Source organism: Mucilaginibacter sp. P2_A5 (genome assembly GCF_056404995.1).
In genome coordinates, this window is record NZ_JBFUCY010000001.1 from 1 (window position 1) to 115,343 (window position 115,343).

Sequence of the window (115,343 nt, forward strand, 5' to 3'; positions counted from 1 at the left end):
ATAATTAAGCAACTTATGGCTCAGGAGAGCGATAGATAAAAAAGGCACGCTGCCATACGGGAATGCTGCTGATAACAGTATCACCAAAATGCTTACGCTATTTCCTGAAGCAAAACTCAGGGGCGGGTAAAAAACACCAGGAGCTAAACTGCTACGCTGCCATAAGTTGCTTTTCGCAAAATTCGGAAATAGCTTGTCATCTGCAATGCCATTATTTGTGCGCAAATAAAACTTACTCAGGATGACAGGGAAATTGGATATGTCATGGTGAGCCTGTCAAACCATAGCGGGCAAAGGCATCATTTTTAGCTTGCAGGTTAACCCCGATTTAACCCCATTTTAATTCCTGAATTGTGGCATAAATGTTTATTTTAGTCGGATATGCAATCTTTTGACTTAGATAAAACCGATCTCCTTCGCATCAAAACGGCCCTCGAGGCCGATGATGCTGAATTAGAGAAAGTTCTGAAGGAATATCACGCCTCGGAGATTGCTATATTATTTGAGCAGCTGCCCCAGGAAGACAAAGAAAGGATCATCAATATCCTGCCGACTGACGTTGCATCCGAAGTTTTATCCGAAATGGATGAGGAACACAGCCCAGGCGAGCTGCTGCTTAACCTTCATCCTGAAAAAAGAAGCGAGATAGTTGAAGAGCTGGATTATGACGATGCTACCGACATTATATCCCAGCTTGATGAAGACGAGCAGCAGGAAATATTAGAAGATATTGATGCCGATGATGCCAGCAGCATCCGCGCGCTTTTGAACTATGCCGAGGATACTGCCGGCGGTTTGATGAACTCCGAACTCATCAAAGTAAATATCCGGCTGGACAAAAAGGAAGCCCTGGATGAGATCATCCGCCAATCTGAAGAGATGGAGGAGTTTTACACCATTTACGTGGTTGACGATGCCGATACTTTGCAAGGCATCCTTTCTATAAAAGATGTCATAAAAGCCCATGCCGATGCCAGAGTGAGCGACCTGGTAAAACGTGACCCGGTATATGTAAGGGCCGAGCTTGACCAGGAAGAGGTTGCCCGCCTGATATCCCAATATAATTTAACAACCATCCCGGTTGTGGACGACCATATGAAACTGCTTGGCCGGGTTACCGTTGATGATATCATCGACGTAATGGAGCAGGAAAATACCGAAGATATATTAAAGATTTCGGGTGTATCTGAAGACGAGGAATTGAGCGGTAACTGGAAAGATGCTGTGAAAAGTCGTCTGCCATGGCTGGTTATTAACCTTGCTACCGCTTATTTGGCAGCATCAGTGATCCGTCATTTCGATGACACCGTATCGCAGGTGAAAGGCATCGCTGCTTATATGACTATTATTGCCGGCATGGGCGGTAATGCGGCCACACAGGCCCTTGCAGTTACGGTAAGGCGTATCTCGTTAAGTAACCTTACTGATAAGCAGGCTTACAACATAGTTATAAAAGAATTTTTAGTAGGCATGCTTAATGGCGCCGCAAACGGCCTGGTTGTTTTTTGCATTGCCTTGTTTTATGATGCCAACCCCATGCTTGGCCTCGTTTTGTTTTTAGCGATGACTGGTAACCTCATTATTGCCGGTATTACCGGTGCATCAATACCATTGGCATTAAAACGGGTAGGTATAGATCCGGCGGTAGCATCATCAATCATCATAACAACCTTTACAGATTGCGCCGGATTTTTATTGCCCTTGTACCTGGCTACCAAGCTTTTGTTGGGGCATTAAGCGTAAACTGGCGTTTTATGCGATATTATTATAAATTTGAACCATCAAAATTTGAGATATGACCGAAGTAAGATACGACTGGACAAAAGAAGAAATAGCTGAAATATACCATACCCCATTACTCGACCTGGTTTACCGCGCGGCAACTGTACACCGCGAAAATAAAGATTACGCCGAAGTACAGATCAGTTCGCTGATTTCAATTAAAACTGGCGGCTGCTCTGAGGATTGTGCATATTGCCCGCAGGCTGCCCGGTATAATACCGGTGTAGATGTACATGCCATGATGCCCAAAGATGAGGTTATTGCTGCTGCCGAAAAAGCGAAGGCCGGTGGTGCATCGCGTTTATGCATGGGTGCGGCCTGGCGCGAAGTACGCGATAACCGCGATTTTGATAAAGTGATTGATATGGTAAAAGCTGTTAATAGCCTTGATATGGAGGTTTGCTGTACACTGGGCATGCTTACCGAGAGCCAGGCGCAACGATTGGCAGATGCGGGCCTGTATGCCTATAACCATAATCTGGATACATCTGAAGAAGATTATAAACGTATTATCACCACCCGCACTTATGACGACAGGTTAAATACCCTTAAAAACGTACGTAAGGCGAAAATTACAGTTTGTAGTGGTGGCATAGTTGGTTTAGGCGAAACTGTTGAAGACAGGATCTCGATGCTGAAAACATTGTCAAACCTGCCTAAACACCCGGAATCGGTGCCTATCAATGCTTTGGTGCCTATAGCCGGTACACCACTGGCCGATCAGCCCCGTGTACCTATCTGGGATATGGTAAGGATGATTGCTACCGCCCGTATTATTATGCCACGTTCGGTTGTCCGTCTATCTGCCGGCCGCACCGAAATGAGTACTGTTGAGCAAGCCTTTTGTTTTATGGCAGGTGCCAGCTCTATTTTTGCAGGCGAAAAGCTTTTAACTACACCAAACCCGTCGTTTGATACCGATATGGCTATGTTTGAACTGCTTGGCCTTACACCACGCAAGGCCTTCAAAAACGGCCGCCCAAATGAGGTTAAAGAAATGGAAGCAGCAGGGTAGTTGCCCGTTGTTTTGAATAATGTTTTTTGTAAAGATGCATGTAATGCGTCTTTTTTATTTTACCTCCACCAATTGTTATTTCGACAGAGAAGCGATGGTAAGAACGGGCGGGCTTAAGAGAAACTATCTCTTAAGCGCAGGGAAAATCTTCTACGCCCTGCATCTCAACGGGCCCGTTGAGATGCAGGGCGTAGAAGATTCCTCCTCGTACCTCGTCGAAATGACAAGTTTTGGTAATTAGCGGAATTAATCCCTCATATTAATAAACTGCAACGGCTGGCCAAAGTTTTCGGTACGACATAGGCTGATCACCGCTTGCAGGTCGTCAATTTTTTTGCCTTGTACACGTACCTGGTCGTCCATGATAGAGGCTTGCACCTTAAGGCCGCTGTCTTTTATCTTTTTAACCAGCTTTTTGGATGTTTCTTTGTCGATACCTTCTTTAACCTTTATCTCCTTGCGGATCATGTTGCCCGAGGCATATTGCTCTTTACCAAAATCAAGGGCGCTTGAATCCAGGTGTTGTTTCACCATGCGGCCGATGATGGAATCCTGGATGGCTTTAAGGCGCATCTCATTTTCGGTTACAATAGTTATTTCATTGGTTTTTTTATCCAGGTCGATAGTGCTTTTTGAATCGTTAAAATCGTAACGGTTAAGTATTTCTTTTTTAGCTGTATTGATGGCGTTATCAAGCGTTTGACCATCTATTTTGCTTACTATATCAAATGTTGGCATAAGTAAAAGAGTTTATAATGTTTACAAAACTAATGTATTGTAAACATTTACACAGCTCCATTATCAATTTGTTTACATACCACACTAAATAATAATCATTAAAAACAGGTTTTATGTAGATGAGTTAATATTAAATTAACAAATAAATAAGCAGTTTTGTACACGTGGCCTAAGGGGCACAAATTTTATGGATAAACAACCACCATTAATTAACAGGGAAATAAGCTGGTTATATTTTAACGACAGGGTTTTGCAGGAAGCTGCCGATCCAACCGTGCCCCTAATTGAGCGCGTGCGCTTTTTGGCTATATTTTCATCAAACCTTGATGAGTTTTACAGGGTGAGGGTGGCTACCATGACCCGCCTTGCCGCTTTAAACGAAAAATCAAAAGAGATATTAGGTTATAACCCTAAAAAACTCCTTAACCAGATAAAGAACATTGTTGTAAAGCAGGAGCGGAAGTTTAATAACCTGTATGAAAATATCATTGTTAAACAGCTTGCCGAAGAAAAGATATTTATCCTGAATGACAAGCAGCTTAACGTAAGCCGGGGTGCCTTCGTTAAAAATTATTTCAGAGAAAAACTGCTGGCCACTTTGGTGCCTATCATGCTTGATGATAGCCTGCCGCTGCCAGAATTAAGAGATCGGGCGATTTACTTTTTTGTAAAGCTTACCAAAAATAAAAAAACACGCTTCGCACTTATTGAGTTTCCGGATAGCTTATCGAGATTTATTGTACTGCCCGAAACCAACAACCTGAAGTTTATTATCCTGCTGGATGATATTATCAGGTACAGCCTGGAAGATATATTTTTCATTTTTGAGCACGACAGCATCGAAGCATATTCCCTGCAGCTCACCCGCGATGCCGAACTTGACCTGGATAAGGAAGTGAGCGGCAAGTTCATAGATGCATTATCAAAAAGCCTTCAAAAACGCAAAAAAGGCACCCCGATGCGTTTGCTTTACGATACCGAGATGCCCATGGATATGTTAAAATACCTGGTGACTAAAATGGGGCTGCACGGCGAAAGCCTTATCCCCGGTAACAGGTATCATAACTTCAAGAATTTTATTTCGTTTCCCAACGTGGGCAGCCCCGATCTGGAGTTTGTTAAATATGCGGCTTTACCGGTAGAAGATCTGTCGTTTGGTAAAAGCTTGCTGGGCCTTATTGCAAAAAAAGATTATATGGTAAGCACGCCATATCAATCATATGATTACATCATCCACTTTTTGCGTGAAGCTGCTATCGATCCAAAAGTTAAAGAGATCAGCATAGCGGTTTACCGCCTTGCCGAAAATTCAAGAATTGTACACGCGTTGGTAAATGCGGCCAAAAATGGTAAAAAGGTGAACTGTTTGGTTGAATTGCGGGCAAGGTTTGATGAACAGAACAATATATTTTGGAGCAACAGGCTGGAGGAAGAGGGCGTGAACGTGTTGTATGGTATAGCAGGCTACAAAGTACACTCGAAGATATGCCTGGTTAGCCGCCTGGAAAAACAAAAGATTGTGCACTATGCCTGTTTGTCGACCGGCAACTTTAACGAAAAAACTGCAAGGATATACGCCGATCATACTTTGTTTACAGCAAATAAAAAAATAACCGACGATTTGGATATAGTGTTTAAAGCGCTCAAAAGGAATACCTTGCCCAGGGGACTAAAAAACCTGATTGTATCGCCAATTGATTCCAGGCCGGCTATTTATAAACTGATAGATAACGAGATAAAAAATGCGAAGGCAGGTAAAAAGGCTTACATGATCCTGAAAATGAATAGCCTTGCCGATGAAGGGCTGATAAGTAAACTTTACCAGGCAAGTAACGCGGGTGTTAAAATAAAAATGATCATCAGGGGCATGTGTTGTCTTGTACCGGGAGTGAAAGGTTTTAGCGAAAATATTGAAGTGATAAGTATCGTGGATAAATACCTGGAGCATGCACGCGTGCACATTTATTGTAACGGTGGGGATGAACTGATCTATCTTACTTCGGCCGATTTTATGAGCCGTAATATTGATACCAGGGTTGAAGTTGGTTTCCCGATTTTAGACCAACACTTAAAAAAGGAAGTTAAAGACATCATTAACATCCAATTGCAGGATAATACCAAGGCACGCGAAATAAATAGTGCAAATAGTAATAAATACCACAAAACCAACGCGGCCGAATCGCACCGGGCGCAAATAGAGATATACAATTACCTGAAAACTAAAAATAAATAAAGTTGAGATACGCAGCTATAGATATTGGTTCAAATGCAGTAAGGCTGCTGATTGCCGATATTATTGAAAATCACGGTTCCTTTTCGTTTAAAAAAAATACGTTGATCCGGGTGCCTCTGCGCCTGGGCGACGATGCCTTTATTCAGCACAACATCTCAGATAAAAAGGCGGCCGACCTGGTAAAATCAATGAGCGCTTTCCGCAATTTGATGGATGTTTACAAGGTAACCCACTACCTGGCCTATGCCACATCGGCCATGCGTGAAGCTACAAACGGCGAGGATGTTGTTAAACTGATTAAGGAGCAGGCGAATATCGACCTGGAGATTATCCATGGTTCCAAAGAAGCCAAAGTTATTTACGCCAGTCATGCCGAGCAGACTATCGATAAAAGCAAAAGCTATTTATACATTGATGTTGGCGGCGGCAGTACCGAACTTTCCTTGTTTTCGGCCGGAGAGTTGATGGCATCAAAATCGTTCAACATCGGCACTATCCGTATTCTGGATAACCAGGATACAGAAGAAACATGGGATGAAATGAAAGAGTTTATCCGCGAGCATACACGGGGGTATAAACAGTTACTGGGTATAGGCACAGGCGGCAATATCAATAAACTGCACCGTTTAGCCGAAGAGGGAGACGAGACCCCGATGGCTTTTACCAAGTTAAAATCATTATATACTTACCTTAATTCTTTCTCGCTTAAAGATCGTATCAATGTGCTTGGCTTAAACCAGGATAGGGCAGACGTTATTATCCCGGCCTGTGAAATTTATTTAACAGTTATGAAAAATGCGGGTATAAAACAGATATATGTACCCCGCGTAGGCATGGTAGATGGTATAATTCAAACGTTAATAGATACGAATTTATCTTAACAAAAAAATAACGTAAAAATATTTTTACAAATTTGCTTTATAATATAAAAACTGTTAGTACATTTGTAATGCCCTCTCAAGGGCATGTTTTTCATAGGTAGATGTAGGGTCGGGTACTTGTATTCGACCCTTTTTTATGCCCGTAACTTTTGCCTTTTTGGATTGTTGGAGAGATATAATGAAGAAGAAGATTGTAGTTGCCATTACAGGCGCCAGCGGCGCTATTTATGCCCACCTGTTGTTAAAAAAGTTAAATCAGCTAAAAGATCAGATTGCCGAAGTTGCCATTGTAATGTCGGATAACGCTAAAGATGTATGGCGCTTTGAGTTGGGCAACGACGACTATACCAAACAAGATTGCAAGTTTTACGCCAAGAACGATTTTATGGCGCCATTTGCCTCCGGATCGGCAAAGTTTGATACCATGGTAATTGTGCCTTGTTCTATGGGCACCCTTGGTCGCATAGCAGGAGGTATCTCCGACGATTTGATCAGCCGGGCTGCGGATGTAATATTGAAGGAGCGCCGCAAGCTCATCCTTGTTGCCCGCGATACACCTTTTAACCTTATCCACATCCGCAATATGGCCACTGTTACCGAGGCAGGAGGGATTATTTGCCCCGCCATACCATCGTACTACAGCAAACCTCAAACTATCGAAGAACTGGCGATGACTGTGGTTAACCGGGTTATTGATTTGATGGGATTGGATAATGAAAGCTATGAGTGGACGGGTATATAATTATTATTTATAGTTTTTTGGTTGTTATTTAATAGCTTAATTATTAGTGTCTTATGTTAATACGGACATATACATCCTAAATTACATTGGATTTTTTGCATACATCAGGAAAATGATTACCTTAGTTAAGCCAAAATAAAACCCCCGCTCACCTGAATAATGAAATCTAAGTCGACTGCATACATTTTATGGTTTTTTTTAGGCGTATTTGGCGCGCATAAGTTCTATCTTAATAAAGCAGGCATCGGTATACTTTATTTTTTCACACTTGGCCTGGCCGGTATCGGGTGGATTATCGACTTGTTTACCCTGGGCAGCCAGGTAGATGCCTGTAATGCTTTAATCAAACGGAGTTCCGGAGTTAAGAATGTTGTAAATGCACCCGATTATCGTAGCGCTGCCACACAGCCCAGCCTATCAGAGCAATTACATAAACTTCATATGCTAAAAGAAAAAGGCATTATAAGCGATGAAGAATACGCTCTCCAAAAGGCCAAGGTATTATCATAAGTTGCTTTTAGTTGTATCTTTATCAGTGCATGCTATTGGAAGGATTAGATACAAATAATTAACCCCAAAGTAAAATCACTAATTCAATAACTCACTAATTCACTAATTGCTTATCTTTGCACCCTTGCAATGAATAAGAAAGTCGCTTTTTATACACTTGGCTGTAAGCTTAATTACTCGGAAACCTCGTCCATAGGCCGAATGTTTACCCAGGCCGGTTACGATACGGTTGAGTTTTCAAACACACCCGATGTTTTTGTGATCAATACCTGCTCGGTAACCGAAAACGCCGACAAGAAGTGTAAAAAGATAGTTAAGGAAGCACTCAGGATCTCGCCGAATGCTTACGTAACCATTGTAGGGTGCTATGCCCAGTTAAAGCCACAGGAAATTGCCGAAATACCCGGAGTAGATATGGTACTTGGCGCTGCCGAAAAATTCCAGATTATTGATCATATTACCGACCTTACCAAAAAGCCAAAAGCAGTTGTATACAACCAGCCGGTAAGCGAAGCCAACCAGTTTGTGCCGGCCTATTCATTCGGCGATCGTACCCGTACGTTCCTGAAAGTTCAGGATGGTTGCGATTACTCCTGTACTTTTTGTACCATTCCATTGGCCCGCGGCGCCAGCAGGAGCGATACTATTGCCAATGTAATTGAACAAGCCAAACAGATAAGTGCTTCGGGAGTAAAAGAAATAGTGTTAACCGGTGTTAATCTGGGTGATTTCGGGATCCGCAACGGGCAACGGGAGGATAAGTTTTTTGACCTGGTTAAAGCCCTTGATGAGGTGGAAGGGATAGACAGGATCCGCATTTCATCCATCGAACCAAACCTGCTTACCGACGAGATTATTGCTTTTGTGTCTACCTCAAAACGGTTTGTTCCACATTTTCACATCCCGCTGCAATCAGGATCAGATAAAATACTCGGCCTGATGCGTCGTCGCTATAAACGCGATTTGTATGTAAACCGCGTAGCCAAAATAAAACAACTGATGCCCGATTGCTGTATCGGCGTTGATGTTATTGTGGGTTTCCCCGGCGAGACACGCGAAGATTTTATAGATACTTATAATTTTTTAAACGATCTGAACGTTTCATACCTGCACGTATTTACTTACTCAGAAAGGGAAAATACCCTGGCTGCCGAAATGAAAGGTACCGTACCCGGATCAACCCGTGCGGACAGGAGTAAAATGCTGCACATATTATCCGACAAAAAACGCCGGGCTTTTTACGAAACCCAGATTGGTAAAACCGATGAGGTTTTATTTGAAGGAGATATAAAAGAAGGCTTTATGCACGGCTTTACCCGCAACTATGTTAAAGTAAAAGTCAAATACGATCCGGTATTGGTAAACGAACTTAAAAAGGTTTGCTTAACAAATATTTCATCGGATGGTGATGTCGAAATAACAGAAGGCGAAGAAATATTAGTTCATTAAAACGCTATCTTCGCTTCAAAATACAACCTATGTTCCCAACCATAACATCGCTTCTGCAATATCTTTTCGGTTTCAACTTCCCATTGCCTATACAAACATTTGGTTTTTTTGTGGCGATAGCTTTTATGGCAGCATACTGGGCTTTTGTGCAGGAATTTAAGCGAAAAGAAAAGCTGGGGATTCTTCATTCATCTAAAAGAACAGTTCTTGTTGGTCAGCCTGCTTCAGTAGCCGAATTGACCGGCAACGCTGTATTTGGTTTTATTTTGGGATATAAATTAATCGATTCGGCATTAAATTATCATGCCCTTTTAGATGATACACAAGGTTTCTTGTTATCCCTGCGAGGCAATTGGATTGGCGGTATCATAGGTGCGGCAGCTTTTGCTTACTGGGCATATTACGAAAGCGAAAAGCAGAAACTGCCCAAGCCCGAAAATAGGGAAGTAACCGTACACCCGTACGAAATGATGGGCAGCATTTTATTGTGGGCTGCTATATTCGGCTTTGCGGGTGCTAAATTATTTAATGCCCTTGAAAACTGGGGCGATTTTATGAAAGACCCGGTTGGGATGCTGGTTGGTTTTAGCGGTCTAACTTTTTACGGTGGCCTTATCTGCGGTGGTGCCGCTGTATTATACATTGCCAATAAAAACGGCGTTAAGCCTTTAGATATGCTGGATATTGGCGGGCCGGGCATGATGCTGGCCTATGCATTGGGCCGTGTTGGTTGCCAGATGTCGGGCGATGGTGATTGGGGGATAGTTAACCTTGAGCCGAAACCAGGCTGGTTGAGTTGGGCGCCTGATTGGGCATGGGCTTTTAAATTTCCTCACAATGTTAATGATGAAGGCGTTCCATTGGCAAATTGTGTAGGTAAATTTTGTCACGAATTGCAATATCCGGTTTATCCAACATCTTTATACGAATGTATCATCTGCTTGTTATTATTTGCGTTCCTGTGGAGTATCCGCAAACGGATAAAAAATTCAGGTGTGCTATTCGGTATTTATATGATATTAGCCGGCGTTGAACGGTTTTTTATTGAATTGATCCGAGTAAATACAAAATATCACGTGGCTGGTATCAGCTTTACCCAGGCCGAATTAATCTCGCTGATTATGGTTATCGGTGGTGCTGTGTTAATTGTAAATGGTTTGAAAAATAAAAAAACAGCTACGTTACAGCATGGCTAATAAAAAACAGGCTCATAAGCTGTTAAATAACCAGGTATTCAGGTTTGTGCTTTCGGCTGGCGCCGGTTTTGTGGTCGATATCTCTGCCTTTTATCTTTTTTATCATAACCTGTTGGCCAGGCATACTTACCTCATAGGTACATACACTTTCCGTAATTCTACTTTATCGTTAGCTATATCATTTTTACTTGGGGTTATCGTTAATTTTGCCATTACGCGTGCGCTTGTTTTCACCGAATCAAAATTATCTGCTTATAAACAGTTTTCTCGTTTTGTTGCAGTAGCTTGTGTAGGTTTTTTTGCAAACCTGGCGCTTATAAAAGTATTAATTCAGTTTTTCGGTATTTATCCCCCGGTAGCCCGTATAGGTGCGGCTTTAAGCTTGTTTTTTGCGAGCTTTTTTATTCATAAGGTATTTTCATTCAGCTTATCATTACGTAAACATGCAACTGCAAAACATAACGCAACAAGTAATTGAAATAGCCAAACAGGCAGGCGAATTTATCAGGCAGGAACGCAAAGCATTCGACCCTGACAAAATTGAATATAAAGGCCTGAACGATATGGTCTCATACGTCGATCAAACCGCCGAACGAATCATTGTTGAAGGCTTAAAAAAAGTACTGCCCGAATCTGGCTTTATTACCGAAGAAAAAACCACCACAATAGTAGGTGAGCGATATAACTGGATCATCGACCCTTTGGATGGCACTACCAATTTTATTCACGGCCTGCCGGCTTATTCGGTAAGTATAGCACTAAAAGAATATGATGAGCTGGTAGCCGGCGTAGTGTACGAAATAAACCAGGATGAATGTTTTTATGCGTGGAAAGGGGCTCCGGCTTACCGGAACGGTAAAGAGATTCATGTAAGCAAAAATGCCACGGTTAGCACCAGCCTGATTGCTACGGGTTTTCCTTACTACGATTTCAGCAAGCAGGCCCAATATATCGAACTATTTACCGAATTGATGAAAAGCAGCCACGGCCTGCGCCGCATTGGTTCGGCAGCTGTCGACCTGGTTTACACCGCCTGTGGCCGGTTTGATGCCTTTTACGAATACAACCTGAACGCCTGGGACGTGGCAGCCGGAATAGTAATTGTTAAACAAGCAGGTGGCGATATTGTGAACTTTAAGGGAGGGAGTGAAGTATTGGAAGCAAGGGAGCTATTAGCAAGCAATGGTAAGATAACACAGGAGATGCTGACGGCGATACAAAAGTATTTTAAGTAATACACACGAATAGCACGAATTGAATCGAATTACATACACACGAATTCCACGAATTGAATCGAATTTCACGAATTTTAATAAATACGAATTTTATAGATTAGATAGAATTGCCACAAATGCAATGGCACCAATCTATCCGGACACTGATTTGTGCTATTCGGATAAATTGGTGCCATTCGTCTTTCTAATTCAATTCGTGAAATTCGAATAAATCAGTGCAATTAGTGTGCATTATAATGCTTCAGATACCACTTCGGTAACTTCAGGAACCATACGTTTAAGTAGGTTTTCGATGCCGGCCTTAAGTGTTATTGTTGATGACGGGCAACCGCTGCATGAACCGCGAAGCTCGACAGTTACCACGCCTTCGTTAAACGAACGATAGGAGATAGCACCGCCATCCTGTTCAACGGCCGGGCGAACGTAATCATGTAATATCTGCTGAATTTTAACTTCAGTTTCAGATCCTTCAAAGTTTGTTTCTTCAGACTGCTCTTCTAATTGGATCTTCAGTTCCGATTCAACCGCGCCTTTTACAAACTCCTTCATGATCGGTTCAACATCGGCCCAGTCGCTTTCATCGGTTTTAGTGATGGTAACGAAGTTGCTGGCGAAGAAAACACCATTTACAAACGAAAATTTATATAACTCCTTAGCGAAAGGTGATTTATCGGCGCTTTCTTTAGTAGCGAAATCGACACTGCCATTAATCAGCAACTTGTTCACAATGAACTTCATAGTTGCCGGGTTTGGCGTTGATTCGGTATATACGTTGATATTCATCGAAATTCTATTTAGATTAATTAAACAAATTTAATCACCTTTTTGATTTAAATACAATACTAAAATTGTTATGACGGGCAGATGATAGATGTGCAGTACCTCTATGTCATTGCGAGCGTAGCGTGGCAATCGCGAACTATGCAATTTCGATATGCACAGTTCGCGATTGCTTCGTACCTCGCAATGACATAGTATTAAATCCCCGTATAATTCAAAGGCGTAATCTTCTTTAACTCAGCCTTAACTTCCCCGCTAACATTTAACCTATCAACAAACCCGGCAATAGCCTGCGCGTTTATCTGCTGGTTTGTGCGGGTAAGGTCTTTTAATGCCTCATATGGGTTAGGGTAGCCTTCGCGCCTTAATATAGTTTGGATGGCTTCGGCAACTACCGGCCAATTGGCTTCCAGGTCGGCAGTGATGGCGTCCTGGTTAAGGAGTAATTTGTTTAAGCCTTTAATGGTTGATTTTATGGCGATAAGCGTATGTGCTACCGGTACGCCAATGTTGCGCAACACTGTCGAATCGGTTAAATCGCGTTGCAATCTAGATATAGGCAATTTAGCAGCCAGGTGTTCAAATAGCGCGTTAGCAATACCTAAGTTACCTTCCGAGTTTTCAAAATCAATCGGGTTAACCTTGTGTGGCATGGCCGATGAACCTACTTCGCCTGCTTTTATCTTTTGCTTAAAGTAGTTCATGGATATGTAAGTCCACATATCGCGGTCAAGGTCTATCAGTATATTGTTGATGCGTTTTAAAGCATCGCATTGGGCTGCAAAGTTATCGTAATGCTCAATCTGGGTAGTAAACTGCGAGCGGCTCAGTCCTAAAATATCATTTACAAAATGGTTTCCAAAAGCTTTCCAGTCCTTATCTGGATAAGCAATATGGTGCGCGTTGAAATTACCCGTAGCGCCCCCAAATTTGGCCGAGTATTTTACTGATTTTAAAATCTCCAGCTGGCCCTCAAGCCGCTCTACAAAAACCTCAATCTCTTTGCCAAGTCTTGTCGGCGAGGCTGGTTGCCCGTGTGTATGCGCCAACAATGGGATATCTTTCCAATCGGCAGCATAACCTTTTAATGTATCAATTAGCTGGCTGATAGCGGGGTAGTAGGTGTTGTTTATAGCAAGTTTAAACGTGTAAGGAATAGCTGTATTGTTGATATCCTGCGATGTTAAACCAAAGTGGATAAACTCCTTAAACGCATCTAAACCGCCTAATTTATCAAACTCATTTTTGATAAAATACTCTACGGCTTTTACATCGTGATTAGTAGTTTTCTCAATCTCCTTGATGCTTTGGGCATCGGCTTCGGTAAAGTTTTTATAAATATCGCGTAACTTTTCTACCAAACAGACATCAAAACCCTGTAACTGAGGCAATGGATATTCAACCAATGCGATAAAATATTCAATCTCGACAAATACACGGTATTTGATCAGGGCGTATTCAGAAAAGTAATCAGCAAGTTCGGCGGTGGTGTTTCGGTAACGGCCATCAATTGGCGAAATTGCAGAAAGCGGAGACAAGTTCATTGAAATATAATTTTTTGCAAAGATAAGCATTTAGATGTGCAGACGGGTTGAATTTGAGGATTTGAAAATTTGAAGATTTGAAAATGGCTGGGGTGAATTTGAGGATTTGAAAATTTGAAGATTTGAAAATGCCTAGAATGAATTTAAGCATATGAAAATTTGGAGATTTGAAAATGGCCGAAAGTCCTTGATCTTATAATTTTCAAATTTTTAAATCCTCAAATTTTCAAATAAACAGGCCTTTTGTCTTAAAAAAGTCATTTCCGATGGAAACTTTGAAATCAAAAAATGTTTCCTTAGTTTTGACTCGGAAAGTCAATGAGTCAAATAGAAAGAATAATTGAGGGTGGCGAAGAGCTGTTTTTAAAGGCAGGCATCAAGAGCGTAACCATGGACGATATAGCCAGGCACCTGGGCATGTCGAAAAAAACCATATACCAGTTTTTTAAAGACAAAAACGAATTGGTAACAGCAATGGTTAAAAAAAAGCTGAAAGAGGATGAGGAGCAAATGATTGAGTTCATCAGTAAATCGGCTAACGTGATAGAGGAAATGATCAATATGACCAAATGCTCTGAGGATATGTTTTCGCGTATCAACCCGATAGTAATTCATGACATGCAAAAGTATCATCCTGATGCCTGGAAGGTTTTTCAGCAATTTAAAAATGAGGTTTTGATCAGCACCCTGGAAGAATTATTAACAAAAGGTATTAAACAAGGTTACATAAGGCCCGAAATTGACGTAAAGATAGTTGCGCGCATGAGGGTAAACACCGTGGAACTTGGATTTAACACCACGATATTCCCGATAGCGGAGTTTAATACCTGGAAAGTACAGGTGCAATTTTTAGATCATTTTAACTATGGAATTTGCACACTTAAAGGGTATAAGCTTTTAAATCAGTACAGGAACATACAAGAAGATTAATTTAATACTGCTGACATAAGGCTGTCAAAATCAGCCACGATATTTGAGGCAGAATAGATGAAAAATCACCAAACAACTATATACACAATGAAATATTTACTTTTTACGGCCACATTTTTTTGTGCTATAGCCTTTAAAAGCTATGCTCAGGAAACGCCACCTAATAGCCAGACTTTTAACTTCAGCGTGCAGGATTGCGTTAATTATGCTTATGAGCACCAGAATACCGTGGTTAATGCAGGCCTTGATGTTAAAAGTGCCGAATATAAAATTAAGGAAACAACAGGTACCGGCTTGCCGCAGGTGAGTGGTACCGCATCATTTACCGATTATCTTAAAGTACCGACAAGTTTATTACCTGGTGAGTTTTTTGGCGCTCCGGGTACCTTTATCCCGGTGAAGTTTGGTGTGAAGTACAATTCAAACTTAGGCTTAAGTTTAACACAAAAAATATTCGACGGGAGTTATTTTGTTGGCTTAAAGGCTTCAAAAACCTATAAAGAGTTGTCTGAGCGTAGTTATACCCGTACCAAAATTGAAGCTAACGTAGCCGTAACAAAGGCTTATTACCAGGTTTTGGTAAGCAATGAGCAAATAAAATTGTACGATGCAAACATTACTCAGTTAAAGCAACAGCTTGATCAAACAGTAGCGCAAAACAAGCAGGGTTTTGTTGAAAAAATTGATGTTGACCGCATAACTGTTCAATACAATAACCTGATAACTAACCGCGAAAATGTGGTACGCTCGCTTGCACTGAATTATCAGATGTTAAAATTTCAGATGGGTATGCCAATTGAATATAACTTAACGCTTAAAGATAAATTGGTTGATATTAAGTTAGATAATAACGTGGCAGAATTAGGCACCGATACTGCCTTTTATCATAAGCGCATTGAGTATGCTTTACAGGAGACCGATAAAAAAGTAAATGAACTGCTGCTCCAAAACAAAAAAGCGGCGTATTTACCTACATTGAATTTCAATGGCAATTATGCTGCATCGTATCAGGATAATAGCTTTGGAAATTTATATAAAAACTCTTTTCCGTCCAGTTATATAGGCCTGTCATTAAACGTACCTATTTTTAGCAGTGGTCAGCGCAGTAACCAGGTAAAAGAGGCGAAAATTTCGTTAATGCAGTCGCAAAACAACCTCGTGAATTTAAAAAACTCGCTAAACCTGAATGCTAAAATGGCCTCTGTTGCCTATATTAATGGTTTACAAACGTTAAACAATCAAAAAGCCAACCAGGCACTGGCGCAGGAGGTTTTAAGGGTATCAAAAATAAAATACCAGCAGGGGGTAGGCTCAAGCATTGAGGTTACGGAGGCACAAACCGCACTCGAAGAAACCGACAACAAATATATTCAGGGATTATATGATGCACTGGTAAGTAAAGTTGACCTTGACAAAGCTTACGGACGAATTCAATAAAACACAAACTAAACTCACTATATAAAAACGACATGAAAAAAATATTATACATACCGGTTTTGGTTCTTTTGGCAGCAGCTTGCACAAATAAACCGAAAGACAAGAAAACGGAACTTGCCGACCTTAAAAAACAGCAGGCCGACTTAAACGCAAAGATTACCAAGCTACAAGCTGAGGTGGGCACAACCGATTCGGCTAAAACTACGGATGTAAGCACTGTAGTCTTAAAATCAGGTACGTTTACTAATTATGTGCAAGTGCAAGGTAAAATTGATGCACAGGATAACGTAACAGTTTATCCGCAGGTGGCGGCCATTGTTACCTCTTTAAATGTAAAACCCGGAGATCATGTAAGTAAAGGACAAATACTTGCAAAATTGGACAATAGTGTATTGCAACAAAATATTGCCCAAAGTGAAACACAGGTGAGCTTAAATCAAACGCTATATGATCGTCAAAAAAATCTTTGGGATCAAAAAATAGGTACAGAAGTACAGTATTTAACGGCGCAAACTACGCTGCAAGGTAGCAAAAAAGCTTTGGCCGCACTTAAACAACAAGCGAGCCAATATCGCATTGTTTCGCCTATTAATGGTACTGTTGACCAGATGGACCTTAAATTGGGGCAGTCAGCTACACCGGGCCAAACATTAGGCATCCGCATTGTAAATGCTGATATGTTAAAAGTTAAGGCCGATGTACCCGAATCATATTCGGGCAGCATAAATACAGGTAATGAAGTGAAAATTTTAGTGCCGGACGCGAAAGATTCATTAATTACAAAGGTGACTTTTGCCGCCAAGGTGATTGACCCTTCGTCTCGCAGTTTTGGTGTGGAAATTAAACTGCCGGTACGTAAAACACTTCGCCCTAATATGACTGCCATTATACAAATTGCCAATTACACTAAATCGAATACCATAACGGTGCCGGTAAAAGCAATCCAAAAATCAGAATCAGGTGATTATGTTTTTCTTGATCAAAATGGCATCGCTAAAAAAGTAAATGTTAAATCGGGGGCAACCTACGGCGGCCAAACAGAAATATTATCAGGATTAAAAGCCGGCGATATGTTAGTTACCGACGGCGCTACCGAAATTGAGGATGGTGATAAAATTAAGGTTTTAGAGTCAGCGAAATAATTTATTAAACATTTGATCTGTCAATTATGAAAGATTCAACTAAAGAATTTGGGCCCTCAAGCTGGGCCATCGACAATAAAACGGCCATATATGTGCTCATATTTTTGGTTACGGTATTGGGTTTGGTAAGTTATAACAACTTGCCTAAAGAAAACTTCCCGGATATAGCGCAATCGAAGGTGTTTGTGTCAACCGCGTTTATAGGGCAGTCCCCTCAAAATGTGGAAAACCTGGTAACACGCCAAATTGAGAAAAAGCTAAAGTCATTAAAAGGGCTTAAAAAAGTAACCTCAAACTCGGCCCAAAACATATCCATAATAACCGCTGAGTTTAATGCCAACATAGACATCAGAGATGCCAAAATTGATGTTAAAGAGGCTGTTGATAAAGCAAAACCGGATTTGCCGCAAAATGATAACAATCTTAAGGAATCGACCATAAGTGATATCAATGTGGCCGATCTGCCGATCCTGTACATCAATATATCAGGTAACTACGACTTGAAGAAACTAAAGGAATATGCCGATAACTTAAAAGACGACATTGAAAGTTATAAGGAAATTTCGAAAGTTGATGAAGTAGGCGCGTTAACGCCAGAGATCCAGGTTAATGTGGATATGAATAAGATGACAGCTGCGCAAATCAGTTTCAAGGACATCACTGATGCTATCGGCGGTGAAAACATCCTGGCTTCGGTAGGTAATGTTACAACTGATGGAGTACGCCGGAGTATTGATATTAAACAGGATTTTAAAAATGCCGACCAGGTGGCGGCCATGGCTATCCGTAACCCCAAAGGACAGGCAGTTTATTTACGCGATATTGCCGAGATTAAGGATTCGTTTTTGGAGCAGGAAAGTTTTGCCCGCTTAAAAACCAATGAGAACGCCAACTTTAAAAATGTAATTACATTAAACGTAAGTAAAAGGGCAGGTGAAAACCTTATCCAGGCATCGGATAAGATAAATGAACTTATTAAACAAAAGAAAAAAACAGTTTTCCCTAAAGGCTTAAATATCACGGTAACGGGCGATCAGTCGGACAAAACCCGTACTACACTTAACGACCTGATAAATACCATAGTAATTGGTTTTATACTGGTAACAGTTATCCTCATGTTTTTTATGGGTACTACCAATGCCATATTTGTAGCTTTATCGGTGCCGCTATCCTGCTTTATAGCTTTCCTGATAATGCCCTGGATTGGCTTTACCCTAAATATGATTGTGCTGTTCTCGTTTCTGCTGGCTTTAGGTATTGTGGTGGATGATGCCATTGTGGTTATTGAAAATACCCACCGCATATTTGCCAATGGAAAAGTACCTATTAAGCAGGCCGCTAAAATTGCTGCCGGCGAGGTGTTTTTACCGGTATTTTCGGGTACCATGACTACGCTTGCACCATTTGTGCCATTGGCATTCTGGAATAGTTTGATAGGGCATTTCATGTTCTTTTTACCTATTACATTAATTATAACCCTGCTGGCCTCATTGGTTGTGGCTTATATTATTAACCCGGTTTTTGCGGTTGATTTTATGAAACCTCATTTTGACGGAGAGCATGATCATCCCAAATTTGATCGTAAGGTAAAGCGGGCAATGATATACCTGCTTATTGCCACAGTTGTTGGTTACCTGATAAACTTTGGAATTGGCAACTTTATGGTGCTGATAATAGCGCTGTATCTTTTAAACCACTTTGTACTGTTAAAGGTTATTGACAGGTTTCAGAAAAATGCCTGGCCGCGTTTTCAGCAATGGTATGCCAAATGGCTCGAAAAGGCTGTACACTTTCCTAAAACCATGTTATTCGGTACTATGGGTTTATTTGTGTTTGCTATAGTTTTAATGAACCTGATTGGTAAAACACCTGAGTTTTTCCCATCTGGCGACCCTAACTTTGCATATGTGTACATTACCATGCCGATAGGTACCGACCAGACTTATACCAACGAAGTGACCAAAAAATTGGAGAAACGTGTTGCCGAGGTAGTTGAACCGGATAAGGACATTGTATCGTCGGTTATTTCAAACGTTACCAAGGGGGTTGCCGATCCTTCTGATGAAGACCAGGGCGATTATGAAAACAAAGGTAAAGTAACCGTTGCATTTGTTGAATTTGGCAAGCGTAATGGCAAAGATACCAAAGCAATTTTGAAAAGGATCCGCCAGGCAGTTCAAGGTGTGCCCGGGGCTAAAATATCAGTAACACAGGAAAATAGCGGCCCGCCGGTACAAAAGGATATCAGTATTGAAATAATTGGTGATAACCTTGATTCCCTGGTTAAAACAGGAGATCGTTTGAAAAGCTATTTGGTTAAACAGAATATTGCCGGCATTGAGAATTTAACTGCCGATGTACAAAGTGACAAGCCTACCATTGTTTTTGATGTTGACCGTGAGCGTGCTAACCGCGAAGGTATATCTTCTGGTACCATTACCCAAAATTTGGCTACCGCAGTATTAGGTGCCAAAGCCGCTGATTTTAGGAATACCAAGGAAGATGATTACCAGATAAAAGTACGTGCATTGCAAAGCCAGCGAGGCGATATCGACGCCCTTAAAAACCTTAAGGTTACTTATCGTGACATGGCAACGGGCGGTTCCATTCGCCAGATCCCCATTTCTGCATTTACTGATGTGCGCTATACAACTACCTACAGCAACATAAAACGTAAGCAACAAAGGCGGGTGCTTACATTAGGATCAAACGTTATAAAGCCATTTAATCCTAACGATGTTAACGCAAACATTAAATTGGCCATCAATAACTTTAAAACGCCCGATAATGTATCTATAAGAATGGGGGGTGGCCAGGAAGACCAGATGGAAGCAATGACCTTCCTGTTATCTGCACTTGGCGTATCATTCGGTTTAATATTGGTTATTTTGATGATCCAGTTTAATTCGATTGGTAAAACGTTCATCATCATCAGCGAAATCTTCTTTAGTATCATTGGGGTATTACTGGGAGTTACTATATTCCATATGACCATGTCTATCGTAATGACGGGCATTGGTATCATAGCCCTTGCCGGTGTGGTTGTACGAAACGGGATCCTGCTGGTTGAGTTTACCGATATGCTGATAGAGCAGGGTGCAAATGTACATGATGCTGTGGTTGAAGCAGGCCATACCCGTATGACGCCGGTATTGTTAACCGCTACTGCAGCTATATTAGGTTTGATACCACTGGCAGTTGGTTTTAATATCGACTTTGTTGGTTTGTTTACCCACTTTGCGCCGCATATTCACTTTGGTGGCGATAACGTAGCCTTCTGGGGGCCGTTAGCCTGGACAATGATATTCGGCTTGGGTTTTGCAACCATCATTACATTGATCCTGGTGCCATGTATGTACCTTATTCGCCATAACCTTAAAGCAAGGCTTTTTGGTAAGAAGGAAGAAAAACACGCGCTGGTTTTAGAAGCTGAAGAGGTTTAACTTTTTAAACCATACAAAAAAAGCCGCCTCCGAATTTATCGGGACGGCTTTTTTAATTTATAGCAATTGGGCAGAACATAATAAGCAATGTTTGGTTTTAATGGTATATAAACAGCAATATGGAACTCAAGATATCACATCCTTTTTGGCAGGTTGTCGGGCTTGGCGCCTTGGCAGGTATGCGGTCAACATCGGCACCGGTTATTGTCAGCCATATATTAAGCCACCATCAATCCCGAAACCTCGATCGTTCACCGTTAAAATTTATGCAGTCCAGAAATATCGCGCTGGCATTAAAGATATTGGCTGTAGGGGAAATTATTGGGGATAAACTACCATCGGCACCAAACCGTATCAAACCTGGTTCATTAATTTTTAGAATGCTATCCGGGGCACTTGCCGGTGCAAGCGTATATAAGGCAACCGGGAGCAAAGCGGCAACGGGTGCTTTAATTGGCAGTGCCGCGGCGTTTGCATCAACATTTGGTAGTTTTTGGTTACGTAAAGATGCTATTAAAGCCAGCAATGTTACCGATCCGTTTGTTGGCGCCATAGAAGACGCCCTGGTGATTGGCAGCGGGATTGAGTTTTCAAATGCGGCTTAAGCTTCAGTTTTAGGTTGCAGGTATTTTTCAAGATTGCTCATTTCATTGCGGATCCTTGGCAAACTGCCCGGATAATTTTGCTGAATAAAGCTTACCAGGTTTTCGCGGATATAACAACGAAGATCAAATGCTTCTGACGAGTTACGTGCGCTCATCAATACACGTACCTCAATGCTGTTTTCTTTGGTATCGGTAACCTGTACAACCTGCACTTTTTTGTCCCAAAGCGGGCTTAAATTAATCAATCGCTCAAACTCTGTCCGGATGGCATCCAGCGGGATGGTATAATCAACATATAAAAATACCGTACCTAAAATCTCGGATGATGTACGTGTCCAGTTTTGAAAGGGCTTGGTGATGAAGTAATTGATGGGGAGTATCAACCTTCGTTTATCCCAGATATTAAGCACCACGTAGGTTAGGGTAATCTCTTCCACGCGGCCCCATTCACCTTCAACAACCAGTACATCATCAATACGGATAGGTTGGGTAAACGCTATCTGGAAACCGGCCAGCAGGTTACCCAATGAAGTTTGCGCTGCAAAACCAACAATAATACCGCCAATACCCACGCCGGTTAACAAACCGGTGCCTATTTTGCGCATGCTGTCAAAACTAAGCAGGATGATGGCGATAGTTACAAACACAATAAGCACCACCAAAAATTTACGGATAAACTGTATCTGGGTACGCACTTTGCGTTCAACCAGGTTATCGGCTTTGTTAAGATCGTAAGTGTGGTAAATATAATCTTCAAGCACCCTTATGGAGCGTACCAGGATGCCGGCGAATGATATGGTCAGGAAGATCTCGATTGTTTTATCAAGCGGGCTTAGGTAGGCTTTATCCATCCGCATTAGCGGGATAAACAGGTTGAACAGGAATAAAGGGATAAAATAAGTTATGGCCTTGCCCAGGTTTATGATGACCGATCTGAAGAAAGAATAATCTGTGGCTTCTTTTTTTGCATAAACCTTAAACAGTCGCGTAACAGCAACCTTTATGAGCAGGCCAACCAGGATGGCTGTTATCATTATAATGAGGTTCCATACTATAGCGGGTATTTGTTTAGAAAATTCAAGCAGATCGGGGGGCAGTCTGTTTACAATATCCATAGTAGCTAATGTTGTTAACTACTATGATAAATACTACGAATGTAAAATTGTTTTAACAACACGTAATGAAAGGGGTGTTGATACAGTTATATATAGATTTTTTGATAGATTTGTTTAAAAAGTCAGGAATTTAGTTTTTTAACTGGCGGAAATTATAATTACTGTACGCAATGGCTGCAAACAACGACCATCAGGATATAAAAAGAGAAAAGATATTGGAGGCCTCGTACGAGCGTTTTTTACATTACGGTTATTCAAAAACCACGATGAATGAAATTGCCGGCGACCTTTCTATGTCGAAAGCGTTGCTGTATTATTATTTTCCGGATAAAAGCCAGTTATACATGGCAGTGATGCGAAAACTGGCTGTAGATTACCTGAAAATATTGGAGGATAAAGCAGATACATTTGCAAGCCTGAAAGAAGCCTTTGTTTTCCAGATTAATACGCATCACGATTTTATAGTAAGCAATTATAACTTTTTTGATTTTTTCAGGCTCAACGAGCAAAACCTGCCCGATACCATATGGGAAATTGTTGAGCAGGTACATAAGGCCGAACTTACACTGTTGGGCAACGCTGTAAAAAACGAGATAGAAAAAGGCTGCATAAACCCGATAGAAAAACCAGAAGAACTGGTAGATCTTCTGTTGGACGCTATGCACGGAATCAGGGTAGGGGCCGTATCTCAAAAGAAAACCAGTTTCCCCCGTAAAGAGCACCTCGAGGAGATCAGGACTAAGAAGCTTTTACTTACCGATATATTTATTAAAGGTTTGATGTATTGCTAATGCAATCGATTAAATACCGGTTGGTATATATGTCAATATTTCGTAAAAATGACCTCGTTACCGTATGTCAACTGTATATTATAGATACCTTTGTTTAAACATTCAATTATTAGTTTTTGCAAAAGCATCTATATATTAATTGTTTATAACTTCCTATTTAATAAGAGGTGATTGTTTTAGAGTGATTTAGCCGGATGAAGATTTATTTTTCATCCGGCTTTTTTACTAACTCTTTTTTAATGCTTTTAGTGATGTTTTGTTTCGCCATTGTGGATCAACTGATGTTGAAGCATTACAACCGAACGTCCTTCAACCTGGATCGTTTCTTCTGCTTTAAATATTCCCTTCACTTTCACGTTTGCTTTTTTATGGGTGTCAATTAAAAATTCCCAGTTGGCTGCATATTCAGTAGTTGGCAGTTTGTAGTTTAAAGGCTCATCATGGGCGTTAAAAATAATGTAAAAACTATCATCTACTATCTTATCGCCTTCGGCGTTAACACTATGTAATCCTAAGCCGTTCAAAAAAACAGCTACCGACTTCGCAAAATCATGATTCCAGTTATCCCCGCTCATTTCCGACCCATCCGGCAAAAACCAGGCTATATCGGCTACACCGCTTTTTTTCTCAACTTCGCCGTTAAACCAGCTCTTACGTGAAAATGCCGCATGTTCTTTTCGCAATTTAATCAGCCTGCTGGTAAAGCCTACCAGGTCTTTATCCATCTTTTCCCAGTTAATCCATGATAATTCGTTATCCTGGCAATAAGTATTGTTGTTGCCATTTTGGGTGCGGCTCATTTCATCGCCGGCAACAAGCATCGGTACCCCTTGCGAGAGGAACAGGGTCGTTAAAAAATTCCTTTTTTGTTTTTCACGCAGTTCATTTATACGCTCGTCATGGGTTGGCCCTTCAACGCCGCAGTTCCATGACCGGTTATGGTTTTCGCCATCGTTATTGTCCTCGCCGTTTGCCTCGTTGTGCTTTTCGTTGTAGGTTACCAAATCGTTAAGCGTAAAGCCATCGTGCGCGGTTACAAAGTTGATACTGGCAGTTGGCCGGCGGTATAATTTATACAAATCAGAGCTGCCCGTTATTCTATCGCCAAACTCGGCCAGCGAACTTTCGGTACCGCTCCAGAAATCGCGGATGCTATCGCGGTATTTACCGTTCCACTCAGCCCATCCCGGCGGGAATTTACCTACCTGGTAACCGCCTTCGCCAATATCCCACGGCTCGGCAATCAATTTTACCTGCGATATGCAGGGATCCTGGTGAATGATATCAAAAAAGGCGCTCAACCTGTTTACTTCATGCAGTTCGCGGGCAAGGGTAGCAGCCAGGTCAAACCGGAAACCATCTACATGCATCTCCAATATCCAGTAGCGCAGGCTGTCCATCATTAGCCGTAATACATTGGGCAGGTTGGCATTCAAGGTGTTGCCGGTTCCGGTATAATCCATGTAGTACCTGTTGTCCTCGGCCAGGCGGTAGTAACTGCAATTATCAATGCCGCGGAACGATAGGGTAGGCCCCATCTCGCTGCCCTCGCCGGTATGGTTGTAAACAACATCCAGTATTACTTCGATGCCTGCTTTATGCAATTCTTTCACCATGTTTTTAAACTCGACCACCTGTTCGCCACGCACGCCGCTTGATGAGTAACGGGAATCGGGCGCAAAAAAACCGATGGTATTGTAACCCCAATAATTGGTCAGGCCCTTTTCAACCAAATGCCGGTCATCTAAAAAATGATGGATAGGCATTAGCTCAATGGCCGTTATACCCAACTTTTTTAAGTATTTAATGGTTACCGGATGGCCAATTGCCGCGTAGGTGCCCCGGATGTCTTCAGGAATTTGCGGATGCATTTTAGTGAAGCCCTTTACATGGGCTTCGTATATAACCGAATTATAGTATTCAATACAAGGGGCTGTATCGCCCTCCCAATCAAAGTTATGATCAATAACCACCGATTTTGGCATAAAGGCGGCATTATCTGTTTCGCTAAAGCTCAAATCCTTATCATCGCTGCCTATCTGGTAACCAAACAGCGAGTCGTCCCAGTTAATGGTTCCCGAAATGGCCTTGGCATAAGGATCAAGTAGCAGCTTATTGTTATTAAACCTATGCCCGTTTCCGGGTTGATAAGGGCCGCTTACCCTGAAGCCATAAAGCTGTCCGGGTTTTAAGCCAGGTATGTAAATATGCCATATCAGTTCAGAATATTCGGTAATGGGGATCCTGGCTGTTTCTACTTCATCTTCGGGGCTGTTAAACAAACAAAGCTCAACACCGGTAGCGTTCTCGGAGTATAGTGTGAAGTTAACACCCTTGCCGTCCCATATCGCGCCGAGCGGAAAGGATTTGCCGGGGTAAGTAGTTATTTTCATATGTATATGTCCGGGTTTTACCAAAAATTAAATTATCAATCAATTAAGTAAAATGCAATGGATTTGTTTGGATGTTTAATATATTTTGTCGCCACACAGTTAATAATGGCATTGTAAAATTGAAAATAATCGTTGCTTTTTGTTTAAAATTGTTAAGTTATAATTGATGGTTATGAATTAACTTGTGTAGCTTTGTATATCTATTATAATAAACCTATGGGCAAAAAAATATTTGTTGTTGAAGACGATGCAGATCTGTCTGACGCGATACAGATGATCCTGCACGAGGAGGGCTACCGTACCGTTGCTTCGTTGGATAAAAACTCAATAAAAGGGGTTATATTACACATGCCCGATATGGTATTGGTTGATTATAAGCTAAAAGATGGTTTTGGCAGCGAACTTTGCGTGGCTATAAAAAAGCATCCTTTAACCTACCATATACCGGTAATATTAATATCCGGCTATCCTGGCTTAGGCGATATTGCCAAGGCATGCGGCGCTGATGCGTGGCTAAGCAAGCCATTTGAACTGACCGATCTGACCCGTTTGGTTGATCATTATTTGAAACGTGCTGCTTAATTTATAGTTAATTTATCTTTCTTTTTATAAAGTAGTAATGTTAGGCGGCTTGCTCGTAAATAATCTCTTAAAATAGAGCGTGGACTGTTAGCAACCCAAAACCGAAAATTTAAACCGGCCACTAAATAATTGGTAATAATTCATAGTATTAAATATGCGGTTTTTGACGTTAATTTGCTGGCTCTAAATCCTGTATCTGCTTGTCCTGCAGTTTTGCAAAAAATATAACCATACAAGTTGCCCCAATCATAGCAAAAAGCATATCCGATTGTGTATCCCATATATCGCCTTGTGTACCTAAAAACGAATCGCCGGATGAGCCGGACGCCACTGATACAAACCACTCTATAAACTCGTACAATACGCTGATGGTGGTGCAAACGCAAACCGTTAGTATAGCCAGCCAGCCACGTTTTTGAATAATGTTTTTCCTGGCAAATAGTTCCCTGGCTATCAGGGCCGGCACAAACCCCTGGGTAAAATGGCCAACTTTGTCGTAATTATTGCGCACTTGATGAAAAACTTCTTTCACCCAATCAAACAAGGGTACCAGGGCATAAGTGTAATGACCGCCTATGAACAATACGTAACAATGTACCAGTATCATGATGTATGTAAAATAGGTAAACCTGAACCGTTTAAATGTTAAAACCAGGACGATGAAGCCTAAAATTCCCGGGAAAACCTCCAATATCCACGTGAAATAATCATGCGGAGCTATGGCCGAACCTATTAAGCCTGCAAAAAACAGGAACACTAAAATGTAGTATTTTTTCATATCACAATATGGGTATTAATTTCGGATAGTCGCAACCTGCCCGATATTTTGTCGTATCCATACAGCCTTGTAAAAATATACGGGTGTTAAATTTGAATAATTAACCCTTAAGAAGATGAAAGATAAGAAAGACGACAATCCATTACATAAACTTTCAAACCCGGCACAGCGCTCTTTAGCCAATGCGGGTATAACTGATATAAACCAGTTATCTGCCTGGCACGAAGCTGATTTTATGAAATTACACGGCACAGGAAAAAAAGGCCTGCAAATACTTAAAGCTTTAATGGCCGAAAGGAATATTACGTTTAGGCAATAGTAAATTGCACTATCAGCTTAAGTTAACATTGGGCGTTCCGGCTGCTTTTCTTTTCGACCTGATCTTTAATAATTGATATAAAACGCCTATTACAAATATGGCAACAAGAGTCATTAATCCCATTTTAGCTACCGGATCATTAGGGCCTGCTGCCAGCGGGTGGCTGATGGGCAACCTGGTTAAGGTTTCGATAGTTGCCGGTATCATGGAAAAAAACAGGGTGAGCGACATGATAAAAACCTGTACGTATTCGGCCGATTTCCCCAAAAAGCTAATAGACCGGGCGTAAACACCCAAAGGTAACAGCGCTAAAACGATAACAGCCAGGGCGTGCCCGGCCGTAAAATGGCCGGTTTTCATAATAGGCAGCGCTGTAAGGCAACCGATGACAGTAAACAGGATATACAATTTACCGGGACCGCTTTTAGGATCGATTTTTCCCTGGCGAAACAATGCATAAAGGGCAACAAGCACGGCAAGAATGCTGATGGCGGTGTGGAAAATTCCAAGTGGAGACAGGTGATTAGGCATGATGTGATGTTTTAAGGGTAAGCAGAAATATTTTAAAACTACCGGTGGTACAACCAGTAGTTCTAAGCTACACAAAAGCCTTTATATTTACAAACCGCTTATAAAACAAGTGTTTATTTTAAGGCTTTGGCGATAGCTTCTTCGGTAATCTTTGCCATAATTTTATAACCTGCCACATTGGGGTGTACACCATCGGTAGTTAATTCGGCTTTTTGCCCGTTGCGCTCATCAGCCAGTGGTGAAAAGTAGTCGAGAAGGGTAAAATTATTGGCCTCGGCATACGCCTTAATTTCTTTATTTAAGGAGATGATCTTATCGGCCGGTTTAAGGCCTTTGCGCCATGGATAGTCAAATACCGGAAGGTATTCGCAAAGGATTACTTTGATGCCATGCAGCTTAGCTAATTCGGCCATCGAACGTACATTATCCATGATAGTTTGGTTGCTTACGTGCCCGGTGTTGGCCGCAATGTCATTGCTGCCTGCCAGGATGATAACCGCTTTGGGTTTCAGGTTGATAACGTCCTGCCTGAAACGGATTAGTAGCTGCGGCGAAATTTGCCCGCTGATACCCCTGTTCAGGTAGGGCCGGCCGGAAAAAAATCCGGGCATTTTGGTTTTCCAAAACTCAAATATCGAGCTGCCTAAAAACACCACGCGTTTTTCGCCGGGTTTGGGTTCGCCTAATCGCTGGTTTTCTTTTTTGTAGTGCGATAGGGCTGCCCAATCGTCTTTAAAGTCTTCTTTTATAGTATCAGGTTTGTTTTGCTGAGCAAACACATTTACTGCAAAACACAAAGATAAAGCCAGGGAAAAAATGCGTTTCATAATTTGTTTTTTTAGGTGTAAACAAAAATAGCAGAATTCTCCACCCTGCGATTTTGTAGGCGGTATTTAGGGTGAATTAGTTAAACGTCGTCAAATTCTCCCGGTAATTTTTCCTATTAATTTATTTAAATTAATTTATAGTTATAAAACCTTTGTGTTTTTTTCTTGTTATCGTTTTATATCTATTAACTATATGAAAACTTTTAACGAACATGAATCTGTGATCTATACCGATCCCGACGGCGATAAGATTGATACATTTGTTATATATGATACCGATAAAATTACCGGTCTCACGCACATTAACCACATGAACTTAAAGGTTCCAACGGATAGTTTGCAATTACATCCGGCATCCATTGCCAAATGGAATTTGCCAATGCAGGATGCTTTTAGCTTCCAGATATTTAAAAAACTGAAAGAGAAATACCAGGAACCTGCTATCCCAATTGTAAAGCGTACATTAACCGCCGAGCCTGGCTACAAGCTGGCAAACGCTTCTTAATAATTAAACTGAAATTTCGTTCAGTAAAAAACTCCGCCCTTTTATAACAGGCGGAGTTTTTTACGATCTGTGCAGTGGTTTTATTAATTTGTTGCACCCCCATTTACCAGCAGGTGCTGACCATTAACAAATGACGACAGATCGCTTGCAAAAAATTCGGCAGCGTTGGCTACGTCTTCCACTTCGGCCAGGCGGCCCATAGGGCAGCTGTCAAGCAGTTGTTTCCTTAATTCGGGGTAACTGCTGGCTTCTGCAAATATCCCCGAATGGTCAACCGCAAATGGAATGATAGAATTAACAGTAATCCCTTTATGACCTATCTCTTTTGATAATATATCAACCAGGTAACGTGGCGTTGTTTTGCTGCCGCCATAAACAGCCATCCCTGGCACCGGAAATGAGGTTGTACTGGATGCTATGTAAATGATACGGCCGTTATCCTCTACATTTTTGGCTGCCTGTTGCATTGTAAAGTAAGACCCTTTTGTATTAATGGAAAATACCCTGTCAAACTGTTCTTCGGTAAAATCAACTACCGGAGTTTCTACAAGCTCGATACCTGCGTTGGCCACTACAATATCTATTTTGCCAAATGCCTTTTTAGCTTCAGCAAACAATCTTTCAATATCAGTCACTTTGCTTACATCGGCTTGTACCGCTATAACTTTTGCACCCATTGCGGCTATATTACTAACAACTTCATCGGCCGATGCCTTGTCCCGCGAATAATTGATCACAATATCGGCCCCTAATGCGGCATAGCGCTCGGCTATCGCCTTACCTAATCCACGTGCCGATCCGGTTATTAATGCTACCTTATTATTTAATGAGTTCATGATTTCTATTTTTTGCTATTCGATGTTTTTGTCTTAATTCTAATCTCTTGACTCTGTTTTAAGCCATAGCGCCATTTGCGCCAATGTTTTGCGCGCTTATCCATTTGGCATCGTCGCTGGCCAGGAATACTACTATTTTGGCAATGTCTTCAGGTTCGCCGATGCGGTTAAAAGCCGAAAGCGATGCCAGTCGGTCAATTACTTCCTGTGGTTTGCCCTTGGTAAACAATTCGGTATTTGTAGGGCCCGGAGATACGGAGTTTACATTAATGCCCCTTGCGCCAACCTCTTTGCTAAATACACGGGTCAGTTGTTCAACAGCTGCTTTAGTGGCAACATAAGTACCATAAGTTGGCATTATTACCCGGGTTGTGGTTGATGAGAAATTTATGATGCTGCCGTTATCGGCCAGCTTGGTTGCTGCCTGGCGCATTGTATTAAACGTGCCGCGTACATTGATGTCAAACTGGCGGGTAAAATCCTCGTCGGTAGTATCTTTCAACAGTTTGGTTATCATAATGCCGGCGTTGTTTACCAATACATCAATTTTGCCGTAGTGTGCAATGGCGGCATCAAACATGGCGGCTACTTCATCGGCTTTGCTTACATCGGCTTGCAAGGCTATAGCATCGCCGCCTGCTGCTTTAATGGAGTTTACGGTTTGCGCGGCCGCTTCAAGCCCGCCGGCATAGTTAATAATTACTTTTGCACCGGCTTGTGCCAGTTTGTGGGCTACTGCTGCTCCAATGCCTCTTGAGGCTCCGGTTACTAAAATTACTTTTTCTGCTAATGTGTTCATGGTTTCCTTTGTTATTTTATGTTGATGTCTTGTTTGTTTCGACATAACAAAGGTGAGGTTTGGGGTTACCTCAAATGATACACATATTAAAGCATTACATATAAATATCTAAGATGTGGCGGCTATTTGCTGTTTCCTGAATAAAACCGGCGACAGACCCGTGTGTTTTTTAAAGTAATTGCTAAAATGGGTCGACTCGGAAAAGCCCAACTGGTAGGCAATCTCCTTAATAGATATAGTTGAGTTTTGCAGCAATGCCCTGGCCTCCGATATTGTTTTTTCTGTTATCCAGGTGCCAATGGGTTTGCCGGTTTTTATTTTGATAACGTTGCTCAGGTAATTGGGGTGCAGGCTTTGGGCATCGGCATAATCCTGTACCCGGTATGCTTTTTCAACTAAGCCATTGCCCAGGTCGCGATAATGTTTTTCCAGCATTCGCTTAAACTCTTTTACAATTTGCGAACTGCGGTTGCCTTCATAAATGGGGTTATAGTCCCTCCAAAAGTTTTCTTTTATCTTTAAAAGGAGTACCACAAAGAGATTTCCGATGATACGGTTGCGATAAGCACTGTAATTTTGATACTCCTTATTTATCAGCAGGTACAGTTGTTCAAACTCCAAAAATGCATCGGAAGCCAAAACGCGGGGCTGAACAGTTTCGGCAAGTAGGAACGGGAACTCTTCAAAAATATCCGGATGAACATTCTCTTTCAGGAATGATTCGCTAAGTGTAATCAGGTATATTTCCTCTATCTTATACCAGTTATATGATTTGTAATGCCCCGGATTTGTAAAATATATAGTGCCAGGTACCGTATCAAAAACAAGTTCATCGGTAGTATACTTGCCGTATCCATTCTTTACAAATACAAATGAGAAAAAGTTAGGCCTGAAAATGAGCGATTGGTAGGGCAGGGTAGCATGCACATCCTTTAGGTTATGGATGGCAAAATCGGTTTTATCATCAATGCCATCCGCAGGCAATCCAAAATGGATGTATTGCTCTCTAAGATTGTTGAAAATTAGTTTCTGTTCTTCCTTCATAGTTAGCTGCCAGCCTCTAAGTTAATGCAATCAAGCTATTTAATAGTTTATATTTCCCCGCTAAATTTTTTGCTAAACAAATTTAAAGTTTATGTAAAATGATTGTTATAATTTATTACATTGTACTTAAATTCATTTTTTAAAAAGTGGATGGTTTTAAATTAAATATGCCCGAAAGTATTGTAGGTATTTATGATGACAATGTTGCCATATGGCTTGCCTTTAAAGAAGGTAGCTGGGATGCCTATACCCGGTTGTATAACGATCATTTTAAAGTACTTAATAATTACGGATACAAATTTACCCGCGATGTAAACATTATTGAAGATGCTATTCATGATTTGTTTATTAAACTTTGGACTAACCGGGCAACCCTTGGCAACCCTGCATCGATAAAAAATTACCTGTATAAATCGCTGCGTGGTATTATTTTTCGCAAAATACAGGGGCAGTCGCGTTTTGTTGGTTTGGAATCGGAAACCGATTACAATTTTTCCTTCGAGATCTCCTTTGATCACCAGATTATTGCCAATGAAGAGGAACGCGAGCTTCAGCATAAAATAAAAACGGTAGTAAAAACTTTGCCGGCCAGGCAGCAGGAAATCATCTATCTGCGTTTTTACGAAGGGCTGGGCTATGAAGAGATATCCGATATTATGGAAATCAACATCAACTCCACATACAAACTGCTTTACAAAGCATTCAACAACTTGCAGGGTGCGTTAAAAACCTCGAAACTGGTTATTGTTATTGGCCTTTATAGCTGTTTAGGTACCCATATTCACTCAAATTAAATTTATTTTTATTTAGGAGGGATAATTCCAGCGTGCTCATGTATATAAGGTTTAAATCAGAAACTTATATAGCATGGAGATTGCAAAATACGCCTCTTATACCCTACAGGATTTTTTAGATGATGACGATTTTCTTCAGTTCGTTATCAACCCATCTCAAAGTGACATCAGCTTTTGGCAATCGGTTACAGCTATGTATCCTGCTCAAAAGGAAATTATTGATGAAGCTGCCCAAATTATATTAGCCTACCGCAAGCAGGATGTTTTTACAAACGAAGCAAATCAACAAAAAGTTTGGAACCGCATTGAAGGTACTTTACACGGTAAAAGAGCAGTAAAACAAAAAGTATTCCGCTTAAACACCTTCCTGCGCGTAGCAGCGATGATCCTGTTGGTATCATCAGTAGGGATAGCTTTCTGGATGCTGAAATACAACACAAAAAATGAAGTAGTTACCGCTTTTGGTGAATTACGTACCGTTACCCTTCCCGATAATTCGATAGTGATACTTAACGGTAACTCTAAATTGTCGTACGCCAACAACTGGGATAAAAAGGCGAGAGAAGTTTGGATCAGCGGTGAAGGCTTTTTCAGTGTAAAACATATTAATAAAGATCCCCGCCATATAAAAGTTACCGAAAGATTTATTGTGCATTGCAACGATGTTAATATCGAGGTGTTAGGTACCTCCTTTAATGTACGTAACAGGCACAATAAAACCAATGTGGGCCTGGTAAGCGGCAAAATTATGCTCGAATACCTTGACCTGGCATCGCATAACAACAAGTTGCTGGTGATGAAGCCGGGCGATTATGTGGAATACGCCCACCGGAAGGTGGTAACCCAAAAGAAGCTTGCTGTGCCCGAAAAACTGACACAGTGGACAAACCACCAATTACTTTTTAACAATGCTACGTTATCACAAATCGGCGAGGTCATGACCGACGATTATGGATATCACATTGATTATACCGACCCGGCTATTGCCAATCTGAAAATTGAAGGAGAGATAAGCGTATCAAACGTTGACGAACTTTTGGAAACTATCTCCACTACATTATCGGTAAAGGTCACCCAAACAGACAAAAACATCACAATCACAAAAAATTAACCCCTAAACAACTCATTTATGCGAAAATTTGACTTTTCAACTTTTTTAAAATGTTGCTGTTTCTTGTTGGTGTTGCTAGGCCAGTCGGTTTACGGCTACGCCCAACTGGCACTTACCAGCAATAACAGGTTTCATTCAAAAGCCCCGGGCTTTGCCATGCAGCAGCAGGCTGCCGAAACCAAAGTGCTGTTAAAGGATGCACTTGAAAACATCAAAAAGCAATTCAATGTGCAAATTGCATATCAGGAAGGGTTGTTGGATAATAAATTTATACCGGTAAGCTTATTTAATAACTCTAAACAGTTTAACCTTGACGAAAACCTGAAACAACTGTTGTCGGTTTTCCAGTTGCAATACCGTAAAATCAGCGATAGCCAGATCTCTATCTATTCGATAAAAGAAACCACTGTTAATTCGGCGCCGGCAATTGCCGCTGTTTTAATAGGTAAGGTGGTTGACGAAAAAGACGGTCTGCCGGTTATAGGTGCATCGGTATATTTAAAAGCCGACCCTAAAATCGGTACCTCAACCGATGTGTCGGGTAATTTTAAACTGGTAGTGCCCGATAAGTTTACCGGAAAACCATTAACCTTATTAGTTGCTTATATTGGCTATAATAAGGAGGAGGTTACGGTTACCGATTTAACATCGCCAGTTCAAATAAAATTAAAACAGAATAACAGTACGCTTAATGAGGTTGTGGTAACTGCGCTTGGTATCAGCAAGCAAAAAAAATCATTAGGCTACTCTGTTACCGAAGTTAAAGGAGCCGAGTTTACCCAGGCCCGCGAAAATAACGTTGCCAACGCCTTAACAGGTAAAGTAGCGGGTGTAAACGCAGCAGGTTTATCAACAGGGCCCGGTGGTTCAAGCCGGATAATTATACGCGGTAACGGCGCACTGGCCGGTGATACACAGCCTTTGTATGTTGTTAACGGTATGCCTATTGATAATAGTGTCCCCGGTGGCGCACCGACAGTTAATGGTATTACCAATAACGTTGACCGTGGTGATGGTATCGCGGCTTTAAATCCTGACGATATTGAGTCGATCAGTGTGTTAAAGGGTGGTACCGCGGCGGCTTTGTATGGATCACGGGCAGCCAATGGTGTTATCCTGATTACAACCAAAAAGGGACGGGTTCAAAAAGGATTAGGAGTTGAGTTTAATTCAACCGCTACTTATGACAATGTTGCAGTTTTTCCGGATTATCAGTATGAATACGGCCAGGGAGATGGCGGCGTAAAACCAACAACGCTGGCAACTGCCCAGGGAACCGGCAGGCGTTCATGGGGAGCAAAAATAGATGGTTCGACAGATTACATGGCTGTTGACGGCAAAACACATCCTTATGCTGCACAAAAAGACAATATCAAAAATTTTTATCAAACCGGGAGTACCTATACCAACAGTATTGCATTTGTGGGGGGCAACGAAGCTATTACCTATCGTTTTTCTGCTGCAGACTTAAACAGCAAAGGTATTTTGCCAGGTACAACTTATGATCGTAAAACTTTTAACCTGGCTTTAAACAGTAGGCTGGGGAGCAAAATTTCTATCGAGGCCCTGGCACAATACAATGTTGAAACCGGCCATAACCGGACCGGTGCGGGAGATGCATTGGGCAACCCTAACTGGACCCCGCTTGAAGTAGCTAATACCGTTGACATACGGTGGCTTGCACCAGGGTACGACGCCAAAGGTAATGAACAGGTTTGGAATGATGCTGCCATCGCTTCAAACGGTTACTTTGTGGTTAACAAGTTTAAAGAGAATGATGTTAAAGATCGTTTTATAGGCCAGGGATCTATTTCATACACACCAATTGAAAACTTGACTTTAAAAGCTACCATAAGCCGGGATTTTTATAATTACAATTATTCAAACGTATTGCCTACCGGTACACTTTATGTCCCGAACGGTCAGTACCAGGCAATTAAATCAGACTTATCCGAAACTAATGAATTGGTAACTGCAACCTTTAAAAAACAGGTGTTAAATGATTTTAATTTTAGTGTCTTGGGAGGTGTTAACAGTCGTAAGCTGATTTCTAATGCCCAAAACCTAAATGGAGAACAGTTTATCATACCTTATCTGTATACCCCTATCAATTTATTAACCGCATCTACAAATTATTACAATTCTAAAGTTGTAACTAATTCTGTGTTCGGTTCGGCAGATTTTGATTATAAAAGCATACTGTTTTTATCGTTCACCGGCAGGAAGGATTGGTTCTCAACACTTAGCCTGGCCCACAATAGTATATTTTATCCAAGTGTAGGTGGCAGTTTTATACTATCCGATGCAATAAAATTGCCCCAGTTTATCAGTCTTGCCAAATTAAGGGCCTCTTGGGCCCAGGTGGGTGGTGGTGCTCCCGATCCTTATGCAATTAATCTTAGCTACAGCAATATTGCCAGTTCGGGACAACCGCTGCAAAACGTAACAAGCGGCAGCATAACCAATAAAAATCTTCAGCCATATACCTCAACAACAACCGAGGCCGGCCTCGAATTGCAATTGCTGCAAAATCGTTTAGGATTGGATGTAACGGTATACGACCGTAAAACTACCAAAGATATTGTAAATACAGCCATTTCAACAACGTCGGGCTATAGCAGTGTAATCCTTAACGTTGGCGAGGTGCGCAACAAAGGTATCGAGTTGTTGTTAAATGGCTCGCCAATAAAATCAAAAGACTTTAGCTGGAACGCCAGCTATAATGTGGCTTATAATGATAATAAGGTAATAAAGCTTGCATCTGGCTTGTCCACCATACAACTGGCTACATCGGTAAACGGTTATGCAGTACTTAACAACACCGAAGGAATGGCATTCGGCACTTTATACGGTACACATATGGTAAAAAACAGCGCCGGACAAGTAGTATTCAATGCAACTTCGGGCTACCCTGTTCAGTCGGCATACGAACCGCTTGGCAAAAGCGTTGCACCGCTTACGATGGGTTTAACCAACGAATTCAGGTACAAGCGCTTTTCGTTCAGCTTCTTGCTCGACGGCAAGTTTGGCAACAAGGTGTTTTCTTTAATGGAAGTATATGCCACCCGTTTAGGTTTAATGAAAACAACCCTGCCGGGGCGCGACAATGGCCTGGTGCTAAATGGTGTCGACAAAACTGGCGCCGCCTATACACGTACAGTACCGGTAAGTGGCTTGCGCACATACTATGATAACTATAAGATCTACTCAGACCTATTTGTACACGACGGCAGCTTTGTAAAGCTTAGGCAGGTAATATTATCTTATAACCTGCCCGCCCTCGATCTTAAAAAGGTTCATATCCAGTCGGCAAGTATTTCGCTGGTGTCACGTAACCTGTGGACGCTTTACAAAAAGACAGATAATTTTGACCCCGAACAGAGTTTTACTAACAGTAATACACAGGGTTTTGAATCAATTGGTTTGCCGCGTACCCGTTCACTTGGTGTAAACCTGGCAGTTAAGTTCTAATATTTAAAGTTGATTAAGATGAAAAAACACATATCAAAATATACCACGTGTTTGCTGGTGATGCTCGGCATTCTGGCCACACAATCATGCACCAAAAACTTTGACACGCTGAACATTAACCCCAACGCGTCTACAACACCTATTCCGCAATATATATTTACCAAGGCCGAATATGATGGTACCGCCCGTATGCTTAACTTTCTGCTGGGTGCCATGCAATATACCACCAGCTTTAATGATGTGGCCGGTTTTGGCAGTAAATACGTTTTAGCCCAAACCCAGCAGACGTTTGCCGCATTTAGCAGCGCTTATCCTAACGAGATAAACGAATTGGTTGAAGTAATAAAAGCAGCTGGTACCGATGCTTCGCAGGTTAACCTGGTTGCCGAGGCCCGCATCTGGCGGGTATATTGCTTTAGCAGGCTTACCGATTTGTATGGCGATATTCCATATTCGCAGGCCGGGCAGGGTTATAACAGTTCAATATTTAAGCCTGCATATGACGCCCAAAAGGATATTTATGCAGATATGTTGAAAGAACTTGAACAGGCAGCTACCAGCCTTGATGCCGGCAAAACCACTTTTGGTGCAGCCGACCTGATATACGGTGGTAATACCAGCCAATGGAAAAAATTTGCGTATTCGCTAATGTTGCGCTGCGCCATGCGCATGACTAAGGTTGATATAGCATCGGCACAATCATGGGCCACAAAGGCTATTGCCGGCGGCGTTATATTAAATGATGCCGATATTGCAAAAATGCCTTATTTAGCATCGGGCCAGGTTATCAATAGAAACCCATTAGCTAATGATCTTTGGAACAATGATTATATTGCTCAAAACGGAACTACCAATACCGAAGGCGGCAAATATCAGGAGCCATTTATCACCTACCTGAAAACCAATAAAGATCCGCGTTTAGGTGTTGTGTCTATAGTTTACAATTCAGGTGTAGCCGATACAACTTCATCGGTGCAAAAAGGTATGTTGGCTTCATTGAATGCTAAACCGGCGGATTTTGTAACTTACTCTGAGCCTAACCCTAAAACCATATTACTTTTAGGGTCTCCGCGTTTGGTATTTACCGCTGCCGAAAGCTATTTCCTGCTTGCCGAGGCTGCTTCGAGAGGTTGGTATAGTGCAGCTACAGCTTCTTCTTTATATGAAAGCGGTATCGCTGCATCTATGCGGCAGTGGGCTATTATCGGCGGCAACGCAGGCGCTATAAGCGACGCGCAGATTAATACCTATATCAACTATCATAAGTTTAATTCGGCAGGCACGCTTGATCAAAAAATGGCGCAGATTTACACCCAGTTCTGGATTGGCATTTTTCCGGATGCGCAGGAAGTATTTGCTACTTACAGGCGCACGGGCTATCCGGCTTTGGTGCCTAACAATTATGTAGGTAACGCCACTGGTGGTAAAATATTCCGGAGGATGTTGTACCCCATATCCGAGCAAAATCTTAACGCGGCATCTTATGCGGCAGCCATCGCCCGCCAGGGGGCAGATGAGTTACTGACAAGAATGTGGTGGGACAAATAATGTAAAAGTGTTAATAAATTGATAGATTGGTTTAAGGAAGGGTTTGGTTGCCCTTCCTTTTTTTATTTTTACAGATGACGAGATATTTTTGTTTGTTAGTTCTGTTGATATGTTACAATGGAGCCATTGCCCAAAACGACCTGGTGAAGGACGATAACGCCAGTAATTATAACCTGAACAAGCCCGAACGGGAACTTTGGCTTAAAAATACGGGGTTGGGCTTGTTTGTCCATTTTAGTATGGATGGGCAGTTGGGCCTGGTTATCAGCCATTCGCTGGTAGGGGCAAGTGACGATTATGTGAACCGATATTTTGCCGAACTGCCAAAAACTTTCGATCCATCTAAATTTGACCCGCACCAGGTAGCGGTTTTGGCTAAGCTTGCCGGAATGAAGTATATTGTTTTTACCACCAAGCACCATTCCGGTTTTTGCATGTGGGATACCAAAACTACCGGTTTTAATATCACCCATACTCCTTATAAAAAAGACCTGTTGAAAGAATTTGTTGATGCCACGCGCGAGGTCGGTCTGCAGGTGGGTTTTTATTTTTCGCCAGAAGATTTTAATTTTTTGCATGACCATCACATTACGATAAGCCGTACCGATGTTAAAATGGATGCTGCCACCCGCAAAGCCTATGATGATTATACCCAGCAGCAATGCGAAGAGCTAATGACCAAATACGGCAAAATAGATGTGCTTTTTATTGATGGCGACCCCAAAGAAATTGTAAAGGAAACCTGCTGGAAATTGCAGCCCGATTTGCTTATCACCCGCGGCGCTATAAAAACGCCGGAACAGATTATGCCTGGGGCAATGATCAATGAACCATGGCTGTCATGCATTACCATGGGTACCGCATGGGGTTACCAGCCTACTAATGAACGTTATAAATCGGGTAGTCAGTTAATAGGTTTATTGATAGAGGCGAGGGCTAAGGGAGGATCATTGTTATTGAATGTTGGCCCCAAACCTAACGGCGAACTGCCGGTTGAACAGGAAGAACGGCTGCGCGAAATGTCGGCTTGGTATTTTGTAAACCGCGAATGTATTGACGATGTACGGAGTTGGGTTGTAAGCAAAGAAGGTGACATTTGGTTTACCCAGAAAGGCGGGCATACCCTTTATGCCATAGTAACCGATGCGGCAGATTGGAAGGAAGGCACGCGTAAAACTTTCACTATTCGTTCGGCAATCAGTACGCCCGATACCAGAATAAGCGTTTTGGGACAAAATAGCCAGGTAATTGAATATAAAAGCGATGACGTAAGCTGCAGGTATACCCAAACCGCCAAAGGTTTGGAAGTATCGGTAGTGAAAGCGCAGCGTATTTATGACGATCATCGCTGGCCAAACCCCGTTGTTATTAAACTGGATAATGTAAATCCCGCGTTTAAAGAAGCAGTTATTGTTGAAACCGGTGCTACGGCATTGTGGAAGGGCCGGGTGATATTAAAAGGCAGGATAGCAAACTACAAAACGCCCTCAGTTAAACTGGCCCGTTTTGATTACAGGCCTTATCATGGCCAGGTTGAAACCCTTTATGCCGGTAAATGGACAGTCAGCCCCTGGGTACCTGTTAAACCTGATGGAAGCTTTGAACTTACATTGCCCCTGAAAGGAAGCTATGAATATAAAGCCGTAACTCAGCAGGAAAACGTGGAGATAGAAGGGGAGAACAAGTTGCTGAGATAAATTGACGGCTGCTTTTACCAGATTTTTATGGCCTGCGCTGTTCCGTTTTTTGCAAAAAACAAAAGATGTACGACAATCTGTGTCGTACATAAATGTAATTTAAAACTGTTTAATATGTTGATTATTAATTATTTATAGACGTATTTTTGCCTGTTTCATACATGTGTTGCTAACTGTACCACAAAGTTATGGAACAGTACACTATGCATTAATTTGGTATACTGAGTTTGCGGCGGTTAGTAATAAAATTGGAGGTTTATAAATAATCAGAATTAAGATGCTACTTTTATCGCTCAGGAAAAGTAAACGTCCTGTTAAAAGCATTTATGTTCAAATCGTTATTGTTAACCGCCCTTTCATTCCTGTTTGCTGTGCAGCTAATCAGCGCTAAAGTAACCTTGCCATCCGTATTTAGCGATAATATGGTTTTGCAGCAAAAAACCAAAGCCGCTATTTGGGGAAAAGCCGAAGCCGGTAAAAAAATCACCATCACAACAACATGGCCTGGCAAAAAATATAACACTACAGCAGATGCCGATGGAAACTGGAAGATAAAAGTTAGAACCCCATCTTATGGCGGACCTTTTACCATTACTATATCCGATGGCGATATCCTGGAGTTGAAAAATGTACTGATAGGCGAAGTTTGGCTATGCTCGGGCCAGTCGAACATGGAAATGCCGGTGGCAGGCTGGGGAAAGATAAACGATTATGAAAAGGAAATGGCTGCGGCCAATTATCCCAATATCCGCCTGTTGCAGGTGGAGCATATGACCAGCAGCGTGCCATTGGCCGATGCCAAAGTAACTAAAGGCGGGTGGGTGCCCTGCACACCCGAAAACGTGGCTGAGTTTTCATCCGCCGCCTACTTTTTTGCAAAGGAAATTTATAGCAAAACAAACATACCTATCGGCTTAATCCATACCTCGTGGGGCGGAACCATTGCCGAGGCCTGGACAAGTGGCACTGCGTTAAGGGCCATGCCCGAGTTTGTTGCGCCGTTAACTACTGTTGAAACAGAAAATAAAGAAGAAGCCCAAAAAGCTTACGTACTTAAGGCGCAACAATGGCAAAACCTTATTGCCGAAAAAGATTCGGGATATAACCAGGGCAAGCCGGTTTGGCTTGCGAATGACCTCGACGTTTCTAAATGGCATGATATGGTTTTGCCGTCCATTTTAGAAAAAACCTTACCGAATTTTGATGGCGTTATCTGGCTACATAAAAAAGTAATTGTTCCCGACGACTGGGCAGGCAAGCCCATTAAATTAAGTTTAGGCGCGGTTGACGATGCTGATATTACCTGGTTTAACGGAGAAAAAATCGGCGAAATGGCCGTTTATAATACGCCACGGGTGTATACTATACCCGGTAACCTGGTTAAGGCAGGAGAAAATATAATAACCATCCGGGTGTTTGATGGCTCGGGCAACGGAGGCCTTTACAGCGATGCCAAACTACTTTACCTTGCAAATGGTAATGATCAGCAGATTCCTTTAAATAATGCCTGGCAATACCATATAGGTCTCAACCTCAAAAGTATGCCGCCTTTTCCAACAGATCCTAAAAGCCCAAACAGGCCATCGGTATTGTTTAATGCGATGATTAACCCATTTACCCAATACGCTATCAAAGGCGTTATCTGGTACCAGGGCGAATCAAATTCTGGTAGGGCATACCAGTATCGTCAATTATTCCCCACCATGATAAACGATTGGCGTAACAGGTGGGGCGAGGGTGACTTTCCTTTCTATTTTGTGCAATTGGCCAACTACTATATCACCGAACCGCAACCCTCAGCTTCAGATTGGGCTGAACTGCGGGAAGCACAATTTAAAACACTCTCACTGCCAAATACAGGAATGGCCGTCGCTATTGATTTGGGCGGGTACGATATCCATCCAAAAAATAAACAGGAAGTAGGACGCAGGCTGGCTTTGGCTGCCCTTGCTAAAACCTATGGCAATAATTTAGAATATTCGGGCCCTATATTTCAAGAATATACAATTAATGATGATAAAATAACGCTCTCGTTCAAACATAGCGATGGCCTTAAAACAACCGGGGGGCAACCGTTAAAAGGCTTTGCTATTGCCGGCGCCGATCAAAAGTTTTATTGGGCGGATGCCGTGATTGTTGGCGACAAAGTTATAGTGAGCAATACACAAGTCAGCAACCCGGTAGCGGTGAGGTATGCCTGGGGAATTAATCCGGTATGTAACCTGTACAACGCCGCGGGCTTGCCTGCATCGCCATTCCGTACCGACGAATGGCCCGGTGTAACGCTGGGAAAGAAATAACGGTGTTATGATATTACTTTAAAATTTGGCCGTCCATATATAAAACGCTTTCCCGCAAAATCAAAATATTGTATAAGTTTAGCCAATGAAATTTAGCGAAGCTATTGTAAACAATAAAGATCACAACATTGAATGGATAAACAATTTACGGCTGATAAGCATGTTTGCTGTAATTGTGTTACATACCGCTTCGCCTTTGCTTTTTGCCTATAAAAGTGTGCCTTTGGGAGATTGGCTCACCGGCGATGTTTACAACGCGCTGGTACGTTTTGCGGTACCGGTTTTTGTGATGATAACCGGGGCGCTATTGCTACATCGTGAATATGAGCTTGGCGGTTTTTTAAAAAAGCGTATAGGCAGGCTTATTCTGCCATTTGTTTTCTGGAGCCTGGTGTACGTTGGCTATCGCCTGTATAACGAAGAGTTTACATTTACCGGCCACCTTTGGCCCGATGTGAAATTTGTTTTAAACCAACTGCAATCAAGCGCTTATTATCACCTTTGGTATGTATATCTGCTGGTAGGATTATACCTTTTTATCCCGGTGCTGGCAAAATTTGTACAGCACGCTACCGAGCGGGAAATATTGTATTTTCTTATAGTTTGGGTTTTGGCCATGTTACTGGCCACCCCATATCTGAGTATTTTTAATACAGCCATTGATGTTCACAATTTTACCGGGTATGTTGGTTACCTGGTATTAGGGCATTATCTTACCTATAAGCGGTTTAACTTTGGCCCACTGCCCTTTATCGCGGCGCTGGTGTTTGTTGCCCTGGTGGCATTAATAAGCTGTGGCACTTACTATTTGCAGGTAAAAGATCATGAACTTAAAACTTTCTTTTATGAGCCGGTTGGCCCCTTTGTAGTTATGCTGGCAACATGCGCTTTTTTGATAGCCAAATACACCAAATTGAAACTTAATAAAACCGCGAAGCTAATTTGTAATAATGCAGGCAAATACACACTTGGCATTTACTTAAGCCATCCTTTAATATTAAACCTATTCGATTTAAATGATATTAATTTTACCATTTTTAACCCCGTGTTCAGCATTCCATTAATAGCTTTTATTTGCTTTTTGCTATCGTGGGTGTTGGTATATTGCATGAGCAAGATGCCGATTATTAAACATTTAGTAGGATAGCGCCGATCAAATACAATAATCAGCAAACATTATCCGCCTAAACGCATTATTGAAAGCAAAACATAAATATTGCCGATGGATTCAGTTACCCATATTACTTTAGGCGCCTGTGTTGGCGAACTTGTATTGGGCAAAAAATTGGGTAAGCAAGCTTTGTTATGGGGAGCCGTTGCTCAAAGCTTACCTGATATTGATAGTGCCGCTGCATTGTTTGTTTCGCCAGACCGGGCACTGTTAATTCATCGCGGCATAACCCATTCCTTCTTTTTTTCGATAATTGCCGGCCTGGCGCTGGCTTTTTTGGCCAGGCGGATACATCAAAAGGTTTACCTGCAGTTTATTACGCTGGCTTTGTTCTTTTGCCTTCAGCTTCTTTTGCATGATCTGTTGGATACATGTAATGTCTACGGCACAGGTTTGTTTGAACCATTTAGCCACCAACGTTTTTCTGTCAATTTGCTTTATGTAGCCGATCCTTTGTTTACCATCAGTTTACTTGTAGCTTCAATAGTTTTGGCGTTCAAAAACATTCGTTATCAAAACCGGGCTAAATGGGCTTTTACCGCCATTACAATTACGGGCTTGTACTTGTGCTTTGCCGGTTTTTGCAAATTGTACGTTGGTAGCAGGGTAAGGGCATCCTTTAAAGATAAACAGGGGCAAAATTACTCCTATTTAACAACGCCTGCGCCTTTTACCAGTATGCTGTGGTATGTTATAGTACCGGAAAATAACGGCTATTATACGGCCTATAGTTCTGTTTTAGATGATGCCAATCAATTTTTAGCTTATCGGTATTACCATAAAAACGATTCGTTATTAAACCAGGCTCAAAACAAAGCGGTAGTAAATAACCTGCTCGCTTTTTCTGACAAATACTACACTTTAACCAAGGCAGGGGGCAACATTCATATCAATGTCCTCCGTTTCGGGCAGGTACAGGGCTGGGCATCAACCGATGCGCCATTCGCTTTTAGCTATCCCTTGGTTGCGGGAAAAAGCCAAACATTGTTACTGCAAAAAGGCCGTTTAAGCGGCTGGAACGGCTACTCGTTTAAAATTTACCTGGAGCGGATCCTCGGCAAGTCAACTATCAACCACAAACCTAACCCCGACAACTAATATGAATTGGTATTTACCCGCAATTGCGCTTTATCTTATCCTGGTTATTTTTGTTTGTTTCCGTATTTTGTATGATATCCGGTCGGCCAGCAAAACGTTTGCGTATTTGCTTATTACCATCCTTGTGCCGGTAGTTGGTATGGCTATTTATTTTGCGGTAGGCGCCAATTACCGTAAAAATAAATTGTACTCCAAAAAAATTGTGAGCGATCGTAAGTTGCGGGCCGAGATCCGCGAAAATATTGTACGGGAATCTGAGAAGACATGGAACACAGGGGACAGCGACTTAAAAGGCCGCAAAAAGCTTGCCCACATGCTGCTAAATGATAATAGCCCCTTAACCAGCAATAACGATGTAAAACTGTATATCAACGGCGAAGAAAAATTTCCCGACGTAATAACTGCCTTAAAAAACGCCAGGCACCACATCCACATGGAATATTATATTTATGAGGATGGTGACATTGGTAACCAGATAAAAGATATCCTGGTAAAAAAAGCAGCCGAAGGAGTAAAAGTTCGTTTTATTTATGATGATTTTGGGAGCCGCTCCATACGCCACACCCTGGTGCCCGAATTAATAGCTGGTGGTGTGGAGGCTTACCCTTTTTATAAGATCCTGTTCATCGCGCTCTCCAACCGGACCAATTACCGCGATCATCGCAAGATCATCATAGTTGACGGCTGTACCGGTTTTGTTGGTGGCATTAATGTGAGCGACAGGTACATCAACAATAAGGGCAAAAAGCAAGTGTATTGGCGGGATACGCACTTACGCATTAATGGTCCCGGGGTATATTATCTACAATACTTGTTTATATGCGATTGGAATTTTAGCGCAGGTAAAAAGCTGAAGCTGGAGAAGGATTTTTTCTGTTCGGCAGAAAGCGCCAAAGGCGAGGCCATAGTGCAAATTGCCGCCAGCGGGCCCGATTCGGATATACCCACCATCATGTACTCGCTCATCCAGGCTATTGGCATGGCCGAAGAAGAGCTGCTGATAACATCACCGTATTTTATCCCCGGCGAAAGTGTCTTGGATGCGCTTAATGTGGCTGCTCGCAGCGGCGTTAAAATTAAGCTGCTTGTACCCGGCAGGTCAGATTCGGCGTTGGTTAACGCGGCGTCGCGGTCATATTATCGCGAAATACTTGACGCAGGCGTTGAGGTGTATTTATACAGAAAAGGATTTGTACACGCCAAAACCCTGGTAGCAGACGGGCAATTGTCAATGGTTGGCACTGCCAATATGGATCAACGAAGTTTTGAACTTAATTTTGAGGTAAACAGCATAATATATGATGATAAAATAGCCGGCCAGTTAAGAAACGTTTTTTATAACGATATAAAAGATGCCGTTATGATTAACCCTAAAACCTGGGCTAAACGCAGTTTGTTTAAGCAATTGCCCGAAAAACTGATCCGGCTTTTATCGCCATTGTTGTAATATTGATATATAAAATGGCAAATTAGTTATGCTGTTTTTAAGTTTTCAAGTGTAGTAAGCCAATTGTTGAAATGGTGACAAGCGGCTCTTAGTTTATCCAAACTTATTGCTTCGGCAATCAAAATTCCATCCGCAACTTTTTCATAGGATGGTATAACAGATAGTATTCTCTTGGATGGTGAGGTTAACGGGCTATCGTTTATATGTTCGGGAGTTTCAAATTTGTTTCTGATATTTTGCAGGGCACCGCTGGGGAAATTATAATCCAGCGATAAAAACTCTTCAAGTATAGCGCAATCTGAAAATAGTAAGGCTCCAAATTCATGAAGTAGAAAATGAGGTATAAACCTATAAACAGATAGGTCCGCGTTTTCAATATCTGATTTAAACGCCTGCTCAATAGCTATAGCTTTTGCGTAGGGTTCCATGGCTTTGCTTTCTTCATACCCCGGATACTTATTTCCCATGCCGTAAATGTCTAAAAGTGTTGATACGTAAGCAGCAGAATCTTCTTTTAGCCATTGAATAACATTCGCCTTAAGTTTACCGTAACTTGATCCGGTTTTTATATTGCGAGGTGTTACCAGTATGTTTTTAAGAATAAAGTGAGGATAAAGGATTTTGGAGATAAAGTTTTCTTCTGTAGAGCCCTCACATATTATATTTATCCGAATCACGGTTTACCTCCCAATACATTTTGCTCCCATAGTTCGCCGATTGAATAAAGTTTAAGCCAGGAATCTAAGCTTCCCTCATCCAAACGGGTAAATGTCGAACTGCCACCTCTATTTTCAACCACCAGAATGTTTTTGGGTTCAAACTCGTTTACAAGATTAACCGACTGGGTTGAAATGATAATCTGCGCTTTTTTAGATGCCTTCCTGATTAATGAGCCCAGCAGGGTTATTGCCGATGGATGTAGACCTAATTCTGGCTCATCTAATAATATTAAGGGTGGAAGCTCCGGTTGCAATAATAATGTCGCCAGGCAAATAAAACGTAAGGAACCATCAGATAAGTCGTTGGCGTTGAATATCACGTCAGAATTTTTATCCTGCCACTCCAACATAATCGTTGATTTGTTGAAAGGGTTAGGTCTTAGTACAAAGTCTTTAAAATATGGCACAACTAACTCCACCGTTTTTACAATCCGGTTATAGTGTTTTTCATTAACCAATTTCATGTGATAAAAAAATGCAGCTAAATTTGAGGCATCGCCCCTCAGATAATCTACATCAGTTATGTCGCCCGTTTTTTTTACAGCGGCACTTGAACTGGTATCATGAAAATGATAAAGTCGCCAGCTTTTTAATACATCAAAAACATATGTCTGAACGCTTTTGATGACCTTTCTATTTATCGTTTCTTCAAGTTTAGATTCCCTACCTCCATTATTTATATTTTCTTTGAAAACAGTATCTACCGAAGTGTCGAAATAGCAATATTCATTTTCAAATAAGAATGAATCATTGGCGGTGGGTAATAAACTAAATTCGTAATAATTAGGGGCGAAATTTAACGATACGTGTAATTTTTTTGTGGTTTTACTGCCGTAATATAATAGCTTATTTGCGCCGCCATTAACACCAGTATAAATTTGAAGATGGTTTTCAATAACCTCCCTTAAAAATTTGAACAAGCCTATAAAGTTAGACTTGCCGGCACCATTTGGGCCGATTAAAACATTCAGCTCATTAATTTCTATATCAAGTTTTTTTATCGATTTAAACCCCTCGATAAGTATGTTATTCAGTTTATGCGCCATAGCAAAACTTTGATTTATTGTACTCCCACATAATTGTTTATACTGCCCTAATAAAATACTGCGATCAAAAATCGAAAGTAAGTTAATTAATTTAGTTCTTAAACGATTTCTTAAGTTAAGAGTTTTATATCAAATTTTATTGCGTCGTCACCCTTAAACTCAATGTATCTGTTTGCATAGCTGTAAAAATGCCCAGGCCGTTGGTTACATTGGTGGGCTCGTTAAGCAAGGCCTGCGAATCGCGGGTGATATTGGTTGTCAGTATGTTGAGGTATTCCTGGTTCACCCGCATTAATATTACTTTATAATGGCCGTAATAATTAAACGATGATTGTACCAGGTTGTAATAAGATGCCTGTTTCGCGTTAATCTGGAAGCTGGGCTTATTATCGCTGCGGATGTAAGATATATAATAGGGGTCGTTATCAAGGTTTTTAAATACCAGCAGGTGGTACAATGAATCAGGGTTGCTCCACTTAATAGTAGCCCTTGGCACATCAGCATATAAAGGGTTGATGGTGCTGGGGACATGAAATATACTATCCGACAGGGTGAAATCTTCCGGTTTGCCCGGCATAATAGTAGTAGCGCTGATTACCACACCGGCATAGGTAAACTGCATGGTATACGTTTTACCGGTGGCGATAAACGATTGATCGGCATAGGTATAAGTGCCGCTTGCGCTTTCGGTTAGTTTAACGCTTTTACTGCCATCAGATACGCTGATGCTTAAACCTGTAAGTGCCGCGCCGTAAGTTGTAGTATCGGTAAGGGCCTTTTGCTGGTAAACTTTGATACTTAATATCTGGCCGGGGATAAGGTATGATTCTACCACCGGTTTATTAGTAGCCAATATATCCGATTGATTTTTTTTACACGATGCCAGCAGTATTAAACTGCCCATTAAACTTAATGCGATATAGCGCGTATATATTTTTATTTCCATCTTAAGCTGAGTGTTAGGTTGGGGGTAAAACCCAGGTAATTTACATTGGTGGTTATCACCTGGTTGTTTTGCACCTGGTACTCCTTATACCAGGTATTGGTATGGTTGTAAACGTTGAAGAACGACAGGCCTATTGAGCCTACTTTATGGCCATCAACCTTCAGCAGATCATACGATACCGACATATCCAAACGGTGATATGCGGGTAGGCGTTCGCCGTTTTTGTCGCTGATGTTCAGGTAAGTTTTACTGTTACCATCGGCAGTTTGAATGGTGTAGGTTGATAGGGGAGCAGTATACGGCCTGCCGGTACTAAACAGGAATGTTGCTGCAAAGTTAAACCTGTTGTAATGGTACATATTGATGGATTTAAACTCATGTCTTACATCCTGGTTGGCATCGTAATAATAATCGCCAAAGGCGGCAAATTTGTTCTGGGCTTTTGCAAGTGTATAACTCACCCAGCCGGTATAGTTGCCCAGCTTTTTTTGTATCAGAAATTCAACACCGGCATCGCGGCCGGTGCCCTGGTAAAAATCCTCGGTTACCGTTTGCGTTTGCTGAGTGGGCATCATGAAACCGCCACCGCCGGTTTGGGTTTGTTTTACTGTATACTGCGTTAGCCCGGTAAGGGTTTTGTAGTAGCTTTCCACGCTGATCAAAAATTCATCATTTTCATAGCTAAGCCCGCCTATGTAGTGCCTGGCCATACCAACCGGGATATTGCTGCCATTGGATAATACCCAAAAGTTACGGTCGCCAGAAAGGATATCCTGTCTGATTACCTGGTTTTCAAACTGGTAAAATTGGCCGGTAGCACCTTTTACTGTGAAATGATCGTTTAAATTATAACTGGCCGAGAGCCGGGGTTCAAAATAAGGCTTGCCTGTTGAGCCGTAATAACTGGCTCGTATGCCTGGCTGTATATGGAAGTTATTATTCGGGTCGATAGAAAGTTCGGCATAAACGCCTTCCAGCATGGCGTTGTTATGTTGATTAATCAGCTTGCCGGTATCGTTTTGGGTGTATTCGTAATCAATTTTTTTATAGTTAACAAAGCCTCCAAAAAGTAGTTTGTAGGTTTCGGCAGCCTGCCATTCCCATTCAGATTTATAGCCTATATCCTTCAGGTGATTGGTTTCCACGGTGTTATTGCTAAAGGTGTGGGCAATGCCGTTACTATCCAGCAAAGAGCCGCCCGAACTGGCCCGTTCCCGGTTATTAAAATAAGATGAGTACGTAATATAATTGTTGGAGTATAATTTTTTGCTCCACTGCCTAAACCATTTTACGCTGCTGCCCAGGTTGCCGTATTTGGTGTAGTCGGTAATACCAATTCCACTGCCCGATCCTGACAGGCCCGGCGGCAGGCCAAGGGTACGGCTGTTATCGGTTTTGTCGGTTCCTGAGTAATAGCTGACAGAAATCTTGTCCTCATCGCTGATGGTGTAGGTATACTTGGCGTTGGCATCATAAAAATAGGAGGCCGGGGTTACCTGGTTGGCAAAGCCGCCGCCAAAACCGCCGCCCGGGCCACGGCCCCCGCCCTGGGTGGTCGACGTTTGGTTAAACTGGTTGAATATCTTGTTATAAAAAGGCCCCTGGTATGATCGTCTGATAGAAAGCAGCAGCGTTTCGTTTTTTGACAGTGGTGTTTCCAGGAAACCGCTCGCGCTCAGCAAGCTCAGGTCGACACCCATATTGGTTTCGTTTTTGTTGCCTTCTTTACCATTAATTTCGGTAACACTTGATAGCCTGCCGCCGTATTTGGAGGTGAAGCCGCCTTTGTACAATTGCACATCCTTAACCGCGCTGGCGTTAAACGCGCTGAAGAAGCCGTACAGATGATCAACCTGGTAAATGGTGAAGCCATCAAGCAAAACAAGGTTTTGATCGGGGGTACCGCCGCGCACATAGGCGCCCGATGATGATTCGTTGGTACCGCTTACGCCCGGCATCAGCTGAAAAGCGCGAAGGATATCCTTATCGCCCATGGTTGGCAGTTTATCTAAATTTGCCGGCGAAAGCTGGAGCACGCCCACCTGCCTGCTATCGGTGTTCATAACTCCACTTTTTTTGCCGGTAATATTAACTTCATTTAATGTATTTAACGATGTGTACAGCCCACATATAAGCGTGTTATTGATTTTATCGCTGCTAAGCCTGAAATAGTCTGTTTGGTAGCCCGAATAGGATACCTCTATAACGCAGGTGTCTGAAGGTACCCGTAAAAAAGTAAAATAACCATCAGAATTACTCATAGCGGTAAGATCGGAGTTCCGGATCTTTACTGAAGCTGATGGAAGTGATTCGCCGGTCAGCTGATCAATTACCCGCCCGTTTATACTGAACATAAAATGCTTGGGAGCTACCTTTGGTGCTATGTCCTGATCGTCATCATCATTCTTTTTACGTTTTATTTTGGCATTTGCCGCCTGCAACGAAAGTTGGTTGAGTTTTTTAAGCCTGGCCAAATCGTCAGTATTTTTCAGAATGTAAATAGTACCGGTCGATTCTATCCAGTATTTCAAATCGTGTTCCTTGCAAACCTGTTTGATAACGCTTTTTAAAGGCTCTTCAAAAAAGTGCTCCACCACATCCATACTACTTAGTTGTTCTTTATCATACACAATCCGGATTTGGTAAGTGGTTGATATGGTATCCAGCATTTGATCAAGCGTGCACAAAAAAAAGTGGTTTACCATAATGTCCTTCAGTTTTTTTTGTGTTTGCTGGGCCTGAGTGGCCGAGTGGCCTAAACCTATAATGGTAAATAACAATAAGGAAAATCTCTTCATCAGGGGTGTATTTTCTTTTGCAACGAAATTGCACCCTATTTCTATCCACATAAAATAAATGCGACATCAGGCGGACTTGTGTAGATAAAGAGGAGGAATGTGTAGTGGGAGCCGGGTAAGCCTGGTGAGCGGTGAGTGGATTAAAACTGCTAAATAGTATAATGCGAAATTACGTCCCCGGGTATTTTAGTACTTCTTCCTGTTGCCATATCAATCATTACATAATCAAAATAGCCATCGCAGCATACTTTGCCGGTTGCTTTGTTGCTTAGGCTGAATTTTACGCGGCAGCCTTTATCGTCGATGCTTTCGATACCGGTTTTTACGGTGAAGTAGTCGCCCATGGTGAGTGCGCGTTTATAATCTACGTGGGCAGTGCGCACTACCCAGCCAAAACCGCGCTCCATAAATTTTTCCATAGCCATCCCGTAGCAGCGTTCCATCTGATCGTACCGGGCGGCAAGCACATAGTCGAAGTATTTGCTGTTGTGTACGTGCTGAAACATGTCGATATCATCTGGGCGTACACGGAATTCGGTTTCGAAGGTAGAGTAGATAGGAGTATCCATGGGACAAATATAGTGATTGGGTGATTAAGCCTGGTGAATGGTTGATTAAGTTGATTAAGTTGATTAAGTTGATTAAGTTGATTGGGTGAGTGGTTGAGTAGGTTGGAGAGTGGTTGATGAAGTTGATTAGGTGAGTGGTTATGTAGGTTGGTGAGTAGTTGGGGATGTGGCAAGGAGCCGTGGGAGCAGATGAAAATATACAGGAGCGGTGCAAAGTTAGCCGCGGTTTTCCTATATTCGAAAAACTCTTATCTGCCATGAAATTATTATACAAATGGTGGTTGCTTGCCAGCCTTTTTTTAAGCATCAACTCCTTTGCACAGCAGCAACCGGTAAATATGCAATACGTTGTTTCGATGGAACAGGCGGCCAACCAACTTTACCACGTCGAACTCACTAACAAGACGCCAGGTAAGACACTCGATTTTAAAATGTGCGCCTGGACTCCCGGCTACTACCAACTCATCGATTTTGCCGCCGCGGTACAAAACTTTAAAGTAACGGACAGCAAGGGCGCAAACCTGAAATGGCAAAAAATATCGGAAAATACCTGGCGCGTTTATCACAACAGCCCCGGCGCGGTAAAAATTTCGTATGATGTTAAGGCCACTGTGCCCTTTGTAGGCAATGTTTACCTTGATGAAACCCGGGGATACATTACCCCCGGCGGTTTGTTTATGTACCTGGATAATGAACTACGGCATACGGTTACAATAAAAATGCAGCCTTATAGCAAATGGAACGCGATGGTTGCCACAGGCCTTGATACCGTACCCGGTAAATATCACCTGTACAAAGCAGATAATTTTGATGTACTATATGATAGCCCTTTTTTGATGGGGCAACTTGAAGTACTGCCCCCGTTTACGGTTAAAAACAAGCCGCACAATTTTATTGGCTATAAGCTGCCAGAGTTTGACAGGCAGGGATTTATGAACGATTTGAAAAAGATTGTGGTTGCCGGCAGTAACATCATTGGCGAAATACCCTATACGCACTATACCTTTTTATCGATAGGTGCAGGTGGCGGCGGTATCGAACATTTAAACTCATCGTCGTTAAGTTTTAGCGGGGGCGAGGGTTTTAATTCGCCCGAGGCCAAAAAAAGACTTTACAACTTTATAGCCCACGAGTATTTTCACCATTATAATGTTAAACGCATCAGGCCGGTTGAACTGGGGCCGTTTGATTATTCGAAAGAAAACCACACCAATATGCTTTGGGTATCTGAAGGGTTTACGGTTTATTACGAATATATGATAACAAGGCGTGCCGGTTTAATGACCGGGGAAGATATGCTGAAAGACTTTGAAGGCAATATTAAAAACTACGAGAATAAGCCGGGACATTTTTACCAGTCGGCCACACAGGCCAGTTACAATACCTGGAACGACGGGCCAAACGGCCGCGTAAACGAGGATATTAATAAAACTATATCCTATTATGATAAAGGCCCTGTACTTGGCTTAATGCTCGATTTTAACATCAGGCATGTCACTAAAAACAAAAAAACGCTTGATGACGTGATGCGGCTGCTTTATTACAAATATTACAAAAAACTAAATCGCGGTTTTACCGAACAAGAATTCAGGACTGAATGTGAAAAAATGGCCGGCACGCCAATGCCCGAGGTGTTTGAATATGCATCGACGGTTAAGCCGCCCAATTATCCTAAATACTTTGCATATGGCGGTTTGCTGATTGATACCAACGCCACTGTTACCTATACCTCATGGGCCGGCATAAATTACTGGCAGCGACGCGATACGCTAGTGATTGGCACCGTTGAACCCAATTCGCCTGCCTGGGACAAAGGCATAAGGGGTGGCACAAAAATATTAACTATTGAAGGTCAGCCGGCAACGCAAAAATTATTAGATCAGACACTGGAAGCAAAAAATACAGGAGATGCTTTAACGCTCACCACACAAAAAGGCACGGAGAAACGGGATGTAACTATTATACTGGGTAGCAAAAAAGAAAAAACGTTTAAGATAAGTCCGCTGCCCAATCCCGATCCGTTGCAGGCGGCTATTTATAAAAGCTGGATAGGGAGTCTGTAAAGTCAAAATTCAAAAATGACTTACAATTTTAAAGGTATTTGTTTGTAGCATTGTGGGGTAATTAAAATGCTATGAAAATTACAGACCAAACACACCGGCTTGTCCGGCTTGGCCTTGATGCGGACATACTAAACCCATACCGCGAGCCGCACCGGTTTTACCATACACTGGAGCACCTGGACGATTTGTGCGGTCAACTGGAATTGAAAGGTTTTGCCGACAATAATGCCTTGCTACTTGCTACAGTATTTCATGATATAATTTACGATCCGCGTTCGGCTACAAACGAAGAGGATTCGGCTAAGTATTTTAACGCGGTGTTTATCGGCGATCAAGGTTTAAAGGATGAAGTAACGCAGATCATTCTCGATACCAAAACTCATCAACCTAAAACAGAGCTTTCAAAAGTGTTTTGCGATGCCGATTTAAACATTCTCACTCAGCCGTTTGATAAATTGCTGCAGTATGAGCAGCAGATATTTAAGGAGTTTCAGTTTGTTGATTATACCATTTACCGCGGGAAGAGGGTAGAGGTGTTGCAGAGTTTACAGCAAAATGTAAACAACCCTGCGCTGGAGTATTTAATTGATTACGTGCGTACCCGCCAGCCCAGGATAGCGGTTTACCCCGGTAGTTTTAACCCATTCCATAAAGGGCACTTTAATATACTGCAAAAAGCCGAACAGGTATTTGATAAGGTAATTATAGCCCGCGGCGTTAATCCCGGCAAAGATGCCGCCAGTTATGCTTTACCCGATATTTTAAAATACAGGCAAATGGCCACTTACGAGGGTTTACTTACTGATTTTACCGCCAGCCTGGGCTATGCTGTAACAATAATCCGGGGCTTGCGTAATGGATCGGATCTGCAATACGAATTAAACCAGTATCGCTACATGCAGGAGTTGGGCGATAAAAACATTAGTGTAATAGCCATATTTTGTGATATGGAGTTTGAGCATATATCCAGCACCGGCATAAGGCAACTGGAAAAATATGGGAAGGCAGGGGAATATTTGGTTTAGGGGGTTTAGGTGAGTGGTTGATTGAGTTGATTAGGTGAGTGGTTTAGGTTTTATGTGCAAGGATTCTCAGGCTTGTTTCAGCTGAAAGCTGAAACCCTGTAACCCACGAGCTGAAAGCTCGCGGGAGCGGCGGCGGTGCAAATACCTATAACCCAATCAACCACTCACCTAATCAACTCAATCAACCCTTCAAACCTTTTGAATTTTGAATTTTTACTTTTGAATTTAATCACTATCTTTGCACCCACAATTAACAAAAGTATTTAACGCTTTAATATTATTCACGTAATGTATTTAGGTAAAGAGACAAAGGCAGAGATCTTTGCAAAACACGGTAAGGGTGCTACAGACACTGGTTCAACCGAAGGTCAGGTAGCATTATTCACTCACCGCATCGCACACTTAACTGGTCACCTTAAGAAAAACAAACACGATTTTTCTACCCAGTTATCACTGCAAAAATTAGTAGGTAAACGCCGCGGTTTGTTAGCGTACCTGTACAAAAAAGACATTGAAAGATATCGTGCTATCATCAAAGCTTTACAGCTAAGGGATATCATTAAATAATTCTCATACTTTTTATTGAAAAGCCATCCCGATTTTGTGGATGGCTTTTTTACTTTTGAAAAAATTATACACACACATAAAAACCGGTGCGCTCCGAAAGATGAAAAGTGCACCACAACAAAAAGAAGATGAGTTTAAACGTAATTAAAAAAGTTATTGATTTAGGTGACGGCCGCACCATTGAGATCGAAACAGGTAAACTGGCCAAACAGGCAGATGGCTCTGTAGTTATTAAAATGGGTGATACCATGTTATTGGCTACCGTAGTATCATCACTGGAAGCGAAAGAGGGAGTTGATTTTTTACCCCTTTCTGTTGATTACCAGGAAAAATATGCTGCCACCGGCCGTATCCCGGGTGGCTTTTTACGCCGCGAGGCACGTTTGTCAGACTATGAGGTTTTAATCTCGCGTTTGGTTGACCGCGCTTTACGCCCGTTGTTCCCTTCAGATTATCACGCTGATACACAAGTGATGATCTCTTTAATTTCTGCAGATAAAGATATCATGCCCGATTGCCTTGCCGGTTTGGCAGCATCGGCAGCATTAGCTGTATCTGATATTCCTTTTAACGGCCCTATCTCTGAGGTACGTGTTGCAAAAATTGATGGCCAATTGGTAATTAACCCAACTTTAAGCCAGCTTGAGCGTGCAACTTTAGAATTTATTGTAGCAGGTAGCGAGCATGACATCAACATGGTTGAAGGTGAATCGAAAGAGATCCAGGAAGCCGAACTGGTTGAGGCTATCAAATTTGCACACACGGCTATCAAAATTCAATGTTTAGCTCAAAAAGAATTGACTATTGAAGTTGGCAAAACCGAAAAACGTGTTTACTGCCATGAAAATAGCAATGAGGATTTGAAAAAAGCCATCTACGCTGCTACTTATGAGCAGGTTTACGCTATCGCTTCTTCTGCATCTGCAAAAGACGAGCGCTCGGCAAAATTCAAAGAAGTTCGTGATGCTTACATCGCTACATTAGGCGAAATTGATGATGTCACTAAATTTTTAGCTAAAAAATACTACCACGATGTGGAGTACGATGCTATCCGTAACCTTGTATTAGACGAAGGCAAACGTTTAGATGGTCGTACAACTACCCAGATTCGTCCTATATGGAGCGAAGTTGGTTATTTACCATCTGCACATGGTTCGGCAGTATTTACCCGTGGCGAAACCCAGGCATTAACTACTGTTACTTTAGGTGCTAAGGATGATGAGCAAATGATTGATGGCGCGTTCATCAACGGTTACCAAAAATTCCTGTTGCATTATAACTTCCCTGGTTTCTCAACCGGCGAGGTTCGCCCGAACAGGGGTGCAGGCCGCCGCGAAATTGGTCACGGTAACCTGGCCATGCGTTCGTTAAAACAAGTATTGCCATCTGAGGATGAAAATCCATATACCATCCGTATCGTTTCTGATATTTTAGAATCAAACGGTTCATCGTCAATGGCTACGGTTTGTGCCGGTACATTGGCTTTGATGGATGCTGGTATCAAAATCAAATCGCCGGTATCAGGTATCGCGATGGGATTGATCACCAACGAAATGGGTACTAAATATGCTATTCTATCGGATATCCTTGGTGATGAAGATCATTTAGGCGATATGGACTTTAAAGTAACCGGTACAACCAATGGTATTGTTGCTGTGCAAATGGACTTGAAAATTAATGGCTTATCGTACGAAGTGTTAACCAACGCTTTAAACCAGGCTAAAGATGGTCGTTTACACATCCTTGGCGAAATGGCTAAAACCATTACTGCCCCTCGTGTTGACCTGAAACCACACGCTCCGCGTATTGTTACCATCAAAATTGATAAAGAATTTATTGGTGCAGTTATCGGGCCCGGTGGTAAAATTATCCAGGAAATGCAACGTGAAACCGGTGCAACCATTTCTATCGAAGAAAAAGACAACCAGGGTATCGTTCAGATTTTTGCAGATAACAAAGCGTCTATCGACCAGGCTTTATCACGCATCCGTAATATTGCCTCTAAACCAGAAGTTGGCGAAATTTACGAAGGTAAAGTGAAGTCAATTATGCCGTTTGGTGCATTTGTTGAGATTATGCCAGGTAAAGATGGCTTGTTACACATCTCTGAAATCGACCACCGTCGTATCGAAAAAATGGATGGTATATTCGAAGTAGGCGATGAGGTAAGGGTTAAATTGCTTGATGTAGATAAACAAGGTAAACTTAAGTTATCGCGTAAAGCGCTGTTACCAAGGCCAGAAGCTCCAAAATCGGACAAATAATTGTGATAATTATAATATGCAAAGCCCTCTTTATGAGGGTTTTGCTATTTAAGCTGTATTTTTTACAGTTTTTTTGAAAAAAATTAAAACAAAAGTTGGATGTTTAAACTTTGTATTAGTTAACAGATAGTTGAAAAAACCGTAAAATCCGATCCTGCTTGTAAAAACGATGACCCCTGCTACAAATGATCCTTTAGATTTTCTCAACAGTAATCCGCAGGGAATGCAATCGGCTACCCAAACCGATTTAGTTCAGCTGTTGCTATATGAGATTATCCGGGTTAAAGAATTAATATTGTATTATGACTCCATTCCCAATGGAGGTGGTCAGCTTGGCTCGTCAATTTTGAATGAGCTGGTATCAGAAGCCTATCAATCACTTGTAAACTACGATACAGTGCTTATGAAAAAGTACTATGATCTGTTACTGAACTGTGATTAAGAGCCCCCTAACCCCCTGAAGGGGGACCGATTTAGCATATAATCATACTGTTTATCCAACGACTATGTGACATTAACCGCCTTGGTTATACGCATACTATATCAACATAAAGCAAGCTTAGGAGTTAAACTGATAAAACTTTACAAATAATTACAGTTGGCAATGTGTGGGATTTATATATTTGCACATGAACCATCTGATAGCGCCATCTATTTTAGCAGCCGATTTTGCCAACCTGCAACGCGATATTGAAATGATCAATAACAGCGAAGCTGATTGGGTGCATGTTGATATTATGGATGGCATGTTTGTGCCCAATATCTCTTTCGGTTTCCCGGTTGTTGCCGCGGCAAAAAAACATGCCACCAAACCGCTGGATGTTCACCTGATGATTGTTGATCCGGATCGTTACCTTAAAGCTTTTAAGGATGCCGGTGCCAACGGGATAACTGTTCATTACGAAGCCTGTCCGCATTTACATCGTACAATACAAGCTATTAAAGAGCTTGGTTGCAGGGCAGGGGTGGCCCTTAACCCACATACGCCTGTTGCTTTGCTTGATGATATTATTGCCGACCTGGATATGGTGCTTATCATGTCTGTAAATCCGGGCTTCGGCGGACAAAAATTTATTGCCAACACCTACAAAAAACTTAACGATCTGAAGGCGTTGAGCGAAAAGAAAAACCCGGGCTTATTTATCGAGGTTGATGGTGGTGTTGATCAAAATAATATTAAAGAATTGTTGCAGGCAGGCGCAAATGTGCTTGTTGCCGGCAGTTCGGTATTCTCATCGGCCAGTCCGGCCGATGCAATTTCACACCTCAAACATCCCTAAAGGTTATTACAATTGTAATAATTACTACCAACCTTATAGGATTAATTTAATATTTGCAATCAAAAAGGCTTTTGTTGATTAATTGTATATTTTTTCAAAAAACGTAAATAAATCCTATGAATTTTGTCAAATTGATTAACTTCGGCCCAACTAAATACAAAGTTCCTAATCAAGTATTCAGAACCTACAATTCGTTAATTATATGAAACATAATTTTGGTGCCGGACCAGGCATTTTACCTCAGGAAGTTTTAAAACAAGCTTCCGGGGCGGTTATTGATTTTAATGGTACAGGATTATCATTGCTGGAGATCTCTCACCGGTCGAAAGAATTTGAAGCAGTTTTGGATGAAGCTGTTGCATTGGTAAAAGAATTATTTGCTGTGCCAGAAGGTTATTCGGTGTTGTTTTTACAAGGCGGCGCCAGCACGCAGTTTGCTATGGCCCCTTACAATTTATTGCCTTCAACAGGTAAGGCCGCTTACCTGGAAACAGGTGTTTGGGCCAACAAAGCTTTAAAAGAAGCTAAGTTTTTTGGCGAAGTGGAAATTGTTGCCTCTTCAAAAGCCGACAATTTTACTTACATCCCTAAAGATTATACTATTCCTGCCGATGCGGCTTACTTCCACATCACTTCAAACAATACCATTTATGGTACACAGTTACAGGAATTCCCAAAATCACCGGTGCCGGTTGTTTGCGATATGTCGTCAGATATTTTCAGCCGCAAAATTAACGTAGCCGACTTTGGTTTAATTTACGCCGGCGCTCAAAAAAATATGGGCCCTGCAGGTGTTACCCTGGTGATTGTTAAAGATGAGATTTTAGGTAAAGTTGACCGCAAAATCCCGGCTATGTTTAACTACCAGGTGCAAATTGAAGGCGGATCGATGTATAACACGCCACCATGTTTTGCTATCTATGTATCGATGCTTACATTACGCTGGTTAAAAGCCAAAGGCGGCGTTGAAGTTATCGAGCAGGAGAACATCACAAAAGCACGTGTATTATATGACGAGATTGAACGCAACCCGTTATTTAAACCAGTTTGCGCGGTTGAAGATCGCTCGAATATGAACGTAACTTTTGTAATGGAAAATGCCGAACTGGAAAAACCATTCCTGAAACTATGCGATGAAAGAGGTATAGTAGGAATCAAAGGCCACAGGAGCGTTGGTGGTTTCCGCGCATCAATTTATAACGCGTTGCCAATAACCAGCATTTACGCCCTGATTGACGTAATGCAGGAGTTTGCAGAAGGAAATAAATAATTAAACGTTCATTAGTTCACTGGTTCATTCGTTTCATTAGTACATGAAGGAGCAGACCGGTGAACTATCCAACTAAATCAATTATATAAGAATCGTTTATTAGGTCACGTTCATTAGCTCGTTAAAAATTTAATGAAGCCGACAAATGAACCAATGAACTAATGAACCAATGAACTAACAAGATGATCAAAATATTAGCTAATGATGGTATCGACCCGATTGGAAAACAGCTTTTAGAAGAAGCCGGTTTTATTGTTGATACCAATAACATTCCGCAGGATGAATTGCCTGTGAGATTACAAGAGTACGATGTTATTACAGTACGCAGTGCTACCAAGGTACGCAAAGCGCTTATCGACGCGTGCCCAAATCTAAAAGTGATAGGCCGCGGCGGTGTTGGTATGGATAACATTGATGTAGAATACGCAAGGGAAAAAGGTTTGAGCGTTTATAATACGCCTGCGTCTTCTTCCTTATCTGTTGCCGAACTTGTTTTTGCCAGTTTATTTGGCGCGGTTAGGTTTTTACCTGATAGCAACCGCAAAATGCCGGTTGAAGGTAGTACTAAATTTAACGACCTGAAGAAAGCTTACGCAAAAGGTATCGAACTGCGCGGTAAAACTTTAGGTATTGTTGGCTTTGGCCGTATAGGCCGCGAGGTTGCTAAAATAGCTATCGGCGTTGGTATGGAAGTTTTAGCTTATGACCTGTTCCCTTTTAATCCTGAACTGGATATTGTTTTAGGTGGCGGTACAACTGTTAAAGTAAGCGTTAAAGCAGCTACTTTAGAAGAAGTTACCAAACAATCTGATTTCATCACCCTGCATACGCCATTTATTGAAAAGGCACTTTTTGGCGCCGAAGAATTAGCGTTAACCAAAAAAGGCGTTGGCCTGGTAAACATTTCACGTGGTGGTTTAATTGACGAATTGGCTTTGGTCGACGCGTTAAACAGCGGCCAGGTTTCATTTGCAGCTTTAGATGTATTTGATAACGAACCAACCCCTCGCGAAGAAATTCTGAAACACCCTAAAATTTCGTTAACCCCTCACATTGGTGCTGCCACCAATGAGGCCCAGGAAAGAATAGGTACCGAGCTTGCCAGTTTGATCATTGATCATTTTAAGAAATAATAACACGAATTTTACGAATAAAAACGAATGGCACGAATTCCTAAAGAGTCCGTGCCATTTTGCTTTGTTGGAGTCCGAGACTTACGAAGTTTTCAAAACTTCGTAAGTCTTCTGTTTGCCGAATCAATTTGTGGAATCCGTGTTAAATATTATATGTTACATCCTTTTCCGGTATGGTAACTGTATACCCTTCATCCTCCAAAGAAGCAGCCAGTAGCTTCATACTTTCTCCCTCACCATGTACCAGGAATACGTTCTTTAGTTTTGCTTTATCCTGCTGTTTCACATTATCTAAAAGGTCCTGGTGATCGCCATGAGCACTTAGTACGTCGGTTTGTTTAATAGTGGCGTAGACGGCTAATTCGCGGTCTTTAATGTGAACGATAGGATCACCCCGCAGTAAACGGTGGCCCAGGGTGCCCTTGGCGCAATAGCCAATGAACAGGATGGTGCAGTAGTAGTTTTGAATATTGTAAAACAGGTGGTCCTGGATACGGCCGCCCTCCAGCATTCCGGCTGAGGAAATGATGATACAAGGCTCCCAGTAATTAGAAATCTGGCGGCTGTCCTTCAGGGTTTCTACATAGGTAAGGTTGTCAAATTCAAATTCGTCGCCTTTATCTTTATAAAAGTCTTGGGCTTCCTGGTTTACCAGGCTATGGTATTTGCGGAAAATGCCGGTTGCCATGGTGGCCATTGGGCTATCCACAAATACTTTTACGGGTGGTAATAGCCCTTCGGTAAAAATTTTGTTTAAAGAGTAAACCAACGACTGTGTACGCCCGATGCTGAAAGCCGGTATAATTAAACGGCCCTGCTCTTTAACGCATGCCTTTTCAATAACTTCAACAAGGGTTTCCTCTACCGATTTGCCTTTGGTATGATAACGGCCGCCATAAGTTGACTCTGATACCAGGAAGTCAACGGGAGGCAATTCCTGCGGATCATTTAATACCGGGTAATTTTTTCGGCCGATATCGCCGGTAAAGGCAATTGATTTTTCTTCGCCGTTTTCGGTTACCTTTAAAACTGCGGATGCAGCACCTAACAGGTGGCCAACCGGGATAAAAGTGAGCTCGATATCGCCGTTAATCCTGAACGGGCGATTAAAACCAATGGTAACAAAACGTTCCACCGTATCCATCACGTGCTTTTGCAGATAAAGTGGCTGTGGGCCACCGCCCGAATTGAATTTGCCTTTACCGCGTTTGCGGTTACCCTTACCTGCCTTATTCATGAAGATGCTTACAGAGTCAAGCAATAATAGCTCGGTCAAATCAGCGGTAGGGGGAGTGCATAAGATCTGGCCGTTAAAGCCAAGCCTTACCAGTGTAGGTAAATTACCGGAGTGATCGATGTGCGCATGTGTAAGTATTACCACGTCGATCTCTTCCGGCCTGAAGGGAAAGTTTTCGTTTGATTGTATGCTGCGGTCCTTCTCATAATCTAACCCGCAATCCACTAATATTTTGTATTGGCCTACCTGCAGCAAATGCATGCTGCCGGTTACCTGTCGGGCCGCCCCGTGTATGGTTAATTTCATTTGTTACGTTGAACGTTGTACGTATTACGTTATACGTGTTTATTTGCTGAGTAATGGCCGTATCGCCACACATCTTAAGTTGTGAATATAATAGTTTATGTAGTGTTTTTCCAAAACGTATAACGTAATACGTACCACGTAAAACCTACCCCGCTTGTGTTTCAAACTGCAGCTGGCTTAAATAACGGTAAAGCCCCTGTTGGTTGGCAATGAGTTCCTGGTGGCTGCCACTTTCGATGATCTCGCCTTTTTCCAAAACGATGATTTTATCAGCCTCGCGAATAGTTGATAAGCGGTGAGCTATGATGATAGATGTACGGTCTTTCATCAACTCTTCCAAAGCTTCCTGTACCAGGCGTTCCGATTCAGAATCTAAGGACGAGGTTGCTTCATCCAGAATTAGTATCGACGGGTTTTTAAGTAATGCCCTCGCAATAGCGATACGCTGACGCTGCCCGCCAGATAATTTTACACCGCGTTCGCCCACGATGGTTTCATAACCCTCCGGGAACGATTGAATAAACTGGTGCGCATTGGCCCGTTTGGCTGCTTGTATAATATCTTCCTTAGATGCATTCAGGCGGCCATAAGCAATGTTCTCCAATATCGATCCGCCAAAAAGTAACACATCCTGCGGCACTATAGCAACCTGGTTGCGGATATCAGTTATTGAGTATTCGTCAGCCGCGCGCCCATCAAACAAAATAGTGCCACTTTGCGGGTGGTAAAATTGTAATATCAATGATGCCATTGTGGATTTACCCGAGCCGCTTGGCCCAACAATGGCCACTTTTTGGCCTGCTGCGGCATTAAAAGAAATGCCTTTTAAAACGGTAAGCTCTGCACGGGATGGGTAGGCAAAAACAACATCGTTAAAAGATAAATTACCTTGAATGGGTTGCTCTATTTTGTTATTGCTTTCAATCATGGAGATATCTTCTCCCTTTTCGGCCAGTATCTCCAGTACGCGTTCGCTTGCACCAACTGCTTTTTGCAGGTTGGCATATAAATCAGGGAAACTGCCCATAGCCGCGCCTACAAATATAGAGTACATGATAAAGGTGGTCAAATCACCTACATAGATTTCTTTATGACTTACCAAAACTGATCCATACCATATTACGCCCACAAATGTCCCAAACAAACAGAACACGATGAACGAAGCAAAAATGCCACGAAACTTAGCCCCTTTAACCGCGATATCAACTACGTTACGTAATATTTTATCGTACCGGGTAGCCTCGTAAGCCTCATTTACAAATGCTTTAACATTAGCTATACCCTGCAAAGTTTCTTCAACAATAGTATTTGATTCTGCTAACTTATCCTGCGCCTGCCGTGATAGCTTGCGGATGAACTTGCCGAAAAATACAGCAAATGCTACAAGGAAAGGCAAAACTGCTAACACTGCAAGAGTTAGCTTTAGGGATACAATGGCCAGAAATGTAACACCACCAACCATGATCACAACCTGCCTCACAATTTCTGCAACTGTAGTAGTTAATGTATCCTGAATTTGAGAAAGATCGGCAGATATGCGGCTGTTCAATTCACCAACACGACGGTTGGCAAAAAAGTTCATTGGTAGGGTTATAAGTTTAAAATACGTATCCTTCCTAATATCGGCTAATGATTTCTCGGCCACCTGAACAAACCAAACCACTCTGAAAAATGATATAAAGGCCTGCCCAAATAGCAATACAAAGCCAAAAATAGCTATGTAATTTAAGCTATGCGGTAAAAACGAATATTTGTATTTACCCTGCGCTGCATCTATCAAAGCACCCAATATAGCCGGGAATGCAAGGCCTACCAGGCTGGATATGAACAGGAACAACATTCCCGCCATAAATTTCCCCCGGTATGGTTTGATGTAAGTGAGCAGTTTGCGGATATTCTGTATGCTCTGCCTGTTAATTTTTGCTTTGGGTAGTTCGGCTTCTGCTTTAGCGCCACTGTTCAATCTTCCTCGTGCCATTTATAGTTTTAAGTAGTTACGGGCGCGAAATTACACCTTCCCTTTGTTTTTTTGGTAAAGCAAATACAAAATTGACGCAAGCATGAGGGCAATAATGGTAATATAAATGGGTTGCGAATTGTTTGTTTGCCCTTTGTTTTTAATAACCTCGGCTTTTAACTGCGCGTTCTGTTGTCTTAACTTGCTTATGGTGAGCAGGAAATTATGGTTTATTGTCTCGGCTTCTTTGCTATGGCTTTGGATTTGTCGTTGTTGAAATGCGCTGTATTCAAAAAGTATTTTCAGCTCCTTAAATATAGCGTCATCGGTTTTGGCAATATCCATTAGGATACCGCTCGATCGCCTGATATCATTTTTTGTCTGGAAACCAAAAATGCCGCTGTGCTGGCTTAAGCTTTGGCTGTATTGCCCAAATTTTGCCTTACGCGCTGCCAGCATGGCGTTAATTTTTTTTCGCTGAAGCTGATAGGCTACAGAATCGGAGTTAACCTGCGATTGGGCCAACACATCGCCCAGGGCAAAAAAACAAAGTAATCCAAATAGTAACAGTTTTTTCATAGGTTAATTTACTGAAATTCGATAATTACCTTATCGTTAAGGTTTAACCCTAATAAGCCGCTGGCGTTACCTTTATTAATAGCAATCTCCAGGTGGTCGCTAATGCCAAACAAACAAAGCTTTTCGCCAACGGGTACCTCGTTATAGTGCCAGCTCAGGTGATTGATCGTTTCGTTGCGTTTAAAGTTAAGCACAAATTTGCGGCCCTGCTGCACACTGTTAAAAAACTCCTTGGTAATGTTGGTTATTACATTTTGAAACGAATCGATATAAATCACCACGCCTTTGATGAGGTTTTTTTCGATAACAGGCTGCAGGTTCATTTTGTTTTCGATATCATGTACCGGCAGGCCAATTTCGCTCAGTTTGCCGCCCCTGGCTAGGTGGCAGGCAGCTTTAACAAAAATATCCGCAAGCGGAAAATGTAAAAACTTTAAATCCTGCATAATATTTATCTCCACTATCTCTTCCGGATCGGTATCAAACATTAACGAAAAAATTCCGTTATCGGCCCCCACAAAATAATGTTTTTTGTACCTTACCGCCAGGTACTTGGTATGGTCGCTGTAAACGGTATCTATGCCTATAAGGTGTACGGTATCTTCGGGGAAGTAATAAAAACTGTTCTTTAATATAAAAGCGGCCTGCTGTATATTAAAAGCCGCCACGCTGTTGGTAATATCAACTATATTAACTGTGGGCAACAATTTGTAGATGCTACCCTTAAGCGCAGCCTGGTAAATGTCCTTATCGCCCAAATCAGTAGTTAATGTTATTATTGCCATTAATTTTATAAATATTTATTGCTAATCTTGTAATAGCATTTGAAGCTACAAATATTCAATTTTTAATTCATAAAAATCCGTAACTAAAAAATCAATTAGTATTGAACGAACTTAAGCTATCAATTGAAAACGTAAATCCAGCCGTATTGTGGGGGCCAAATAATGATCATTTTGAGATCATTAAGAAACAATATCCCAAGCTTAAAATTGTTGCACGGGGCAGCGAAGTAAAAGTTTTGGGTGATGATCACGAACTCAATGTTTTCCAGGAAAAATTCTCGCACCTGCTTAGTCACGTCGAGAAATTCGAGAACCTGAACATTACCGATCTTGAACGTATTTTAGGATCAAAAGTATCTGCAGCTTCATCATCGGAGCCGGTAACCGACAAATTTGCCAGCGGCGAAGTAATTGTCTTCGGCCCCAATGGCGTAATGGTGAAAGCCCGTACCGCCAACCAGCGTAAAATGGTTGATAGCATAAACCAAAGCGATATTTTGTTCGCTATTGGCCCTGCGGGTACCGGTAAAACCTATACTGCGGTTGCATTAGCTGTACGCGCGTTAAAGAACAAAGAAATTAAGCGCATTATTTTAACCCGTCCGGCAGTTGAAGCAGGAGAGAACCTCGGCTTTTTGCCCGGCGATTTAAAAGAAAAAATCGACCCGTACCTGAGGCCATTGTACGATGCGCTTGACGACATGATCCCGGCAGAGAAGTTGAAGTTTTACCTGGAAAACCGTACTATAGAGATTGCACCCTTAGCCTTTATGCGTGGCCGCACGCTTGATAATTGCTTTGTGATATTAGATGAGGCCCAAAATGCTACCGATATGCAATTAAAGATGTTCCTGACACGTATGGGGCCATCGGCCAAATTTATTGTTACCGGCGACGTAACGCAGATAGATTTGCCCAAAAAACAGCAATCGGGCCTGCATACCGCCCTGCGCATATTAACAGATATAAAAGGAATAGAAATAGTATACCTAAGCGGCGAAGACGTTGTACGCCATAAATTGGTACGCAAAATTTTGGCAGCTTACGGGGACATACAGTAGGTTGGTGAGTAGTGAATGGTGAATGGTTGGAAAATTAATATCGCCATTAACCACTCACTACTCACTACTCACCGCTCACCACTCACTAATATGAATTCAATAAAAGAAACACATTTTAACTTTCCGGGCCAGACAGGCTTTTATAAGGGGAAGGTACGTGATGTATATACGATAGATAACAAGTACCTGGCCATGGTGGTATCCGACAGGATTTCGGCCTTCGATGTGGTACTGCCCGAGGCTATCCCTTACAAGGGGCAGGTACTTAACCAGATAGCGGCCCGTTTTTTAAAGGCCACAAGCGATATTGTACCTAACTGGGTGATATCTGTGCCCGACCCAAGTGTTACAATTGGGCGCATCTGCGAGCCTTTTAAGGTGGAGATGGTGATACGCGGTTATTTGGCTGGTCATGCTGCCCGGGAATACGCTGCCGGCCGCAGGCAGGTTTGTGGCGAGGCATTACCTGAAGGTTTAAAGGAAAATGATATACTGCCCGAACCGATAATTACACCCACAACCAAAGCATCGGTAGGGCATGATGAAGATATTTCAAAAGCAGATATCCTGGCAAAAGGTATTGTATCCGCCGAAGATTATGCCCAACTGGAGGCCTATACCAAGGCATTGTTTAAACGCGGTACCGAAATTGCTGCCAAACAAGGCTTAATCCTTGTAGATACCAAATATGAGTTTGGTAAGGTTGATGGCGTTATTTATTTGATAGACGAAATTCATACGCCCGATTCATCAAGGTATTTTTACAAAGAAGGTTACGAAGAGCGCCAGCAAAAAGGCGAGCCGCAAAAACAATTGTCGAAAGAGTTTGTCCGCAAATGGCTGATTGAAAATGATTTCCAGGGCAAGGAGGGACAGGTTGTTCCGGTAATGACGGAAGATATTGTTGCATCGATATCTGAACGTTATATTGAACTTTATGAAAAAATAATAGGCGAAACTTTTGTAAAATCGGATACCGAAAGTGTTTTAAACAGGGTAGAAGTTGCTATAAAGAATGCGCTTAGTATTATGTAATTTTTAATTCCACATAAAATAATCATATCTTAGCTTATTAATTTTTATAAGAATGAAATTTGCTGTCGACAAACACGAGAAATACATTTTAGTGAAGCTTAACGAATCAAAATTGAATTCGTTAGTAACGCCTCAATTAAAATCTGAACTGATATTGATCAATACGGAAGGACAAAGAAATATCATTCTTGACCTTTCACAAGTGAAATTTGCCGATTCATCCGGCTTAAGCAGCTTGTTGGTTGGTCACCGTTTGTGTAAAAACGCATCGGGCGTATTCATATTATGCGGATTAAATGACGCCGTTGCCCGTTTAATCACCATCTCACAGTTGGATAACGTACTCACTGTTGTACCTACAGCAGAAGAAGGCGTTGATCTTATTTTCATGGAAGAGATTGAAAAAGAACTGAAAAAAGAATCAAGATAAATCATATATTGTTATCCCATTATGAAATTTGAGGTAACAATACTCGGAAGCAGTTCTGCCACCCCCATTTTTAACAGAAACCCTACAGCACAAGTGCTCAATATAAACGAGCACTTGTACTTAATTGACTGCGGCGAAGGCACCCAGCAGCAAATGCTGCGTTTTGATATTAAAGCCAGCAGGATAGATTATATTTTCATCAGTCACCTGCACGGGGATCATTATCTCGGCCTGGTTGGGCTCTTGTCGTCAATGCACCTTAACGGGCGTAAAAAAACACTTTATCTTTTCGGGCCGCCGCATTTAATGGAGATCATCGATCTGCAATTAAAATATTCAGAAACTATCCTGCACTTCCCCTTAGAGTTTAAGCAGACGCACACCCAACACCCCGAAGTGATTGTAAACAACAACGATATTATTGTTGAAACAATCCCCCTTAACCACAGGATTGATACCACAGGTTTTATATTTAGAGAAAAAAAGCGCCTGCGCAAACTACGCAAGGAGGTAATTGAGCATTTGCAAATCCCGGTACCTTATTTTACGGCGCTAAAAAAAGGCGCGGATTATATTGCACCAAGCGGGCAAGTGTATAAAAACGACGATCTGACTATTGATTCGGATCAGCCCAAATCATACGCCTACTGCTCGGATACACTATACGGGGAACAATATTTTGCACAAATAACCAATGCCACCCTGCTTTACCACGAAGCCACATTTTTAAATGAAATGCTGGACAGGGCCAACGATACCTACCATACCACCGCGTTACAGGCCGGTGATGTGGCATTAAAAACAAACGCAAAAAGATTATTGATTGGCCACTTTTCTGCCCGTTATAAAACCCTGACGGAATTGTTGGATGAAGCTAAAAGCGTATTCCCCGCAACCGAACTGGCTGTTGAAGGACGCACTTTTTACATTGAATAATGCCTGCAGATGTGCAGATTTCAAATGTGCAAATTTCAGATGTTTGATGATTTTTAATGTTATTCTCATTCGAGACCAAGAACTTCAGTGCAAAAAAAGCCGGTGATTGTTAATGATCACCGGCTTTTTTGCGCTTGTCTTAATTCTTGATTCTTAACTCTTGATTCTTTCCCCTAGTCTTTTTTACCGCCAAATACCGAGAAGCTTACATAGCGTTTAGGATGGGCTTTTAAATCGAGCAACAGGTTGTTGAGGCTGTTGGTGGCTGCATCCATGTTTTTGTATACCTTATCATCGTTCATTAACAAGCCTAAAGTGCCTTTGTTAGAATTGATATTGGCGATAGTAGCCTGTAAATCAGCCATCGCTTTGTTGGCATTATCCAATGTGTTTTTAATGTTTGACGCTGCTATATCATTGCTTATTTTTTCAAAATTAGTAGCCATGCCGTTTATATGTACGGTGCTCGTTTTTAAGTTAGACGATACTACTTCGGCATTTGATAGTATCACGTCAATATGTTTGGTTTGGGTGCCCACAAGGTTATCTATCTTTTTGGTAACCCCCTCCAGTGTTTGTAATGAGTTGGCAATGCTCATAAAACTGCGGTCAACATTTTTCTGAAAGTTTGGGTTCAGGATTTTATTGATAGCCGCCAACGACGAGTCGAGTTTTGTAATCAGCATTTCGGCCTTTTTTTGAATCGGCTGCAGGCTTTCGGCCAGGCTTCCCTGTATGTCAGCCTTCAAAGTATCTTTATTTTCGGCGAGTATTTTGCTGTTGCCCAACTCAAAAACAATGGCTTTACTACCTAAAAGATCGGTACTTTCCAGCTTGGCCAGGGTATTGTTTGGGATATCGTATTTCTCCTCAATCTTAAACTCCACTATGGTACGTCCATCCGGCTGAAGCTCCATTTTTGAAATACGGCCAATCTGGAAACCATTTACCAACACCGGTTTTGATACGCCAAGGCCTTCAACGCTATTATATACGGCGTAAAATTTATTTGATCCCGAGAATACATCGTTGCCTTTTAAAAAGCTGTATCCTAAAACAAGTATGGTGATTGCTATTACCGTAAGGGCGCCAATTTTTGTTTCGTTTGAAATTTTCATTAAGTAGTGTGATTATGTTTAAATGTTTTTTGCAGGCAATGCCCGCGGTACAGGTGATGTTATATGCAAATATACGTTTGAACAACTGATTAAGTTTTTATACACACTAATTATCGCGAATTGAAGTTCACACTAATTGAATTGTCACGAATTTTTCCGAATTACACGAATTGAAAAAAAACAATTGATTTTATAATTTGTGTAATTCATCTCAATTCGAAAAAACTCGTGTGTCTCGTTATATTCAACTTTTATAATTCGTGAAATTCGATATAATTAGTAACAAATTCGTGGGTAAATTATTGCGATACATGCTCAACATCGTTCTTATAATTTAACAACGCACGCACAATTGAACTTACAATTTGGTTTTGCCCGTCTTCCGAGTTTAAGTATGCTTCATCGCTTGGGTTATTAATGTACCCTGTTTCAACCAAAACAGATGGCATTGCCGTATGGCATAACACATAAATACCCTGCTCCCTTAAACCCTCGCTTGGGCGTCCATCGGTTTCAACAAATTCGCTATTAATTAAAGTAGCCAGTTTAATACTTTGCTGTCTAAATTTTCTTTTATACTCGTTGGTTAAAATGATAGTAATCGGATCGTCCGGATCCAAACCGGCATCCATCCCTGAATCTTCTTCAACCTGGTTATGTACTATGGTCCTTTCTTCTTCTTTTGACCGGTGTAAACCGTAAACCAATAACAACACACCCTTGCCCGAACGATCCGGTACGCTTACGGTACGGTAAACCGGTTTATGGCGCTTTGTGCCAACTTTTTCCCGCACATGCCTGTCAGATAGTGAGTTGCAATGGATGGATATAAAAAGGTTCCCTTTGTTTTCGTTAGCTATTTCGGCACGGCGTTCAAACGATACGTCATCCTCTGTCGACCGGGTTAAAACAGCCTTTACACCAGCCATATCTTTTTCTATGGCAGCCTGCAATTTTAAAGCGATGGCGAGCGTTACATTTCTTTCTGAAGAAAAACTTCCTGATGCCCCGTGCGAGAAATGCCCCGTCCCGGTGGGCCTGCCGCCGTGACCGGCATCAACGATAATAGTTTTTATTTTGAAACCCGAATTGACAACCGTATCTGTTTTGATGAAGCCGTAAGAAATAAGTGGGAACGATGAAAGGAGTACCAACAATACCAATAAACTATAAATCAATCTTTTCAATGCCCTATTTTTCATTATTTTTGAACGCTGTTAACTATATCTGCAAAAATACTATTCATAATCAATTTTGAAATTCATAACTCTTTTTTTTCTGCTTGCAATTATTTTAACGGTAAATGTACTGGTTGCCGAAAGCAAAGGTACATATAACAGGTATAGCCGCAAGGCCGTTGCAGATACGATTATTAAACTCGATACCACTAAGGCAAGAGACAGGAAACTTCTTAAAGTTAAGAAATCTAAACAAACTAAGCCAAATCTAAATGCAGATGGGCGGGGAGTAAACAATACTTTTAATGTTACCCCTGCTGTAGATACCGTTATTAAGGCGGATACCAATAAAAACAGGACTATCCAGAATAAGCCAACAATCCCGGGTAAGCCCCAAACTGCCTTGCCCGCAACCGATACTACAAAAAAGAAAGACGGCATCCAATCGGAGGTTAAGGCGGTGGCCGAGGATTCGACAATTGTTGATAACGAACATAATATTTTATACCTGTATGGCCGCGCAAGGGTAACTTATGAAGATTTTGAGCTGGATGCAGACTATATCAGGGTCGACCAGAAAAATCACCTCATTTTTGCCAGCGGGAGCATTGATCCACGTACCAGGCGTTATGTTGGCCGGCCGCTATCCAAATCAAAAAGCGAAAAGCCAATTGCGTCCGATTCGTTGTTGTTTAATTACACCACCAAAAAAGGTAAACTTTATAACCCGGCGTCCGAACAGGAAGGTAATTTTATATCAGGAGGCCAGGCAAAAAAACTTAATGAAACTGAGGTCGCCTATCGTAACGTTATATTTAGCACCTGCGATTTGCCTTTTCCGGATACACACTTTGGCATTGTGATTACCAAAGGTATCGGCGAAAAAAACAGGATCATATCCGGGCCGGCTTACCTGGAAATTGAGGGAGTGCCTTTACCATTGGCTATTCCGTTTGGTTTTTTTCCGAAACCCAATACGCGAACATCCGGGGTTATCCTGCCAACTTTTGGCGAGGATGCAAAACTGGGCTTTAAGCTGTCCGGCTTCGGCTATTACCTGGGCTTAAGTGATTATGTGGATTTAACTACAACGGGTACCATCTACTCCAAAGGATCATATGAGGTTAATTCTACTGCACGGTACCTTGTCCGTTATAAATATACCGGTAACCTGTCCTTAAGTTACGGATCGCACAATTACGGCCTCCCTGGCGATCCTGCCGCAAAAGATATCCATATAGATTGGACACACTCGCAGGATCCAAGCGCCAATCCCGGTTCAACATTCAGCGCATCGGTAAACGCGGGTACCTCGGGTTATTTTTCGCGTAATCCTTCAACGTCAAACTATAACGTAGTTACCGCCGCGCAAAGTAGCTTACGGTCAAGTATCTCCTATGGCAAAACATGGGCGGGTACACCTTTTAACTTAAGTGTTGGTATTGGCCACAGCCAGGATATAGCCAATAAAACAATAACTATTGAGCTGCCAACTATCGCTTTTGGTATGTCGTCAATTAACCCGTTTGATTCAAAAGACAGGGTTGGCGAGCAAAAATGGTATCAAAAAATAACAGTGAGCTATAACATGAATGCCACCAATAAGGTAAACAGCATTCCCGAGTCGGAGTTATTTAAAAGTACAGTTACTAAACGGTTACAAAATGGCATTCAACACCAGATCCCGCTGAGCCTTGGGTTAAATGTGCTAAAATATTTTCAGTTTAACAGCAGCGTAAATTATACCGAGCGTTGGTATTTTCAAAGTGTAAACAAACATTTTGAACGCGGAAGCATCAGCAACTCTGATCAGTTATTGGTTGATACACTGCAAGGTTTTAAGCGTGCAGGCAACTACAGTTTAAGTACCGGCCTATCAACTAAGTTATACGGTACTTTAAACTTTAAAGGCAATTTAAAAGCTATAAGGCACGTAATGACCCCTTCAATTGGTTTTGGTTACACCCCTGATTTTAGCGACCCAAGCTACGGATATTATAAAACGGCGGTAAGCCAGGCCAGTGTGCCATATCCCTATACCTATCAAAGATATTCAATTTTGGAAAACGGCGTTTATGGCTATCCATCCGCCGGCAAGCAGGCCGGTATCAGCTTTGCGGTGGATAATATGATCGAAGCTAAACTGAAAGCCAAAAGTACCGATACATCAGGCACCGACAGGAAGATCACCCTTTTACAGGGCTTGTCATTTTCAAGTTTTTACAATTTTGCCGCCGACTCCATGAAATTGGCCAATATTCAGTTTTCGGGGCACACGGCTATTTTTAAACAAAAGGTAAATATTAGTTTTAGCGGCTCATTTGATCCTTATGTTACCGCTGTGCATGATTCTATTGCTAACAATACTATTGTACGCACCAGCCAGCGGGTTAATAAGTTCAGGTGGTCAAACGGTCAGTTTCCGCAGTTAAACCAACTGAGTATTTCAATGAGCGGCAGCCTAAATTCCACATCGGCTAAAGCACCAGGTACACCTAATGTGAATACCTTGCAAGGGGCAGGCACCCCACAATTGCAACGTTTGGCACTGGTAAACAGCGATCCAAATTCATATGTGGATTTTAACGTACCCTGGAATATCTCCTTAAATTACAGTTACAGCTACAGTAATTATCTTAACCAGGTATCTACCAGTAACACGCTGATGATAAGCGGCGATGTAAGCATCACCCAAAAATGGAAAATTCAATACTCAACCAACTACGATTTTAAGGCGATGAAGCTGGCCAGCGCTACCTCATTTTCTATTTATCGCGATTTGCATTGCTGGGACCTTTCGTTTCAATGGGTGCCTTTTGGTTATTTAAAATCATATAATGTTACATTAAAGGTAAAATCGACTATTTTGCAGGACTTGAAACTGAGTAAAAGAAACGACTATTCAAGTAGCAGGACTTTTTATTAATTATTATGCTGGCAGAGATCATAACCATTGGCGACGAAATACTGATAGGACAAATTGTTGATACCAATTCGGCCTGGATGGCCAAGGAGCTTAATAAAATAGGAATAAGGGTAAAACAGATCTCGTCGGTGTCTGACGATAAGGAACATATCCTTAAAGCATTGGCTGAGGCCGCAGGCCGGGCTAAAGTTATTTTTATTACCGGAGGATTAGGCCCGACGAAAGATGATATCACCAAAAAAACATTGGCAGAGTATTTTGGGACCGAAATGGTAGAAGATAAACAAGCATTGGAAAATGTGGAGCGTATTTTTGCCAAATATAACCGCCCGTTGCTTGAAATTAACCGGCTACAGGCCCAGGTACCATCAAACTGCGAGATCATATTAAACAAAAACGGTACGGCGCCTGGTATGTGGTTTAACCATGATGGCGTGATATATGTGTCGATGCCGGGCGTTCCCTTCGAGATGATGTACATGATGGAAGGTGGTGTGATACCAAAGTTAAAAGCTACGCTGAAACTGCCCTCAATCATCCACAAAACACTCTTAACAGTAGGCGAAGGCGAATCATTTTTGGCCGAAAGGATAGCGGATATTGAAGATGCGCTGCCACCGTATATTAAGCTGGCTTATTTGCCCAAATTGGGCCAGGTGCGGTTACGGCTGAGTGCTTTTGGTGATGATATTGCATTGATGCAAAATGGCGTTGATGAATTTGCCGCAAAAATAATAGAGCGGATAGGCCGCGTTTTTGTAGTTGCCGAAGATATTCCTTTAGAGAAAGCGATCCTTAATAAAATGGCCGAAAAAGGGTTAACCTTATCGGTTGCCGAAAGCTGTACGGGCGGATATCTTTCTCATCTTTTTACCCAGCATGCCGGTTCATCAAAAGTGTTTTTTGGAGGCGGAATTGTGTATTCGTACGAGTTAAAGGAGCATATTTTGGGGGTAAAACCAACAACTTTGGCAACTTTTGGCGCCGTAAGCGAACAAACAGTGAAAGAAATGGTAGAAGGCGCACTATTAAATTTTAAGTCGGATTTTGCCATATCCATAACAGGGATAGCCGGGCCCGATGGCGGTACCGAAGATAAACCCGTTGGTACTGTGTGGATTGCGGTTGCAGGTAAAGGAAAGTTGTTGATAAAGAAATACACATTTGGCAATAAAAGACAGCAAAACATCGAAAGGAGTGCTGTAACAGCATTATCCATGTTGAATACTTTACTAACAGATGTTGTAGATTAAACCGCAAAATGTATAATTTTGTGCAGAAAGCATAATTTATATCTATGGCCAAATATCAACTGTTATTGCCAAAAATGGGTGAAAGCGTTGCGGAAGCAACCGTAATTAAATGGAACAAAAATCCAGGAGATCGCGTTGATGCCGACGAAGCAGTAATGGAGATAGCGACTGATAAAGTTGATTCTGATGTGCCGTCGCCGGTGGCCGGTAAATTAATAGAGCAGCTATACCAGGAAAACGACGTGGTACAGGTAGGGGCAATAATAGCGATTATTGAAACGGCCGAACCGGAAAAAGCTGTCGAACCAGAGAAAGCGCCCGAGCCAGAGATAAACCCGGCATCTGCAATTGAAACCACCATTCCTGCAATTGAAATACCTCACATCAATGAGGCTGCTCCTGTTGAAGAAAAGCAAGCTCATTTTGAGGAATATACTCCGTTTAAAGAAGTATATTACACTGAACAGGCGCCTGTTGTTGAAGATAGGGAGATTACAGAATTTCAGCCTGATGTTTCGGCCCCAATTGCTATCCCGGATTTGGCGCAGCTTGAGCAAAAGGCCCCATCACCTTACAACCAAAACTTTAAAGGCGAAGGTAGGTTTTACTCGCCTTTGGTACGTAATATTGCCAGCCAGGAAAATATCAGTATAGATGAGCTTGACCGTATTCCCGGAACCGGATCTGAAGGGCGTTTGACCAAAGATGACCTGTTAAGTTATATACAATATAAAAACTCGCCTGACGCCGCTCAAAAAGAGGCAGCACCTGGGCAATCTGTAGCGGCGGCATCGCAAACTGTTGAGCCATCAAGTGTTGCCGCGCCAGACGAAAGCCCGGTGACCGAACAGGCTGCAACAGAAGAGCCGGCGACTGCTGCATTTGAGCCTGCACAGGTGAACGAACCAGAAGCAACACAGGTTCCGGAGCCACAACCTGTACCGGGGCCCGAAAGAGCGTCCGCGCCAAAAGCTGAAGTTCCGCCTGCACAACCTGCATCGGCCGGGAATTCGGTATCTGGAGCTGATGAGATCATCGAGATGGACAGGATGCGCCGCCTTATTGCCGATCATATGGTAATGAGCAAGCAAACCTCGCCACATGTTACCTCATTTGTTGAGGCCGATGTAACCGGCCTGGTTTTATGGCGCGAAAAGGTGAAGAGCAGTTTTGAAAAACGCGAGAACGAAAAAATAACTTTCACCCCGATATTTATTGAGGCTGTAGTTAAAGCGATTAAGGATTTTCCGATGATCAATGTAACCGTGAATGGTACGCAGATCATCAAGAAGGCTGCTATCAATATCAGTATGGCAACCGCTTTACCCAACGGTAACCTGATAGTGCCGGTGATTAAAAAAGCTGATGAGTTAAACCTGTTAGGGATTACCAAAGCGGTTAATGACCTGGCCAACCGTGCGCGTACAGGTAAATTATTGCCCGATGATGTTCGTGAAGGCACGTTTACCATCACTAATGTAGGCTCGTTTGGCAATGTGATGGGCACGCCGATTATTAACCAGCCGCAGGTGGCGATACTTGCAGTTGGCGCCATCAAGAAAAAACCAGCCGTAATTGAAACGCCGCAGGGTGATGTAATAGCCATACGCCATATGATGTTCCTGTCGCTGTCATATGACCATAGGGTTGTTGACGGTGCCTTAGGAGGCTCATTTGTGCGCCGTGTGGCCGATTACCTGGAGAAGTGGGATGCAAGCAGGGAGATATAAACCTTCATGCTATAAAATGACAAAGCCGGGCCAATCAGTCCGGCTTTGTTGTTTCAAACCACTTGTTTTGGCTTTTTTTGAGTACAGTACGACAAATTATGTCGTACAGAAAAATTAATTTAAAGTCCATAAGTATTTATTTATCAATGCGTTAGTAGGTAAAAATTGGAAATATTGATTTTTTTGACCAAAGTTACACCAATATGAAACGGAACACAATGAGTTGAAAGTCTCCCCTTTAGGGGAGATTTAGAGGGGCTTCCTATTTTACAAGCTCAAAGCCCCAGTCTTTACCTTTATCCATAGCGGGTACTCCTTTGGCCATCCAAACGGGCGCTGGCGCGCCTTTCAAAAAGTGATCGAAATACTGCTGCTCGCGTATGGTAATATCTTTGCGGTTTTGCCGCTGAACAAGGTTGTGTGCTTCGCCGTTATATTGCAGCAGCCAAACTGGTTTACCCAGGCGGCGCAGGGCTGTAAACATTTCTATTCCCTGGTACCATGGTACCGCCCCATCCGCATCGTTACTCATGATCATTACCGGGGTTTGTACCTTGGGTAGCTGGAATAGCGGTGAATTTTCTAAATACAACTCCGGTTTTTCCCATAACGTGGCGCCAATGCGGCTTTGCGTTTTTTCGTATTGAAACTGGCGGTTAACACCCGATTCCCAGCGAATGCCGCCATAGGCCGAGGTCATGTTGGCAACCGGGGCGCCTGCCCAGGCAGCTGCGTACATATTTGTTTGGGTAATCAGGTAAGCCACCTGGTATCCGCCCCAGCTTTGCCCCTGGATGCCTATATGCGCGCCATCAACCCACGAATTCTTTTTCAATGATTCGACCCCCGAATTGATGAATTCCATCGCCGAAGCGCCTGGATGGCCTGTTTTATAGCTGATATCCGGCGCAAACACCAAATAACCATTACTTACAAAAAACGAAATGGGCAGGCGTGATGGGGTTGGGGCAGGGGGCATATAATTATATAATCCTTCGGAAAGCTTTTCATAAAAATAAGCTATCATCGGGTATTTTTTGTTGGGATCGAAATTCTCCGGTTTATATAAAATACCGGCCGACTTATAGCCTTTAGGTGTAGTCCAGTGCACCAGTTCGGCAGTACCCCAATTGTATTGGGCCTGCTGAAGGTTGATGCTGCTTAACTTAACCTCTTTTTTAAGATCGGCTGATATATATAAATCCGGCGAAGATTCATAATTGGCTTTGGTGTAGATGTAAATTGCCGCCTTTTTTGCCCTGGTTAAATCGCCATAGCTATATTTGCCCCAGGTTACCTTTTCAGGCGGGGATTTACTTTCGGGCTTTTTTACAAAGTACCCCCATTGTTTGGTTTCTTCGCTCTGTGCCAGTAACCACATTGCCTGCCCGGAGGGGATGTACTTTTGTTCAGGATCTGTTATATCATACCTGATGATGAGTTTGTTTTTACGTCCTATACCGGTGGTAAAATTAGTGGCCTCGCCAGTAGCCGGATCAATGCTCCAGATATCGTAACGGTCATAAATAAGTACGGCTTTATCGTCTTTTGTCCAGCCTGCCAATCCATATTCCTGGGCATAGTTGGGTACATCGTTCAATTCATTGCCCATTTTTGTACCGATAGATTTTGTCAGTTTTGTTTTAGTGCCGGTCATGATCTGGTAGCTGTACCACTGCTGATCATCGAAATTAAACCATATTACGTATTGCCCATCCGGCGAGATTTGGTAATTTGCCTTTATACCTTGGTTTATCAGCCGTTTGTTGCCGCTTTTGGTGTCAATTAAAATGGCTTGTTGCCTGGTATCACCTTCCCATTGGGCTTGTACGCGCGCGCCGGTATCGGTAAGGCCCAAAACATAACGGGCGTTCTTGTTCTCGGCTACAAAAACTTCGGGAATGGCTTTGCTACCCAATTGTACTTGTTTGGATGTAGGGTCTTCCGGTCGGATAACTGCCAGGTAACTTCGTTTTAATTCCTTTTGCAGGTTTTTGAGTTGTTGTGGCTGCAGGTAATCATCTTTATAGTTCCAGATATCCAGCCTGGCTACTTCAAAATCAACAATGGTAGTATCAGCCGGTTTGGGGATAGGGGCGGTGCCAAAAAATAAGTTTGCGCCACTCTTGCTGAAATATATTTTGCCATCTCCGCTCACAGCCCATTTTTCAGGCATGGTTTCTAAACCTTCTGCGGCTATTACGGCGGCGCTGTCGCGGGTTAAGTTGTAATAATAAAGTTTAAATGGTTTTACCAGTGCTTTTTCAGGGTTTTTCTCGGCGGCAAAGGCCACCTGCCTGCCGGCATCATCAATAGTTATATTGTGGTAATTGCCCCTACCTTTGCTGATAATTTTTACCGCATTCTTATCCACATCAAAGACATACAGACCAGAAGTAAATTGTTTTTGCTTTGCCGGTGCGGTAACTGCAAAAGCCACCAGCTTGCCATTCTTGCTTACCTGGTAATCGGTAATGTATTTAAATGTATGGGTTATGGTACCTGCCAATTGTTTTATCGTAAGGTCGGCACCATTCTGCGTTGGCGGTGCGGTAGTTTCTTTAATAGCTTTTTTGGAGGTATCGCCAGGTGCAGGTTTTTTTAAGGTATCAGCAGCGGATAGATAGGCGATTACATCGGCACTCTCGGCTATTTTAAAGTTTCTGACCGACGGTATTTTGGTTATACTTTGCGTTGAAAGTGAAATAAATCCTAACGTATCCTTAGGGAACTCCGATTGTTTTTTCTTCTTGATCTTAGCCTGCCTGGTATCTTTAAAAAACGGCCTGATCTGGAATACAGCAAATTTGCCGTCGCTGCTGAAACGCGCTGTATCTGCACGCTGTATCTGTACTTTGGTTGTGTTTTTGGCATCGGTTATCACCAGGTCGGCATCGCCCTCCTGCGGTTTTACAACATACATAACCCATTTACCATCATTAGTTATCCGCTGACCGTTTATGCTTTGCCATCCGTCGAAAACGGAATGGTCTAAGGGCTTTTTTGATGTTGTTTGAGCGGATAGGCTAACGCAGGCAGCCGATAAAAAGATTATAAGGAACAGTTTACGCATATCAACTTTGTTAACCATTAAATATGCTCAAAATAGCCCGCTTATAAAAATTAACCACGGGAAAGTTACAATGCCTTGGGCGGTGAGTTGTGAGTTGTGAGTTGTGAGTTGTGATTGGTGATTGGTGAGTGGTCTGAAAGGTATGGGTTAACCGACCGTTTCAGCTAGCCTTTACCTTTCACCTCACCTTTCGCCTTTCACCTTTTACCTTTTGCCTAAAAGAACTATATCATCGCTTTATTCAATGCCTTTATAGCCTCCGCAAAATCTTCTCTTGCAACCAAAAACTGGATGTTTACCTTACGCAGGGCAAAGCCGCAGCTTTTAATATTGATGCCCCTTTGCGCCAGTGCCGTTGCCGATTTGGCCAATAGTCCCGGCTGATCCATGTTGGAACCAATGAGGCATACCATTGCCATTTTTTCTACAGTTACTTTCTCGTAATCATCTTCCAATTCCTGTATCAGTTTTTTATTGAAATCTTTATCCCATATCACAATCGAGATGCTGTTGGCGCTGGTAGCCTTAAAAGTATAGCTTACGCCATATTTATAAAACAGCTGCATGATATGAAAATCGGTACCTACGTTGCCCACCATCGATGGGTCGTATATATCAATCATCATTACGTGCTCGGTACCGGTAATTACCTCAACCCTTTTTTTATCACATATGTACTCGCGTGTGATTAGCGTGCCGGGATGTTCAGGCTGGAAAGTGTTTTTTATCCTCAGGTCAATGTCATTGATCTCTAATGGTTTGGATGCTTTTGGATGGATAGCTTCCATGCCCACATCGGCTAATTGGTCGGCCACATCATAATTGGTATTGCCCACCGGGAAACAATTTTCAACACCTACCAATTGCGGGTCGGCGGTACATAAATGGTATTCTTTATGGATGATAGCTTCCTGTGGTTTTACTTCAACGGCTATTTTACTAAAAGTGACCTCAGAGTAGCCGCGGTCAAACTCGCGCATAATACCTTCGGTACCCTTGGCATAACCTGTAACAATAGTGATGGTGCTGTTGAAATCTATACGCTGCAAATCTTTTTTGATACGCTGATCGATAGTGAACGACCGATGATCGTGAAAGCCACTCAAGTCGACAAAAGTTGCGTTGATACCCATATTATTGAGGATATTGGCAAAGTTAAAAGCCGAATGACTTTCGCCAATAGAGGCCAGGATTTCGCGTGCAGCTAATAAAACATCAGCCTTATTTACGTAGCCGGATGCCAGGATATTGGCAATATTTTCCAGGTAAGTTTGCGCATCGTTAAGGCGCTGCTCTATAAAAGCATCAGCTTGTGTTATGTTAAGCCCCAGGCTTTCGTAGCTTTTATTAATCTGTTTAAGTTTAACTACAAGTGCCTTTAAGGGCTTATGAAAGTCTTTGTAAGTGGCTAAGCGATGGTAAACGCCGGGTGCTTTGGTCTTCTTATTTTCGAGTAGGAGGTTGGTTACCCCCGAAAATGCCGAAACTACAAATATGCGGTTGTACAATTGCTGCCCGCTACGTTCAAACAGGATGATGTTTTTGATCACATCGCCCAATGCGGTCATGGATGTACCGCCGATTTTTTCTACTGTTAACATTATTTTAAAACACGAATAGACACGAATTTTGTCGAATTACACGAATAAAAAGCAAATTTCTGTCTATTTGGATATGAAAATTTTATATGATATAACTGCCTTTACACTAATCAAATTCGTAAAATTCGAAAAAACCGGCACTAATTATAGTGTATTTCAGGATTGTCTTGAAACCAATCTAATTCGTGTAATTAGAAAAGATCTGTGACAATTTGTGTGTTAATATTAATGCTCTTCTTTTTTATAAAGATCGCCGGCCTTCTCAGCAGATAGTTTAATCCCCTTAATCATGGCCGAACTAAAGCCATTATGCTCCATCTCGTTAAGCCCCGCAATGGTACAACCGCTTGGCGACGTTACCTTATCAATCTCCTGTTCGGGGTGCGATGATAGCTGCAATAACAAATCGGCAGCGCCTTTGGCCGTCTGTGCAGCCATTTTCAAGGCATCGCCGGCGTGAAAACCAATCTCGGTGCCGCCTTGCGATGCAGCGCGGATAGAGCGCAAGAAGAAAGCAATACCGCAGGCACAAAGCGCTGTAGCCGATGTCATCAGTTCTTCATTAATCTGGATACTTACGCCAACGGTATCAAAAAGTGATTTTACCAGGTTGATGTTTTTATTGGTACCGTTATCGGTGGCAATACAGGTCATGGAATGACCAATGGCTATGGCCGTATTTGGCATAGCACGTACCACCTGCACGTTTAATTCCAGTTGCTGGCGGATATCGCTGCAACTTACGCCGGATATTACCGATATCAGGAGTTGTTTTTCGGGCTTAATTGCAGGCCTTATCTCGTCAAGTAACTTATTTAATTGCTGCGGCAAAACTGCTAAAACTATAATATCCGATTTTTTAACGGCTTTTAAATTGTTATCGGTGGTATGGTAGCCTAAAGCAGCATATTCTGCCAATGCGCCCGCGTTTCTGCGTGTAAGTGTTATTTGCTGGGGTTTGCAAATACCTGCTTTAACCAACCCTTTGGCTAACGAAAGCCCGATGTTTCCAGAGCCCAAAATGGCTATTTGCTGTGATGCGTTCATGTGGTTTTACTTAAACGTGTTCCAAATGGTTTGTTATTCTTTATATTTCCTAAATCGTCGCTTTTGCCAATTATTACAGCTTTCACGCCGCAGGCTATCGCTGTAAATGCATTATCGAGTTTAGGTAGCATGCCGCTGTGTATAATGCGTTCTTTTTTTAATTCTTCGTAATGTTCGGGGTTTATTTCCCTTATTAATGAGTCTTCATCATCAATATCCTGCAACACACCCTTTTTTTCAAAGCAATAGATGAGTGTTGTATCATATAACGACGCCAGGTTTACCGCCAATGCCGATGCAATGGTATCGGCGTTGGTATTTAGCAATTGCCCTTCTCCGTCATGTGTTATCGCGCAAAAAACGGGGGTAAAGCCCGCTTCCATCAGCCTGCTTATATTGCCCGGGTTTATAGAATTCTCGTCTATATCGCCCACAAAGCCATAATCAATAGTTTTTACCGGGCGTTTTTTTGCTTTGATAAAATTACCATCTGCGCCTGTAAGCCCTATAGCGTTATTGCCAAAACGTTGTAACTGGGCTACAATATTTTTGTTAATAAGTCCGCCATACACCATCGTAACCACTTTTAACGTCTCGATATCAGTAATACGCCTCCCATCAACAAGTTTGGCTTCAATACCCAAATCCCCCGCAATTTGTGTTGCCACCTTGCCGCCACCATGTACCAATATTTTAAACCCATCCAGCGCTTTAAAATCATTCAGGAAATGATATAAGTTTTCGGAGTTATCTATTACATTTCCACCGATTTTGACAACATGCAGACTTTTTTTGGCCGCTATTTCGGTTGATTTAATAGAAACTGTATCACTTTTGTTCATTCTTCACAGTAATTTAACACGGCACTTATCAATTTGATCCTGTTTTTAATAAAAATCTGTTAAAAATAAGAAATTATAGTCTATTTCTTATAAAAATCATTCAAAAATGATTATCTGGTTACAGTATTGTAAGTTTACAATTTGATTATGAAATAATTAGTATACATCAATTTAAGGCATTAAACTTGCTATAAAATTTACCTATGGATAAAAAGAAAGGTACAAAGCCGCGTGTCGTGATTATTGGCGGCGGTTTTGGGGGACTTGAACTGGCTAAGAACCTTAAAAATGCACCGGTGGATGTTTTGCTGCTGGACAAACATAATTACCACACATTTCAGCCGTTGCTTTACCAGGTAGCCGCTGGCTCTATCGCTGCAGATTCTATTGGTTTTCCCATCCGCAGGATTTTTACCAAACAGGATAATTTTAGGTTCGCGCTTGCCGAAGTTGAGCAAATACATCCTGAAACCAATACGCTCACTACCAATATTGGTACTATATATTACGATTACCTGATTATTGCAACAGGTTCAAACACCAACTTTTTTGGTAACAAGGAAATTGAGCATTTTGCTATGCCGATGAAAAACATCCCCGAAGCCTTAAACCTGCGTAGTTTGATATTACAAAACCTCGAGATGTCGTTAGTTACTAAAGACCCGGAGGAAAAAGCAGCATTGATGACCTTTGTAGTTGTGGGCGGAGGGCCGACAGGCGTGGAGCTATCCGGCGCACTTGCCGAAATGCGCCAGTTGATTTTAATGAAAGACTATCATGGCTTACGTAAACATAATATGAAAGTTTACCTGGTTGAGGGTAAGGATGTTGTGCTTGGCGCCTTCTCGCCGGCAGCATCAGCAAAAGCAAAAAAGTTTTTGGAAGAAATGGACGTTACCATTTACAATAGCGTACACGTGCAAAGCTACGATGGCGTTTTGCTTAAAATAGATGATGGCACAACCATACTTACCCGCAATGTTTTATGGGCTGCCGGCGTAAAAGGCGAGGTACCCGCCGGCTTACCCCCAACTAATATTACAAGGGGTAACCGCATACAAGTTGATGAAATTAATAAGGTAAATGGTTACAGTAACATTTTTGCCATTGGCGATGTATCGGCTATGATAACACCGGAAACGCCGAACGGGCATCCGGGAGTGGCTCCTGCGGCTATCCAGCAGGGAGAATGGCTTGCCAAAAACCTGCTCAGGATATTGAATAACCAGGCTACAGTTCCGTTTAAATATAAAGACAAAGGATCGTTGGCTACAATTGGGCGCAATAAGGCGGTGGCCGATTTGGGTAAGCTTCATTTCCAGGGACTTTTTGCCTGGTTATTGTGGGGATTTGTGCATTTAATGTCGTTAGCCGGTTTTACGAATAAGGGAATTATCTTTTTTAGCTGGGCTATTAACTACTTTAACAAAAACAGCGACAACCGCCTGATAGTGCGCTATTTTGATACGGAGACCAGGATGACGGATCCGGAGTCTAAATAAAAACAGCTGATTTAAAACATTGCGGCCTTTATTTTATTAGTAAAAAAGTAAACGCCTATGGATTTATTTGTTGTAATTGCCTTATTGGTTATTGTAAGTGCATTTTTTTCCTATTTAAATGCACGCTTTATAAAACTTCCGGGTACCATCGGTATTGTTTTGATAGCCACCATAGTTTCTATTGTTATATTAGTTGTTGATAAACTGAATCCAACAACGGCCAGGTATTTGACTACCCTTGCCAAGAATATCGACTTTTCGAAGGTGGTGCTCAATATTATGCTGGGTTTCCTGCTGTTTTCCAGCGCGTTTAATCTCGACGGAAAAAAGCTAAAAAAGGAAATGCGGCCCGTGTTAGTACTAAGCACCTTAGGAGTAATCTTATCTACAGCCATTTTCGGTTTTCTATTGTATTACCTGGCTCCATTTTTCCATATCCACATGCCGCTTATTTATTGCCTGCTGTTCGGCGCTTTAGTGTCACCTACCGACCCGGTGGCGGTTTCTGCAATTGTTAAAAATTCAAAATTGCCCGCGCACCTGGAAACCATTATTTCGGGCGAATCGCTGTTTAACGGTGGCGTAGGTTTGGTGCTATTTGTGATTTTACTTGAAATAACCGATGTAGGCGAAAAAAATATAGAAGCTTCGAAAGTAGTTGTACTCATTTTAAAGGAAGTTTTGGTCGGGATTATAGCAGGAGCCGTTTTTGGGTACCTTGCACAACGGCTCATGAAATCGGTAAAGGATTTTCAAACCATTGTGCTTATCTCATTGGCATTGGTGATGGGCTTATCGGTACTGGCCACTATTTTTGAATTTTCGATACCGCTATCGGTGGTAACCGCAGGTTTGTTTGCCGGGAGCCATTCCATCAACCAGGATAATAAAGAACGGTCGCATGAAGCGCTGGAAAAATTCTGGCAATTGGTTGATGAAATGCTGAATACTATTTTGTTTGTAATGATTGGCCTACAGCTTATTAATTTACCGTTCGTAAATAATTATTGGGTTACCGGGAGCATATCTATTGTTTTTATCTTGATTGCCCGTTGGCTGAGTATTATGTTGCCACTTACCTTTTTACGGCGGTCATTAAAGGTCAATTACAGCAATATTAATGTAATGACCTGGGCTGGCTTAAGGGGAGGCATCTCCATCGCCTTAGCACTAACTTTGCCAAATACACCTTACCGCCACCTGATCCTGTCTGGAAGCTATTTTATAGTGATATTCTCGGTGATAGTGCAGGGACTTACGCTTAATGCCATGATAAACAAGGCATCTAAATATATTGAATAGCCGCTATTTTAATTTCGACATATATTTAGCGATCTCGCTTTCAACGGAATCTTCGCTTTTACTTAGGGTATTGATGATGTTTTCTCGCTCAAGTACTGATCTGTTCTGACTTAGCTTTTGTTTGCCTTGCAAATCGTCGACAATGATTTCAAATGCCACAATGCCTTTCATCATTTTTTGCTTGTAATCGTCGGGCAGGTTATTCCATTGTTGCTGATAGCCGGCTTCGTAATTGTTTATCATTTTTGCTAACAATCCAGCCGTTTCCTCACCATCGGCCAATAACCTGGCCTTGCCATAGGCGTGTACAGCTAAATAATTCCAGGTTGGCACATTAGTTTCCTTTTCGTAATTGGTGGGGGATATGTAAGCATGCGGTTCGGTGAATATCACCAATACCGGTTTATCAATTATGGCCGACGCCTGTGGGTTGGCTTTGGCGAAATGAGATAACAGAACTACTTTATCATCACGCTGTTCAATCAAAAAGGGCAGGTGGGTAGCAACCGGCACATCATGATCAGCAGTAATGATAGTGGCAAAGCTATAGCGTTGCATAAAGCTAATAGCTTCTTGCTGGTTTGGGAACTTATTGAAGGCTGGTATATACATAGTTCTCGAGAATCAAGAAACAAGAGTTAAGATTTTTTGGCCGAATACTCGTATTTTTAAAGGCCTACTACAAGCTTTCCAGCATTTGCTTTAGCACAGCCTGCGCTGCCCAAACGCGGTTACCCGCCTCGTGTACCACAATGCTGTTAGGCCCGTCCAAAATCTCGTCAGACAGCTCTAAATTGCGTCGAACAGGTAAGCAATGCATCACCTTGGCATCATTGGTTAATTTCAATTTTTCATTGGTTAGCATCCATTCCTCATTTTTACCCAATATATTACCGTAAGGCTCATAGGCCGACCAGTTTTTTACATAGATAAAATCGGCGCCGGCTAAGGCCTCATCCTGGTTATAGCCGATGGTTGCACCCTGGGTGAAATCGGCACAAAGTTCATATCCTTTAGGCTGAACGATGGTAAAATCAACATCTGCCTTGCACATCCACTCGGCAAATGAGTTTGGTACAGCTTGTGGCAGTGGCTTAATATGCGGCGCCCAGGTTAATACCACTTTAGGGCGCGCAGTAGTTTTTAATTCGGTAATGGTAACCAAATCTGCAAGGCTTTGCAAAGGATGGCGGGTAGCCGATTCCAGGCTCACTACCGGTACTTTGCAAAACTCTACAAACTTGTTAAATATCATTTCGCTATAATCTTCTTCGCGGTTACGCAGGCCCGGGAATGAACGTACTCCGATAATATCGGCATATTGGCCCATAACACCCGCCGCTTCGCGGATATGTTCAACCGTTGTTCCGTCCATTACAACGCCATCGCGAAGCTCCAGCGCCCAGCCTTCTTTATCGATATTAAGCACCATTACGTTCATGCCCAGGTTAAGGGCCGCTTTTTGCGTGCTCATACGGGTACGCAAACTTGGGTTTAAAAACACCAATGCAAGGGTTTTATTTTTACCCAATTCCTGGTTGGCATAAGGGTTTTGCTTAAGCGCCAATGCCTCTTTTACAAGGGCATCAATATCGGTAACGTCGTTTACAGAAGAAAATAGTTTCATCGGTCGGGATTATTATATATTGCTATCTATTGATTTAAAACATCTACAAAAGCTTCCAGGAATCTATCCGCATGCGCCCTTGTAAGGTTCAAGGCGGGCAATAACCTTACCACGTTTGGCTTAGCCTCGCCTGTAAAAATATGGTGTTTAAATAAAAGCTCTTTACGTGCATGCGCCAGTTCTTCTGGTAATTCAATGCCAATCATCAGGCCACGGCCTCTTACTTCTTTTACCTGCTCCAGTTTTTTAAGTTCCTTTATCAGGTACTCGCCAACAGTGGCTGCGTTCTGCATCAGGTTGTCCTGTTCCATTACTTCCAGTACGGCCAATCCGGCGGCGCAAGCCAAATGGTTGCCACCGAAAGTAGTGCCCAGCATGCCGTAAGCCGGCTGTATTTTTGGCGAAATAATGATACCACCAACCGGGAAACCATTGCCCATTCCTTTTGCCATACTGTAAATATCCGCGTCTATCCCCGCAAAATCCTGCGAAAAGAATTTACCGGTACGCCCGTAACCACATTGAACAGAGTCGGCTATAAAAACAGCGTTATATTCATCACATAACGACCGGATTTTTTGCAGGAACCCCTCAGGTGCAACCTGTATACCGCCAACCCCCTGGATGCCTTCAATGATTACAGAAGATATTTCGTTTTCGGCAAAAGCCTTCGCTAAAGCAGCTTCATCGGCCCATGGCAAAAATATTACATTGTCGGTTTCGTTAATAGGGGCTACAATCTTTGGGTTATCAGTAACTGCAACAGCTAAAGATGTGCGCCCGTGAAATGCTTTGGTAAATGCAATAACTTTCTTTTTACCATTATAAAACGATGCCAGTTTCAAAGCATTCTCGTTTGCTTCGGCACCCGAGTTACAAAGGAATAGCTGATAATCTTCTTTACCTGATACTTTGCCTAATTTGGCGGCCAGTTCTTTTTGGATTGGAATTTCGATAGAATTGGAATAAAAACCCAACTGGTGTAACTGGTCCTCTAACCGTTTTACATAATGAGGATGGGTATGGCCAATTGATATTACAGCATGGCCACCGTACATGTCAAGGTATTCGTTGTCCTGGGCATCATAAACAAGGCTACCCTGGCCTCTTACTATATTTATTGGATTGATAGGATATACGTCGAATAATTTCATTTTTTTAAGCTGAAAGCTAAAAGCATAAGGCAGAAAGCCTTTATTTTCTTAGCGGTTGTTAAGGCCTGTCAGCATTGCCTTAATTTTATTGATTTACGTATTTGTTTGCTGAAACAAATATTGGTTATCGTTGGCAACTGCCTTCAGCTTTCAGCTTAAAAAGCAGTCGCCTTAAGTCGTAGTCCTGCGCGCTCGTCCAGTCCGAACATCAAGTTCATGTTTTGTACTGCCTGGCCCGAGGCACCCTTGAGTAAATTATCCATAATGCTGACAATGAATATTTTATTGTCGTATTTTTTTACCTGTATAAAGCATTTGTTGGTGTTTACAATTTGCTTTAAATCGATATTCCTGTTGGTGACGTGGGTAAATGGGTGACCCTCGTAATAGTTTTGATATAGCGCTAAAGCTTCATCTTCGCTTAAATCGCTTTCTGTGTATATCGATGCGATAATACCACGTGTAAAGTCGCCACGATAAGGTACAAAGTTGATGGCTTTATCGAAACCAGACTGTAGCTGCTTTAAAGATTGCCCTATTTCATTTAAATGCTGGTGATTAAATACCTTGTAAACAGATAAGTTATCATTCCGCCATGTAAAGTGCGATGTGGCCGCTAAACTCTGACCGGCGCCGGTTGAACCGGTAGTAGCTGTAATATGCACTTCGTTGGTTAATAAACCTTTTGAAGCTAAAGGCAATAACCCCAATTGCAAACAGGTAGCAAAACAACCCGGATTAGCTATGTTTTCTGCCGTTTTAATAGCTTCACGATTCAACTCCGGCAAGCCATAGGTAAAGTTTTTGCTTTTGAGTTTTGAGTTTTGAGCTAAGCGAAAATCCTGGCTAAGGTCGATGATCTTTACATTGTCTGGGATTTCATTGGCATCCAAAAACTTTTTAGCATCACCATGGCCAACACAAAGAAATAATACATCTACGTCTGTATTAAATTCAGCAGCGAATTTTAAGTCGGTATCACCGAATAGATCGGTATGTACCTCGTAGATATAATTACCTGCATTACTGTTGCTATGTACAAAAGCTATATCGACATTGGGATGGTTGATAAGGATCCTCAGCATTTCGCCGCCGGTGTAACCCGCGCCACCTATGATGCCTGCACGTATAGCCCCCCGGCCCCCTGAAAGGGGAGTTGAACTATTTGTTGTATCTTTTATGTTTTCGATCATAATATCAATTGTTGTTCCCCCTTTAGGGGGTTAGGGGGCGACATTGATCCTGTCATTATTTGTTGATGGATATGAGTATAAAATAAACTCCAGGTCTGTCCGGTCGTTATTGCTGATAAAATGTTTTTGACCTGGTAATATTTCGATGCCTTGCTCCGGCTTTAAAACGGTTGTTTCCCCATCTATGGAGAAAGTTGCCCGTCCTTTCAAAATAAAGAATAGCTGGGTTGCTTTTTCGTGATAATGCAATTGTTCGGCTGTATCCGGCGGCATTAATTCCTGTTTTACAGATAATGCATCGGTATCAATAAAAGTCCAGCCGTGGCAATCATCGCCCCAGTTATAATGCTTCAGGCATTCGCCCTTTGAAAAGGGTGCCCCCCGGCCCCCTAAAGGGGGAGTAGGAATGGCGTTGGTATTTTCTTTGTCTGCCATGATTATTCTTGTGCAATTTTTGCTCCCCCTTCAGGGGGCTGGGGGGCTTAACCGTTTACTTTATGATAGATCATTACCTGGTTACCAAATATTTTGGAGAAACCTTTAACATCTTCGCCGCTCCAGGAGTTATTCATTTCGCCGTAGCTACCAAATTTGTTCGACATCAGGTCGTGATTAGATTCAATTCCGATAACCTGGAAGCGATATGGGTGCAATTGCACAAATACTTTGCCACTTACATTTAACTGGGTATCAGCAAAAAAAGCCTCCATATTGCGCATAACAGGGTCATGAAATTGGCCTTCATGCAGCCAGTTACCGTAGAAGGCAGAAAGCTGGTCTTTCCACGATAATTGCCATTTGGTTAGCACATGTTTCTCTAAAGTGTGGTGAGCTTTGATAATCACCATTGGTGCTGCAGCTTCAAAACCTACACGGCCTTTAATACCAATAATGGTATCGCCAACGTGAATATCGCGGCCAATGCCATAAGGTTGTGCAATAGCTTGTAAAGCCTGGATGGCTTTGGTTGGATGATCATATTTTTTACCGTTAATACCAACCAGTTCACCTTTTTCAAATTCAAGAACAAGATCTTTTACTTCCGATTCGGTTACCTGGGTTGGCCACGCTTCTTCGGGCAACCCTAAATTTGATGTTAAAGTTTCTTTACCACCAACAGAAGTTCCCCAGATGCCTTTGTTGATGGAATATTTAGCTTTCTCGAAGTTCATTTCCACACCATGATCTTTCAGGTATTGGATCTCTTCCTCGCGGCTTAATTTTAAATCGCGGATAGGGGTGATGATCTTTACTTCGGGAACAAGGATATTGAAGATCATATCGAAACGCACCTGGTCGTTACCTGCACCGGTGCTGCCGTGGGCAACAAACTCGGCGCCAATTTCTTTAGCATAGTTGGCTATGGCTGTAGCCTGGCTCACACGTTCGGCACTTACCGAAAGCGGGTAGGTGTTGTTTTTCAACACGTTACCGTAAATCAAAAAGCGAACACAGGTATCGTAAAAGTTTTTAGTTTCATCAACCACATGGTGCGATGTTACACCCATTTTATAGGCACGTTCTTCAACCCCTTTTAGTTCTTCGTCGCTAAAGCCACCGGTATTTACAATTACCGAGTGAACTTCGTAACCAAGATCCTGTGTTAAATATATACAGCAAAATGAGGTGTCTAATCCGCCGCTGTATGCTAATACTACTTTCTTTTTCATTCTTTTTAGAGGTAAAAGGTTAAAGGCGAAAGGTTAAAGGTTCTCGCCATTTTTTGGTAAAAGGTTAAAGGCGAAAGGTTTTCGCCCCGTAAAAATTTTATGAAGCCAATTAACATGGCTTTTATCTCATTTATTGCTGTGTTAGTATTTTCATAAATTTCTTTTGATATAAATCCCAAGTCATAAATCAGGTAACAAGTATATTCTACCTCATGCGCAGATCCTAAGGCATTATCAAGATAATGAACAAAATCACGATCCGTATTTTTTCCGCAACCTTCTACAATATTCAAAGGAATAGAGTATGTAGATCTCCGCAATTGGTTAGTTAAAGCAAATCGTTCTTCTATAGGCATTATTGGTAAAATTTCAGCATACACTTGCTTGGTAAGCAAATGTGATTTTTTCCAAACATCTAACTTTTTATAATCCCTCATTTATTGTTTCTACCTTTCACCCTTAACCTTTTTCCTATAGTTCGTTCTACCTTTCGCCTTTAACCTTTTGCCTTTCACCTATTCATGGCCAATGCGTTTTTTTATTGCATTTTCTATCCTTTCGAGCAGCGTTGCCTTGTGCGTGATACGTTTCATTTTCTCCTCGTCCTGCTTCAATTTTTCGGCGGGGTCAAAAAGCATGGCAGTGCACATACAGTTTTTGCGGCCTTTGCTCATCAGGATGTCGTAATTAACGCAGCTTTTGCAACCTGCCCAAAAGTTCTCGTCCTGGGTAAGCTCTGAGTAGGTTACGGGTTCGTATCCTATTTCAGAGTTTATTTTCATTACCGCCAGCCCTGTGGTTAGGCCGAATATTTTGGCCTCAGGATATTTTTTGCGTGAAAGTTGGAAAATAGCGTGTTTAATGGCTTTTGCTAAACCAACTTTACGGAAATTGGGGTTAACAATTAAGCCCGAATTGGCTACAAAATCCCCGTGGCTCCAGGTTTCAATGTAGCAGAAACCGGCCCAGGTACCGTCTTTATGCAAGGCTATAACTGCTTTGCCTTCCAGCATTTTGTTGGCAACATATTCTGGCGAGCGTTGTGCAATACCCGTTCCGCGTGCTTTGGCCGACTCGGCCATTTCATCGCAAATCATTGTGGCATAATCTACATGCTGTGCTGTAGCAACCTGAATATCAAAATCTTGTATGGTCATTTAAATAGATAATTACCGTTAAATTAATTGGCTTTTGATCGCCTTAATAATTAGATGGCTTTTTTACAAAGAAGTTTAATAAAATCTTTGTGGGGTTAGTACGGGAAATTAATTCAAACCCTTGGCATATAGGGCCTTCGTCGGGAAGGGCAGGATAAAAAAACAGTTGAACCCAAAGCAGCGGCAGTGGGAGCAAATGTTGCTCTTGTTGCGGGCTTATTTAAGCTTGGTTGATTCATTTTTTTGAGGTATTACTGTGTTTTTAATTTGGGTGCAAATTAGGCCATAAATTTTTACTTATCCAAGAAAAAACTTACATTATAACATTTAAATGGAATTGAGATAACCCACCCGCTATTATCCGGGTGAAAAGCCAGTAAAATGAGATGCCCACATTTAATTTTGATGTGCACTGAAATTGTTGTGAAAACAGCACATAAACACTCAAAATAAAGTCAAAAAGAAGATAAAAAAGTTCAATTAATTTCAACTTTTGTACAACTAATTAACACTTTTACACAACTGCTGATAAATTGAAGAATTTGAAGATGGGCCCCGGTGCCGGGACGACTTTATTTTGTCATGGTGATGAGTCCGATCGCTTCCTCGCGCGACTTATTTTCGATTGCCATCACGAATTCTATGGGGCCGCCGCCCTGGCCGCAGCCGAAACACTGAAACATGTTTTTTTCTACATAAACCATTAACGACGTAGCCTGGTCTTTATGGAAAGGGCATTTGCCTTTGAGGGCTTTCCGGCTTACTTCGAGCAGGATGTATTTGGAAATGATTTGTACAAGATCGGGTTGGACAGGGGTGGAGATAGATTCTGACATAGACATATAAGATGGGCGAAAATAAGAATTAATCTGCCAGGGGCTAAAACTTTTCGTTAGTTAATCGGGATGCGCCGGGATTGTTAACTGAAGAAAGAATACTTATTTTGGCGAAGCGCAAGTCTGGTTAAATATTTAACCAATTTTTGGTCGAAGTGTACATCAATAACCAATTGCCGTATTTAACCTTTTAACATTTACCTATGGATCGCGTAGCATTTAAAATGAAGCTTTTTCCCGGCTTTGAGCAGGAGTACAAAAAACGGCATGATGAAATATGGCCCGAATTATCGGCGCTGCTAAAAGATACGGGGGTAAGCGATTATGCCATCTTCCTGGATGAGGATACTCATAGCCTGATAGGCGTTTTGAAAGTAGCCGATAAGGCCTTACTGGATACTTTGCCTGCAAACGCCGTTATGCAAAAATGGTGGGCCTATATGGGCGATATTATGGAGAGTAATCCCGATAACTCACCGGTGAGTACCGCGCTAAAAGAAGTTTTTTATTTGCCGTGATTGTTTAAATATTTTGAAGGTCCTCGAGTTTACGCGGCCGGAATTGCCAAATAAAAAAATCTACATGTCGGTATTCAACAAAAACTTGAAAATAGCCGCTGCTTTAGTGCTTTTAATAAGTGCTGAGGCTGCAACCGCCCAGGTAACATGGCCTGTTATTACCAGGCAAACCAAACCCTGGGCCCGCTGGTGGTGGGAAGGCAGCGCGGTAAACAAAAAGGACCTGACCTGGAATATGCAAAGCTACCATGACGCCGGTTTGGGCGGAATGGAAATAACACCCATTTACGGCGTTAAAGGACACGAAAGCGAGTTTATACCGTATTTGTCGCCGCAATGGGTTGACATGCTGAAGTATACACTACAGGAGGCTAAACGTTTGGATATGGGTATCGACCTGGCCAACGCCACAGGCTGGCCTTTCGGTGGCCCCTGGGTAACAGATCAGGATGCGAGCAAAGAACTCTTCTGGAAAAATTATGACCTGAAAGGCGGGGATAAATTAAATGAACCTGTTGTGTTTGTACAACAACCACTGGTACGGGCGGACGGGCAGGCACCAAAGATCGCCGACCTGGTTGAGCCCATCAGTAGTAATAAAAACCTGCAATTGATAGCCCTTGACCAGGTGCGGTTTGAAAAACGCATACCACTCACTGTTTTAATGGCCTATGATGGCAAAGGGCAGGCCCTGAACCTGACCGGTAATGTTGAGCCCGACGGCAAACTTAACTGGACCGCACCTGCCGGTAACTGGAAGCTATATGCGCTTTTTATGGGATGGCATGGTAAAATGGTGGAGCGGGCGGCCCCTGGTGGTGAAGGCTATGTGATTGACCATTTTTCGAAACCAGCACTGGATCATTACCTGGATAGGTTTAACCAGGCGTTCAAAGGCCAGGATTTAAGTGCAATCCGCGCGTTTTTTAACGACTCGTACGAGGTAGACGATGCCCGCGGGCAATCAAATTTTACACCACAGTTTTTTGATGAGTTTATTAAGCGCCGGGGCTACGATCTTCGGGATCATTTACCGGCCCTATTTGGTAATGTTGGTAATGATGATAAAGAAAACAATAACAGGATATTGTGCGATTACCGCCAAACTATATCCGATCTGTTGCTTGACAATTTTACCAAACCCTGGCATGAGTGGGGTAAATCAAAAGGCGCTTTAATCCGTAATCAATCGCACGGTTCGCCATCCAATATACTGGATTTGTACGCAGCTATTGACATCCCTGAAACCGAGGGAAATGATGTGTTGCGCTTCAAGTTTGCTACCTCGGCGGCACACGTTACCGGTAAACCGCTGGCTTCGTCGGAGTCGGCAACCTGGCTTAATGATCACTTTTTGACGTCATTAGGCGATGTTAAGCAGGCTATTGATAAATATTTTGTAGGCGGTGTTAACCATATTTTTTATCATGGTATCAGCTATTCGCCAAAGGATGCCACCTGGCCGGGTTGGTTGTTTTATGCCGAAGTACATTTTAACCAGACCAATCCATTCTGGAATGACTTTTCAACCCTTAACCAATACATAACCAATTGCCAGTCGTTTCTGCAACAGGGTAAGCCGGATAATGATGTGCTGGTTTATTATCCTTTGTTCGATAGTTTTTCTGAACCCGGCGAAAAAGGTTTACTTAAGCATTATGATGCCATGAAACCCGATTTTAGCGGTACAGGTTTTGAAAACTCAACCCAGGAGATGCTGAAAAAAGGTTACACTTTTGATTTTATATCAGATAAGCAGATAATGGCACTGCAAGCCGCAGGCGCCAGCATAGCCACCGGTGGAATCAGGTACAAAACCATTTTGCTGCCCGATTGCAGGTATATCCCGCTGGAAACATTCGGTAAAATAATGGATATGGCAAAGGCAGGAGCAACAGTGGTGGTGTATAAAAAACTGCCATCAGATGTGCCCGGATATGCCCGTTTAAATGAGCGCGAAAAAGCATTTAAGGATTTACTGGCCGGGCTAAACTTTACCCCGGGGGCCAATGGGGATAAAGCGGCTGCGATAGGCAAGGGCAGGTTTTTAATTGCTGATGATATAATGCCCTTGCTGGATGCTGCTGGAATAAACAGGGAGCGCATGACAGATGATGGTCTTCAATTTGTACGCAGAACCTACAAAAATGGTAACAGCTATTTTGTCGCCAATAATAGCGATAAAGCGATAGATGGCTGGGTAAGGTTATCCCTTAATGCAGCATCAGTTGTAGTATTTGATCCGATGACCAAAAATTACGGCTTGGCCAGGAGCCGGAAACAAGGCAAAGGTCAAACCGGTGTTTACCTGCAACTACAGCCCGGACAAAGCTGCATTTTGCAAACGTTACCTACAAAAGTTAATACAGCAAAGTATAAATATTACCAGTTTGCAGGTAAACCCGCAGCTATAAATGGTACATGGACGCTCATATTTACCCAGGGCGGCCCAACTTTGCCGCAACCGGTTAAAACCCATGACCTTAAATCATGGACGGCATTAAGGGGGGATGAATTTAAAGCGTTCTCCGGAACAGGGAGCTATTCAATCACTTTTAATAAGCCAACCCTAAACGTGGTAGCATGGCAGTTGGATCTGGGTAAGGTGTATGAAAGTGCCGAAGTTTATCTCAACGGTAAAAAGTTAGTTACACTTATAGGTCCGCAATACACGGTCACTATACCTTCAGCACAGTTAAGGCCGGTCAATCAGTTACAGGTAAAAGTAGCTAACCTGATGGTGAACCGTATTATAGATATGGATAAAAAGAACATTCCCTATCGGATCTTCTATAATACTAATTTTCAGTCACATAGCCCCGGATCCAAAGGCCCGGATGGCCTTTTTACTGCAATAAACTGGCAGCCAAAGCCATCTGGTTTGGTTGGGCCGGTTACCCTTAGACCGGTTAAATATTTGCTTATTAAATAGTTATATCATGATAAAACCGTTAAAAATTGTTTTAATCCTGTTAATTGTAGCTTTCGCAGGCCTGGCGTTTGTTCATCAGCAAAAACCGATATTGTACCTCATCGGGGATTCTACAACCCACAACAGCGATAAGGAAACATGGGGTTGGGGTAGTATCATTCCAAACTATTTTAACCTGTCGAAGATCAATATTGAGAATCATGCGATGGCCGGCCGCAGCACACGTACTTTTATAAAAGAAGGCAGGTGGAACAAGGTTGATTCCCTGCTAAAACCCGGAGATTATGTAATGATGGTATTTGGCCATAACGAGGGCAGCCAACCCGATACCACGAAAAAAGGATACCGCGGCGTATTAAAAGGTACAGGCGAGGAAACAGTAGAGCTTACCTGGCCCAACGGGATAAAAGAAACCGTGCACACCTACGGCTGGTATTTGCGCAAATTTATAAGGGAAACCAAAGCTAAAGGCGCTACGCCAATGGTTTTGTCGATGATTCCCCGCAATGAGTTTCGCGAAGGTAAAGTGATCCGCGCCGATGATGACTATGGTAAATGGGCGCGGGAAGTTGCGCAACAGGAAGGGGCGGTTTTTATTGACATGAACCGGCTCACCGCTGATAAGTATGACCAATGGGGCCCCGATTCGGTAAAGAAATTCTTTCCCGGCGATCATACCCATACCAATAAGGCAGGCGCTACCGTAAACGCCGAATCTGTTGCCGAAGGCGTCCGGGCCGATCCGAAGAATCCTTTAAATAAATATCTTAAAAACTAACTGCTAAGCTATTATGAAAAACTTTATGCGTAAAAATGTGGGTTTAAGCTTATTGCTGATGGTAGTGATCATGCTATCGTCTTTTATGCTGATAAAACCTGCTGATAAACCAACATTTTACCTTATTGGCGATTCAACCGTTAAAAATGGTAAGGGAAAAGGTGATGGCGGTTTGTGGGGATGGGGCAACTATATAGCTCCTTATTTTGATACAACCCGGATATCAGTTGAAAACGATGCCCTGGGCGGAACCAGCAGCCGCACATTTCAAACGCTTGGGTTATGGGATAAGGTGCTGGCAAAAGTAAAACCCGGCGACTTTGTAATTATGCAATTTGGCCACAACGATGCCGGTGCGCTGGATGATACCGCCCGCGCACGCGGAACCATTAAGGGTATCGGCAACGAGCAGCAGGAAATATACAATCCGATAAGGAAAACACAGGAGGTGGTACATACCTACGGCTGGTACATGCGTAAATACATTGCCGACGTAAAGGCCAAAGGTGCAACGCCGATTATTTGTTCGCCGGTGCCGCGCAATTTTTGGAAGGAGGGCAAGTTTGCCGGCCGCAGTAACCAGGATAGCTACGGCCAATGGGCAAGGGAATTAGGCGAGGAAACGGGTACTTATTTCATCGATTTGAATAAAATGATAGCTGACGATTATGAAGCCGAGGGCGAGGCAAAAGTAAAGGCGGCCTATTTTGGTACCGATGCCACCCACACGCTTGAGCCGGGCGCACAGTTAAACGCGAAAATGGTGATCCAGGGGATCAGGTCATTCGATACATTGGCGTTGAATAAATATTTGAAGTAGTAACGCTGTTTAAAGGGATTTAGACGACGAAACAAAGTTTTTTTGGAGTATCAGGAAGCTGTCTAATCAAGTCATACGGGGATCAAGATGGCCGCTTAAAAAAATGAGGATAACGCATTAGCTTTAGGGCCTTTCAACACTCATGTCATTGCGAGCGCAGCGCGGCAATCGCGAACTGTGCAGGTCGGCTATACATTGTTCGCGATTGCTTCGTACCTCGCAATGACATGAGGATTTGTTAATAAACAACTTATAAACAGTTGTTTATGAGTTTGATGCCCGGAGCATCGGAAGATCGTGTTTCCTCGTTTGACCGACTTATTATGGTATACCTTATTTGGGTACCTGTACCGAACTGTCATTAATTACAAACGGGTGGTTTTGCAGCATGCGGTAAATTTCGGCCCCTGCCAGTAAAACCGGGCCGTAACCATGTGCCGCATAGTTATTTACCGGCCGGTAGTAATAAAAAGCCGGATCAAACCCCATACCTGTACCCACGCAGGTACCTTCTACCTGGCCCTTATTATTTATCCTGGTACTCACCGCGTTCCAGGCAAGGAGCGCCGCCGGCCCATAAGCTTTAGCATCCAGCCAGCCTTTGTTAATAGCTCTTGCAAAGCAATAGGCGTAAATTGCTGTTGCCGAAGTTTCGAGGTAGGAATCGTTACGATCAAGCAGTTGGTGCCAGAAACCGGTTGCATCCTGGCGCTGCGCAAGGCCGGCTGCATGTTTTTTTAACATTTCTAATAAAATTGTTCGTCCCGGGTGATCTTGGGGCAGGGCATCAAGTAATTCAATATTGGTTAAAATAGCCCAGCCATTCGCCCTGGCCCAATGAAACTGGGGGTGCGGGTCCATATCCTGAACCCAGCCGTGCATATATAATCCGCGTTCGGTGTTAAACATTCGTTTGCTGAATAATTGATATTGCTTCACAGCTTCGTCAAAATACTTTACATCGCCGGTAAGCGCGCCCATTTGTACCAAAGCCGGAAGGCTCATATACATATCATCAAGCCATAGGGTATTTGGGTGAGGGCGGTTACGCGCCAGCGTACCATCGGCCAGGCGAAATTGTTTTGTGAGGATATAGTTGATATAGTTATCAATTATCGGCCGTAACTCTGCCTTTACGGCTGCGATTTTTACAGCTTTGATCATCGCTGCGGCCATTGACCCTGCATCGTCAAGCGCCTCAGGGGCAATTACCGACTTTACAGGTGTTACTGCCTGAGGGGATGTTTTGAGGTAAGCTTTAAACGCGGCAACGGCGTTGCCAATATAACCCAGCCGGTTTATAGTATAATCGGTAAATTTTTTATCCCCGGTTGCGGCGCCGGCTTCCAGCATACCGGTATAGGTTACACCCCATTCATAGCTTATCAGTCTGAAATCGCCATCGGCAAAAACGCTGTTGGAGTTAATGTTGGCCAAATTGCTGATAGCCTGCCCGCTCGGTTTATCAATAAGCTGATAAGGGGTAACCTCATCCAGGTAATGGTATACTTTATCCAACACGGCTTTAACGTCGGCTTGTTTGGTTTCTCCGTATGGCGTTATGTAGGCCGGCTTAAGCAGATGTAATGGTGTGGTTGCATCGTTGTTTTTCGAAACCGTAGTTTGAGCATAGGCTGCAATTGGTGTTGTTTGTGTTAAAAGCGTAATAACAAAGCAGTTTATAATAAATTGCAAAAGCAGGCAATTGCCGGTTGTACTGTTAGATTGGCTCATGAAATAATGTAATTGGTGGTTGGTTGATGTATTCGGTTATAAAGTTATGATATTAGATGCTCTTCGGGGGAACATTAAGTCAAAATTCAAAATTCAAAAATCAAAATGGATTTTTGGTTTAATTAATGAGAAGCTATTTAAAAAAAACGGGTGCTGCATACCTACTCACCATGCAATAGTATTTACATAAACATTCACTTGAACGCTGGCTACGACTCACTCCGACGATCCGTTAGCTAACGGACGCCTGCCCCTCCGCTTCGCGCATAGAGGGGCTAAAAAGTTATTTTTATTTTTTCTCAACCCTCTTTGCGGCGTCAGCCGGAGAGAGGTCGGCCAGCGCAGCGTAGCCGGGGTGAGTCTTTGCCACCATGCGATGTACGCCATACCTCTTCAGCGTTTCGCGAAATTTTATCTCTCACAACAACGCGTGTATATGTGCTTCATTAGAAGTATAAAAACAATAATAAACCAAATTTAGACAGCTCTTGAGAGAACAAAAAGACTTCAGACAATGTGTTGCTGTGTGAAATTGTGTTAACAGATTCGAGGTATAATACCTGATATAAACAAAAAAGCATGATAATCAACAGGGTAGCATAAGGGCATTGTACCCGTATTACTGCCTTTCGTATGGCGACAAAATTGACGTTAAAAAAAATAAATTTTTAAAACAAATTCATTGATTTTTGTTTTATTTGACGGTTAATTGCCGATGCTTTATTATTCCTGAAAAATATTTTCTTTTAAATATTTAGCCTTAACTGTTTAGAAATTTACTGTCACTTTTTTATCTTTACTATAACGGATTTAACCATTTGTGGCTTCCCGTTGCTTATGTAACAGCTATTTAAATAAACTGAATCACAATTAAACTCTTCACATGAAGGACGACATTTTAGAAAACATCTTGAATGAAACCGGCATTACGCAGCATGCCGACACCGACACCCTTGACCTTAAAGAATTACTCAAAGTACTGTCTCTTGTTAAAGGGGGCAGGCTTAATGTACGCATGCCGGTAACCCAGGCGGGCATCAATGGCCGCATTTGCGAAGTGCTCAATGATATTATCGATATGAATGAGCGCTTTGTGGCCGAGATATCTGCCGCGGAGAAAACCATCGGCAAAAGGGGTAACCTGGGCAAGCGCATCGAACTGTCGGATGCTAAAGGCGAATGGGCCAGCGGTGTGAATTCATTAAATAACCTTATCGAAGATCTTACTTCGCCTACGCTGGAAATTGCGGGGATGATTAACTCGGTGGCCAACGGAGATTTATCTAAACATATCCCCTTAGAAATAAAAGGCCATCCGCTAAAAGGGGAGTTCCTGCGGATAGCCAAGGAATCAAACCAAATGCTTTCTAAGCTCCAGCTGTTCTCCATGGAGGTAACGCGGGTAGCCAGGCAGGTAGGCTCGGAAGGTAAACTGGGCGAGCAGGCCAAAATTAAAGGCGTAGCAGGCGTTTGGGCCGAACTTACCGACTCGGTGAATCAGATGGCCGGTAACTTAACGGCCCAGGTGCGTAACGTAGCTGCTGTAACCACCGCTGTGGCCAAGGGTGACCTTTCGCGCAAGATTACAGTAGAGGCCAAAGGAGAGATCCTGGAGCTGAAAAATACCATCAATACCATGGTGGATCAGCTCAACTCCTTCTCGTCCGAAGTAACCCGTGTGGCGCTCGAGGTTGGTACCGAGGGTAAGCTGGGCGGCCAGGCCAAGGTGCCGGGCGTTGCGGGCACCTGGAAAGATTTAACAGATTCTGTAAACCGTATGGCGGGTAACCTTACCTCGCAGGTGCGTAATATAGCCGGTGTAACCACCGCGGTGGCCAATGGCGACCTTTCTAAAAAAATTACGGTAGACGTAAAAGGCGAAATGCTCGAGCTGAAAAAAACCATCAATACGATGGTGGATCAGCTCAACTCCTTTGCATCCGAAGTAACGCGTGTGGCGCTTGAGGTAGGTACCGAGGGTAAACTCGGCGGCCAGGCCAGGGTAAAAGGCGTAGGTGGTGTTTGGAAAGACCTTACCGACTCGGTAAACCAGATGGGAAGTAACCTAACCGACCAGGTACGGAACATTGCGGGTGTAACCACCGCCGTGGCCAAGGGCGACCTTTCGCGGAAAATTACGGTGGATGCTAAAGGCGAGTTGCTGGAATTGAAGAATACCATCAATACGATGGTGGATCAGCTTAACTCTTTCTCTTCGGAGGTAACCCGTGTGGCGCGCGAGGTAGGTTCCGAAGGTCAGTTAGGCGGCCAGGCCAACGTGCCGGGCGTAGGCGGTACCTGGAAGGATTTGACCGACTCGGTAAACCAGATGGCGGGTAACTTAACCGGCCAGGTACGTAACATTGCCGAAGTAACCACCGCAGTGGCCAAGGGAGACTTATCCAAAAAGATTACGGTTGACGTACAGGGCGAAATGCTGGAACTAAAGATCACCATCAATACAATGGTGGATCAGCTGAACTCCTTTGGTTCGGAGGTAACCCGTGTAGCCCGCGAAGTAGGTTCGGAAGGGCAGCTGGGCGGCCAGGCCAATGTGCCGGGTGTAGGCGGTACCTGGAAGGATTTAACCGACTCGGTAAATAAAATGGCCGATAACCTTACATCGCAGGTACGTAATATTGCCGAGGTAACCACTGCGGTGGCCAAGGGCGACCTTTCCCGGAAAATTACGGTAAACGCGAAGGGTGAGTTGTTAGAGCTGAAGGATACAATCAATACCATGGTTGACCAGTTGCGCGGTTTTGCATCAGAAGTAACCCGCGTGGCCCGCGAAGTAGGTTCCGAAGGGCAGTTGGGCGGCCAGGCCAACGTGCCGGGTGTGGATGGTACCTGGAAGGATTTGACCGACTCGGTAAACAAAATGGCCGGTAACCTTACCGCGCAGTTAAGAAATATAGCAGACGTATCGATTGCGATTGCAAACGGCGATTTATCTAAAAAAATTACGGTTGACGTTAGGGGCGAGATTTTGCAGTTGAAAGAAACCATTAACACGATGGTTGATCAGTTGCGTGGTTTTGCATCAGAGGTAACGCGTGTGGCGCGGGAGGTTGGTACCGATGGTAACCTTGGCGGCCAGGCCTTTGTGCCGGGCGTTGCGGGTACCTGGAAAGATTTGACCGACTCGGTAAACCAAATGTCGAGTAACTTAACATCGCAGGTGCGTAACATTGCCGAGGTGACCAAGGCGGTGGCCAGCGGCGACCTTTCAAAGACGGTTATCATCGACGTAAAGGGCGAAATCATGGATCTTAAAAACACCATCAACACGATGGTGGATCAGCTTAACTCCTTTGCATCCGAAGTAACCCGTGTTGCCCGTGAGGTAGGTACCGAAGGTAAGCTGGGAGGCCAGGCGCACGTAAAAGGTGTGGCCGGTACCTGGAAAGATTTAACTGACTCGGTAAACCAGATGGCATCCAACCTAACCGGGCAAATTCGCGGTATTGCCAAGGTGGCTACCGGTATTGCCAAAGGAAACCTGAAGCAGCGCCTCTCCATCAACGCTTTGGGTGAGGTGGCCCAGCTTACAGATACCATTAACGAAATGATTGATACCCTGGCGGTATTTGCGGACGAGGTAACCACCGTAGCCCGTGAAGTAGGTGTGCAGGGCCGTTTAGGCGGCCAGGCCAGTGTACCGGGCGCTTCGGGTACCTGGAAAGATTTGACCGAAAACGTAAATCAGCTGGCCCAAAACCTTACCGTACAGGTGCGATCCATATCCGAGGTAGCCTCGGCAGTAACCAAGGGTGACCTTACCCGTACCATACGCGTGGAGGCAAAAGGCGAGCTGGAAGCTTTGAAGGATACCATTAACCAGATGATTGCCAACCTGAAAGGTACAACCTTACGTAACCACGAGCAGGATTGGCTCAAATCAAACCTGGCTAAATTTGCGCAAATGCTTCAAGGGCAGCGCGACAGGAACGCGGTGGCCAACAAAGTACTATCGGAGCTTGCCGAACTGGTGAATGCCCGTTATGGCGCGTTTTATATACTGGAGCAACCCGAAGCAGCAGATGAGCCCAAACTGAAACTTTTTGCGGGCTATGCGCAAAAGAGCCGCAAACTCATCAACCAGGAGTTTTCGCTTAGCGAGGGATTGGTAGGGCAGTGCGCTACAGATAAGGAAAGGATAAGGCTTGCCAACGTACCAAATGAATATTTACAAATCAGTTCGGGCATAGGTAATGCGGCGCCTATCGACCTGGTGATATTACCGGTACTGTTTGAAAACAATGTAAAAGCGGTTATCGAGCTGGCTTCCTTTGAAAACTTCAGCGATACCCACATCGACTTCCTCGATCAGCTTACCGAAAGTATTGGTATCGTGTTAAACAACATTGAAACCAATACCCGTACCGAGGAATTGCTGAGCCAATCGCAATCGCTGGCCAGCGAGCTTTCTGCGCAGCAGGAAGAGTTAAGAAGGGCGAACGACGAGCTGCATGATAAAGGACGCTCGCTTGAAGAAAAAGCCGAGCAGCTTACGCTTACCTCCAAGTATAAGTCGGAATTCCTGGCAAACATGTCGCATGAGTTACGCACGCCGCTTAACAGCTTATTAATCCTGGCCCAGCAGTTGTTTGAAAACCCTGAGGGTAACCTTACCGAAAAGCAGCGGATGTTTGCCAAAACCATCCATTCATGTGGGGATGACCTTATCCAGCTGATTAATGACATCCTGGATCTGTCGAAGATTGAATCGGGCGTAATAGCGGCGGATGTGATGCCGGTTAGCTTTAAAGAGATAGCCTCATTTGCCGAATCAACCTTTAAGCCAATATCCGAGGCTAAAAACCTGAAATTTGAGATAGAAGTAGAGGAAACCCTGCCCGAAATGATGGAGACAGATATGCAGCGCCTTAACCAGATTCTCAAAAACCTGCTCTCCAACGCCTTTAAATTCACCGAAAAAGGACGGGTTAAACTCCATATTTTCCGTCCTGCGGCGGGACACGAAAACCCAATTGGCCTGCCTGGCCAGGTAATTGCCTTTTCTATCGAAGATTCGGGGATCGGGATATCTAAAAATACTCAGGGGATCATTTTTGAAGCCTTTCAGCAGGCCGAAGGTTCCACCAGCCGTAAATATGGCGGTACCGGCCTGGGTCTGTCTATCAGTAAAGGCTTCGCCGAACTGTTGGGCGGAACTATTACTGTGGGCAGCGAGTTGGGCAAAGGCAGTACATTTACCCTTTACCTGCCGTTAAAATACCAGGAAGAGAAAACGCCGGTAGTAAAAATTAAGGAAAACCTTTCGGTATCGCACCTGCGTACCAACCTGGCCGAAACCGCCGAAATGGTAATAGACGATGATCGTCACAATATTTTAGCCGAAGACAAAGTGTTGCTTGTTGTTGAGGATGACCTTCGCTTTACCAAGATCCTGATAGATAAAGCCCATGATATGGGTATAAAAGTACTGGTGGCAATAAGTTACCTCGAGATTTTTGACAACATCCTCAAATACAATCCTATTGCCATCACCCTTGATGTAAATATGCCCGAATCAAACGGTTGGAAGATACTGAAATTGCTGAAAAGCGATATCAATTTAAGGCATATCCCTGTACACGTTATATCGGGAGAAGATAACAGGGTGATGGCGCATAAGCTTGGCGCTAAATCATTTAGCCTTAAACCACTTTCAAATACGTCGTTACAGGATTTGATTACCGGTATAGTAAGTTTTCATGAGCACGCCAAAAAGCGCGTATTGGTGATTGAAGATAATGAGAGTGAGCTTGGCAGGCTGTCTGAATTATTATCAAGCGATAGGGTAGAGGTTGTTGGCGCAGCTACAGCTAAAAAAGCATTGTCGGTACTTAAAAAGGAAATGTTTGATTGCATCATCATGGATTTTGTACTGCCAGATGCTAACGGGCTCGACTTGATCAATAAAATAAACCTGTTAAAACAGCAGCAAACTACCATCCTGCTGCATTCAGCACGGGATTTTACCCAGGATGAGCTCATTCAGCTTAAACGTCTCAATCATAAAATTATTACTAAAACTTCATCGTCTCATGTTTACCTGTTAGAGGAGATATTGGTACTGCTGCATGTTGATAAAAAATACGTCAGTGAAAGTAAACTGAAAATGATTGACAGTGTGCGCAACCAGGCCGATATACTCGACGGTAAAAAAGTACTGGTTGTTGATGACGATGTACGTAACCTGTTTGCTTTAACCGCGGTATTTGAAAGATCAAAAATAGAGGCAATTACTGCCGAGAGCGGGCGCGAGGCGCTGGAAATACTAAACAAGGATAAGACAATAGACATTGTGCTGATGGATATCATGATGCCGGAAATGGATGGTTATGAGACGATCCAAATCATCCGCAAAGAGGCGCGGAATAAAAACCTGCCGATAATAGCGGTTACCGCTAAGGCCATGATAGGCGACAGGCAGAAATGTATCGCCTCGGGCGCATCAGATTATATCACCAAACCGGTAAAAACAGATCAGCTGCTATCCCTGATGCGGGTGTGGCTAATCAAATAACAATATTGATAACGAGCAATATATAAGCACAAAAATGGACGACACCAGTATCATTAAGATTCTGTTGGTAGACGATAACGAAAATAACTTGCTATCGATGAAGGTAGTGCTGGAAAAAGACCAGTATGCTTTTTCCAGCGCCACCTCCGGGCGCGAAGCGCTTCGTATCCTGCTGAAGGAGGACGACTTTTCGCTTATCCTGCTGGATGTAAAGATGCCGATGATGGATGGCTATGAAACCGCCGAACTTATTTATCAGCGGGATAAGCTGCGGCGGATCCCTATTATTTTTATAACGGCGCATGATTATGAAGAAGCTGCCGTTTTTAAGGGATACAAGGCAGGCGCGGTAGATTTTGTGAGGAAGCCTTTCAACCCGGATATTCTGCGGTCAAAAGTGGCCGTGTTTACCGAGTTGTACCAGAAGAACCGGCTGCTAAAACAGCAGGAAGAAAAACTGCAACTGATTAATAATGACCTCATACAACTTAACCAGGAATTGGAACAGCGCGTACATGAACGCACCATCGCGCTGGAAAACCTAAACCATGAGCTGAAGGCCCTTAACCTGTCGAAAGATAAATTCCTGTCGGTTATCTCGCATGATCTGCGCAATCCTTTAACGTCGCTGCTGGCCTCATCAGAAAACTTAAAAAGAGACGCCGATAAGCTGAAACCCGAACAAATCAAGTTGTTATCGGGTATCATCAACCGCACTTCTAACAAAATTCTTAGTCAGCTGAATGAACTGGTTGAATGGGCCAAAAACCAGCGTGAAAAAACAAGCTTCCAGCCGGTAAAGCTGCACCTGGCCCATGGCATCAATGAATCGCTTGACCTGTTGCGCGAAACCTCAAGACAGAAAGAGATCAGGCTTGAAAATGAGGTGGCCAATGATGTTTATATTATGGCCGATACCCTGATGTTCCGTTCTATTTTGCAAAACCTGGTAACCAATGCCATTAAATACACACCGCATGGCGGCGGCGCTGTAAAAGTTTCCGCCAGTGTCGAAGCCGGCATGGTCGAGATCTGCATCCGCGATAGTGGCATAGGGATGTCTGAAGATACAAAAATGATGCTTTTTGGCAATGTTAGCCGAACCTCAATTTTAGGCACCAACATGGAAAAAGGCAGCGGGCTGGGCCTGTTATTGGTAAAGGATTTTATAACCGCCCATGGCGGCGCCATCAGCATAGATACCGAAGTTAACAAAGGCACCTGTTTCCGGTTTACGTTACCACATTTTACAGAACAGGCGGAGTTACACAACGAGAGTGTTGGTTAGTGTGCCTTACGTTTAATATTGATTACCGTTTTTTCGTGCAAAGTCGCTAAGAGGTGCTTGTAAGTTACTGACTAACAATATGAAAATCCGTCATTGCGAGGTACGAAGCAATCCCCGACATGCTAAACCCCATATAGTTCGGGATTGCTTCGTACCTCGCAATGACGGTAGTTCGAACACTCGTTTAACTATATTCCTTGCACGTCATAACTAGTTTTTTCAGGTTTACTTATGGGTACTCGTGACGGTAATTTAGGACATTGATTTAATTATATTTCGTTGCACGTCGTCCCAATTTTTTTCAGAATATCCCTTCAAGTATCCTTTTTGAACAGGAACAATAGTAGTTTTTAGCTATAATTGGCTTATATTAACGTAGCTCATGAAAAAAACTCTCCTTTTATTTCTTTTCGTCATATCTGCAGGTGTTGCCGGTGCGCAGCAAAGGCATACTTTCTCGTTAAGCAAAACTGATTTCCTGCTTGATGGCAAGCCATTCCAGATCATTAGCGGCGAGATGCACCCGGCAAGAATCCCCAAAATGTACTGGCGGCAACGCATCCAAATGGCAAAGGCCATGGGCTGTAACACCATAGCCGCTTACGTTTTCTGGAACTACCTGGAGCCTCAGCCGGGGATATTCGATTTTACAACCGAAAACAGGAATATTGCCGAATTTATTGGCATATGTAAACAGGAGGGCATGTGGGTACTGTTGCGCCCGGGTCCGTACGTTTGTGCCGAATGGGATTTTGGCGGCCTGCCGCCGTACCTTTTAAAAATTCCGGATATTAAAATACGATGCATGGATCCGCGCTATATGGCGGCGGTAACAAAGTATGTGAAGGCACTGTCGCAACAAGTTAAGGGCCTGCAATGTACCAGCGGCGGCCCAATACTTATGGTACAGGTTGAAAACGAATATGGCAGCTATGCCAACGACCGCGATTACATTAAAGCCCTTAAAAAACTATGGGTTGACAATGGCATTAACGTACCCTTTTATACCGCCGATGGCCCAACTGCTTTTATGCTGGAAGCCGGCGGCGTTGACGGTGCAGCTATTGGCTTAGATAGCGGCAGCAGTGATGCCGATTTTGACCAGGCCGCCAAACAAAACCCCAATGTGCCTTCCTTTAGCAGCGAATCATATCCCGGCTGGCTAACTCACTGGAAAGAAAAATGGCAAAAGCCCGGCACCGATGGCATCGTAAAGGAGGTAACTTACCTGTTGGAACATAAGCGTTCTTTCAATTTATATGTGGTACATGGCGGCACCAACTTTGGCTATAATGCAGGCGCAAATGCCTTTAGCCCTACACAGTTTCAGCCCGATGTTACCAGTTACGATTATGACGCGCCTATAAATGAACAAGGCGCCCCAACTCCAAAATACTTTGCCTTGCGCAATTTGATTGCTAAATATGTAAAATACAAAATACCAGAAGTTCCAAAACCTATACCAACTGTCGAGATACCTGCATTTGATATGGCGCCATTTACAACAATCTGGAAAGAACTGCCGCCGGCCTTAAAGTCCCCGCAGCCCGTACCTATGGAAAGTTTAGGGCAGTACAGCGGCTTTATATTGTACCGCACAAAACTTATAGGGCATAAAAGTGGCGACCTGACTATTACCGAGCCACACGATTACGCGCTGGTGCTGCTTAATGGTAAACTGGTTGATACCATTTATCGCGACGGCGGTAAATGGACTATCAAACTGCCAAAATCGGACGTAAAAGACCCCCAACTTGATATCCTGGTTGAGAATATGGGCCACATAAACTTTGCGCAATACATGATTGACCGGAAGGGGATTACCGAACGCGTTACCCTAAATGGTATGACCCTTACCAACTGGCAGATTTTTAAACTGCCCATGGACGAAAAATACATAGCCTCATTAACCAATAAATATCCCGAAGGATTTCACGATGGTGTATACTTTAAAGGCAGCTTTGAGTTAAGCAAAGTGGCCGATACCTACCTTGACCTTAGTAACTTTAAAAAGGGTGTTATCTGGGTAAATGGCCACAACCTGGGCCGCTACTGGAATGTTGGCCCCCAGTTTCATTTATATTGCCCGGCAAACTGGCTGCTTAAGGGAAAAAATACCGTAACTGTATTTGATTTACACCAGGAAACCAAAACCACCATTAAAGGAGTGAACACGCTGGAATAATAAACAAAGCACCAAATATTTACACAGCTTGCCCCGAACTTGAGTAGGAGCAAGCTGTTTTTATTTATGGGATAACCGTATGCTAATAAATATTTATTTGATGCATTTGGATGTTAATTCAGACCAGTTATGATGCAGAAATAAATAAAAATACCGTAAAAATACGTATTGTATATATCAATCATTATCAGAACTTTACTATCGTAAATAGTAACTCCTAAACACTAAACATAATAATATGGCGGTCAAATTGGTTTACCGGTACTTAAGGGGATACACCCTTGACCCGGGCTTTTCAACTCAGCTGGATACCATGAAATTTAACCAGACTACCTACCGGGTACTATGGGAAAATTTAAGCAAGCCCGAAAACGTAGGGCCGACGGGCGAATACTTTGAAGTGATAGATATCGACCCGCCAAGTAATTGTTACTATGAGCCGGTAAATCTCGACTCGGTAGAAGTTTTATCGCAAAATGGCTTAACGCCAAGCGAAGGTAACCCGCAATTTCATCAGCAGTTTGTGTATACAATTGCCATGAAAACCCTTGAGTATTTTGAACAATCATTAGGACGAAAATTAATCTGGAACTCGCGAATCTTAAAAGATGCCCAGGGCAATCCTGTAAAAGACGAGCATGGAAAGCTACAGGAAAAATATGTTCAGCGGATACGCTTATATCCCCATGCATTCAGGGCGGCAAATGCTTATTACACTGCCGAAAAAAAAGCGATACTGTTTGGATATTTCCAGGCGGCTCAACAGATACAAGGAACAAATTTTCCGAATGGAGCTGTATTTGCATGCTTATCGCCTGATATTATTTCGCACGAAGTTACCCATGCACTTTTAGATAGCATTCACCCTCGGTTTATTGAAAACACCAATCCGGATGTTCCGGCATTCCACGAGGCGTTTGCAGATATTATTGCTTTATTGCAGCGTTTTACAATCAACGAACTGGTAATTAATCAGTTTTCAAAATCCGACGGTAGCCTGGATAAATTCACCTTCCTGGGCGAATTAGCAACGCAATTGGGTAATGCCATGACACATGGCAGGGGAGCGCTTCGCAGCGCCATTGGCGGAAGAGATAAAGATGGCAATTGGAAACGAAGTAACCCCGATCCTACACTTTATCAAACCAAAACAGAGGCTCATGATCTGGGCTCGGTACTGGTTTCTACCTTTTTTGATGCGCTTATCAAAGTTTATAATTATAAAACCCAGGATTTGATCAGGATAGCTACCCACGGCTCCGGTATGTTGCCACAGGGAGTATTACAGCTCGATCTGGCCGCAAGACTTGCCCGGGAGGTATGCGAAATAGCCCTGCATTTAATGAGGATAGCAATTCGTGCCCTGGACTATTGTCCGCCTGTTGATATTACATTTGGCGAATACCTGCGCGCCTTAGTTACTGCCGATATTGATTTTGCACCTGGCAATGAGAACAATTACCGCATAGCATTAATTGACGCATTCAGGAGCTGGGGGATATTCCCGGATCATGTAAATACCTTTTCAGAAGAAAGTTTGCAGTGGTGCACACCTGATAATTTTGCCGACCACGACAAAACAAGTTTAAAAAAAATGGGTGAGTTTTTGAGAGGTAGAGTGAGGTCTTTATCTGCCATCAGCGACCGGGAAAAGATTTATAATGAATCGAAACGGATACAAGCCGATTTTCACGATTTTTTAGTTGGAAAACCAAAGAGCAACGAACATGATTGTCAAAATAACGACCCTTTATTAAGTTATGACGAATTGAAAAGTCTGCTCCCAAAACTTGGGCTAAGCATTTCGGTAATTGAATACAATGAGGTAAAGAGCGGACAGGTAAAACAAAAACAAACCGATGGGATGTTACCTATAGAAATCCATAAAATAAGGCCGGCTTACCGGTCAGGCAGCGAGGGGATGATATTGGAACAGGTTATTGTAACGATTACACAATCAACAACAATATTAATTGATACCTGTAAGCTTGATATTGAAAATCAACCGGTTATTGATGAAATGAAGTTTAGAGGAGGCTGTACAATAGTTTTTGACCTTGCAAACGAATTTAATGTTAGGTATTTGGTCACAAAAAATATAGCCAGCCTGGATAGATTTAGCAAACAATTAGCTTACCAGCAGGGAAAAGATGATGCAGCATTATCTTTTTCATCATCAATGTACGATGATGACAACGGGTTCAGTTCTATCAATTTTGCAAACTTACACTTTCATTAAACCTAAATCATGAGCACAGTTAATGTAAATATTAAAATGTTCCAGGTAGGAGAACTTGGAGATTGTTTTCTTTTGAAGTTTAAAGCCGACGACGACGAATGCTCGGTGCTGATTGACTGCGGATCTTTTCGTAATTCCGAAAAATCTGAGAGCCGGTTAATGGATATCGCCGGATTTATAAAAGATGATTTGAATAACAAACCGCTTGATGTGGTTGTAGGGACCCATCAGCATAATGATCACTTATCGGGCTATGTACATGCGGGAGATGTTTTTACCG

At 42.6% G+C, this 115,343-nt stretch carries 91 protein-coding genes (1 of these 91 running past the window's edge); 54 read left to right on the forward strand and 37 right to left on the reverse strand.

Annotated elements, in window-relative coordinates; genetic code table 11:
• On the reverse strand, positions 1-225 hold a 225-nt coding region (locus AC1DXF_RS00005), incomplete at its 3' end, for a hypothetical protein (protein ID WP_477444816.1).
• A gap of 156 nt (positions 226-381) precedes the next feature.
• Here AC1DXF_RS00005 and mgtE point away from each other — a divergent pair.
• A complete protein-coding gene (gene mgtE / locus AC1DXF_RS00010; protein ID WP_477444818.1) occupies positions 382-1,737 on the forward strand; it encodes a magnesium transporter in 1,356 nt (451 codons plus the stop codon).
• 58 nt (positions 1,738-1,795) lie between these two features.
• Positions 1,796-2,797, forward strand: a complete 1,002-nt coding sequence (gene bioB / locus AC1DXF_RS00015) for a biotin synthase BioB (RefSeq protein ID WP_090652680.1) — start codon at positions 1,796-1,798, stop codon at positions 2,795-2,797.
• A gap of 246 nt (positions 2,798-3,043) precedes the next feature.
• Here the strand turns inward: bioB and AC1DXF_RS00020 are convergent, their stop codons facing one another.
• Positions 3,044-3,535, reverse strand: coding sequence for a YajQ family cyclic di-GMP-binding protein (locus AC1DXF_RS00020; protein WP_439697824.1), 492 nt, complete (start codon positions 3,533-3,535; stop codon positions 3,044-3,046).
• Positions 3,536-3,722: 187 nt separating this feature from the next.
• Between AC1DXF_RS00020 and ppk1 the strand changes: the two genes are divergently transcribed.
• The 8 genes from ppk1 to AC1DXF_RS00060 all read left to right on the forward strand — a co-directional run bounded on the left by ppk1 (position 3,723) and on the right by AC1DXF_RS00060 (position 11,781).
• Entirely contained in the window at positions 3,723-5,768 is a 2,046-nt protein-coding gene (ppk1, locus tag AC1DXF_RS00025; RefSeq protein ID WP_477444820.1) for a polyphosphate kinase 1, read from the forward strand.
• Positions 5,769-5,770: 2 nt separating this feature from the next.
• The gene (locus AC1DXF_RS00030) at positions 5,771-6,649 is read left to right on the forward strand and encodes a Ppx/GppA phosphatase family protein (RefSeq protein WP_477444822.1); all 879 of its coding nucleotides are present in this window, start codon (positions 5,771-5,773) and stop codon (positions 6,647-6,649) included.
• Positions 6,650-6,827: 178 nt separating this feature from the next.
• The gene (locus AC1DXF_RS00035; protein WP_477444824.1) at positions 6,828-7,391 is read left to right on the forward strand and encodes a UbiX family flavin prenyltransferase; all 564 of its coding nucleotides are present in this window, start codon (positions 6,828-6,830) and stop codon (positions 7,389-7,391) included.
• Between the two features lie 159 nt (positions 7,392-7,550).
• Positions 7,551-7,901, forward strand: coding sequence for an NINE protein (locus tag AC1DXF_RS00040; RefSeq protein WP_477444826.1), 351 nt, complete (start codon positions 7,551-7,553; stop codon positions 7,899-7,901).
• A gap of 129 nt (positions 7,902-8,030) precedes the next feature.
• Positions 8,031-9,350 (forward strand): tRNA (N(6)-L-threonylcarbamoyladenosine(37)-C(2))-methylthiotransferase MtaB, encoded by a 1,320-nt coding sequence (mtaB, locus tag AC1DXF_RS00045; RefSeq protein WP_477444828.1) that lies wholly within the window; start codon positions 8,031-8,033, stop codon positions 9,348-9,350.
• A gap of 29 nt (positions 9,351-9,379) precedes the next feature.
• Complete coding sequence (locus AC1DXF_RS00050; RefSeq protein ID WP_477444830.1) at positions 9,380-10,546, forward strand: prolipoprotein diacylglyceryl transferase; 1,167 nt, start codon at positions 9,380-9,382, stop codon at positions 10,544-10,546.
• The gene (locus AC1DXF_RS00055; RefSeq protein ID WP_477444832.1) at positions 10,539-11,024 is read left to right on the forward strand and encodes a GtrA family protein; all 486 of its coding nucleotides are present in this window, start codon (positions 10,539-10,541) and stop codon (positions 11,022-11,024) included. The genes AC1DXF_RS00050 and AC1DXF_RS00055 overlap by 8 nt, the downstream gene beginning before the upstream one ends.
• On the forward strand, positions 10,990-11,781 hold the full coding sequence (locus tag AC1DXF_RS00060; protein ID WP_477444834.1) for an inositol monophosphatase family protein: 792 nt from the start codon (positions 10,990-10,992) through the stop codon (positions 11,779-11,781). Before AC1DXF_RS00055 ends, AC1DXF_RS00060 begins: the two co-directional genes overlap by 35 nt.
• A gap of 231 nt (positions 11,782-12,012) precedes the next feature.
• On the opposite strand, the gene AC1DXF_RS00065 is transcribed toward AC1DXF_RS00060, so the two are convergent.
• Positions 12,013-12,564: a NifU family protein gene (locus AC1DXF_RS00065; protein ID WP_090652670.1), complete on the reverse strand. Its 552-nt coding sequence runs from the start codon at positions 12,562-12,564 to the stop codon at positions 12,013-12,015.
• A gap of 194 nt (positions 12,565-12,758) precedes the next feature.
• Positions 12,759-14,105, reverse strand: a complete 1,347-nt coding sequence (purB, locus tag AC1DXF_RS00070; RefSeq protein ID WP_477444836.1) for an adenylosuccinate lyase — start codon at positions 14,103-14,105, stop codon at positions 12,759-12,761.
• A gap of 318 nt (positions 14,106-14,423) precedes the next feature.
• Here purB and AC1DXF_RS00075 point away from each other — a divergent pair, with 318 nt between their 5' ends.
• From AC1DXF_RS00075 to AC1DXF_RS00095, 5 genes are all read left to right on the forward strand, one after another.
• Entirely contained in the window at positions 14,424-15,035 is a 612-nt protein-coding gene (locus AC1DXF_RS00075) for a TetR/AcrR family transcriptional regulator (RefSeq protein WP_477444838.1), read from the forward strand.
• A gap of 87 nt (positions 15,036-15,122) precedes the next feature.
• Positions 15,123-16,472: a TolC family protein gene (locus AC1DXF_RS00080; protein WP_477444840.1), complete on the forward strand. Its 1,350-nt coding sequence runs from the start codon at positions 15,123-15,125 to the stop codon at positions 16,470-16,472.
• A gap of 32 nt (positions 16,473-16,504) precedes the next feature.
• Positions 16,505-17,614: an efflux RND transporter periplasmic adaptor subunit gene (locus tag AC1DXF_RS00085; protein WP_477444842.1), complete on the forward strand. Its 1,110-nt coding sequence runs from the start codon at positions 16,505-16,507 to the stop codon at positions 17,612-17,614.
• A 26-nt stretch (positions 17,615-17,640) separates the two neighbouring features.
• Positions 17,641-21,057: an efflux RND transporter permease subunit gene (locus AC1DXF_RS00090; protein ID WP_477444844.1), complete on the forward strand. Its 3,417-nt coding sequence runs from the start codon at positions 17,641-17,643 to the stop codon at positions 21,055-21,057.
• Positions 21,058-21,176: 119 nt separating this feature from the next.
• Entirely contained in the window at positions 21,177-21,662 is a 486-nt protein-coding gene (locus tag AC1DXF_RS00095) for a DUF4126 family protein (protein WP_477444846.1), read from the forward strand.
• Here the strand turns inward: AC1DXF_RS00095 and AC1DXF_RS00100 are convergent.
• Complete coding sequence (locus tag AC1DXF_RS00100; protein ID WP_477444848.1) at positions 21,659-22,777, reverse strand: mechanosensitive ion channel family protein; 1,119 nt, start codon at positions 22,775-22,777, stop codon at positions 21,659-21,661. The genes AC1DXF_RS00095 and AC1DXF_RS00100 overlap by 4 nt on opposite strands.
• A 170-nt stretch (positions 22,778-22,947) precedes the next feature.
• Here AC1DXF_RS00100 and AC1DXF_RS00105 point away from each other — a divergent pair, with 170 nt between their 5' ends.
• Positions 22,948-23,568 carry a TetR/AcrR family transcriptional regulator gene (locus AC1DXF_RS00105; protein WP_477444850.1) on the forward strand — a complete coding sequence of 207 codons (621 nt, stop codon included), beginning with the start codon at positions 22,948-22,950 and terminating at the stop codon, positions 23,566-23,568.
• A 245-nt stretch (positions 23,569-23,813) separates the two neighbouring features.
• On the opposite strand, the gene glgX is transcribed toward AC1DXF_RS00105, so the two are convergent.
• Positions 23,814-25,961 carry a glycogen debranching protein GlgX gene (gene glgX / locus AC1DXF_RS00110; protein WP_477444852.1) on the reverse strand — a complete coding sequence of 716 codons (2,148 nt, stop codon included), beginning with the start codon at positions 25,959-25,961 and terminating at the stop codon, positions 23,814-23,816.
• 216 nt (positions 25,962-26,177) lie between these two features.
• Between glgX and AC1DXF_RS00115 the strand changes: the two genes are divergently transcribed.
• On the forward strand, positions 26,178-26,543 hold the full coding sequence (locus tag AC1DXF_RS00115) for a response regulator (protein WP_477444854.1): 366 nt from the start codon (positions 26,178-26,180) through the stop codon (positions 26,541-26,543).
• 169 nt (positions 26,544-26,712) lie between these two features.
• Here AC1DXF_RS00115 and AC1DXF_RS00120 read toward each other — a convergent pair whose 3' ends face one another.
• The gene (locus AC1DXF_RS00120) at positions 26,713-27,321 is read right to left on the reverse strand and encodes a DUF2238 domain-containing protein (RefSeq protein ID WP_477444856.1); all 609 of its coding nucleotides are present in this window, start codon (positions 27,319-27,321) and stop codon (positions 26,713-26,715) included.
• A gap of 115 nt (positions 27,322-27,436) precedes the next feature.
• Between AC1DXF_RS00120 and AC1DXF_RS00125 the strand changes: the two genes are divergently transcribed.
• A complete protein-coding gene (locus tag AC1DXF_RS00125) occupies positions 27,437-27,640 on the forward strand; it encodes a helix-hairpin-helix domain-containing protein (protein ID WP_477444858.1) in 204 nt (67 codons plus the stop codon).
• A 12-nt stretch (positions 27,641-27,652) separates the two neighbouring features.
• On the opposite strand, the gene AC1DXF_RS00130 is transcribed toward AC1DXF_RS00125, so the two are convergent.
• Both AC1DXF_RS00130 and AC1DXF_RS00135 read right to left on the reverse strand, forming a co-directional pair.
• Positions 27,653-28,171: a DUF2306 domain-containing protein gene (locus AC1DXF_RS00130; RefSeq protein ID WP_477444860.1), complete on the reverse strand. Its 519-nt coding sequence runs from the start codon at positions 28,169-28,171 to the stop codon at positions 27,653-27,655.
• Positions 28,172-28,284: 113 nt separating this feature from the next.
• Positions 28,285-28,998: an SGNH/GDSL hydrolase family protein gene (locus AC1DXF_RS00135; RefSeq protein WP_477444862.1), complete on the reverse strand. Its 714-nt coding sequence runs from the start codon at positions 28,996-28,998 to the stop codon at positions 28,285-28,287.
• A gap of 193 nt (positions 28,999-29,191) precedes the next feature.
• On the opposite strand from AC1DXF_RS00135, the gene AC1DXF_RS00140 reads away from it, so the two are divergent.
• Complete coding sequence (locus AC1DXF_RS00140; protein WP_477444864.1) at positions 29,192-29,503, forward strand: hypothetical protein; 312 nt, start codon at positions 29,192-29,194, stop codon at positions 29,501-29,503.
• Between the two features lie 83 nt (positions 29,504-29,586).
• Here the strand turns inward: AC1DXF_RS00140 and AC1DXF_RS00145 are convergent, their stop codons facing one another.
• The 3 genes from AC1DXF_RS00145 to AC1DXF_RS00155 all read right to left on the reverse strand — a co-directional run bounded on the left by AC1DXF_RS00145 (position 29,587) and on the right by AC1DXF_RS00155 (position 32,182).
• On the reverse strand, positions 29,587-30,339 hold the full coding sequence (locus AC1DXF_RS00145; protein ID WP_477444866.1) for a glucose 1-dehydrogenase: 753 nt from the start codon (positions 30,337-30,339) through the stop codon (positions 29,587-29,589).
• A 58-nt stretch (positions 30,340-30,397) separates the two neighbouring features.
• Positions 30,398-31,138 carry an SDR family oxidoreductase gene (locus AC1DXF_RS00150; protein ID WP_477444868.1) on the reverse strand — a complete coding sequence of 247 codons (741 nt, stop codon included), beginning with the start codon at positions 31,136-31,138 and terminating at the stop codon, positions 30,398-30,400.
• Positions 31,139-31,246: 108 nt separating this feature from the next.
• Positions 31,247-32,182 (reverse strand): helix-turn-helix domain-containing protein, encoded by a 936-nt coding sequence (locus AC1DXF_RS00155; protein WP_477444870.1) that lies wholly within the window; start codon positions 32,180-32,182, stop codon positions 31,247-31,249.
• 146 nt (positions 32,183-32,328) lie between these two features.
• Between AC1DXF_RS00155 and AC1DXF_RS00160 the strand changes: the two genes are divergently transcribed.
• From AC1DXF_RS00160 to cls, 9 genes are all read left to right on the forward strand, one after another.
• Positions 32,329-32,976, forward strand: a complete 648-nt coding sequence (locus AC1DXF_RS00160) for an RNA polymerase sigma factor (RefSeq protein ID WP_477444872.1) — start codon at positions 32,329-32,331, stop codon at positions 32,974-32,976.
• A gap of 73 nt (positions 32,977-33,049) precedes the next feature.
• On the forward strand, positions 33,050-34,087 hold the full coding sequence (locus AC1DXF_RS00165; protein ID WP_477444874.1) for a FecR family protein: 1,038 nt from the start codon (positions 33,050-33,052) through the stop codon (positions 34,085-34,087).
• Positions 34,088-34,105: 18 nt separating this feature from the next.
• Positions 34,106-37,558 (forward strand): SusC/RagA family TonB-linked outer membrane protein, encoded by a 3,453-nt coding sequence (locus tag AC1DXF_RS00170; RefSeq protein ID WP_477444876.1) that lies wholly within the window; start codon positions 34,106-34,108, stop codon positions 37,556-37,558.
• Positions 37,559-37,576: 18 nt separating this feature from the next.
• The gene (locus AC1DXF_RS00175; RefSeq protein WP_477444878.1) at positions 37,577-39,106 is read left to right on the forward strand and encodes a SusD/RagB family nutrient-binding outer membrane lipoprotein; all 1,530 of its coding nucleotides are present in this window, start codon (positions 37,577-37,579) and stop codon (positions 39,104-39,106) included.
• Positions 39,107-39,180: 74 nt separating this feature from the next.
• Positions 39,181-40,803, forward strand: coding sequence for an alpha-L-fucosidase (locus AC1DXF_RS00180; RefSeq protein ID WP_477444880.1), 1,623 nt, complete (start codon positions 39,181-39,183; stop codon positions 40,801-40,803).
• Positions 40,804-41,129: 326 nt separating this feature from the next.
• Complete coding sequence (locus AC1DXF_RS00185; protein ID WP_477444882.1) at positions 41,130-43,103, forward strand: sialate O-acetylesterase; 1,974 nt, start codon at positions 41,130-41,132, stop codon at positions 43,101-43,103.
• Between the two features lie 85 nt (positions 43,104-43,188).
• Entirely contained in the window at positions 43,189-44,250 is a 1,062-nt protein-coding gene (locus AC1DXF_RS00190; protein WP_477444884.1) for an acyltransferase, read from the forward strand.
• Positions 44,251-44,325: 75 nt separating this feature from the next.
• A complete protein-coding gene (locus AC1DXF_RS00195; protein WP_477444886.1) occupies positions 44,326-45,372 on the forward strand; it encodes a metal-dependent hydrolase in 1,047 nt (348 codons plus the stop codon).
• Between the two features lies 1 nt (position 45,373).
• Positions 45,374-46,819, forward strand: coding sequence for a cardiolipin synthase (gene cls / locus AC1DXF_RS00200; protein ID WP_477444888.1), 1,446 nt, complete (start codon positions 45,374-45,376; stop codon positions 46,817-46,819).
• 26 nt (positions 46,820-46,845) lie between these two features.
• On the opposite strand, the gene AC1DXF_RS00205 is transcribed toward cls, so the two are convergent.
• The 5 genes from AC1DXF_RS00205 to AC1DXF_RS00225 form a co-directional block, all read right to left on the reverse strand.
• Positions 46,846-47,496 carry a DUF4276 family protein gene (locus tag AC1DXF_RS00205; protein WP_477444890.1) on the reverse strand — a complete coding sequence of 217 codons (651 nt, stop codon included), beginning with the start codon at positions 47,494-47,496 and terminating at the stop codon, positions 46,846-46,848.
• Positions 47,493-48,584, reverse strand: a complete 1,092-nt coding sequence (locus AC1DXF_RS00210; RefSeq protein WP_477444892.1) for an AAA family ATPase — start codon at positions 48,582-48,584, stop codon at positions 47,493-47,495. The genes AC1DXF_RS00205 and AC1DXF_RS00210 overlap by 4 nt, the downstream gene beginning before the upstream one ends.
• A gap of 136 nt (positions 48,585-48,720) precedes the next feature.
• Complete coding sequence (locus tag AC1DXF_RS00215) at positions 48,721-49,530, reverse strand: DUF4249 domain-containing protein (RefSeq protein WP_477444894.1); 810 nt, start codon at positions 49,528-49,530, stop codon at positions 48,721-48,723.
• Complete coding sequence (locus AC1DXF_RS00220; RefSeq protein WP_477444896.1) at positions 49,521-52,328, reverse strand: TonB-dependent receptor; 2,808 nt, start codon at positions 52,326-52,328, stop codon at positions 49,521-49,523. The genes AC1DXF_RS00215 and AC1DXF_RS00220 overlap by 10 nt, the downstream gene beginning before the upstream one ends.
• Before the next feature lie 149 nt (positions 52,329-52,477).
• Positions 52,478-52,897 carry an acyl-CoA thioesterase gene (locus tag AC1DXF_RS00225; RefSeq protein ID WP_477444898.1) on the reverse strand — a complete coding sequence of 140 codons (420 nt, stop codon included), beginning with the start codon at positions 52,895-52,897 and terminating at the stop codon, positions 52,478-52,480.
• Positions 52,898-53,154: 257 nt separating this feature from the next.
• On the opposite strand from AC1DXF_RS00225, the gene AC1DXF_RS00230 reads away from it, so the two are divergent.
• The 8 genes from AC1DXF_RS00230 (at position 53,155) to AC1DXF_RS00265 (ending at position 62,499) form a co-directional block, all read left to right on the forward strand.
• Positions 53,155-54,960 carry a M61 family metallopeptidase gene (locus tag AC1DXF_RS00230; protein WP_477444900.1) on the forward strand — a complete coding sequence of 602 codons (1,806 nt, stop codon included), beginning with the start codon at positions 53,155-53,157 and terminating at the stop codon, positions 54,958-54,960.
• A gap of 71 nt (positions 54,961-55,031) precedes the next feature.
• A complete protein-coding gene (locus AC1DXF_RS00235; protein ID WP_477444902.1) occupies positions 55,032-55,985 on the forward strand; it encodes an adenylyltransferase/cytidyltransferase family protein in 954 nt (317 codons plus the stop codon).
• Positions 55,986-56,273: 288 nt separating this feature from the next.
• Positions 56,274-56,552, forward strand: a complete 279-nt coding sequence (rpsO, locus tag AC1DXF_RS00240; protein WP_090647072.1) for a 30S ribosomal protein S15 — start codon at positions 56,274-56,276, stop codon at positions 56,550-56,552.
• A 128-nt stretch (positions 56,553-56,680) separates the two neighbouring features.
• Positions 56,681-58,816 carry a polyribonucleotide nucleotidyltransferase gene (pnp, locus tag AC1DXF_RS00245; protein ID WP_477444904.1) on the forward strand — a complete coding sequence of 712 codons (2,136 nt, stop codon included), beginning with the start codon at positions 56,681-56,683 and terminating at the stop codon, positions 58,814-58,816.
• Positions 58,817-58,985: 169 nt separating this feature from the next.
• Positions 58,986-59,258, forward strand: a complete 273-nt coding sequence (locus AC1DXF_RS00250; protein ID WP_477444906.1) for a hypothetical protein — start codon at positions 58,986-58,988, stop codon at positions 59,256-59,258.
• A gap of 187 nt (positions 59,259-59,445) precedes the next feature.
• Positions 59,446-60,096 (forward strand): ribulose-phosphate 3-epimerase, encoded by a 651-nt coding sequence (gene rpe, locus AC1DXF_RS00255; RefSeq protein WP_477444908.1) that lies wholly within the window; start codon positions 59,446-59,448, stop codon positions 60,094-60,096.
• Positions 60,097-60,298: 202 nt separating this feature from the next.
• On the forward strand, positions 60,299-61,366 hold the full coding sequence (gene serC / locus AC1DXF_RS00260; RefSeq protein ID WP_477444910.1) for a 3-phosphoserine/phosphohydroxythreonine transaminase: 1,068 nt from the start codon (positions 60,299-60,301) through the stop codon (positions 61,364-61,366).
• Between the two features lie 182 nt (positions 61,367-61,548).
• Positions 61,549-62,499, forward strand: a complete 951-nt coding sequence (locus AC1DXF_RS00265) for a D-2-hydroxyacid dehydrogenase (RefSeq protein ID WP_477444912.1) — start codon at positions 61,549-61,551, stop codon at positions 62,497-62,499.
• A gap of 142 nt (positions 62,500-62,641) precedes the next feature.
• On the opposite strand, the gene AC1DXF_RS00270 is transcribed toward AC1DXF_RS00265, so the two are convergent.
• From AC1DXF_RS00270 to AC1DXF_RS00285, 4 genes are all read right to left on the reverse strand, one after another.
• Positions 62,642-64,042, reverse strand: coding sequence for an MBL fold metallo-hydrolase (locus tag AC1DXF_RS00270; protein WP_477444914.1), 1,401 nt, complete (start codon positions 64,040-64,042; stop codon positions 62,642-62,644).
• A gap of 145 nt (positions 64,043-64,187) precedes the next feature.
• Positions 64,188-66,020: an ABC transporter ATP-binding protein gene (locus tag AC1DXF_RS00275; protein ID WP_477444916.1), complete on the reverse strand. Its 1,833-nt coding sequence runs from the start codon at positions 66,018-66,020 to the stop codon at positions 64,188-64,190.
• Positions 66,021-66,050: 30 nt separating this feature from the next.
• Positions 66,051-66,578: a hypothetical protein gene (locus AC1DXF_RS00280; RefSeq protein WP_477444918.1), complete on the reverse strand. Its 528-nt coding sequence runs from the start codon at positions 66,576-66,578 to the stop codon at positions 66,051-66,053.
• Positions 66,579-66,586: 8 nt separating this feature from the next.
• Complete coding sequence (locus AC1DXF_RS00285) at positions 66,587-67,363, reverse strand: SAM hydrolase/SAM-dependent halogenase family protein (protein WP_477444920.1); 777 nt, start codon at positions 67,361-67,363, stop codon at positions 66,587-66,589.
• A 101-nt stretch (positions 67,364-67,464) separates the two neighbouring features.
• Between AC1DXF_RS00285 and AC1DXF_RS00290 the strand changes: the two genes are divergently transcribed.
• The 4 genes from AC1DXF_RS00290 (at position 67,465) to AC1DXF_RS00305 (ending at position 70,825) form a co-directional block, all read left to right on the forward strand.
• The gene (locus AC1DXF_RS00290; protein ID WP_477444922.1) at positions 67,465-68,424 is read left to right on the forward strand and encodes a PhoH family protein; all 960 of its coding nucleotides are present in this window, start codon (positions 67,465-67,467) and stop codon (positions 68,422-68,424) included.
• 90 nt (positions 68,425-68,514) lie between these two features.
• The gene (locus AC1DXF_RS00295) at positions 68,515-69,459 is read left to right on the forward strand and encodes a phosphoribosylaminoimidazolesuccinocarboxamide synthase (protein WP_477444924.1); all 945 of its coding nucleotides are present in this window, start codon (positions 68,515-68,517) and stop codon (positions 69,457-69,459) included.
• Positions 69,460-69,511: 52 nt separating this feature from the next.
• The gene (locus AC1DXF_RS00300; protein WP_090650699.1) at positions 69,512-69,889 is read left to right on the forward strand and encodes an STAS domain-containing protein; all 378 of its coding nucleotides are present in this window, start codon (positions 69,512-69,514) and stop codon (positions 69,887-69,889) included.
• Between the two features lie 21 nt (positions 69,890-69,910).
• Complete coding sequence (locus AC1DXF_RS00305; protein ID WP_477444926.1) at positions 69,911-70,825, forward strand: ribonuclease Z; 915 nt, start codon at positions 69,911-69,913, stop codon at positions 70,823-70,825.
• 173 nt (positions 70,826-70,998) lie between these two features.
• Here AC1DXF_RS00305 and AC1DXF_RS00310 read toward each other — a convergent pair whose 3' ends face one another.
• Positions 70,999-71,943 carry an MlaD family protein gene (locus AC1DXF_RS00310; RefSeq protein WP_477444928.1) on the reverse strand — a complete coding sequence of 315 codons (945 nt, stop codon included), beginning with the start codon at positions 71,941-71,943 and terminating at the stop codon, positions 70,999-71,001.
• A gap of 299 nt (positions 71,944-72,242) precedes the next feature.
• Complete coding sequence (locus tag AC1DXF_RS00315) at positions 72,243-73,145, reverse strand: N-acetylmuramoyl-L-alanine amidase family protein (RefSeq protein ID WP_477444930.1); 903 nt, start codon at positions 73,143-73,145, stop codon at positions 72,243-72,245.
• A gap of 52 nt (positions 73,146-73,197) precedes the next feature.
• On the opposite strand from AC1DXF_RS00315, the gene AC1DXF_RS00320 reads away from it, so the two are divergent.
• Genes AC1DXF_RS00320 through AC1DXF_RS00330 form a run of 3 tightly spaced genes read left to right on the forward strand, consistent with a single transcriptional unit; the run spans position 73,198 to position 79,030 of the window.
• On the forward strand, positions 73,198-76,047 hold the full coding sequence (locus tag AC1DXF_RS00320) for a putative LPS assembly protein LptD (RefSeq protein WP_477444932.1): 2,850 nt from the start codon (positions 73,198-73,200) through the stop codon (positions 76,045-76,047).
• Positions 76,048-76,052: 5 nt separating this feature from the next.
• On the forward strand, positions 76,053-77,300 hold the full coding sequence (locus AC1DXF_RS00325) for a competence/damage-inducible protein A (protein WP_477444934.1): 1,248 nt from the start codon (positions 76,053-76,055) through the stop codon (positions 77,298-77,300).
• Between the two features lie 44 nt (positions 77,301-77,344).
• Positions 77,345-79,030 carry a dihydrolipoamide acetyltransferase family protein gene (locus AC1DXF_RS00330; RefSeq protein ID WP_477444936.1) on the forward strand — a complete coding sequence of 562 codons (1,686 nt, stop codon included), beginning with the start codon at positions 77,345-77,347 and terminating at the stop codon, positions 79,028-79,030.
• Positions 79,031-79,292: 262 nt separating this feature from the next.
• Here AC1DXF_RS00330 and AC1DXF_RS00335 read toward each other — a convergent pair whose 3' ends face one another.
• The 4 genes from AC1DXF_RS00335 to argB all read right to left on the reverse strand — a co-directional run bounded on the left by AC1DXF_RS00335 (position 79,293) and on the right by argB (position 85,593).
• Positions 79,293-82,121 (reverse strand): S9 family peptidase, encoded by a 2,829-nt coding sequence (locus AC1DXF_RS00335; protein WP_477444938.1) that lies wholly within the window; start codon positions 82,119-82,121, stop codon positions 79,293-79,295.
• A 206-nt stretch (positions 82,122-82,327) separates the two neighbouring features.
• Entirely contained in the window at positions 82,328-83,704 is a 1,377-nt protein-coding gene (locus AC1DXF_RS00340; protein ID WP_477444940.1) for an aspartate kinase, read from the reverse strand.
• 225 nt (positions 83,705-83,929) lie between these two features.
• Positions 83,930-84,751 (reverse strand): pyrroline-5-carboxylate reductase, encoded by an 822-nt coding sequence (gene proC, locus AC1DXF_RS00345; RefSeq protein ID WP_477444942.1) that lies wholly within the window; start codon positions 84,749-84,751, stop codon positions 83,930-83,932.
• Entirely contained in the window at positions 84,748-85,593 is an 846-nt protein-coding gene (argB, locus tag AC1DXF_RS00350; protein ID WP_477444945.1) for an acetylglutamate kinase, read from the reverse strand. The genes proC and argB overlap by 4 nt, the downstream gene beginning before the upstream one ends.
• A 203-nt stretch (positions 85,594-85,796) precedes the next feature.
• On the opposite strand from argB, the gene AC1DXF_RS00355 reads away from it, so the two are divergent.
• Both AC1DXF_RS00355 and AC1DXF_RS00360 read left to right on the forward strand, forming a co-directional pair.
• On the forward strand, positions 85,797-87,095 hold the full coding sequence (locus AC1DXF_RS00355; protein ID WP_477444947.1) for an NAD(P)/FAD-dependent oxidoreductase: 1,299 nt from the start codon (positions 85,797-85,799) through the stop codon (positions 87,093-87,095).
• A gap of 57 nt (positions 87,096-87,152) precedes the next feature.
• Entirely contained in the window at positions 87,153-88,397 is a 1,245-nt protein-coding gene (locus tag AC1DXF_RS00360; RefSeq protein ID WP_477444949.1) for a cation:proton antiporter, read from the forward strand.
• Positions 88,398-88,400: 3 nt separating this feature from the next.
• On the opposite strand, the gene AC1DXF_RS00365 is transcribed toward AC1DXF_RS00360, so the two are convergent.
• From AC1DXF_RS00365 to AC1DXF_RS00405, 9 genes are all read right to left on the reverse strand, one after another.
• Positions 88,401-89,009, reverse strand: coding sequence for an FMN-binding negative transcriptional regulator (locus AC1DXF_RS00365; RefSeq protein ID WP_477444951.1), 609 nt, complete (start codon positions 89,007-89,009; stop codon positions 88,401-88,403).
• Between the two features lie 67 nt (positions 89,010-89,076).
• Entirely contained in the window at positions 89,077-90,024 is a 948-nt protein-coding gene (locus AC1DXF_RS00370) for an N-acetylornithine carbamoyltransferase (RefSeq protein WP_477444953.1), read from the reverse strand.
• Between the two features lie 26 nt (positions 90,025-90,050).
• Complete coding sequence (locus tag AC1DXF_RS00375) at positions 90,051-91,178, reverse strand: aspartate aminotransferase family protein (protein ID WP_477444955.1); 1,128 nt, start codon at positions 91,176-91,178, stop codon at positions 90,051-90,053.
• 155 nt (positions 91,179-91,333) lie between these two features.
• Positions 91,334-92,371, reverse strand: coding sequence for an N-acetyl-gamma-glutamyl-phosphate reductase (gene argC / locus AC1DXF_RS00380; protein ID WP_477444957.1), 1,038 nt, complete (start codon positions 92,369-92,371; stop codon positions 91,334-91,336).
• Between the two features lie 30 nt (positions 92,372-92,401).
• On the reverse strand, positions 92,402-92,806 hold the full coding sequence (locus AC1DXF_RS00385) for a cupin domain-containing protein (protein ID WP_477444959.1): 405 nt from the start codon (positions 92,804-92,806) through the stop codon (positions 92,402-92,404).
• A 47-nt stretch (positions 92,807-92,853) separates the two neighbouring features.
• Positions 92,854-94,041 (reverse strand): argininosuccinate synthase, encoded by a 1,188-nt coding sequence (argG, locus tag AC1DXF_RS00390; RefSeq protein WP_477444961.1) that lies wholly within the window; start codon positions 94,039-94,041, stop codon positions 92,854-92,856.
• Positions 94,042-94,046: 5 nt separating this feature from the next.
• Positions 94,047-94,478: a four helix bundle protein gene (locus tag AC1DXF_RS00395; protein ID WP_477444963.1), complete on the reverse strand. Its 432-nt coding sequence runs from the start codon at positions 94,476-94,478 to the stop codon at positions 94,047-94,049.
• Between the two features lie 78 nt (positions 94,479-94,556).
• The gene (locus tag AC1DXF_RS00400) at positions 94,557-95,198 is read right to left on the reverse strand and encodes a GNAT family N-acetyltransferase (RefSeq protein WP_477444965.1); all 642 of its coding nucleotides are present in this window, start codon (positions 95,196-95,198) and stop codon (positions 94,557-94,559) included.
• Positions 95,199-95,770: 572 nt separating this feature from the next.
• A complete protein-coding gene (locus tag AC1DXF_RS00405) occupies positions 95,771-96,040 on the reverse strand; it encodes a CHC2 zinc finger domain-containing protein (protein WP_477444967.1) in 270 nt (89 codons plus the stop codon).
• Positions 96,041-96,237: 197 nt separating this feature from the next.
• Between AC1DXF_RS00405 and rhaM the strand changes: the two genes are divergently transcribed.
• From rhaM to AC1DXF_RS00425, 4 genes are all read left to right on the forward strand, one after another.
• Entirely contained in the window at positions 96,238-96,552 is a 315-nt protein-coding gene (rhaM, locus tag AC1DXF_RS00410; protein ID WP_477444969.1) for an L-rhamnose mutarotase, read from the forward strand.
• A gap of 64 nt (positions 96,553-96,616) precedes the next feature.
• On the forward strand, positions 96,617-99,484 hold the full coding sequence (locus AC1DXF_RS00415; protein WP_477444971.1) for a glycosyl hydrolase: 2,868 nt from the start codon (positions 96,617-96,619) through the stop codon (positions 99,482-99,484).
• A gap of 7 nt (positions 99,485-99,491) precedes the next feature.
• Positions 99,492-100,262 carry a rhamnogalacturonan acetylesterase gene (locus AC1DXF_RS00420; RefSeq protein ID WP_477444973.1) on the forward strand — a complete coding sequence of 257 codons (771 nt, stop codon included), beginning with the start codon at positions 99,492-99,494 and terminating at the stop codon, positions 100,260-100,262.
• 13 nt (positions 100,263-100,275) lie between these two features.
• Positions 100,276-101,082, forward strand: coding sequence for a rhamnogalacturonan acetylesterase (locus AC1DXF_RS00425; protein WP_477444975.1), 807 nt, complete (start codon positions 100,276-100,278; stop codon positions 101,080-101,082).
• A gap of 333 nt (positions 101,083-101,415) precedes the next feature.
• Here AC1DXF_RS00425 and AC1DXF_RS00430 read toward each other — a convergent pair whose 3' ends face one another.
• Positions 101,416-102,816: a glycoside hydrolase family 88/105 protein gene (locus AC1DXF_RS00430; RefSeq protein WP_477444977.1), complete on the reverse strand. Its 1,401-nt coding sequence runs from the start codon at positions 102,814-102,816 to the stop codon at positions 101,416-101,418.
• A gap of 883 nt (positions 102,817-103,699) precedes the next feature.
• On the opposite strand from AC1DXF_RS00430, the gene AC1DXF_RS00435 reads away from it, so the two are divergent.
• The 5 genes from AC1DXF_RS00435 to AC1DXF_RS00455 all read left to right on the forward strand — a co-directional run.
• On the forward strand, positions 103,700-109,351 hold the full coding sequence (locus AC1DXF_RS00435) for a HAMP domain-containing protein (RefSeq protein ID WP_477444979.1): 5,652 nt from the start codon (positions 103,700-103,702) through the stop codon (positions 109,349-109,351).
• 34 nt (positions 109,352-109,385) lie between these two features.
• Positions 109,386-110,639 carry a hybrid sensor histidine kinase/response regulator gene (locus AC1DXF_RS00440; RefSeq protein ID WP_477444981.1) on the forward strand — a complete coding sequence of 418 codons (1,254 nt, stop codon included), beginning with the start codon at positions 109,386-109,388 and terminating at the stop codon, positions 110,637-110,639.
• A 382-nt stretch (positions 110,640-111,021) separates the two neighbouring features.
• Positions 111,022-112,824, forward strand: a complete 1,803-nt coding sequence (locus tag AC1DXF_RS00445; RefSeq protein ID WP_477444983.1) for a glycoside hydrolase family 35 protein — start codon at positions 111,022-111,024, stop codon at positions 112,822-112,824.
• Between the two features lie 238 nt (positions 112,825-113,062).
• Entirely contained in the window at positions 113,063-115,063 is a 2,001-nt protein-coding gene (locus AC1DXF_RS00450) for a hypothetical protein (protein WP_477444985.1), read from the forward strand.
• A gap of 9 nt (positions 115,064-115,072) precedes the next feature.
• A protein-coding gene (locus AC1DXF_RS00455; protein ID WP_477444987.1) for an MBL fold metallo-hydrolase crosses the window boundary here: on the forward strand, positions 115,073-115,343 show its 5' portion. 1,172 nt of this gene lie beyond the right edge of the window; the window shows 271 of its 1,443 coding nt (coding positions 1-271); its start codon is at positions 115,073-115,075; its stop codon lies beyond the right edge, outside the window.

What these genes read in the sequence shown, in the direction of transcription:
- AC1DXF_RS00170 (WP_477444876.1), top strand. Translation starts at nt 34,106, where the DNA reads ATGCGAAAATTTGACTTTTCAACTTTTTTAAAATGTTGCTGTTTCTTG.
- AC1DXF_RS00135 (WP_477444862.1), bottom strand. Translation starts at nt 28,998, where the DNA reads ATGAAACGCATTTTTTCCCTGGCTTTATCTTTGTGTTTTGCAGTAAAT.
- AC1DXF_RS00310 (WP_477444928.1), bottom strand. Translation starts at nt 71,943, where the DNA reads ATGAAAATTTCAAACGAAACAAAAATTGGCGCCCTTACGGTAATAGCA.
- AC1DXF_RS00385 (WP_477444959.1), bottom strand. Translation starts at nt 92,806, where the DNA reads ATGGCAGACAAAGAAAATACCAACGCCATTCCTACTCCCCCTTTAGGG.
- AC1DXF_RS00080 (WP_477444840.1), top strand. Translation starts at nt 15,123, where the DNA reads ATGAAATATTTACTTTTTACGGCCACATTTTTTTGTGCTATAGCCTTT.
- cls (WP_477444888.1), top strand. Translation starts at nt 45,374, where the DNA reads ATGAATTGGTATTTACCCGCAATTGCGCTTTATCTTATCCTGGTTATT.
- AC1DXF_RS00215 (WP_477444894.1), bottom strand. Translation starts at nt 49,530, where the DNA reads ATGGAAATAAAAATATATACGCGCTATATCGCATTAAGTTTAATGGGC.
- AC1DXF_RS00185 (WP_477444882.1), top strand. Translation starts at nt 41,130, where the DNA reads ATGTTCAAATCGTTATTGTTAACCGCCCTTTCATTCCTGTTTGCTGTG.
- AC1DXF_RS00035 (WP_477444824.1), top strand. Translation starts at nt 6,828, where the DNA reads ATGAAGAAGAAGATTGTAGTTGCCATTACAGGCGCCAGCGGCGCTATT.
- AC1DXF_RS00420 (WP_477444973.1), top strand. Translation starts at nt 99,492, where the DNA reads ATGATAAAACCGTTAAAAATTGTTTTAATCCTGTTAATTGTAGCTTTC.
- AC1DXF_RS00105 (WP_477444850.1), top strand. Translation starts at nt 22,948, where the DNA reads ATGGCTGCAAACAACGACCATCAGGATATAAAAAGAGAAAAGATATTG.
- argB (WP_477444945.1), bottom strand. Translation starts at nt 85,593, where the DNA reads ATGAACAAAAGTGATACAGTTTCTATTAAATCAACCGAAATAGCGGCC.
- proC (WP_477444942.1), bottom strand. Translation starts at nt 84,751, where the DNA reads ATGAACGCATCACAGCAAATAGCCATTTTGGGCTCTGGAAACATCGGG.
- AC1DXF_RS00220 (WP_477444896.1), bottom strand. Translation starts at nt 52,328, where the DNA reads ATGAAGAGATTTTCCTTATTGTTATTTACCATTATAGGTTTAGGCCAC.
- AC1DXF_RS00020 (WP_439697824.1), bottom strand. Translation starts at nt 3,535, where the DNA reads ATGCCAACATTTGATATAGTAAGCAAAATAGATGGTCAAACGCTTGAT.
- AC1DXF_RS00095 (WP_477444846.1), top strand. Translation starts at nt 21,177, where the DNA reads ATGGAACTCAAGATATCACATCCTTTTTGGCAGGTTGTCGGGCTTGGC.
- AC1DXF_RS00090 (WP_477444844.1), top strand. Translation starts at nt 17,641, where the DNA reads ATGAAAGATTCAACTAAAGAATTTGGGCCCTCAAGCTGGGCCATCGAC.
- AC1DXF_RS00360 (WP_477444949.1), top strand. Translation starts at nt 87,153, where the DNA reads ATGGATTTATTTGTTGTAATTGCCTTATTGGTTATTGTAAGTGCATTT.
- AC1DXF_RS00335 (WP_477444938.1), bottom strand. Translation starts at nt 82,121, where the DNA reads ATGGTTAACAAAGTTGATATGCGTAAACTGTTCCTTATAATCTTTTTA.
- AC1DXF_RS00340 (WP_477444940.1), bottom strand. Translation starts at nt 83,704, where the DNA reads ATGTTAACAGTAGAAAAAATCGGCGGTACATCCATGACCGCATTGGGC.
- AC1DXF_RS00145 (WP_477444866.1), bottom strand. Translation starts at nt 30,339, where the DNA reads ATGAACTCATTAAATAATAAGGTAGCATTAATAACCGGATCGGCACGT.
- AC1DXF_RS00115 (WP_477444854.1), top strand. Translation starts at nt 26,178, where the DNA reads ATGGGCAAAAAAATATTTGTTGTTGAAGACGATGCAGATCTGTCTGAC.
- AC1DXF_RS00235 (WP_477444902.1), top strand. Translation starts at nt 55,032, where the DNA reads ATGAAAATTACAGACCAAACACACCGGCTTGTCCGGCTTGGCCTTGAT.
- AC1DXF_RS00265 (WP_477444912.1), top strand. Translation starts at nt 61,549, where the DNA reads ATGATCAAAATATTAGCTAATGATGGTATCGACCCGATTGGAAAACAG.
- argC (WP_477444957.1), bottom strand. Translation starts at nt 92,371, where the DNA reads ATGATCGAAAACATAAAAGATACAACAAATAGTTCAACTCCCCTTTCA.
- AC1DXF_RS00250 (WP_477444906.1), top strand. Translation starts at nt 58,986, where the DNA reads ATGACCCCTGCTACAAATGATCCTTTAGATTTTCTCAACAGTAATCCG.
- AC1DXF_RS00175 (WP_477444878.1), top strand. Translation starts at nt 37,577, where the DNA reads ATGAAAAAACACATATCAAAATATACCACGTGTTTGCTGGTGATGCTC.
- AC1DXF_RS00225 (WP_477444898.1), bottom strand. Translation starts at nt 52,897, where the DNA reads ATGGATACTCCTATCTACTCTACCTTCGAAACCGAATTCCGTGTACGC.
- AC1DXF_RS00040 (WP_477444826.1), top strand. Translation starts at nt 7,551, where the DNA reads ATGAAATCTAAGTCGACTGCATACATTTTATGGTTTTTTTTAGGCGTA.
- AC1DXF_RS00150 (WP_477444868.1), bottom strand. Translation starts at nt 31,138, where the DNA reads ATGAACACATTAGCAGAAAAAGTAATTTTAGTAACCGGAGCCTCAAGA.
- purB (WP_477444836.1), bottom strand. Translation starts at nt 14,105, where the DNA reads ATGAACTTGTCTCCGCTTTCTGCAATTTCGCCAATTGATGGCCGTTAC.
- mtaB (WP_477444828.1), top strand. Translation starts at nt 8,031, where the DNA reads ATGAATAAGAAAGTCGCTTTTTATACACTTGGCTGTAAGCTTAATTAC.
- AC1DXF_RS00370 (WP_477444953.1), bottom strand. Translation starts at nt 90,024, where the DNA reads ATGAAACTATTTTCTTCTGTAAACGACGTTACCGATATTGATGCCCTT.
- AC1DXF_RS00130 (WP_477444860.1), bottom strand. Translation starts at nt 28,171, where the DNA reads ATGCCTAATCACCTGTCTCCACTTGGAATTTTCCACACCGCCATCAGC.
- AC1DXF_RS00435 (WP_477444979.1), top strand. Translation starts at nt 103,700, where the DNA reads ATGAAGGACGACATTTTAGAAAACATCTTGAATGAAACCGGCATTACG.
- AC1DXF_RS00125 (WP_477444858.1), top strand. Translation starts at nt 27,437, where the DNA reads ATGAAAGATAAGAAAGACGACAATCCATTACATAAACTTTCAAACCCG.
- argG (WP_477444961.1), bottom strand. Translation starts at nt 94,041, where the DNA reads ATGAAAAAGAAAGTAGTATTAGCATACAGCGGCGGATTAGACACCTCA.
- rpsO (WP_090647072.1), top strand. Translation starts at nt 56,274, where the DNA reads ATGTATTTAGGTAAAGAGACAAAGGCAGAGATCTTTGCAAAACACGGT.
- AC1DXF_RS00325 (WP_477444934.1), top strand. Translation starts at nt 76,053, where the DNA reads ATGCTGGCAGAGATCATAACCATTGGCGACGAAATACTGATAGGACAA.
- AC1DXF_RS00230 (WP_477444900.1), top strand. Translation starts at nt 53,155, where the DNA reads ATGAAATTATTATACAAATGGTGGTTGCTTGCCAGCCTTTTTTTAAGC.
- AC1DXF_RS00155 (WP_477444870.1), bottom strand. Translation starts at nt 32,182, where the DNA reads ATGAAGGAAGAACAGAAACTAATTTTCAACAATCTTAGAGAGCAATAC.
- AC1DXF_RS00055 (WP_477444832.1), top strand. Translation starts at nt 10,539, where the DNA reads ATGGCTAATAAAAAACAGGCTCATAAGCTGTTAAATAACCAGGTATTC.
- AC1DXF_RS00430 (WP_477444977.1), bottom strand. Translation starts at nt 102,816, where the DNA reads ATGAGCCAATCTAACAGTACAACCGGCAATTGCCTGCTTTTGCAATTT.
- ppk1 (WP_477444820.1), top strand. Translation starts at nt 3,723, where the DNA reads ATGGATAAACAACCACCATTAATTAACAGGGAAATAAGCTGGTTATAT.
- AC1DXF_RS00050 (WP_477444830.1), top strand. Translation starts at nt 9,380, where the DNA reads ATGTTCCCAACCATAACATCGCTTCTGCAATATCTTTTCGGTTTCAAC.
- AC1DXF_RS00280 (WP_477444918.1), bottom strand. Translation starts at nt 66,578, where the DNA reads ATGAAAAAACTGTTACTATTTGGATTACTTTGTTTTTTTGCCCTGGGC.
- AC1DXF_RS00270 (WP_477444914.1), bottom strand. Translation starts at nt 64,042, where the DNA reads ATGAAATTAACCATACACGGGGCGGCCCGACAGGTAACCGGCAGCATG.
- AC1DXF_RS00060 (WP_477444834.1), top strand. Translation starts at nt 10,990, where the DNA reads ATGCAACTGCAAAACATAACGCAACAAGTAATTGAAATAGCCAAACAG.
- AC1DXF_RS00210 (WP_477444892.1), bottom strand. Translation starts at nt 48,584, where the DNA reads ATGGCGCATAAACTGAATAACATACTTATCGAGGGGTTTAAATCGATA.
- rhaM (WP_477444969.1), top strand. Translation starts at nt 96,238, where the DNA reads ATGGATCGCGTAGCATTTAAAATGAAGCTTTTTCCCGGCTTTGAGCAG.
- AC1DXF_RS00165 (WP_477444874.1), top strand. Translation starts at nt 33,050, where the DNA reads ATGGAGATTGCAAAATACGCCTCTTATACCCTACAGGATTTTTTAGAT.
- AC1DXF_RS00440 (WP_477444981.1), top strand. Translation starts at nt 109,386, where the DNA reads ATGGACGACACCAGTATCATTAAGATTCTGTTGGTAGACGATAACGAA.
- AC1DXF_RS00100 (WP_477444848.1), bottom strand. Translation starts at nt 22,777, where the DNA reads ATGGATATTGTAAACAGACTGCCCCCCGATCTGCTTGAATTTTCTAAA.
- pnp (WP_477444904.1), top strand. Translation starts at nt 56,681, where the DNA reads ATGAGTTTAAACGTAATTAAAAAAGTTATTGATTTAGGTGACGGCCGC.
- AC1DXF_RS00180 (WP_477444880.1), top strand. Translation starts at nt 39,181, where the DNA reads ATGACGAGATATTTTTGTTTGTTAGTTCTGTTGATATGTTACAATGGA.
- AC1DXF_RS00315 (WP_477444930.1), bottom strand. Translation starts at nt 73,145, where the DNA reads ATGAAAAATAGGGCATTGAAAAGATTGATTTATAGTTTATTGGTATTG.
- bioB (WP_090652680.1), top strand. Translation starts at nt 1,796, where the DNA reads ATGACCGAAGTAAGATACGACTGGACAAAAGAAGAAATAGCTGAAATA.
- AC1DXF_RS00400 (WP_477444965.1), bottom strand. Translation starts at nt 95,198, where the DNA reads ATGACCATACAAGATTTTGATATTCAGGTTGCTACAGCACAGCATGTA.
- AC1DXF_RS00140 (WP_477444864.1), top strand. Translation starts at nt 29,192, where the DNA reads ATGAAAACTTTTAACGAACATGAATCTGTGATCTATACCGATCCCGAC.
- AC1DXF_RS00190 (WP_477444884.1), top strand. Translation starts at nt 43,189, where the DNA reads ATGAAATTTAGCGAAGCTATTGTAAACAATAAAGATCACAACATTGAA.
- AC1DXF_RS00445 (WP_477444983.1), top strand. Translation starts at nt 111,022, where the DNA reads ATGAAAAAAACTCTCCTTTTATTTCTTTTCGTCATATCTGCAGGTGTT.
- AC1DXF_RS00355 (WP_477444947.1), top strand. Translation starts at nt 85,797, where the DNA reads ATGGATAAAAAGAAAGGTACAAAGCCGCGTGTCGTGATTATTGGCGGC.
- AC1DXF_RS00295 (WP_477444924.1), top strand. Translation starts at nt 68,515, where the DNA reads ATGAATTCAATAAAAGAAACACATTTTAACTTTCCGGGCCAGACAGGC.
- AC1DXF_RS00330 (WP_477444936.1), top strand. Translation starts at nt 77,345, where the DNA reads ATGGCCAAATATCAACTGTTATTGCCAAAAATGGGTGAAAGCGTTGCG.
- AC1DXF_RS00395 (WP_477444963.1), bottom strand. Translation starts at nt 94,478, where the DNA reads ATGAGGGATTATAAAAAGTTAGATGTTTGGAAAAAATCACATTTGCTT.
- AC1DXF_RS00365 (WP_477444951.1), bottom strand. Translation starts at nt 89,009, where the DNA reads ATGTATATACCAGCCTTCAATAAGTTCCCAAACCAGCAAGAAGCTATT.
- AC1DXF_RS00300 (WP_090650699.1), top strand. Translation starts at nt 69,512, where the DNA reads ATGAAATTTGCTGTCGACAAACACGAGAAATACATTTTAGTGAAGCTT.
- AC1DXF_RS00415 (WP_477444971.1), top strand. Translation starts at nt 96,617, where the DNA reads ATGTCGGTATTCAACAAAAACTTGAAAATAGCCGCTGCTTTAGTGCTT.
- AC1DXF_RS00065 (WP_090652670.1), bottom strand. Translation starts at nt 12,564, where the DNA reads ATGAATATCAACGTATATACCGAATCAACGCCAAACCCGGCAACTATG.
- AC1DXF_RS00375 (WP_477444955.1), bottom strand. Translation starts at nt 91,178, where the DNA reads ATGAAATTATTCGACGTATATCCTATCAATCCAATAAATATAGTAAGA.
- AC1DXF_RS00450 (WP_477444985.1), top strand. Translation starts at nt 113,063, where the DNA reads ATGGCGGTCAAATTGGTTTACCGGTACTTAAGGGGATACACCCTTGAC.
- serC (WP_477444910.1), top strand. Translation starts at nt 60,299, where the DNA reads ATGAAACATAATTTTGGTGCCGGACCAGGCATTTTACCTCAGGAAGTT.
- AC1DXF_RS00075 (WP_477444838.1), top strand. Translation starts at nt 14,424, where the DNA reads ATGAGTCAAATAGAAAGAATAATTGAGGGTGGCGAAGAGCTGTTTTTA.
- AC1DXF_RS00195 (WP_477444886.1), top strand. Translation starts at nt 44,326, where the DNA reads ATGGATTCAGTTACCCATATTACTTTAGGCGCCTGTGTTGGCGAACTT.
- AC1DXF_RS00120 (WP_477444856.1), bottom strand. Translation starts at nt 27,321, where the DNA reads ATGAAAAAATACTACATTTTAGTGTTCCTGTTTTTTGCAGGCTTAATA.
- AC1DXF_RS00285 (WP_477444920.1), bottom strand. Translation starts at nt 67,363, where the DNA reads ATGGCAATAATAACATTAACTACTGATTTGGGCGATAAGGACATTTAC.
- AC1DXF_RS00085 (WP_477444842.1), top strand. Translation starts at nt 16,505, where the DNA reads ATGAAAAAAATATTATACATACCGGTTTTGGTTCTTTTGGCAGCAGCT.
- glgX (WP_477444852.1), bottom strand. Translation starts at nt 25,961, where the DNA reads ATGAAAATAACTACTTACCCCGGCAAATCCTTTCCGCTCGGCGCGATA.
- AC1DXF_RS00275 (WP_477444916.1), bottom strand. Translation starts at nt 66,020, where the DNA reads ATGGCACGAGGAAGATTGAACAGTGGCGCTAAAGCAGAAGCCGAACTA.
- AC1DXF_RS00405 (WP_477444967.1), bottom strand. Translation starts at nt 96,040, where the DNA reads ATGTCTATGTCAGAATCTATCTCCACCCCTGTCCAACCCGATCTTGTA.
- rpe (WP_477444908.1), top strand. Translation starts at nt 59,446, where the DNA reads ATGAACCATCTGATAGCGCCATCTATTTTAGCAGCCGATTTTGCCAAC.
- AC1DXF_RS00425 (WP_477444975.1), top strand. Translation starts at nt 100,276, where the DNA reads ATGAAAAACTTTATGCGTAAAAATGTGGGTTTAAGCTTATTGCTGATG.
- AC1DXF_RS00305 (WP_477444926.1), top strand. Translation starts at nt 69,911, where the DNA reads ATGAAATTTGAGGTAACAATACTCGGAAGCAGTTCTGCCACCCCCATT.
- mgtE (WP_477444818.1), top strand. Translation starts at nt 382, where the DNA reads ATGCAATCTTTTGACTTAGATAAAACCGATCTCCTTCGCATCAAAACG.